The organism is Filimonas effusa (genome assembly GCF_004118675.1).
In the GTDB taxonomy this organism is placed as follows: domain Bacteria; phylum Bacteroidota; class Bacteroidia; order Chitinophagales; family Chitinophagaceae; genus Filimonas; species Filimonas effusa.
Window position 1 is genome coordinate 2,190,409 of the sequence record NZ_SDHZ01000001.1, and the last position, 115,343, is coordinate 2,305,751.

Here is a 115,343-nt window from a genome sequence, read left to right on the forward strand (position 1 = left end):
TGGATGTAACATGGTGATGATATAACGGCCGGTCACCTGTATCGATTCATTATAGGCCACTGCTTCCGGACAAAACGAAGCATAATAAACATTGCCTTCCACTTCGAAGGTGCCCATAAATGCACTGCATGCATAATCGAATTGTTTACCGGAAACCATTTTTATTACATCAGCCATTCTGATATCTTTTTGCGCCAAAGTTCTACCAGAAATCCTGCCAATTTCCGACAATCCTGCTTTTTATTTCATAAAAAAGTCCCGCCTACAATGCAGGAGAGAATTATCATTTTGCTTCCAGGTCTGCCACTCTTTTCTTTAACTGCGCGACTTCTTTATTCTGCTGTATAATTTCTTTATTCTGCTGAATGATATAAAGTGTAAGCTCTTCTATCTTTTTCAGCAAAACAGCCTGATTATCGCCGAGGTCAAGACCATCTTTTTTCACTTCTGCCGCAGATGGGACTTCAGGAAGATGCTTATTTTCCTGTATGAATTTTTCAACATAAGAAATCGGTGCCAGCTGATAAGACGATTCAAATACATAGTCCGGCCAGCCGGTTTGAGTTACCTTTATTTTCTTTGTAGTGATGTCGCCATTAACAGCAAGTTTACTTTGTGGAGCAGACGTGCCAATACCTATATTTCCCTGGAAGAAACCACTGCCGTCAGCTTTTAGCTCCATCAGCTTTTGCCATGTATCAACACGTTCTATATCGAGAATATTTCTTGCGGCATCCACATCCTCCTTAAACACGGTCATTATAAACCTGCCTCCATTAGGATCAATTCTGGTCCAGCCATTGGGATTGGCTACTATTCCAGAGTTTCCGCCGGCATCAGGATAAGGCGTATAAAATCTTATTTGCCCCTCAGACCTGGTATTTCCCACAACATGCAACTTTTCAGCAGGCGATACTGCACCTATCCCCACATTCCCACTCGTGGAAATGCGCATCCTTTCCTGCCAGTCTGCTCCGGCATGGGTGTTAAAGAATTGCAGCCCTTCACCTGAACCCTGAATCATATGAGAACTCGCACTAACAGGGTTAATATCATCAAGCTGAATAACTATGCCACGACCGACCTCAGGGCTGGTATTACTTCTTCTTATGTTCAAATCGGAACCAACGTAATTATTATTATTACCTGCGATTAAGAATTGCGTTCCATAGCCGTTAAGATACAATGGCCTGCTTGTAGTATTCCCCCGCTCCATTACACTCTGGAGCGTTTCTCCGGCGGCAGGCATGCCAAGCCAGCGTTTCACCTTATCAGGTGTATAAGCCGCCCAGGAATTCCCCGTACTGTGTCCCAGCATATAATACCCAATACTATCGCCTACACCACCAAAACTCTGTCCGCTCCAGACTCCGGCACTTGCTGCATTTATATTCCAACTGCCGCTAGCCCCTGCGCCAGTCAGGGAAGGTACGTAGTTATTGAAATTAGCCGAGTGAATCAATACAGCATCATTAATGCCATCATATCTCCAGGTTAGATTATTTCCGCCAACACCCCTATACAAGATCCGTCCGTTGAAATCAATTTTCGGGTAATCAGGTGAAGTGAGAATGATATCTGGAAATGAGTTTGACTGGGCAGAGGCAATTGTTACCATCAATTGATATAACAACAAAAGGCTTATCATCTTTTTCATAGTATAAGAGTTTAGGTGTATTTGCCGCCAAGGTAAACTAAAAGCGCTTATGCAGAAAAACTGACAACCCACATTCCGGTTTGGAAAACCACGGATAAAGCAGCACAATCGCCTTAAGATGCTTTTGAGTATACTGATCGTTCTTATTTAAAGCGTTCTTTTTCGTAGACGTGCCATGGAAGGAATTTACAGGAGTTGTTTTCATAATAGACGGGGCGAAAGTGTTTTTCAACAGGCAGGAACAGACTAAAAGGCCGCTAATTCATGCAGGAAATTATGTTTATTTCACTCCTAGGCATAACAAACCCTGCCGCCGCAGCAGTTCTTGTTCCAAACAGTATCAATTGCCGGTTTTTAACGGGCATTGTTTCAACCGGCTGACCACGGGGTGGCTTGTCTATTGCCGGCAGCACCACATCAGGCAAATGCAGCGCCGTTAGCACGGGGCGTTGCGCGATAGTTAACCCGGCAAATACAGGCCGTGTAAAAGCAGGCTTTGGAGGCAGGGAAGACTTAGCGGCAAAAGAAGACCTTACCGGTTTCCCCCTCCTGTTTGCCGCTTCCATCTTCCTGATGAAGCGACAAACGGTATAATCAAGTACTTTATTGATCTGCTGCAGCGAAAAACCCGCAGACAGCATTTCTTTGGCAATACCTACCAACTGGCGGAAATGAGGCACAACGCGGTGCTGCTCCGGGATAACCCGGTAATATTTGCTGGCCAGCACGGAAGCCGCCGCCAGGTGTGCAGCGCTTTTACGGCTGCCGGCAAAAAGCGGATCTGTTTGCCAGCGCTCCCGGGTGAGGTTGCTTTTCATCCGGACACAACCTACCCCACATCTCTTGTAACAAGAGACGATGCCGATAGTTTTTTCCAGAATTACAGGACCACCCTGCTTTGCCATAGTTAGCACTTTGAGCAACTATACACAATTACTCACCCCAAAACAATGACTTTTGTCAGGAAACGACAAAATAGCGGCTCAGAAGCATACAGGAAATAAAAATTAGTCCTGCATCCAGATCCGGGAAACTGAAATTGATGCGACTCCGGTTCCGGCATTCTTTTCCGGCCATTCCAATTGTCCGTTTTATCGTTTCATCTCTTTACCCGGCAGACGATACAGCACGTGAACACTTTCTTAATTTCTGCTAAAAAAAGTTTCTTTTATTACGTCGCAATAAACCTTATCGTACCTTACTGGTCTTAGTTACGTTTCTTACCCTGCAATGAACAAAAGATTCCTAAGCCTCGCACTGGAAGAAATAGCCGTTCCGGCATTTCTCAAGCGCTTTACAGCGTTCTTATTTTCTATATGTATTATTGTTACAGGCGCAACGGCACAGGACTTCTCCAATAAAGGGAAAGATTTCTGGGTGGGTTATGGAAGCCATGTATCCATGTATAATTCAAACTCCGGCGCATTATTGGCCAATGGCGGCACCCAGAATATGATCCTTTATTTCACCTCGGCAGAGGATGCAGATGTTACCGTTAGCATTCCCCGTTTGGGCTGGAGCCGCAATTATCATGTGTCGGCAAACCAGGTAACAGAATCTGATGCGATGCCCAAAACATCTTCTTACGATGCAAGGCTCGCCTCTGAAGGGGTTTCGCAGGCGGGTATTCATATTACCAGCACCAGGCCCATCGTTGCTTACGCGCATATCTACGACAATAATGTATCCGGCGCCTCCCTGTTGTTTCCTACGCCTACCCTTGGACAGGATTATTATGTGCTTGGGTTCACGCAGCAGTCGAACAGCAACTTCTCTTACCCTTTTTGTTTTGTGATAGCAACGGAAAACAATACAACGGTGGAGATCACCCCCAGCGCCAATACGCAGCATCACCAGGCCGGCGTGCCTTTTACCCAGGTATTACAACAGGGCGAAGTGTTGAACCTGCTGGGACAATTAACCGGCGGCAGCGCCGACCAGCGGACAGGCGTAGATCTTACCGGCACCCGCATCCGTTCTGTCAGCAGCGGTGGCAACGGCTGTACTAAAATTGCCGTGTTCTGTGGTACCAGCAAGCTCAATATAAAATGCCAGCCAAACGGCAGCGGCAGCGCCGATAATACCATCCAGCAGATCTTTCCCTTCAGCGCCTGGGGCAAAAACTATATTACAGCGCCTACCCGCAATATGCCCAACAACTTTTTCCGGGTGATGGTAAAAGATCCTGCCACCAAAGTAAAACTCAACGGCACGCCGCTTACGGGCCTTATCAATAACAGTTATTACCAGTTCCAGTCTGCCAGTACCGGCGTTATCACGTCCGATATTCCTGTGCTGGTCGCGCAGTTTATTACCACCAGCAACCAATGCGGCAATACCATCTTAGGTACCGTTGGTGATCCGGAGATGATCTACCTGAGTCCCGTAGAACAAACCATCAATAAAATAACGCTCAACTCCACCAGTCATTATAACATTACCAGCCATTTTATAAATGTGATCATGCGCAAGGGAGGCGTGGCATCGTTCCGGCTCGACGGCACCGATGTAAGCACATCGTTCACGCCGTTACCACAGGATGCATCCTACTCCTATGCACAACTGCCGGTAAGTGCAGGCGTACATCAGCTGCAGTCCGACTCCGGCTTCAATGCCATTGCTTATGGTTACGGCAACACAGAAAGCTATGGATACAATGCCGGCACCAACGTTTCGGACCTTTACCAGTATATATCCATCAAAACGCAATACAACACTACCAACCTGCCTGCCACCTGCGAGAAAACGCCTTTCCGGCTTTCCGTTACTTTACCTTATAAACCGGCAAGCATTCATTGGGATTTTGGCAATGCCCCTATTTCCCCCAATGCCCCTGTTGCCATCACTGCACCGCAACCGGATAGCTCTTTCCAGAAAGATGATAAAACATTGTATGTGTTCTGGCTGCCCGGTAGTTTTATTTTCAACAGCACAGGTTCTTTCTCTGTAAAACTTGAAGTAGACAACCCTACTCCCGATGGCTGTTCAGGTATACAGGAAATCAACTACGATGTACAGGTTTACAACCTGCCTTCTATCGACTGGAAGGCGCAGACTACCGGCTGCTTTGGCGACCCGGTGCAATTTGAAGCAGTACCTGCCGTCAATGGACGCAGCATATCTACCTATGCCTGGGATTTTGGCGATGGCAGTACCAATAACATAGCTGCGCCGGTGAAACAATATACTTTGGCAGGAAGTTACCCCATAAACCTTGCGATCATAACGGATATAGGCTGCCAGGCAGCGGTCACTAAAAACTTAGTATTGGATACCCCTCCTGTCGCTGCCTTTACCATAAGCGACACCACCTGCATGGGAAAGGCAGTCACCTATAATAACAGATCAACCGTTACCAGCGGCACTATTACCAGTTGGTTCTGGGATGACGGCAACGGCACCAAAGATACCCTGTTTACCAACGCCTCTTTTCCTGCGTTATACCCGGCAGCTGGTGTATACAAGCCTTCGCTCCAGGTGCAAACTTCCACAGGCTGTACGGGAACAAGAGAAAGCCAATCCGTTACCATCGGCGCATTCCCTGTTGTAAAGTTTGGAATGCCCGATATCTGTCTTAATGATGCCGGTGCGCGGTTCATCGATAGTTCTACTTTAGCGGGAAAAGAAGCGCTTAGCTATCACTGGCGTTTTGGCGATCCTGCTGCCACCTTGCTTAATCCCGATACTTCTATACTACAACATCCCGTTCATAAATACACGGCAGCTGCCAGTTACCAGGTCACCGAAACTGTAAGCACCACTTATCACTGCACCAGCGCTTTAACCAAAACGTTCGTGGTGAATGGCGCATCGCCCTCGGCTGCTTTCACCATCACCAACGAAAACCAGTTATGCAGTAACCAAGCGGTGGAATTGCAGAATCTCTCCAGTGTAGATTTCGGCCGTATCACCAAACTGCTGCTATACTGGAATACACTCGACAATCCTGCCGCTGCCGACACTGATTATGTTACTTATAGCGGCAAGCGTTATACCCGGCAATATACCCGCGCCACTACCAGCAAACAGGTTCAATTAATAGTAAGAGCTTATTCGGGCGAAACCTGTATGAGCGAAACCAGCAAGTTGTTAACGCTGCATGCCAGTCCCGCCTTACGCTTCAACGCATTGCCGTCGTTGTGCGCAGGCGAAAATAATTTCCAGATCACCACTGCAGCCGAAACCGGCGGTGTAAAAGGACAATTCATTTATTCCGGCACAGGGATCAATGCATCAGGCTTTGCCTCTTCTGCTTATAAGGCAGGTATTTATAAGATAAAAGCATTGTATGTATCCGATGAAGGCTGTCGCGATTCTGCCTTCCAATCATTAAATGTATATCCTATGCCTTCGCTGGATCCTATGCCCACAGTAACGGTGCTGGAAGGCGGCACAGCCATTTTAACGCCGGTATACAAGGCCGTAAAACCTTCTTTCCTGTGGACACCTGCTCTTTACCTGAGCAGCAGCATAGTGGCCTCGCCAGTTGTCAACACTGCCAACGACCAGCAATATACCCTCACCATTACCGACAGCGGCGGCTGTTATACCAGCCAGACGGTACAGGTAAAAGTGCTGAAAGACCTTAAAGTGGCTAATGTTTTTTCACCCAATGGCGATGGCATACATGACACCTGGACAATACCTTATATTGAATCTTACCCCGGCTGTACGATCGATATCTTCAACAGGTACGGACAAAAAATATTCAGCTCAACAGGCTATAAGAAGGAATGGGATGGAACCGGCTTTGGCGGCCCGCTTCCGGCTGGCACTTACTATTATATTCTCAGGCCGGGAATGGGAAGAAGCCAGATAACAGGGTCTGTTACCATAATAAGATAAGTTGGGGATCGCCAGTTGGCATCGCAGTGGTAAAAGAAACGCTGCTGTACAACCTAAGCCCCTGCCAGGTAACCTAACCGCTCAATATCTTCCCGGCTCTTTGTAAGATGCGTTTTCCCGTTCTGCAATACATATACCTGGTGACAGAAACCAAGCAGGTAATGATACATATGATCTGTTACCAGGAAGCCCTTAGCCGGCAACTCCTCTTCCATTACCAGCTTCAGACGCTCCACCTGTACCGGCGACAGATGTGAGAACGGCTCATCAAGCATCGTAAACAATGCCTTGCTTTTAATGAGACAATAAACCTCTACCAGCCGGCGTTGTCCGCCGGACAGGCTGCCAACGGGTAGTTCATATACTTTTTGATACTCAGGAAAATGAGACAGGAAATGATCAAACGACAATTCAAAGTCAAGAAAGATCCGTCTCAGCCGTAAATGTTTTGGAATATAATTGAACTGCGGCAAATAGGTGAGCAGATCGGGCCGGCGGAAGGCTTCGAGCAGGCGTGCGTCATCAACCCTGACCGATTTATCTGTAGTAGGCAGCGTTCCATAAATAATGTTCATGAGGCAGGATTTACCTTGCCCGTTGCGCCCCAGCAAACCAGTGATCATACCGGTTTCGCTGCCAATATAGATATCCGATAAAATACAGCGTAATCCAAACGACAACTGTATGCCATCGGCCCTGAAAACATGCTTCATAGAAATTGTTTTGCGATAAAGATGCCCGCTACGAGCACACTGAAATCAAATACAAACACAATAACCCATAATTTTTTTTCCGATACACCCAGGTTGCGGTAATAGTAAAGTTCTTTTTTTTTGAATTCCCGTACCTGGTACCAGATGACAGCATTGGTGAGGATCTTGAGCCATAAGATAGCTGCAAAGACCCTGAATCCGTAAGACAGGAAGCACGATATTGCAAAAATGGTGATCAGCAAAGGAGCAAAGACAAAACTCCGGTAAAACGTCATTGCCAGCCTGGCCGTTTTAATAAGATGCCTCATTTTACAATGGGTTGAAATAAGAAAGTTAGGCAATTCCCGAACTAAACAGCGGCGCCCATGAGGCATTAACATTTATTTTGAAAAGCGGTTTAAGCTATTTTTTTATCATTTTCGTCGAATATCCGCTCTCTAGTGCAGCCAGCCCCTAATTTTGCGCACCCATGAAGTCTTGTTATTGCGGAATAGTGCTATTGGCGTCCTTTTTATCTGTAAGCTCCTTTGGTCAAACGGAGATCGATACAACCTACATCAAACCCAGGCAGCATAAGATATTGGCAAGAACCTTCCTTTCCAATAACGCCATTGAAGTTTATGGTAACGCTAAATATTACAAACCCAATAACCCGCTGAACGTGGGTGTAGGTCTTTCTATCAAAAACACCATCGTGAATGCAAGAATGGCCTATGGCGTCATTGCCTTACGTGATAAAGAGAAATTTGGCAGGTCGCGCGTACTCGACATCCAGGTTCACCGGTACAGCCGCCGCATGGTAATGGACGTGTTTATCCAGCGCTATAAAGGCTTTTTTCACAATATTCCCCGCGAGAATAAAGTGGAATTGAACCCCAGCCTGTCGGTAATGCAAATAGGGGCAGAAGGCGCTTATCTCTTTAATGGCAACAAGTTCTCCGCGCGGGCCGCTTTTGAACAAAGCGAACAGCAACTGATCTCCACCGGCAGCTTCATCCTGGGCGGAGGGGCTTACTACTATAAAATGAACCTGGGCGACAGTATACCGGTTGAAAGCAGGATCGTCAATAACCTGCAATTCGGATTCAACGGCGGTTATGCCTATTCCGTAGTATTGGGAAAACACTGGTTGCTATCAGGTATGGCTACAGCTGGGGTGAACTTTGGAAATGAACCCGCCCTGGTAAAGAAAGCAAAAATTAATATTTACCCTACGGCGCTCACCCGAATGGCGGCATCGTACCAGCAGCCGCTCTGGGCCACCGCCCTGCTGGTACTGGTACATAACAAATCGATTTATCCATTTGAATCCAGGAAGCTGAACCTTACCTCCGTGAACCTGGAGCTTTCTTATGTACGGCGACTGAATCATTTCTTCAAGGGCAGATCGTAATGGCTGCATATTATTGCCATATGACAGGGTCAAACAAAAACCATACTAACAGCATATTTACCGGCACCGCGCTACGCCCCGGTCAGGACCGGCGGTACCTGCGTAGCAGCATCTTTTTCCAGTTCCTGTTCAAAGGATAACTCCGGTGCGGCGCCAGGTTGTTCACCAAAAGGGCCACCAGCAGCAGAATAAGCACACCCGCCAGCACGGGACATAATACATACATATACCCGAGCGACTTGATCTTTTCCGATCCTATATTCGCGATCAGCGCAGTGGCGCCTCCCGGCGGATGTAAGGTTTTGGTGATCTGCATCCCCACAATCGACATCGCCACCGCCAGCGCCGAAGCCAGCCATATTTCATTGGGTAGCATATAATGAACCGTCACGCCCACGATAGCACTCACCACATGCCCGCCCACCAGGTTGCGGGGCTGCGCCAGCGGGCTATTCACAACGCCATATACCAGCACGCACGACGCCCCGAAAGAGCCGATCAGAAACACATTGTCCACCATTTCAAACCGCCCCCGGGCCATAAGCCCGATAATGGCGATCCCACAAAAAGCGCCTACAAACGTCCATACATGATCCCTGAAATCCAGTAAGGTTTCACGATACATGACATAACGGGCTATACGCACCTGTCGTTGTATAATTTTCTTCACTAATTTTATTGATTGGGCGCCAAAGATAAGCAGCTTATCCCACAAATAAGGTATAGTATTCGTCCATTAAAACTCCCCGGCGCAACGGGACAGTGCGCTTTATATACCCGCCTTAAAGCCGCTTCAGAGCCGCACTGAAGCCACTTACCATTCCTCTTTACAATCATTGCTATCAGTTTATAAAACACCGCTTCATCAACCTTATAAAATAAAAAAAGCAGGATGAGACCAACCCGCTTTTCTAATTGATGATAAATGATAGATTAAGATATCTCTACACAAGATTGTTACAGTGCAAATATCAGAACGCCGGCCCGGCATGAATTACAAAATCGGGAAAAGCGTTTACGATAACAGGAAAAGCCGGTTTTCCCCTTCTCGTAAGAACCTTTTACGGATTTAATAAACAATGGCGTTGGCCGCCCGCTACATTTGCATCGTTATTTACCCGTTTGATACCGGTTCGTGCCACCCGCCCGCAAATAAAGGGCATCCCTGTTTGGCAACTGAATTTGAATGAGCTGAAGCGTAACAAGCGAGTAAATGTTAACAGTTTCAGTATAATCCCGGCCTCGTTTCCACGGGGCTGTTTATTTCACTGCATAATTCCCGTTATCGAAAAACGCATTTTCCGAAAAGGTAAACACCAGCGGGAATAGTTCTTCAAATTTGACAGATGAAACAAAAGCCTATGTGTCATTACAAAACCTTGTACTACGATAATAATAGCGGTTATATCATCCATTGCATGGAATGTGATCATATACAGATAGGCTACGGCAATATCCTCATCACCTTTCATCTCGATGACTTTGCCACCTTCCGTCAATGGCTGAAACACGTAGAAAACACCCAAACCATCCCTGAAGATTCAGCAGAATATCACATTAAATCGATAGTGGTGCCCACGCCCTGCGAAGGATTAAAATTGCTGCTCAGTTCCAGGGAGCTCGTCGAGTTCAATCATATGCTCGACACTGCCGACACAGAACTGCAGTCGCTGGCTTTGCTGAAGTTATTTAACAATGCGGGGGATACGGCCTGTTAGTAGCCTGTACGCCCCTCTCTTACCTTGTAATTCTTTTTACCGGAGTTTTTCTTATCGTATTCCTTTACTTCTTTTGGCTTATTCTCGTCCGACAGCTTTTTCCTGATGGACAAGGTTGAATCTGCAGCGCTGGTACCGGTAAGCAGTTTCTTATTGGGATCTTCCTTTTTATCCATAAACCAGGTTTCGGTACGTATGATGGTCCCGCTGGCCGGATCATAAAACCGCCAGGTGCCATGCCGGAGCGACCTGCCTTCGATCTTAATCTCCACCATCGACACCTTATAAGGGTCAACAGGGTCAGGTACTTCTATTGTATCATATTCCTTATCGGGGTTCACGGCGCGCCAGCTCTCCTGGTGCTCCTCTCCCATAATGGTAAAGTAGCGGCAAATACCGTCTTTCATTCCCCACCTGTAGTTTTCCATGGCAACAAGATCGCCGGTGAGGTTATAGCGGCGCCAAACGCCTTCTTTCCTGTCATTTTTGAATTCCCCTTCTTCTTCATATCCCGGCTCACCGCGCAGTGCTTCTACACGAACGATCCATTTGCCCTGCTTTAAGCCTTTGGCATCAACAATATTCAGCGTATCCCCTTTCACGCTCAGCTTATAGTTCTTATACTGGGCCTGCGATAAAAAAGGCATTAACAAAAGAACCAGGATGATCAAACGCATATGTTCAAGTTTATAACAGTACTATTTATTTAGCTTCCGACAACCATCTTACCGCCAGCTCATACCCTTTCAAGCCCAGCCCGCAGATGGTGCCTTTACATTTGGCCGACACATGCGATAATCTCCGGAATTCCTCCCTGGCATGAACATTACTGATATGCGTTTCAATAACCGGCGTGGTAATAGCCGCGATGGCATCGCCAATAGCAACGGAAGTATGGGTATATCCACCCGGGTTCAGCACAATACCGTCAAAATCAAATCCCACCCTTTGTAATTCATTGATCAGCTCCCCTTCCACGTTGCTCTGGTAATAATGAAACGTAATATTTGGGAAAATGGTACGCAGCTGTTCAAAATAAGTATCGAACCCCTGGCTGCCATAAATGCCGGGTTCCCTCACGCCCAATAAGTTAAGGTTAGGCCCGTTAATGATCGCGATCTTCATGCTGTAATTTTAACAAAGCGAAGATAGGGATAGATGGGAGAATGCGATCTGCCGGGTGGTATGTGGTTCCGGGCAGGGCATCTTCAGCATTTACCCAACAGAAGCGCCATGGGAAGATTCAATACGCCTGTATAAGCACCTCGGCAGGAATATTTAGCTTTTCGGTTAGTTTACGGATCATGGCCAGGTTGAGCATTCTATTCCCTGATAGAATTTCAGACTTACGCGATAATCCTCATATACCAACATACACCATTGTTACCAATTTAGTAACACCCTTTTAGTTCGCAAGCCTTTACCCTGGCGGCACGATGCTATTTGAATATGGTTTGGGCTAAGGATGTAGCATATATCGGTGGGCTCTTTTTACTAACCTCCTGACAGTCAATTTATACCCCAGATGAAAAAAAATCATGAAAGAATTTGGCAGGAATAAAACAACGCCTATATTTGCACTCCCAATCGCGATAAGGGTTAACAAAAAATAACGCGAGAAGGGAGCATAGCTCAGTTGGTTTAGAGCATCTGCCTTACAAGCAGAGGGTCCGCGGTTCGAGCCCGTGTGCTCCCACATAAGCGGGTTATCTCAGGATAACCCGCTTTTTTTTCATATATCAGCACCCCCTCCGACTTCATTTTCACAACATTATGCGCCAGCGGTTCCAGTATGGTAGGGGTTCGATAAATACCCTCTTCATAGTACAAATTGCTATCGAACCCTAAGCGAAGCAACTCCTGTTTGGAGGAAGCATCACATCTGTTGTAGACATACTTTAAATCTGAGAGGGTATCCAGTGTTTTATACAACGTGCGGTATAACTCAGTTTGATTCTGACTTAACCGGTCTATCAGGGCTTTTAAATGCTGTTTACGCTGCATTATATCGGTATACCATCGATTATAAGTATCGTGACTGATTGTATTGCTGATCCATTTTTCCTCTACGGAAAACAGCTTTGCATCTTCCTTCGCCAGCTCCGCTTTCTTTTCAGCAAGCAATAGCTTGTTTTCCTTGTTACGCTGTTCCAGCTCCTGTTCAGCCTTTTCCCTGATGGCTGTAACCGTAGCTTGTGGCAGGCTGATTAATTCCATAATACGCTCCATTTGCTGGTGTGCCTTTATCGCACTGATATTATTATGACGGCCATGATTGCACTTATAGTAATAATAGTACTTGCCATGCCTGCCCCGCGAAGGAGCGCCAGTAAGCAAAGCCCCGCAATGACATTTCAACACACCGCGTAATGGTATTTCGTCTAATACGGTTACCCGCTCCTTTTCTGGCTTTTTTAACTTACGTTGCACCTCTTCCCACACAAGCGGGTCAATAATAGCTTCATGCTTTGCCGGAAAGATGCCGCCGGGCAATTCCTTAAAGGGTTTTACCACTTGCCTGCCCGCGTACACTGGATTATCCAGGATACCCCGGATAATATTTTTCCCCTTCACAGCCATACCCATTTCCTTAGCCTGCTGCCGGATCAGGTACATAGGCGTATTGTGTAAATAAGCTTGAAAGATAAAACGAACGATTGCGGCTTTAGGCTCATTGATAACAATATGCTTTTCCTTGCCCTTACCTATCTTATCATAACCATACGGTGGGCGGCTGTGTATATACCTGCCTTCCTTTGCCTTAGCAGTATAAATACCGCCGTTCACTTTATTGGCGCGGTTAATATTATCATCTTCCGCTAATAGCAATTGTAAGCCTGCACGGAAAAAGCTGCCGGGCGTATGGTAATCAAACGTGATACCTTCGGTTACACTTACTATCTGGATGCTGAACTTTAACTGTAGCTTCTTCGCAAGGCTCATAGCCTCACCCGCATCCCGGCTAAAGCGATCCATTTGATCCACTACCAGATAATCTACGTGCTGATGATGTTTGGTGATAAACTCCTGCAACTTTATAAAATCAGGCCGGTCAAAAGTACGGGCGCTGTAGCCCGCATCAATAAAGGTATCAATCAGTTCTACACGGTTTCTTTCCAGCCACTGACCGGTATACAAATCCTGCTTCTCTATGGAACTGTTGCTTTGGCCGTCATGGCTGAAACGAAGGTATCTAATGGCTTTTTTCATATACTTCCTTAAAGGTTAGATCAACAATAAGCTTTGCTATTAAATTTACTATTTTTTCTTCTTTTTCCTTTTCATACGCACTTAAAAGCCGGGCCGCTTTTTGCTCGTTGTTTTCCTGAACAGGCTCTTCACATTTCATACTTCATACTTTTCACTTTCACTAAATAAACAAGGCCCTACGGGCCTTGCGGTTTGTTACACAAACCTAGTAGCGTAAATAACCCTTTAGGTGGAAGTCAGGTGAAGGAAAGTGGAAGTAAAAAACCAGCAACCAGCTTACCAACTTATATAAAATGTATCATTTAGTCTCAATCTGATATTTAAGTGGAAGTCATTGCGAATTGTAGTCGAAGTATCCGTACCGAACAAAACAAAAGCCCACTATCAAAATAGCAGGCCGTTATACAATCCAATATCCAAAACTTAAGTTTACACCCTCTTCTTTAGCATACCATCATTTTCAGGGCATTTAGTAATAGTAAGGCGATCCGATTCTACGGAAACTGTAACGGATTCACCTATTAAAAAACCTGCTTTTTCCAGCCAGCGGCCACTAATATTTATCCACGGCACCCGGTTGTTACTGGTGTAATACAAGCTATTAGTATGCTTGTAAACTACTTTCAGGCGCCTTTCGTACATGGAGACTAATTTTGCTGTCATATTCTGGTGTTAAGTTGGTGACTAATGAAATAGTCCGGAGGTTAGCATTAGTAAGTATGTTTTTATTACTGGCTGATTGTTACAGGCACTTCGACAGTGAATGTGGTAATGCCCTCTTTACTGTCAGCCATAATAGAACCGCCCAATGTTTCTGCGTAAATGCGGCACAAGTACAGGCCGAGCCCGTTGCCAGCTTTGCCTTTATCCAGCTGCTGAAATGGTACAAACAAGTTCTTTAGCTGATCCGCAGAGATATAGCTGCCTTTGTTAGTAACAGTAATTATAAGCCTATAACACTGTACCCTGATGTTTACAGCAACAGTGGTATTTCTATCGCAGAACTTTATGGCATTAGATAGAAGATTATGGAGTATCTGGCTTAATTTAACTCTGTCAGTTACTATTGTGGCCATATTTATGTATGGACTAACTGAAAGCACAATATTGGTTTGCTTATGATTGGGGTAGCTGTAAAATGGAGTTACGGTTTTGTTTGCCCATTCAGTGATATTGAAACTTTCTAATGCAGGGTGTACAGATAACACACCGGATTCAATTTTAACCGTCATAAGCATATTATCCAGAATACCTAAAGTATCCGTAACAGCAAGGGTAAGCGTGTTTACAATATTGTCAGACACGTTTCCCCTTTTAAGATATTCGCAGGCGGTAACTGCTGCACCAATCTGGTTTCTTACTTCATGCGCAAACATTCCGAAATAAACCATAAGCGGACTATGTACAACCGTTAGACCGCCTGAACTTGTTGCTGGTATTTTTCCAACAGGTGAACTTTGCATAGTTGTGTAATTAAAGTTTAGTAATAAAAGGTGTTTTGACCGTCAAATATTTGAACTATAAACAGGACGTTTTTTGCAATCATAACCCGTGACATTCCTATGTACAGTGTAAGTTCCAGAATGAGAAGAGCAGCGTTTTTATGGCTTTGGGAAATAAACAGGCATATCAAATAAACCGGCATTAAAACAACAACATGGGTAATAATTAACGGAATCGCCTTCTTTCTTGCTATGCGGTGCGATCTCTTGTGCATTTTCCCATATAGAAAAGCAAAACCCAGTACCAGAATAAACAACACAATCAAAATGGTAACACTGTAGTTTATCAGTGTAGATAATACAGCCAGACGTATAGGCATATCCTGCACCATGCTTATAAATAGTGCATTACTTAACCATACCAGATTTAGCAGAAAGGCGATAAAAAAGGGCAACCGCTTCCATGAAACCTGTAGTGTTGTTACAGGTAGCTGTGCCGGTGTAAACAGGAAACAAAGGGACATATAAACAATTAGATGGTTAAAAGCCATACAGCCCCCCGTGCTGTGGGGTACAGACACGTTCTATTCCCCGTTTTCAAAAAAGAATAATGGGGCCGTTGGCTTGATGTTGTTATTATAGCAAAATGAACAGCGGAAAAACACTGTGCTAATGAGGCGAGATTTCAATGTTATGGTATGACATACGCTTACATTTATAGGTTAAAAAATGTAAGTCTCTTGTAAAAACGGGGCTTGTCCGGAAATAAAATTGCCTATAGGACAGGTCTCGTCTTACCAATCTGAGGCACCGCGAAGAGCCCGGAAGTGATAAGCTGATAGAGACCTACCCTATAGGCAATACTATAGAGCAGGCTTGCACTATCATCTCACTTCCATTGAAAATTCGCGGTTTTCAGATTGAGACTTATAGCGAAGTCCTTCAAAATCATGAAGAACGACAAATGTAATATTTACCCCGTAAAGAAAGTAACAGTTCTCTGTCTATAACAGACAAAAGTTGTCTAAAAAACCGTTTTTTCGCCTTTTTTACACTGTTTTTTAGAGCAGCTTTGCATTTATTACTAGATTTACGTTGTATAGTTAATACAGTTATTATGTCAAACACTAATCAGCCACACCACGGTAAGAACTTTAAACGCATGAGGGAAATTCTGGGCATTAAACAGGAAGCTGTAGCCCTTGAATTAGGCGAAGATTGGGATCAAAAAAAGGTATCAAGGCTGGAAGAAAAGGAAATAATCCCCGATGATCTTATGGAAGAAATAGCAAAGATTTTAAAAGTACCAGCAGACGCAATTAAGAATTTTGATGAGGAAAAAACCATCAATTTTATATCTAATACTTTTCACGATAGCTTAAATGGTAGTGCAGTAGCAAGTACATTGTACAATTGTTCTTTTAATCCTATTGATAAACTGGTGGAAGTTTATGATGCTCTTTTAAAAGAGAAGGATGAAAAAGCAGCCTTATTGGAAAGATTGCTTAATGAAAAAAAATAGTCGTGTGCATAAATTACATTTAAGCAAACTGGCTGCTCCATTAAAAAGAGCAGCCAGTTTGCATTATACACATACCCAACCGTAAATACACGAACATTGCGCCAGGCAATCATTTTAATTTAAATCACTACTACTTCAACACCCAACCCCTCTCCAACTTTTTCATTTATGCCAGATGGAAACCTGCGGTTGGCTCTTCATTCGCACCCCGGTATCGCAAAGGTATTAACCCATTCCGGCACTGTAAAGGACGGCGCTACGGCAAGCCTTCGCTTGCAGGTTTTGTAAAAAAAATCTCCATTGTATTAGCCGCCTTGCAGGCGTTATCTATGCGTTGCCAATAGTATTTTTTTCACAAAATCCTTGACAGTTCCTCCATAGGTTAATGGCTGGTCGCTAAGGGGATGTGAATGAGGCGTAGCCGAATAATTCACATTCTTTTTTCACCACAAACACCAGCGTTATGTCAAAAAAGCAATCTGATATTATGCTTCTTTCATGGCAACTCCAACGCCGCAAGCATTATAGCCGCTCCCGTTCTCTTCTGGCTGCATGGGCCATTTATCTTAATGAAGACTTGCTAATTTTCCGGCTGATAAAGAAGCGTACCAGAAAAAGAAAATACATAGTAAATCCCCTGCAATTGACACTGTTCCCGTAACCGAATTAATTTACGTCCGGTTACCTCCTGCTATTTATCCCTTCCGGCATGGCTTACAAAACTCATTAAAAAGCCGCCTCCCCAAAATGCTCAACTATTCCGGCTGCCCCCTGCAACATATTTCCGTTTTACCAATCCCCCTGCTTCGCCGGGAATGGCAAGGTGTACAATTGTCGGACAGAGTCCTCCAATTGACCTTGCCCCTTATGCCTCCGAAGTCGGCAGGGGAATAAAGCTTGTACAATATAATAAAGCCCCCCGGCCGGAAAGTAATATTTCAATACATCTAAATAATAGATAAAGAAAAAGCAGAACCAGCACACTTCCTGTATTTGTATTATGCATGAACCTGCGTATATTTGAGAGTTAGCTATTATTAGTATGAGAGCCATTGAAATAGACAATTTAACGTTTGCAAACAGCGTATGTAATAACTTACGTGAACCATTTTTCAATTCCGGAATAACCAAACCCAAACATAATATCAATACTTAACACATCCCTCTTAAAGCGATAAAATAAAAACGTTTGTTTTCATATAAGTTTATTTCAAGCTCAATTGAAATAATTGCAAATTCATACCCGCACCAAGCTACAAGATATCACACTTAAAAATTCCGAACTCACCTTAATATTTTAACCGATAAATCTAAACGATGAAAAAAATAGTTTTACTTGTATCACTTATCACATTAACGAGCTTATCCTTTGGACAACAAGTTGCAAAAGCAAAAGAGCAAGAAGTAAGTAACGCCGAAAAGTTTTCAGAACGATCAGGTTCACTAGTAAAAAAAGAGTTTATCGATATTGGAACACTAAAGAAATGCAACATACAAGTAGCCAAATTTACAGACTTAATTAGCGACCAAAAATCAAGTGCTGTTAGATTCGAATATGAATATAAAAGCTCCTATTCATCGGACACCAAAATAGCTTTACTTGACGAAGATGAGATTGACGGTTTAATAAAATCTATTAAAATCATTCAAGAAAAGGTTTTGCCAACTACAGCTACTAGCTACACTGAGGTAAACTTTAGAAGTAGAAGTGGATTTACAGCTGGCTGCTTTTCAAAAAAAGATTCATGGACAACATTTATGAAACTTGAAAAATTTGATAGCAATTCATATGTTTTTATGGACAAAGATGATTTAACACAACTATTAACTTTATTACAGCAAGCAAAAGCTAAAATGTAAGTTACCCGATAGTACAAGTCAAGTGCATTAGAAATATGCGATGTTCCTTATCGACAAATTAGAACCTATGCAAATAGAATTACTTCAATGGTTAAAAGATATCGGTGAAAATAAAGCGGCTAATTTTTTTTCCGAATGCCGGATGGATATAGTCTATGTAGACACTTTATTTGAAATAGGAGGTAGTGAACGTGAAACATTATTAGTTGATTGCGAAATAGGCGTGCCGGGAGAATACTTTTTTAAGCTCCAATCAGACTATTTCAGCCAAGTAAATGTAATAGAAACACAACTTTCAGAAGTCGCAACAGCTATCGGCTTTCATGTCCGAAATATAAAATGGATTCCCAAAATAGAGATCGACAATAATAAAAAAATGACAATATCAATAGTCGCTCGGCAAGCAATATTTGACGAAATAACTCTAAATAAAATCTCATGGTCTGGAAAACTTGAAGAACCAAACTTCCTTAATAGAATCTTCGACCTTTCTAAACTACCATCTCATGATTCGAGATATAACAATGCTTACGACGACATACATAAACATCGAATTTTAAATTATGATTGGGAAGACGATTGGGTCTTTACCGACCGAAGATTTAACTTGCTACACTGTGACGAAGAAATATTTCTAAGCTTCTTGGCGCTTACTATAAACCCAGTTTCAAGGAATGATGGAACAAATCAGCTTTTAGAAATCTACAATCGAAATTTGGTGCATAGCGGAATTGAATTTTATGAAAAATCGAAGATTGCTGGAAAACCGATTTATGGACACAGAGAAGTCAATTCAACTCCCACCGTTGAAAATCCTGCTGTTAAAAAACTCAGAAAACTAGCGTTAGTAATAGGTTGTAGCAAATATGAATATGCGGGTATACTTGCCAATCCTTTGAATGACGCAAGCGCAATGAAACAAAAATTAGAAGAATTAGGATTTGATGTAATGCATCTTGAAAATCCTAATTTAAAGCAGATGAAAACAGAAATAGACGACTTTGGAACAGAGTTAGAAAAATATGATGTGGGGCTTTTCTATTTTGCAGGTCATGGTGTTCAAGTAAAAGGATTAAATTATTTAATCCCTGTAGATGCAAATTTGAAAAATGAAAGGACTGTTGAATATGACTGCGTCCAAGTAGATAGGGTACTCAGTCATCTTGAAGCTGCAAAAACTTCTGTTAACCTGCTTATACTAGATGCATGCAGAAATAACCCGTTTGAAAGAAGCTGGGGTAGAGATTTATCAAAAAGAGGATTAGCTGTAATGGAAGCCCCCAAAGGATCCCTTATAGCTTATTCAACATCACCAGGTAAAACAGCTTCAGACGGCGAGGGCACTAATGGACTTTATACTGGAATTCTTGTTTCAGAGATAACGACTATGAATGTAACAATAACACAATTATTTCAAAGGGTAAGAAAGTCGGTAATGGAGAAATCAAAGGATGAACAAATTCCATGGGAATCAACCTCATTAACAGCAGACTTTTATTTCAACCAGAAATAGCCATGATTTATAACCCACCCCAAAAAGCATCAGAACAAGCAACTTCTTCAAAGTTTCACTTTTTCGTTAGAATGCAACACAAAACCAGTTTATACAGCGGTCAGCCTATACAAACAGCGACATACGCGTTTTTCTCGATTTGAAGAAAAAAAACATTGATTACCAACATCTTGCATTAAGAACATTGTTGAAATGATATTCCTCTCAGAAATAGCAAAACCGGAATCAGGGGTTCAATTCCAGCCCCCTCACCTCCACAGAACAGAAGCCTTACAGAAATGTGAGGCTTTTTTGGATTCCTATACAAGACTTGGGATCAAGTTGAAAACTTGGGGGCTGATAAATATTACGCATAAAGTTTGGATAGTCTAAAGAGGAAGAATTCTACGTCCCTAACGCCTCTCAATGCATTTCTAAAAGCCTTGATTTTGGCATTGAAGGATTCAGCTGCCGCATTGGTAGACCTGTTGTTGAAGAAGTTAAGTATGCCCAGGTAATGCGTTTGTATTGTCCTTGCAAGCGTTCTGAACGTAGCCAACCCTGCCTCCTCCACATCATTATACCACAACGCCAGCCTTTTAAAAGCCTGCTCTTTGCTGGTACAGTTTCGGAACACCTCACCTAATCTTAATGACAATTGATAAGCTTTGTGTATCTCAGGGTATAGGTTAAAAAGCATTTCTGCCCGTTGACGTTGTTCTCTGCTCCACAAGCGTGGATGCTTGAACAGCAAATACCGGCTGCGTGCCAACAGTTGTTTGACGGAGTCACCATTCGGTAGTAACGGTGCTATATAAGCAGTGCGTTGCCGCCGGGATTGTTCTATGGCTTGGTTTTCTTCTTCCAGCGCCTCCCAGCGATATTTGATACGGGTTTCTTGTACGGCATCAAAAGCCCGTTGTTGTACGTGGAAGCGATCTATTACGCGTTGGGCATAAGGGAAGCAGCGCTTTATGGTAAGATTCAGGCTGGCAGCCATATCAACAGTAACCTCTTTTACACGTTTACGCAGGTGCTCAGGAAGGCGCATCAGGATTTCTATGAGCCGATCTGCCTGGGTGCCTTTAATCATAGCCACCAAAGAGCCCTTGCGGCCTCTGGCTTCTTTATTCGTCACAATGGTATAGAGCTCGCCGCTACTAAAGGCGGTCTCATCTATGCTTAAATAGGTGCCAAGATTCTGTTCAAAAAGCATCCATTCTGTAGCATGCTGCTTTTGCTCCCAACTGTGGAATTCACTGAGGTGATGCTTGTATTGTTGCTGGAGTTGTTTGCCGTCTATATGAAAGAAATGGCCCAGTTGTACCGGGCTGATAGGGTAATTATCCAAACACTGCTTTTAAAAAAAGCCCGAACTCTGAGGTGATTCGTGCTCTTTCCCGTAACGCTGTCCAGTCCCGGGTGATGATTTCGCCGGTTCTTATAACTTCCCAGCGACGGCGCTTGATACACAGTAATACTTTATGATTGCGGATCGGAAAATCCTGCACTTCTACTTCAGGCAGAAACCCTTTGGAGTGAAGCTTCTCTAAGCGGTATTCATAAGGGGAGATATTCTTTTCTTCCAGGTAGATTTTGATGACTCCATCATCGCTTTGCTCCGCGTTCATTAACTCAAAGTACTCCATTACTCCTGCTGGAAGCATCAAACTTACTAACTGACGATAACCCTTTTCCAACCTGTTGCTCTTTTGCGCGCAAAGCAAGACTTTTTTACCTAATCCCCCAAATTTTCAACTTGATCCAAGACTTGTGGAGCTGGATAAAATTGGGTATCAAAATTAGATCAAACCACCAGATCTTTTGGAAACTTTTCAATTTTATCTTCCTCTAACTTCAATTGTTCTAGCAAATTAAGCGTCTCCCTGTAATCACGGGCTTCTGCTATTTTGGTAAATTCAATGGACGCTCCGGTATGTTCCAGAACAAAAGCTTCTATCTCATCGAGGCTTACCCGGAAAAATTCCTTTTTAGTATTGATACGATTGAGACGCCTGTCATCGAACTTCTTATGCAACGCATACTCCAATTGCGGCGCATTTTCAGAATAAATGATTGCGTGTACATCAAAAAGAAACGGCACGGAAGCATCTCCCAATTCCCGAACCCTGTCTAATGGGTCCAGGCGACGTGTCATACCCAACTTATAAACATTTTCACCAAATGAACCGATATTAGATATCACATAAATGTGCCCCACCCTCGTTAGCTGTGCCATTGCAATGGCACGTGCTTTTTTCTGGTGCGCCTCCTGCAACTGAACTTCCAGTGCTTTTATTTTGTCTTGCATCACATCTATATTGGCTCCTGCAGCAAGTGACAGTTCCTGTTGGGCTTTTTCAATCGCCTTTTCGTACCGCACTTCTTCCTCTTCTGCTTCTTGCTGTACACGTTCAAATTCCCGCTGCGCTTTTTCTTCTTCCCGCATTTGCTCTTTGAGGCGCCGTTGTTCTTCCTTCTCTTCGTATTTCTTTTGTTCGTGTTCGTAGGTAAGAGAAAGCTCTTCCTGCTTTAAGGCCAGGAAGTCTTGTGTTATTTCAATTTGATGGCTCACCCCCAACTTGTTAACTGTTTCGAACACTTTATTAATCCGCTCCCTCGTTTTTTCAGCATTATTCCACTTTACGCGGGACATAAGCGCATCGCAATCACCGTTGAATGCAAAAAGCATCAGCTTTTTGTATTGAGAGGTCATTTTCTTCCCTTCAGTTTTACTTCCGCCAACCACCCATTCTATATGGCACATAATGGCTTTCCCTTCTTTGATCAGCGCCTTTTGTTTTTCATAATTAGCATCCATAGCTTTCCTGAACTGTTCAGCAGTATCGAAATTGAATCGTGGCTTATATAAACCAAATGATCCAATTTCCAACACATCTTCATATAAAGCGATTGCCTGTTCAAGCTCCTGGTAAATGAGGCGGGCGCTTTCATATTTATTACTCACCTCCTGCACCATCCTTTTTCGATCTTCTACTTCTTTATCCAGCTGAACAATCTGACTGTACTTTTCAAGAAGGGCTGCAGATTGTTGTGTAGAGCGTTCCAATTGATCTTTCTGCCGGGCGAGCTCGCTATCCAGGTTTTCGAGTTGTTGAGCTTGTTGTGCAACTTTTTCATAGGCTAATGCAAGTTCCTGCTGAACTTTTTGCAAAGTGTCGTTAGTTGCCGCTAATAGCTCTTCCGTCTTCTTTAATTTTTTATTCGAAAACATATGTTTGGGTTTCGGAGTTACAGCATGAGGGCTTTTCCATCAATTCGTTCAACTGCAGAGAATCCATTTGTTTTTGAAAATCGCATGCGGTGATGAAAATTTTTCATAGAATCGGAAGGATCAATGGTGTTCATGTTCAACTGCTTCAGTTTATCTGGTGTTATTATCACAGATACAATTGTTTTAGCATCCTCATATCCTGTTATTGAATCAAAAAGAACACCTACAGCGTTTACGACTACATAATGAACAGGCAGGTAGGCCAGGGTTTCACGGGCCACTCGTAATAAGCAGCTACAAACATAGTCTTGATACAGATCGTTGATTTTTCCCGCAGTCATGGTCTTTTTCGACAACTTGCCAGTTGAAGTCTGTGATAGAACATAATCAGGAATCACTTCTTTATTATTGACCTTTAACTCAATCGACACATGTTCAGGCTGAAAAGATAGTTCTACTTTCGTGCCCAATTCGGCAATATCCGAGTAGGGCTCAAAAAAAAGAAGAGCATCTTTATAGGACTCGACCTGTTTATTTAAAACACCTTTTGCCACTTCCTGCAAATGGTAAAAATCTTGTTTATCCTGTTCGTATTGTTTAAGCTGATTCTGGTAAACTTTTTCATCTTTTGCACGGGCTGTTTCAACGTCTTGCTGTAACTTTTTTCTTTTTTTGGATTCGCTGCCAAATAATTTATCGAAGAAAGAAGGCCTATAATTGCTTTGTTGATATAAGGCTTTTGTTTCGCCCTCATCCTGCCGGTTGGGGCTAGCGGGTGGCTCGTCATCCAGGACAGTCTCCCAGTTTATTTCCTCTGTTGCTTCTTTGTGAACAGATTTTAAAATAGAAATATAGTTATTGTAATTTTTGACTGCACGGGCAGCATCGGAAATTGCGTCCAGCTTAGCTTGAGCTTTAAACTGGCGAGCCGCTTCCCTGGCTTTGCGTTGCTGTTCGCGTTCACTTCTTCGGTAAGCAGCCGCACTGCTACGCATAAAGGCATTAAAATGACTCATAACGGCTTAAGGTTTGTGATTTTTTTTTGGGGGGATTTCAAAAATAACGTGGCTTTATTTGATAAACTACATTACATTAACTTGTTGTTACAATGTAAAAATAACATCATCAAAAAAGCATTTGTACGGGAAACCGTAATCCTGCGACCAAAGCAGGAGACTAAAACACCAATAACACTCGCCAAAAACTTCTTTTACTACCCCATTGGTATTTATTGAAAAGAATGTGATAGGCTGCAAACAGCAACGCTATCCACACAATCCTGCTCTGCCGCATACTTCCCAGGTCGCCGCCTCTTATCTACATTTTATCCAACTTGAAAACCTCTTTAAATAGCCGCTCTAATTGAACCGCTTTTTGTCGCCCTTCCCTGCCGGGACAGCATTGTTCATAAAATTCAGGAGCATAAAAATAAATTTTTCTGATTCCTGATTTTGTTATTAAAAAAAATGTCAGCATCCAATCATCGTATGTATTACATTTTGCACCTTTTCCGCAGCCTTCGCCTTCTACTGCGTCGTCTTTAAGCATCCACGGAGTCAAAACAATAACACTATCCCATATTTTCCTGCCCTCTTCCGATTTCAAATTTCTATACGGGATAAAATACCTGTTTGTGTCAGGAAGCGTAAATGTAAATTTTGTTGATTCCTTAATAAATTTCTTTAAAACTTCCGGCGGATAATTTCTCGCCGCTCGATACGGATTTACATATGTATATAGAGATAGCTGTGCATTTCCGGATTTGCCGATGATATAATATCTGGGCGCAGCGGCCTTTTCAAATGGGAAATAAATTATAGTGCTATCATGTTGCTGTTGTAAATATAAATGAAGCGGAATGGCTGCTTCACGGGAACTACTATCTTGCCCCGAACAGTTTATAACTGAACACAGGAAGAATAATGCTATAGCGAATGAATTTAGATAAGATTTCATATTATTACAGTTATTACAAAATATGGGAATTCATAACACATCTCCGATCGTTTTCACCGGGATTGTATTTTGAACGTCCCTCTATCCCTCTCCCTTCTAAATTATATATATTCGCCATAGAATAGTATGATAAATCAGCAAAGGGTGATCCCCAACCAGGAACTTTTATACTTTTAAAGCAAGGCAGTAAGGTTGCTTTCGCGGAAATCTACGAACGCTGCTGGACCAGGCAGTTTCTCCATGCGCGTAAATTGCTCAGGGACAATAAGGTGGCAAGGGGACGTCATCCAGGAGGTCTTTACCCAACCGCCGCAGCGACGAAAAATCGGTTTTGCTTAAACCTGGCGGCCGGGCTGCAATGAACCTGATGTGTTTAATTCTCTATTTTATTAACATATAATCAAGCAGGAACATGAAGAAATTTTGCCATACATATCTCTGATCCACTCAAGCCCGCCTGAACAGATTCCGGAAGCACGGCTAACAATCCCGGAAAATTTGTAGCAGGTATCGAAAAGGACTTGCAAGCACATAATTCTTAATCCGAAACCAGTAACTCTAATGAATTCTTACAATCTCATCAGGAAGCGCTTTGCTTTCTGTTGCCCAAAACTATTGCAGACGGCCAACAGTCTCTTCACTGGCTGGCGGCCTGAATTACAAAGAAAAATAATTATACGGCCGGAATTAATGATCGCGCTTTTAATGACCGGTTTCATGCAGGTAAGCGCCGGGGCATTCGCCCAGCGCATCACCCTGCACGAAAACAATGCTACGCTTGAAAACGTGCTGAGAGAAATAGGAAAACAAAGCGGGTTCAATTTCATTTACGATTCCAGGATCCTGGAACAGGCACGGCCGGTTAACGTCACTTTGGATAAGGTAAACCTGCCCGAAGCGCTGAATACGGTCCTGAGCGGATCGGGCTTCAGCTTCCAGATAAAGGGGAAGCTCATTATAGTCATATCCAGGAAAGAGATGCTCCCCAAAAACGTAGCCAAAGCGCCACAGCTTCCGGCCGATATCCGCGGGAAAGTAACCAACGCGCTGGGTATGCCGCTGATTGGCGCTGTCGTGAAGAAGAAGGACGCCAAAGGCAGTGTAGCGACCAATGCAAAGGGTGAATTCTTACTTTCGGACGTAAGCAAGGGCGATATCCTGGTGATCTCTCATATCGGCTTTGAAAGCCGGGAAATCACCGTAAATGGTTCTGCCCGGCTGAACATTTCCTTGTTACAAGGCTCAAAAGATCTTAGAGAAGTAGTTATAACCGGGCTTGGCATCAAAAGGGAAAAGAGGGCGCTGGGCTATGCCGTCAGCTCTGTTTCACCGGCAGCCTTAGCTGATCTTGGCTCACCGGTGAATGCACTGACCGCCCTGTACGGCCAGGTGCCGGGATTAAGGATCAATGCAACGGCAATGGGTCCCTCGGGAGGTATCAATGTCAACATCCGGAACGCGGTATCCTTTTCGGAAAACTCAAATGTGCGGCCGCTGTTTGTAATTGACGGTATTCCTATGCTCGACTGGCAAACCGATATTAACCGCAATCCGGGGAATGGCCTCAATGACCTTAACCTGGATGATATCGGATCCATTGAAGTATTACGCGGGGCAAAAGCATCACTGCTGTACGGCTCGCAGGGAGCTAACGGCGTCATCCTTATCACCTCCAAAAGCGGCAGAAAAAGGCCAGGCTACGGAATAGACGTTAACCTGAGCAGGCAAACGGATGAGCCGTGGGTTCAGCAGGAATTCCAGAATGAATTTGGCGCAGGCATGCCTGCCGATATAAGAACGTATAATGCGGATAAGGAAGGGTTCTACGTAAGAAATGGCCAGCAAGCTTATACAGCATCCACCAATTATAATTTCGGTCCGAAGTTCGACGGACGTAGTTTACTCTGGTATGATAATGAAATCCGCCCCTATGTAGCCCAACCCAACAATGTGAAAGAGCTGTTCAGAACAGGTTCTACCAGCAAAGCCAATATCTCTTTATCGGGGGGCGGAAGCATCGGCAGCTTCCGTGTGGCCTATACGCACGAAGATTATAAAGGCATCTTTGAAGGTTTTAAAATAAAAAATGATAAAATAGCCTTCAACGGAAATATGGAGATTACCGACAGGGTACGCCTCCAACTAACAGGCAGCTATTCCCGCTCTTTCAATCATAACGCTCCTGCACCGGTCCCCCAGATATCATCCAATGGTATTCCAAGAACATTGGATACCAGATTGCTTAGAAACCAAATAGTCGACCCTACCACTGCTTATTTATACTGGCGGACGGAAAATCGCAACACGCAGATGAACCCGGGCACTTACCTGATGAACTTGTCTGAAAATTATTTCTTCAGCCAATGGCGGGACACATATGAAACCAAAAGAGACCATTTTCTAAATGCTCTAAATCTTAACGTTAAGCTAGGCAGGCATCTTAACCTCGACGGAACCGGCGGTTTCGACTGGATACTTAACAATGGCAATACGAACGTGGTGCTAAGACAACCTCTTTCTGTCAATCCCTCAGGCGGATTGAATTCGCTAAGCAGTTCCAGCACGGTGCGCTGGAATCTGCAGGCGATGCTCCGTTATGAAAATACTCTTATAAATTCCGATTTCCGTTTTTCCGGATTTATAGGCGGCGTACACCAGTCGGCATCACAACGGTCGATAACAAGAAGCACAAGCGGCGGCTTCATCACCCGTGATTGGCCATCGCTCGAAAACTCCAAAAATGCCGTTAAAACCAGTACCTCCGATCTTGGACAGGACCGGTTGTACGCACTTTTTGCATCCGCTCAGCTGAGTTACAAGGATTATCTTTTTATTGATTTCCAGGCACGCAACGACTGGTCGTCTGTGCTTCCATCGAAAAATAACGCTTATTTCTATCCGGGTACAAGTGTTTCATGGGTATTCTCAAAAAGCATGGTGAAACCGGCCTGGCTATCGCTCGGAAAATTAAGGGTCTCCTGGGCAGACGTAGGACGCCCAGGCTCAAGATATTTCGCCAACGAGATATACAGCATCGCGGCTTACGGCAATGCAATTACCTATAGCTCCCCGGATTTAATACCTCCTCTTAATTTGAAACCCGAACGCAAGAGAGAGTTTGAACTCGGGTTTGATACGAAGTACTTTAATGATCGTCTTGGTCTGGAGTTCAGCTTCTTCTCTGCGAACACTTATAACCAGATCATGGCCCTTAACATCCCTTCTTCTTCCGGTTATTCGAGTGTAGGAATTAACGCGGGCCGGATCGCTACCATAGGCTATGAATTTGTATTAAAGGGTGCTCCCCTGCAATCAAAAGATCTTACATGGGAACTGGCATTGAACGGAAGCGCTTCCACACCTAAAGTAAAGGAATTGGCCAAAGGTATTACTACGCAGAACCTATGGGGCGGCCAGGGGGCCAGAATAGTTGCTATTGCAGGACTGCCATACGGTGAAATTAATGTTTACCCGTTCGCTACAGATGCTCAGGGAAACAGGATGGTCAATTCTTATGGAACTTATTATCAGGACAAATCGCGTGAGATAACTGCAGGAAAGATCACCCCCGACTTCATCGGTGGATTAAACTCAATCATTTCATATAAAGGTTTTAAGCTTGGAGCCAACTTCGATGCGTCATTCGGCAGCAGTATGCTTTCTCTGACTAACATGGCGATGATTGGCAATGGCTCGGGAAAGAATACGCTTGCAGGAAGGAATGAAGCGCTCGGGGGATTACCGTATTATATCAACAGGTCAAGTCAAAACATCGCACTTACCAGTCACGATGCAGCAGTACCCGATGACTCTAAATATCCGGTCATTTTTCATGACGGCGTAATACTTCCGGGAGTTAAACAGGATGGAAGCGTGAATAACCAGGTAATTTCGGCGGGCTATAAATATTCTTATTATTATCAGACGCAACCGGAACTAACCAAAGACATCATTTATAAAAATAATTATATAAAATTAAGGAATATTACTTTCTCGTATGCTATTCCTAAAAGGGTCGCCTCAAAAATGAAGTTCGAAAGACTCCTTCTGACCGCCTTCGCCAATAATATTGGTTTCTTACACAAAACGATGCCGAATGTCGACCCGGAGTCGTTCAACGGAACCAATGTTTATTATGAAAATAACGCCTTCCCTTCCACCCGAAGCTATGGCATAAGCATCCACGCAACATTTTAAAACTATGAGAACTAACGCAATGACACAATATAGAACATTAAGCAAGATCCTGCTGGCCGGTTCTTTATTATTGACCTCGTGCAGCAAAGGATTAGAAGATGATTTTATCGACCCCAACGGATTTACCAATCCTACGATCGAAGGCTTTTACGCTGAAGCCCAGCAGGCGCAAGGAACATTCAGGTATAGTTACTCAGATATGTCCAGTGCCTTCAATACGCTTGGTCCAATGCTTGGTACAAGCGGATATTCAAACGATGGGGTAACCAACATGTATTCCTGGACCTTCGACCCATTCGAAAACTCGTTTAGCCGCCTGAGATCTATTGCCGAAATGCAAAGGAGGTACGATGCGTTGGCTGAAAGTGAAAAAGCAGGGTATAAGGCTTATATGATGACTGCGGATGTCATAAAGGCTTATATCTTTTACCAGTTGACGGATGTATTTAACCAGGTACCTTATTTTGAAGCATTAAAAGGTAAAAGCGATCAGTTTTTCCCGAAATACGATACCCAGCAGGATATCTACCATGATATTCTTTCAAGGTTAAAAGCCATTTCACAGGAGCTGAATGGTTTCACACTCGGAAATAGTGCGCCGGAGCTCTATTTTTCAACCAACGATATCCTTTTCAAAGCCGACTTCGGTAAGTGGCGGATCTTTGTAAACAGTCTCCGGCTTCGGCTCGCTATCCACCTGACTAACGTAGAGCCGGAACTGGCTAAATCTACGATCCGGGAGGTCCTGGCCGAAGACATTTATGCAAAAGACCGGGCAAGCAGTATCCTGCTCATTGATCAACAGCAGGATATGGCAGAACAAACACTGATATTCAAGGCAATAATAGATCAGCGCCTTTACCTGATCGCGCCCGAGAACATGCTGAAGGTAATGAGGAGACCAGGACAGCCGGAAGATCCCCGTATCAAGGTGATCTTCCAGCCCGACAAATATGGTGCTTACAGCGGTATCCGTACAGAAGGACCTTATCAACAATCGTATGCCGATTCAATCGATACGAAAGTAGTATTAAGTACTTATCCTTCATTTTATAACAGAACTACGTTTGAGCAAAACTTTGGCATGCCTTACCAGATCCTGACGTCGTCCGAAGTTCATCTTATCCTTGCAGAAGCCGCTGTCCGCTGGCCTGCTCTTGGCCTGAATGCCGGCGATGAGTATACAATGGCTATTAAACAATCCATTGACCTCTATTATGAGATCAACGCGTTAAATACCCGGAACTTCGCCAGTAAAATAGCTGCATCTCAGCCCGCAAAACCAACACAGACGCAGATCGACGCTTTTGCGGAAGCGAAACGGAATGAATTTCTTGCTGCCGGCGAAGCGGAGAAAAAGGGATTGATCTATGACCAGAAATATGTACACTTTAATATCCTGAAGCCTTATGAGCTATGGACGGAAACCAGGAGGCTTTATAAGGAGCTGGGCAGCCGGGTAATGAAGAAGCCTTCGAACACACGCTTTATGGAAAGAAGGCCTTATCCGGTCAGTGAATCCGACAATAACTATGATAATTTTGCAAAAGTAGTGAACGAGAATAATTATACCAGTCCGGTGTGGTTCACGGGAAGGTAAACGATATTAGTTTCCAAATAAACACAGGGTACAGCGGAGGCGGTGCTTCACCTGTACCCTGTGCTGTTACTACTGTAAGTACCCTTTTTTAACAACTCAACACCACAGTTATTTCACGAGTTGCTCCAACAGGTCTTCCAATGCCTTGCCATGTATATCTCTGGCGATGATAACACCTGAGGGGTCGAGCAGATAAGTGGTAGGCACACCCGTAATCTGGTAAACTGTGGCCGCCAGGTTCTCCCGTTGCAGGTCGCATAACTGCAGCCATGCCAGCTGATCATCCTTTACAGCTTTCAGCCAGGCATCGCGCCGGGTATCAACCGATACTCCCAGAAAGATAAGGTTTCTGCCACTATACTTATCATATAGTTTAACAAGCGCTTTATTCGCGGCACGGCATGGCTTACACCAGGAAGCCCAGAAGTCAAGCAACACGTATTGCCCCCTGAGAGAGGACAGGCTAACTTGCCTGCCGGTGCTATCAGGCTGTTTAAAGTCCGGAGCCACCATGCCCTGCAACAACTTCCGCTTCAACTGCAACGACTGATATAGTTCCTGTCCTTTTTTACCCGACTGCAGGTTTTTGTCCAAACCTTTGAACAATACCAGCAAAGAATCAAAGGCAGGTAATGTTTCTGCATCATTACTGATAGCCCTGATAGCGGTCAGGCTCACCAGCGAAGCAGGATGTTGCCGGGCAAAGTTGCTGTTTATTATTGCCGCTTCCTGTTCAAGAGCTTCATGCGATAATGCTTTTAACCTAAGCTGCATGAACTGTTCCTGGTATTTAACGAACGCTTCGTTAAGCCTGGAACCCTTTATCAGTGCATGCTTCACAGAGTCTGCACTGTTAATGATCACAGTACCGGTGTCAATATAAAACATCAACTCATCATAGGGCCATTGAATGGGTTTTCCGTTTGTAGAAAGAAACAGCGACGCCATTACAGGTTCATCTATCGTACCGCTGAACTGAAATACACCGCGCTTCAAGATAACTGAATCGTGATGAGATGCCTTATGAGAAGAGTAGCGCAGATACATTTTGGCAGGGGCGTCCAGCGAGCCAATCCTGCCTTTGATTATAAACTTGTTGCGTTGCCCTATACCTGTAGCCGAAAGCAACAGCAGGCAGCAAGCTATTATAAATCGCATACATTCTTTTTTAAATGATAGTACATTAATAGTCTTTGTTTTGCCCCAGCCTTGGGTTAACAGCTATCTCCGATATGGGAAGCGGAAGTATAGTATCGTTGGCAGTCCATTTGCCACCCTTTGCAGCGGTGATGCCCGTGGGCCCTTCCATCAATGCATTCAGGGTGCCGGTCCGTTTTAAATCGAACCAGCGATGGCCCCACTCCGTAAATAACTCCACCCTTCTTTCCCGTTGAATAGCACTAAGAACAGCTACTTTATCTGTTGGCCCGTTATAGTTACCCAAGGAAGCCCTGCGGCGGATAGCATTAAGGTCGTTCAGCGCATCGGGATTATCCTGCTGCGCGCGTGCCTCGGCCCTTATCAGGTATTGTTCAGCAAGCCGGAACACCATAAAATATTCCGTCACAGGCGAACTTCTTACACTGTTTTTATATTTGGATGCATACCAATAAGTGGTAGTGCCTGTGGTGTAACTGCCTACCCAATCGGTTTTGCGGGCGTCACCTGCTTCAAAAGCATTGAACAACCAGTCCGTCATACTATTATTATTGGAAATACCAGGCGTTGTTTTAAGCGTATAATAAAACCCATCCATAGTATTGGTAAAAACCGGGCTGGCACTGGCCAGCTGCCATATAGCTTCCTGACTGTTCTTAAGAAATACTCCGTTCAATGGCGTCAAACCATACCGCGTGTCACCTATCAGTTCAGAAGCCTGTAATTCGGCATTCTTCCAATCTTTCAGATACAGGTATACCCTTGCCAGCAGCGCAGTAGCAGTAGCTTTATTAGGCCTTATTTTTTCAGAAGTAGGCAAATTGGCAGCATCCAGGTATTCCGTTGTAAGCAGTTTCTTTGCTTCTGTAAGATCTTCCACGATAAACTTATATACCTCCTGTTGCGGGCTACGCGACAAGGTGTTATTAATTCTATAGTCGGTAGAAGTTACAATTGGAATGGTACCATACAGGTTTAACGCGTAAAAGTTGATAAACGCGCGCATGAACCTGGCTTCCCCTTTCAGCTGCTGTTGTACGGAGGGTTTCAGGGAACCGGAATTTTCCACACCTTCCAGCGTGGAGTTGGCGATGTAAATGAATTTGAAAAAATTCTCCCAGAAATAAGTTCCGGGGTTTGATGACAATTCGTTTTTATAGAATTGGGTAGAAGCTACTCCAATAAAATAATTATGCAGCTCGTCGGCAGCAGTGGCCATAAACTTACCAATGCTCCAGGTTCCATCCGAAATATTGGCGGGGGAATGCATGGTATTGTATAGCCCGGTCATCACCGCTATTGCGGTTTTATTATCCGAAAACACGGCAGATCCCACCAGGCTGTTGGTAGGCACCGGCACTTCAACAGCCTGCCTGCAGGCCGAAAAGCCAATGCAGGAAAGCATCATAAGGGAAACAGTTTTTTTATATCTGATATAGGAAAATAAGCGCATAAACAGCTGTTTAAAAGGTGAATTGAAGGCCAAGGGTAAACACTTTCAAAGGAGGCAATACCAGGTAATTCCGGTTTTCAGGGTCATAGCCCTTGTAACCGGTGATAGTAAGCAGGTTCTGCCCCTGGAAATAAATCCTTGCAGTTTCCAGCTGCAGTTTGCTGATCCAGCGCTCCGGCAAACTGTAAGAGAGTGATACGTTTTTCAATCTGATATACGAGGCATCGCCGTACTGAAAATCACTCATTACTGCATTATTCAGTGAATTAATAGTGCTGTAATCCTGGTTGTATCGTTGAAACCTGGCAACATCACCGGCTTTCTGCCAGCGGTCAAGCACATACACGGGCTGGTTGGCGCTGAATGTACCCGGCACGCCTTCCACATCTTCGTAGTAATAGTTCATTCCCTTTTGTTTTACAAATTGTAACAGGAAGTCGAGCCGGATATTACCATAGCTGATATTGTTTTGCAGGCCCCCATAGAATCGCGGACCAAAATCAAGCAGGCTGATGTCATCCTGCAATGGAACAGGGTCGGTAGTAGGTTTACCATCCTTACCCATAAACTGGAACAAGCCTGTAACCGGGTCTACACCTGCATACTGAAAGGCTTTGGTAGCAGTAAGCGGCTGCCCGATGATCAATCTTTCACTGTAGCTGGATGCTTCGAAATTGGGGAAAGACACCAGTTTGTTACGTGGAAAAGTAATGTTAAAAGAAGAAGTCCACCGGAATGCCGATGTACGCAGGTTAACGGAATGGAACGTAAACTCCAGTCCCCTGTTTTCTACCACTGCCGGCAGGTTTTGTGAGATAAAGGGAAACCCTGTTACCACCGATAACGGCGATTGCACCAGTTGATTTCCGGAGCGGTTGCTATACCAGCTTGCCGAAAAGTTAAGACGATCGTTCAGGAAACCCAGCTCTACTGCTGCTTCCAGCTTCTTATTCTGTTCCCAGGCCAATACCGGGTTAAGAATACTCACAGGAAGTAATCCCTGCGATCCGCCATAAGTATTGGAAGTAGAGTTATAGCGATCCAGGAAACTGTAATCGGCCACCTGGTCGTTACCGGAAGTTCCATAGCTGGCGCGTAATTTACCAAAGCTCAGGAAAGGCAGTTGCTGCTGCACCCAGTTCTCGGAAGAAAATACCCAGGCAGCACCAGCCGCATAAAAGTTGGCGAATTGTTTACCGGGGCCAAACCGGCTGCTGCCATCGCGACGGGCGGTGAGGTTTACGATATACTTATCTGCGTAGTTATAATTAAGCCTGCCAAAACCGGCATTGTACTTATAAAATATATCGGTAACGCTCTCAACTGTAAGTATAGAAGCCGCCTGCATATTTTCCAGTAACAGATCGGAGCTAAATCCTCTGGCCGCAAGGCGTGTGCCTTCGTTATGACTTTGCTGAAAGCTTAAACCCGCCAGCGCCGATAGTTTTCCTTTACCTATAGATACCTTGTAGTCCAGCTGAGGTTCTGCAATCCACGATCTTGTATCTGAATTATTAAACGTACTGGAACCGGAAGTTTCTGCACGCAACGGATCAATTGTTGAGAACGGGATAAGCCTGCGCTGATCCATGTTTATATTGGTATACCCAAGGCTGGTTTTAAAATCCAGGCCTTTCATGATGTTGTAAGTAACCATCAGGTTTCCCAGCAGGTTGGTGGTCCTGCCCTTGTAAGGCTGCATCAGAAAGGCATAGGGATTGCCCTTTAACCAGGTACCATTCGCCCAGTTAAGGGTACCATCATCATTAAATGCCTTTGGCGCATTAGGAGCAAAGTACGACATCACCGACATGGGGTCGGTAACCGGCAGGGTGCTATTCTCGTTTACATAAGAAGCTGAGAAATTGAATTTCAGCCGCTGATTTTTAGAACCACCGGAGAGACTTACGTGCATGGATGCTTTTTGCAGGGCATTTTCGCCGGGATACACAGTAGTTTCGCGGTGATAGCCACCTCCTATCTTATACTGTATCTGGTCCGAGCCACCGGACACAGCCGTTTGTGCATCGGTATATTTTGCCGTATTGCCAATCAGTTCGTCCTGCCAGTTGGTATAACGGTTAGGATCCCAGGAACTTCCCCCCAGCACGTCCACATCAAAAGCAGGATCAGCTTCCACTCCGTCGTTTTTTAATGCTTCTTTCCGCATAGCCAGGTATTGCGCTGTATTCAGGTATTTCACCTGCCTTGTTACTTTGGCTATTCCCTGATAAAAATTTACATCCACTTTTGCCTTCCCGGCCTTGCCTTTTTTAGTGGTAATAAGCACTACTCCATTAGCGCCCCTGCTACCGTAAATAGCAGTGGCATCGGCATCTTTCAGTACTTCAATACTGGCGATATCATTCGGATTGATAAGATTCAGCGGATTACCTCCGGCAGGATTCAGATTGGCGCTATTTTGTAACTCAGGCGCTATGGAAAACGGAACACCATCAATTACATACAGCGGATCGTTGCCATTGGCAATACTGTTGATACCTCTGATCTGTACCTGAAAGGCACTTCCCGGCGCTCCCGAGCTCTGGGCTATGAACATACCCGGCACAAGGCCACTTAAAGCTGCAAGCGGATTAGAAACGGGCTGACGGGCAATGTCATCGCCCGATACTTTAGATACGTTACCTGTACTCGTTTTTTTGGTATCTGTGTAATAACCCTTATTGATAATTACCTCAGCAAGTTGTAAGGTTGCAGGAAATAAAACAATAACAAAGCCATCTGTGCCGGCGGTAACAGCTTGCCCCTTTTGCCAGCCGGCAGCCAATGCATCATCATTGACGTTTGCCTCCCCGGAAGATACCACAACAGCATTTGCCGCCGACGCCATCTTTATTTGCAGGGTGCTGTAGCCTACAAAACTTACAGCTAATACATGGCCTGTTTCGGCATTAAGCACAAAACCTCCATCTGCACCGGAAGAAACAGTTTTTTTTGTGGTAAGGTTCATCACAGTAGCTCCTGCCAATGGTTTGCCCGAAGCATCACGCACCACACCACGTACCGGAGCGGGCGCCCAATAAGCAATACCGTCAGCCTTCAGCGTTCTTTCTTCCGGAACACCGGGTGCAATATTTACTGTTTTGCTTTCAATGGCATATTGCAAAGGCTGATCTCTGAATATCATCTTCAGGAACTCAGCAACAGGCATATCTGACGCATTTACATTTACCCGCTTCGACTTTTTTAATGCACCGGTAGGATAAAGGAAAAAGTAACCTGTTTGCTTCTTCACTTCTTTAAAAACATTTTCCAGATGCATATCCTTACCGTGCAGGGTAACAGTTTGTGAATGCCCGGCAGCACTCACCTGCAAACATGCCATCAGAATAAAAAAAGCAGTCAACTTCATTGCCATTAGCAGTTTTCTCCCGCTGCCGCTATAGCCCTTAACAGAACCGGCCTGCAACAGTGTTTGTGTAATAGAATGGGTACCCCCACGGGTTGCCCATCCGCAAAAAGCAGTTTTTGTCATACTTTCGCTATGTGTTTTGGTTAATTAAATAAATAGTCTTTCCCGGACTTTCTTTTTTAATACCCAAACATTTGCCGGAGAGTGGTGCAAACACTTTCCGGTTTTTTGTTTAAGCAGTCATTTATTCTAATGGTTGTTTACTTTGCCGACACTGTCAATACCCTGTTCTCCAAGGTTGTTTTTAACCCGTACTGATGCAAAAAACGCCGGATACCTGATAAGCTCACACCTCTGTCCATATCCCCGGTAAGTGACATATTACCGGCATCAGCTTCAAACAAAACTTTTATATCGTACCATCTTTCTATTTGCCTGGCCACCTGCCGCAAGCTCATATTATCGAAACTGAAATAGCCGTTTTTCCAGGCCAGCACTTTATCAATATCCACAGCCCGCCTGACTACAACCTGGAGGCCGGACTGAACTGCCTGTTCGCCGGCTTTGAGAATAACTGCAGAAGCAGCTTTTTCCGTACCTGCCTTAACACTACCTGTAACCAGTGTTGTTACTATGTTGTTGTCATCGTTATAGGCATTGATATTGAAACTGGTACCCAGCACCTGCACTATGGATCTCCCGTCGATATCCACCATAAATGGCATTGACTTATGCGGCGCTACTTCCATATACACTTCTCCGCTCACCTTTATTTTACGGTCGCTTCCCGCAAATAAGGAAGGATAAGTAATCGCGCTGCCGGCATTTAACCACACGGTACTGCCATCAGGCAATACTACTGTAAACTGTCTGCCCGCGGGTGTGGAAAGCGTGTTAAGGTCAGCAGCTCCGGCACTACCGCCACTGAATGCATTATAGACCAGCTTATGATTGTTTAAATGAATAACAGCGCCGTTTTGCTGCGCTATTTGCCCGTTGCCCAGGCTATCCAGCACTATTTTCCGCCCGTCCGACAGCGTAAGGATAGCCCCTGTACCACCAGGCAGCACGTCACCCACAGTGGCTGACAAAGTTCCGCCACCCGGCTTTTTTACCATCAATAACCAGGCAGCAGCAATAGCAATACAAACAGCCGCCGCTACAGTCACCCACCACCTGAAACGCCTGAATGGCAACACCCTGCCTTTATGATTACCAAACAGCTGGCCCGACAGGCGTTCCCATCCCGCCTGCTGACTGGCATCGTAATTATCCCAGCTGTAAACAGATTGCTGCAAAAAAACAGGGTCTTCCAGCAAACGGAGCGCCTCCCTGTTGTTACCGGAAGCCTGCAGCCATTGCTGTAATTGCTTATCCTGTTGGGCGGTTAAAACCTCCCCATTCAGGTATAAATGAATAATATCTTCAATAGTATCAGGCATATTTCTGTCATTAGCGCCGTTTCACGGACGTTGCATGAATAGAAAGACATGAAAAAACGGTTTGTGACAAAAAAAGGGAGTTTTTTTAATCCTGCCAGGGCATACGCTGCCGGAGAAGAAGGTATAAGAGTGCCAGATGCCCTATTTTCCCCTGTATCACCCTGTTGCGAAGCATTTCCAAAGCCCTCTCTTTTCGCTTCCGCAGGTTATCCTCGGTAATATTCAGTGCCGCTGCCGCTTCTTTTACGCTTAATTCCTGCATAAACAGCAAGCGCACCACTTCACGGTATCTGGGGTTCAACTGTTCTATTTCCCGGTAAATCCGGCCTGTCATTTCGGCTATGAGCATCCGGCTTTCAGCAAAATCATCATCCATATCCGATACTCGTCTGGTTTCACGGGCATGCTGTTCGCGGGTAAGTAGCTGTGTATTATGCCGGTAACAGGCATGCCGCACGGCAGTGTATAAAAAAGATTTCACCGCTGCCAGTGCCGTAAACCCACGGCGGCGCTCCCAGTATTGGGTAAAGGCAACCATTACAATATCTTCGGCAGGTTGCCGCTCGTGGATTAAGCTTTCGGCATAAAACAATAAAGATCTGAATAAGGCATCGTACAGCAAACGCATAGCCCCTTCATCGCCATCAGCAATGCGCAGCAACGTAGCATCATCGATATGTACCGGAGCAGGGATCAAGAATATCAGTTGGTTCTGGAATTTAACTGCAAGTTAATTATACAAAAATAAAGTACAGTGGATATATGAGATCAACGGCGCTATTGCTGCGGGCAATGCCGTTGGCCATGCTATATATAAACAGAAAAAAGGTGCCTTTACAGACACCTTTTGACAAACGGCGAACCCGGCATTCACAGAACAACGGCCTTAATAAAACCAATGGCTATTTTACCATTTCTGCTCTTTGCTGGTACTGTTTTGCTTCGTAACTAAATGCCTTGGCAGATAATTCAAAGTATTCCTTTACCGCTTTTTTCTGAGCTTCATTTAAACGCGGGATTTTTGACGATAAAACGCTCTCAAGGATTACCTTATAGGCTTCGGAAGGCGACAACTTTCCAATATACCTTTTGTAGTAGTCTATCATACCATCCATGTCTTTGTTAACCACATATAAAGCTATTCGGAAAATATGTGTTTGGGCTTCATCCAGGGGCAGATTGAGCAAGGCCATCGTATAAGCAATCATTTCCACCTCCTGAGGAGTATAGTGTACATTATAGCGATCACCAACTTCATTGGCTATGCAATACATATGGCCTCTAACCATGTCATACAGCATACGATTCACCACCCCTGCACCTATTGCTCTATCGATCCGGGGTTTTTCCAGCATGATCTTTTTAAAGAGGGTATCACCGAACCTGATGGTAGAAAACACTATTCTCAGATATTCTTCGTTAAACCTATAGGCATCGCTAAGGCTATCGAAAAGAACATTAAAAACCTTTGAAGGATCCATAGACCGGTCGATCAACGCTTTCATATAAGGCAAGCCTGTAGCCATGCTCTTCTCGGTTTCAAATGCGTTTTTTAAATTTTTCAAAGAGTTCTCCTCTTGTAAGGCCGCCTGGAGTTTCTTCAAAAAATCATCTACTGTTTTTGCACCGCCTACTACCCTATTTACTTCTTCTCCCTTAGCGTTAAGAATCAGAAATGTAGGATACGCAGTTATCGCATATTTCTTCGAAACCTCTGTACCCTCTCCTTTCTTTTCCATGTCCAGTTTAATAGACACAAAGCGTGGGTTCATAAAGTCGCCACAGCTTTTTTCAGGAAATATCGTACGCGCCATTTCCGCACAGGGCACACACCAGGAAGTATAACAATCTACAAAAACCAATTTTTGATTTTTCTGATCAGCCCCTATTTTAGTGAGCGCTTCAGCTAAAGATATGTGCTGGAAGTCAACACCCTTATCCTGCGAGAATCCATTCGTAACAAATACAATACATAGCAATAAGGAAACAAGAACCATCTTCATAACGAATCACGTTTGTTGAGCTATTAAATTTTAGATTCAATCATCGATTTCAGAGCAGGTGTAGATGGCCTTGGAGCGTCGAAGGAAACTGTTTTACCAGCTTTATCGAACACCATAAACTGAGGTATCTGAGTTACCTTATAGTCTGTGATGATAGTACCCTGACTATTGGTAAATAACTGTACACCTGATAATTTTTTATTGCGAACCCAGTCGGCCCATTTTTGCTTGTCGGTATCTATGGAAAGGCTGATAAAAACAACGTCTTTACCTTCGAATGCTTTTTCCAGTTCTTCCAGGGCAGGTTGTTCTTTAATGCAGGGAGGGCACCAGGTAGCCCATACGTCTACTACCACTACTTTACCCAGGTAGTCGGACAGGTTGCGGATTTTTCCGTCGATATCGGTATAACTGAAATCAACCCATGAGCCGCCCGGTTTTCTCATATTTACAAGCTTTTTAAAGCTTTCCATTTTGGCATGCTGCGCCGGGGTAAGCAAATACTTATCGAATGCTCCGAAATCCTTCGAGTTGCCGGCGGTGCCATTCTCCAGTTGCTTCATAATCACGTTTGCTCTTAACTCCGGAGAAGTCATATCGGGAATAAGATAATCGGTAGCCATACCTATTTTACCGTTATAAAGCATATACTTTGCGAATCCGAAGTTTACCATATACTGGTATCCAAAAGGTAAAGACCAGATGTTTTTATCTGCAAATTTCTCTGAGGCAAAGGCTGCTTGCAGATATTTAGGAAACTCCTGCCGGCCGCCGACTTCATAGCCTACTGTAAAGGGTCCTACTACTTCATAGGTGAAAGAGTAAGGAAGCATATATTTCATTTCCTGGTCAAAGCGTTTGTTCCCCGTATTGATTTTTTTAACAAACTCCTGAACAGGTTTCGCCAGGCTATCCACTGTTTTTGCATATTGTTCGCTAGGCACGTCAGACGGATTTTTCAGAAAAGTGATGCTTCTCACTGGCCATATCATTTTCTGCCATTCAGCAAAGACGGTATTCTCCTTACTGAGTGTACCGGAGTAAACGATCACTCCGTCCTTCGCCTCAATCTCCACTACTTCGCCCTTATGTAAGTATACAGGGTAAAATTCATTGCCGGCGGCAACATACCGGAGCGAATCTAATCCGGTAGCACCAATATTCATTGAAAAAGAATGGTCTTTGGAACTAATCACAGCAGCGCCTACTGTTATCATTTCTCCATTAAATGGCTTCAGAAGATATACCGTATTGGCGTATACCTGACTATTTAATTTTTTAGTAAATTTTCCTTTCAGTATGCTCCCCTGCGCCATTACCATGGTACCCATAGCTAACATACCAACCAAAAAGAATGTTTTTTTCATGTTTGTGTTTTAAAATAAAAGAGTTAGACAATAATTGCCGGTCTTATATTAAATCGTTTGTTATTGCACTTTGTAACCAATATTTTCAAGTATTTGTGTTATAATTCCATATTTCTTCATGATACTTGTATAAGAACCATACGTACGTTGAAAATCGGCCTTGGAATTGGAGAAAGCGGCCTCAAGGAACATACTCACATCCATCCAGGTGGTATAGGGAGTATAACTGGAATTACGCGGATCAGATCCGAGGAAACCAAGCGCGTTAAAACTTGGTGTTACACCTGCCGGCAAGCCATTGATATTATACGAAAATGTCCAGCTTCCCAGGTTATACGTATCTATTATGGTAGAGTATTTTCTTGACTCATTGTAAAAACTGGTCAGCAGGGCGCTGTATTTGTCATTAAGCACTGCATTGGTAAAAATAGCCCGCAGGATAGCAGCTTTATAACTGCGAAAGACCGTTGCGCTCATACCAGGTATAGTAGAAACCTTTCCTATCAACACCGTATTAAATCCTTTAAAGGCATATTGCCCGAATGCGTAACTGCTCAGGTTTTCGACAAGCAAAATACTAGGCACATAAACCCCTTTAGGCAACACCGGTATAATATTATTTTTCAGGAAATCGATGGCTGCCGGTACATCACTCTTTGCACAATAGGTAAAGGAGTTGACCATTGGCGGCGCCCCTACCTGGATACCACCCAGGGAATAATTGAATGACAGCTTTTCATAATGGGTATAAGTGTTTCCAAACACATCTACCCGCTGCTGTGAACCAATGGTATCATTAAAGTACAGTGGGATACCTGTTTCCTTGAAAAACAGGTAACTGCTATGCGTGGCAGGATCGGCCGGATTGTCGTTTACCACCAGCCAGTTCTGGTCGTAGTCAGGGAATTGAGTTACCTCTTCTTTACGGCAGGATACTGCACCAACGAAAGCAAGCAGGATTAGTATGTTTAATTTCAATTTCATGTCTCGCAAATTTTAGGGTACAACATTTCTAACAGGGCGAACAGGATTGGTTAAAGCCCCCTGGTTAAACTCGATGGCATAATCCGGAATAGGCGCCTGCCAGGCAGCAGCATCCATTTTTATCGATTTCAATTCAAAGGCGCCGCTGGGCACATATGTTTTTGAAGAAGCGTCGTAAGTATAATTGGGATGACGAATGGTAAAGTTATCTGCCAGCGGGTACTTCGAGTTCACACCATAACGCCTGAGATCGAACCAGCGATGTCCTTCAAAACACAATTCACGACGACGTTCTGCCCTGATAAAATCTACAAGCGCCTGATTGCTTTGAGGTAAATCTGCTATGGAAGCATTGGCGAAACGTTTAGAACGTAATTTCTGCAACTCAGTGCGGGCCAGATCATCGGAGCCCAGCATGGCCAGCGCTTCGGCACGGTTTAATACCACTTCGGCATAACGGATGTAGAACAAACAGGATACCTGTTCAGGATCGTTATACGTAGTCCAGGTACGGTACTTCGCAGGTAACCAGGCCTGGTTTTTAGTAGACCTCCTAAAGAAGGCAGTACGCCTCAGATCATTGGTCGCGAATTGATTCAGCAAGTCACCCGATGCCTTGAAGCAAGAGGCACGGTTATCATCGCCGTTATAGGCAGAAAGGGAATCATTGGCAAATACAGCAGGCATTTCATTTGAGCCCATGGTAAATATTGTTTCCGGAGAACTACGTTTTGTGAAACTGGTATTTGCTACATACTGATTGAGATCCAGGAAGTCATATCCGAGCGTTTCTATATCCTTCGCTGCATCCAAAACCTTATCGTACTGTTCGGTATATAAATAGACCCTGCTCTGCAAAGCTTTTACAGCAGCAATACCCACTCTTACCCTGGTTCCGGGATTATAGTCATTAAAGGCTTCCGCCGCCTTATCAAGATCAGCGATGATCTGATTGTAAACGACTTCATTGGAACTACGGCTGAAATATTTATCTTCTACTTTTTCGGAAACTTTAACCGGAACCCCTTCATCTGAGGCAGCGGTTTGTTTGCGGTAAGGCGATCCATAAACATTCTGAAGGTTGAAATAATAATAAGCACGTAAAAAATAACCTTCTCCTATTACCCGGTTCAAAATGGATGATTTGTTTCCATTCTTCACCATTTCTTCTGCCTGAAAAATAATAGAGTTCAATGCACCGATACGTTTATAAATCTTGCGCCAGGCTACATCCACCCAGGTTTTCTTCAGCACGTCTACATTGGGCGCCTGCATCCAGTTATGGAAATTTCCAAGCATATATAAAGAGGTCAGCTTTTCTGTTTCCGTAAAATTAACGGCGAACTGCTCACAGTCATCATCCATCACATGCAGCCAGGGCAGCGTGATGCCATCATCCGATGCCAGGGTAGACATAGTGGCCTGACTGCTGATAGTAAGCGAAAGCGGATTGATAAACGCCTCTCCTATCATCAGTTTATCAAGATCCTCCGGCGTTTGCACATAACGTTGATCCCGTGAATATTCTTCTAAAAATTTGCTACAGGACGACAGGGATAACAGTCCCAGCAGCAATAGACAACTATATATTTTGTTCATATTATCCCGGTTTTAAAATGAAAGATTAATGCTGCAGGAATAAATAGGGCGCAGCGAAAGGTTCATATTAGGTGTAGAGCCCGACTGCGTTGGATCCTGCCCTTTCAGCTTTTTACTGTTAATGGTGAAAAGATCTGTTCCGGTAAAAGAAATATAAGCCGAGTTCATTCCAATGGAATGGGCAATACGCTCATCCACATTATACCGGAAAGAAATAGACTGCAGTTTCAGATAATCGCCACTTACAACCCTGATATCAGAATTATCATACATTTCGTAAGGAGTGCCGCCAAATGCATACTGCGACGCCGGATATACATTCCACCATGGCTGGTTGGCGTTGTTAGACACATTTAATCCAGGCACATTGGTGTAGGCTTCATCACCGGGACGACGCCAGCGGTATACAAACTCTTTTCTAAGATTCTGCTGCGGGAAGGCATAGGTAGTGGCATAGCCGGAAGCCATTTTCATCAACCGTATTTTGTTACCGATAGAATAGGTAAGGTTGAATGAAAAGCCAAAATTGCGATAACCAAAGTAGTTGGACAGGCCACCCTGGATATAGGGCTCCCTGCGTCCCGATTCGGTCATCACAGCCAGGTAAACGTCTTCTTTTTTCATCTGGCTATATTGGTTTCTGTAGTCTGCTGCTTTTTCAGATTCAGCGCCATAAAATATAGGCGATCCATCCTGGTTGCTCAATCCTTTAAATTTATAGGAATAGAATGTATTAATAGCTTTTCCGGATAATTGAGCAGAACCACTCAGGAAGTCGTTATAGGTAATATTGTTGATCAATACATTGTTGCGGTTATTGACCACATTATTCAGGATCTTGTTCAGCACCTGACCCAGTTGAGGATCGATACGCCATACAAAACCTCTGCGTGACGAATTCACACCTGCGTTGTCAATAGGTGTAATACGCAAGCTCACTTCAATACCTTTGTTTTCCAGTGTACCACTATTGATCACGTACTGCTGCACACCATTGATTTCCGATACGGTTTTATTAAGGAAGGCATTGCTGGTACGTTTATAGTAGTAAGAGAAGGAACCCGACACCTTGTTTTTAAACAGGGAGAAATCAACCGCCAGATTACTGGAAGATGTTTTTTCCCATTTTAAATCAGGATTGGGAAAATTCACAATATTAGAATACGTGCTATTATAATACGGACTGGTAACCGTATTGTCTTTGATGACCATATAGGAAGATTGTCCGGGCAACATATTGCCCTGCCATCCCCACGAAGCTCTTAACGCCAGATCACTGATCCAGGAAGTTTCCTTCACCAATTCCTGCTTCATATTCCAGCGGCCGGAGATGGCCCAGATAGGCAGGAAACGATTGTTGGTTCTGGAGCCGAACAAATTAGACTGCTCGCCCCTGATATGTACATTCACAATATAGCGGTCTTTCCAGCTATACCCTGTAGTACCATACCAGGCAAGCTCGTTCGTCAGCTGCCGATCGAAACTACCCAATGCATCTTTTGTAGACATCCATTGCTGATAATAGCCGGTGTAGGTGGCAGGCACTATATCGAAATAGCCACCCATTTCCGGGAAATAGCCCCTGCGAGTGATATTAAAGCCTTTGTATTCCGAAGACTTCAATTCAATACCGGCAGAAGCCATAATTATATGACTTCTGTAAGCCCCCAAAGCAGTGGTGTAGTTGGTTTGTAATCTTGCCGTATAATTTTTGTTACGGGTGTCGGACCGCTTCATTTCGCCGCCAACGGGGCTCATGTCGTTTCTCGTAGCCTGATCTGCCCTAAGATTAAAAATGTAAAAGGTATTTTTGGTATAGTATGTTTCATTAGTATTATTAGTAATACCAAAAGCCAGTGTTCCTTCTACATTTAACCCGGTAGTTATTTTGTACCTGATAAAGCCTTTGATATTCGAGGCATTGGTCTCCATATTATTGCCACTATTCGCCTTTTCATTCAGGATATTGTAATTATAATACAGGAAATTGTTGTATTTCGGATAATAAAACAGGCTTCCATCCGTGTTATAAACAGGCACGGTACGGCTCATGTTATAGGCATAGTTCATTATCCCCAGGTCGGAAGGCGTATAAGCCCTGGTAGAAAAATTGCCGGAAAAAGAAAACTGTGCTGAGAACTTTTTATAATCGGCAGTAAGATTCAGCATTGAAGAATAACGCTTATTGTTCTCGTCTTTAATAACACCATCTTCATTGGTGTAACCAAGAGAAGCATAGTATTTTATGTTATTTGCACCGCCAGACAAACTCACGGTATGGCTTTGCGCCAAAGAATTCCGCGTTACTGCACCTAACCAATCGGTATTTATGGTGGCATAATAATCAGAGCGTTGTTTAAACGTTGCATAGTCTATATTGCCTGAATAATAGTCCTGCAATGCCTGCTCATAGCCGGCCCATTGGGTAACATTGCTATATTGAATACCACGTTCAAACAATTCTTTCGACACATCCATACGCTCCTCCGAATTCATCATATACATGGTTCTGTCGGAGTATTTTGGTCTGCGCGCAAAACTTGTTGTTCCGTTGTAATTGATGGTGGGTTTACCACCCTTACCTTTTTTGGTAGTAATTACGATAACACCATTGCCTGCCTTTGCACCATAAAGCGCGGTAGCAGAGGCGTCTTTAAGCACATCTATCTGGTCTATATCTTCGGGGTTAAGGCCAGCGATGGCGTTACCCAACAGGTTTACGAAATCAAGATCATTTAAACGCTGTGGATCTACGTTAACGGGATCTGTCAATACAATACCGTCCAGTACCCATAAAGGTTCCCTGTTACCCAGAATGGTAGAGGTTCCCCTGATCCTCAGCCTGGGTACCGCACCTACCTGGCCCGAGTTCTGCATAAAGGTCATTCCCGGCACGCGGCCTTCCAGCATTTTATCGAGCTTGTTGACCCCGGCAGTCATGATATCCTCCATTTTAACAGTTGTAGCGGCACTGGTCAAATTCCTTCTGTCAATCGTTTGATAACCGGTATTCACAACCACTTCTACATTGTTTATCTGTTGATCGGATATCTTCAGATAAATGGTCAGTCCCGGCGTTTTCAGCAACGATGGTGTTACACGAATCGTTTGCGACACGAATCCCACATAGGAAATAACCAGCATATCATTTTCCGACACTTCGGCAAAGCAGGTACCGTCGGGGCCCGCTGAGAAGCTTTTGCCTGTTGTTTTATTCAGTATGGTGGCATCGGCAAGCGGCGCATTGGTACTATCGGCCACCTTCAGCCTTAAAATAATACCACGATCAGGAGCCAACGCCTGCACTACCTGCGGAAGTGCTTCCGATGCTTTTAATGATACCTGGATCGTTTTGTCCAGGATAGCATATTGAAAAGGCTGACGCGCGAAAGCAATGTCCAGAAATTGCTGTAACGGTATGTTTTCAGCAGAGATGTTGATGGGCTTAGCCCTGGAAAAGATCTTTTCCTCATAGAGAAAAACATAACCTGTTTGTTTTTTTACAGCAGCGAATACTTCCTGAAGGCGTAGATCCTTACCGGAAAGGGATACCGACTGCGCTGAGCCTGAAGCATACGCCGACATGCACATGGTCAGTAGCAGAAAAGAAAGTAATCTCATAATTCTCAACATTTGGTCGGGTAGCCTGAACATAACTGCTGCCTGACAACGTCTTAAACCGGTAAATAAAACCAACCGGCTACTAACAGGGGATGGGGGCAGTGCATGTAAAAAAGAGCTACCGAAAGCAGTTTTTTGCATAATTTAGATACTGTTTTGGTTGTTTACGAAACGGGTTCCACACCTTTTTGATCAGCCTGAGCATTACCGTCACGATGCCAGTCGTGGCGGTTTACTTTTAAAAGGCAGATCAAACTATTTTAAGTGATGAGTTCATGAAGAAGCTCATCCGAACATGCTTATAATCCGGATGCTTCATAGGTAAGACCAGGTATCAGGGTAAAATAATTAACCGGTGCCCATCGAGCCGGTAATGAATACGGAAACGGTCAAAAATACCCAACAGTTGGTTCAGCGACACGTTAGCGGACATTTCACCGCCAAGCTGAACATCTGGTAAAGATTTCTCATAAATAACTTCTATATCATACCAACGTTCCAGCTGGCGCATTACAGTGGAAAAATCAACTCCGGAGAAATTAAAGACTCCATTTCTCCAGGCAGTTACAGTACGTGTATCCACATCTTTAACCACCTTTATATCGCCTCTTTGGGCAGCCTGGTTTATACCGGGCTGCTTATCGTCGGTTATAAGATTTTTAATCTGGGCCTGCTGGCCGGGCTTCAAAACTGCCGTCTGAGGGTTGGCACCGCCTGCAGCAGCCGAAGGTAAAGTAACAGCTACAGCCCCTTCCAGCAAGGTGGTACGTATCAGCGCTTCATTTTCATAAGCATTAACATTAAACTGCGTACCAAGAACCTGTATTTCCGCCTTATTGTTGACATTTACAATAAAAGGCGCACCTGCATTCTTTACCACCTCCAGGTAGGCTTCTCCCTGTAATTCTATCCGCCGTTCGCCTCCGGCAAATACGGTAGGATAGGTAATAGAACTGGCAGCATTGAGCCACACCTTTGTTCCATCGGGCAATAAAAGCTGAAACTGCCTGCCTTTAGGCGTTTTCATGGTATTGAAGAGCACTTTGCTGCTTTCTCCCTCATATACAAGTTTACCAGCTACTACGCGCGCCGCAGCACCCTCCTGGAGGGCAACTGTAGTTCCATCAGGAATACTATCGAGCAATATTTCTCTCCCATCAGACAAAGTAAGAATAGCCCCTTCCCTGCCCGGCGCCACCAAAGAAGCAGTTTCCGCGACCGGGTTACTGGTACCTTTTTTCTCCTGGTGAAACCATAACCAGGCAGCACTTATGAATAATAAGCTAACCGCAGCTACAGCCCACCAGCGGTGCAGCTTACGAACGGGAGCCATTTGCTTTTTTCCGCCAACAAGTCGTATAAACTTGTCGAATCCACCCGGAACATCATAACTGGTAAAACGCTCCATTTTTGCAGCCAGCCCGGTTTCATCCTGGACAGACCTGTAAAGCTGAAGATTTTCCGGGGCCGCCTCCAGCCATGTATGAAGCTTCGCCTGCTCCTCATCGGTAAGAGCTGTTTCCTGGATAACCTTGAATAATATGGTTGTAATGTTGCTCAATGAAGCAGTAGTTTGAACGCTAATACTATAAAAACACCTGAAACAAGTAACGGTAACAAAAAAATAAAAGTTTTTTTTAGTCGAAAAGCCAGGGTAACAGTATAAGGAGCACAGCAGCAGAATCCAGGCCGTCTTTTTTGCCCAGCGCATCACGCAATGCAGCCGTTGCCCTTGCTTTCCGCATCTTTAAAGAGTCTTTACTGATAGACAGGCGTTCCGCCGCCTCCTGGTGACTGAGACCATCGCGATACACGAGATTGAGTACATCACGGTATTTCGAAGGCAAACGATCGATTGCATTATATACCAGTTGCAACAGCTCCGCTTCAAAAATCCTGGATTCCACAGAACTCTCTACCGGCAACTGCGTTTCTTCCGTCGCTTTCCGATGCCCTTCGCGCACTTTCTGATGCCTGAGATAGTTGATACATTGATTCCGTGCCGATGTATACAGGTAGGCCCGGGCCTTATCCCCATTGTTGAGAAGCTCTTTCCGCTCCCAAAGACTGGTGAGACAACGGGTGGCTATGTCCTCGGCTTCTGCTTTATTCCCGGTAATACCTTCCGAAAAATAACATAGAGGCCGGAAGAACCTGAGAAAGAATTCTTCTATTTCCCACTCCCGTCCAGCGGGTGGAAATCCAAAATCGTCGTAATGGTAAGCTGGCAGTTGTATAAATGAAACAATTTGTATTGCGAAGTTAGGCTCTATCCGGATAATTTAGCCTGTTACGCTTCACAAAGAAGCCCCAACCTGTTGTTGAGGCGCTTTACTATAGGCACCAGCCTTCTGACTGGCTTAAACCAACAAACCTACAAAAACACTTTCTTCCCCGTTTCCGCCGCCTTATAAATCGCATCCACAACACGCATGTCTTTCAACCCTTCCTCTCCCGTAATATGCGCCGGCAATGGCGCTCCAGCCAATATCTGCTTACCGATAGCGTCTATCTGCGTTGCCTGCTGGTTGATAACAGGGAAATTCAGCTCCCCCTTACTGGTCTTTCCTTTAAAAGGTCCGTAACTCAAAGCAGGACTTAACTCAAAACTCCCACTATCTGCCACAGCATAAAGCCGGTCTATATTAAACCCATAAGAAGTTGTGCTCGTAGTACAGGCGCCGGAACCAAATTCCATCTGCCACAGGATGGTTTCTTCTACCTGGGAAAAACGTTTCTTATTATGAACAGGACCAAACTGCGCAGTCACGGCAACAGGCTCCTCTCCCAATATGTAACGGCATGCCTGAATAGGATAAATACCCAGGTTGATAAGCGCACCACCACCGCTTATCGCCTTCCGCACATGCCACTCCTTACGATTGTTAATATCAAATGTGGCATCCACCGTATCATTAAGATCAAAGGTTCTATAACCCAGCGACGCTTCTATCATACGCACCTGCCCAAACACGCTCTCCTGCCCCAGCCTCTTGAGCTCTATATGTGTAGGCTCAAAATGCAAACGGTAACCAACAGCAAGATAAACACCCGCTTTTTCACACGCGGCAATCATCTCTTCGCAATCCTTCGCATTGGTGGCCATAGGCTTCTCCGTGATCACATGCTTCCCCGCTCTCGCCGCCCGGATGGCATATTCCTTATGCAAACCATTAGGCATGGTAATATAAACAAGCTCTATATCCTTGTTCTTCGCTATTTCATCAAACCGCTCATAGCTGTAAATATTCTTGTCAGGAATATGATACTTCGCCTGCCACTTCTTTGCTTTCTCCGGCGTACCCGTTACAATCCCCGCCAACTCACAATACTTCGATTCCCGCAAACCTTCCGCCATGAGATTAGCATAATTACCCAATCCAATTAAAGCAACACGAAGCTTTTTCCCAGCGTACCCGGACGATAAAATCCCAGGCCGGCCGATCGCTGGCAAGGTCAAAACCCCTACGCCAATACTGAATTTTTGCAGAAAAGAACGCCTGGATAAATAGGTCATGCGCTATTAGATTTTGGCTTAAGATACAAACAGGAGCAAGCACTCCCGCGTTAAAAAATTGATAAAGCCCCCACTGCAACTTCACCGATTCACATACCTATCTGGCATGGGCGAATGCCTCACATGTGAGACCCAACATGTGAGCAAATATTTAAATACTATTAAAAAATGCAAATAATAAGAGGAGCATTAGGATAAAACAAATAAATCCCTAATCTTTGACTTGGTTTTTCATAGGATATTGGATTTTAAAACGGGGTCGGATTTCTATCCAGACCCCTCTTTTTTTAACGGCGCCGCAGTAACCCGGGCCGCGTCTTCCATAACTCCTTTACATAAAGAAATGTAAGCAAAGGAATTGTCAGCAGGTTCAGGCGATTCAACTGGTAAGCTGCAGGAAAATCCAGGTGCAAACAGGCCGAGATGCCTCTTAATACTCCACAGCCATAACAATCCCTCCCCGTAATATTCTTAAACAGGCAAAGCGTAAAATGCCCGTTCCCGCTGCAGTGATCCACCTGGAACAGCAACACGGGAACGAGCAGCCATAAAATAAAAAGTAACTTATTTCCTGACAAGTAACCTTCCTTCTCCATCTCTGTAGTTCCCCATAATTATTATGATCAGGTCTATCAAAGCCCAGATACCGCAACCACCCAGGGTTAGCAGCTGAACAATAGCGATCCCCGTCCTTTTAGTATAAAAACTGTGCGCACCAAATGTGCCTAAGAAAAAACAAAGCAACAAGGTTGTAAGCCAGTCATAGCCCTCGCCACCGGCATAAGGCCCTACAGTAGGCTGTGTCTTGAAATTAGCTGTAGGCACGCCACATTTAACGCATACAACAGCCTTGTCATCAATTTCAGTTCCGCAGTTTGAACAAAACATAATTTAGGGTTTTAAATTTCCGTGCATTATAATGATAAATACTTAAACCATTTATAATCGCAGGGAAGAAAATCCAACCGTTCACAACAAATACGGCCACCAGGCATCTCTGCCGGCGATCATCAGCCCGGAGAAAACCTGATAAATATCAGGCTTGTTATTTAAGACCGTATTTCTATTAAATTAGCACCGTTTTTAATAGCACAAACAAACTCGCAGCGGGCTGTTAAACACGCATCTGTGACTGCTTTTGAATAAAAAGGCGTGTTCTTTACCGCATACAACAATTGCAAACATTTATATCCAGGATATGATCAGAATCAAACACGTGTGTCTCTTCACAATCGTATTTCTAACATTCTCATCCTGTAAAGAACAATATATTATATCGGGGAAAGTAACCGACTTTTCTGGATCACCGCTGGACAGTGTCACCGTGAGACTTAAAAACAGGGCTTTTAACGACCTGTATGAAACAAGATCCGATAGTGCCGGCAATTACACGCTGAAAGTAAAAAAAGGCAACTATTACTGCCTCTATGCAATAAAACTATCCGATTACCGGGTAACCAGGCTTGAATACTGGGCCTGGAATGTTCCCGTCTACGGGAACCTCGTCATCAATCCCCAGTACGATAAAATGGAAATCTATGGAGTGAATGTATTTGAACCACAAGTCACCCCACAGGAAACCTATATGATCTACTTCAGACCCATGAGCCTGTTTAAAGGCATCCAGCTCATGGAAGCTCAAAAAGTAGATAAAAAAGCTTACGAGCAGGCCAAACGCACCGAAGAGCTTTTAAACGAAGATAAAATAGTGGATATCTCTCCTGCAACCATAACAGCAGGGGAATTATCGGTTGAAATAAACGGGACAAAAGCCCGGATTGTAGGGATCAATAAGATCAGCGAGTACGGAAGAGGAAAAATAATGTACGGGTATATGGTACAGGTCGTAAAACCCGGTAACAATGAAAAATCAAAATACGACAGAATATCCATCACATTACACTCAGCAGAAACCGGCGAAACCGGGAAAAGCGAAGCATTTATCAAAAAATAAAAAACAAGCAGTTCTTACCATTCCCGCCACTCATCGGCCACTCCGGCCCCATCGGCGTAGTTTGCCGGGTTTAAACCAGCCGCAACGGTGATCCGGTCTATCAGCTCACACAGATCTTCACGCTCACCGGTCTCGATCAGGTCCTCTACTTCTTCATTTAACTCGTTAAGCGATAAAATGGCTGTTTTAAACAGCTCCACTTTATTGTTCTCCTCCGCGTCCTCCCCTAATTCAATCAGGCTTGCGATTAAAGTATCGAATATGTCCTGGGCTTTGTTACAATTTTCGGGGGTATACTGTTCCAGTCCATCATCATAGCTATCCCGCCAATTCTCAAAGGGATAATAATTCTTTATTGCTTCCAGCTGTTCTTTATAAGCCATATGTTCAACTTCTAATAGGCTCAAATATACCCTAAATGCATCATCTTCCGGCAGGCTTAAAAGAAGTAATTGCACTTTTCCCCGGGGGCTGATTATAAAGAAAAGCTGCCCCATAACGGAGCAGCTTTTCTTTATAATCAAAAGGCGATTAAAGATCCCGCCTCTGTTATTATTTTGTTACGCCCGAATCATCCACCTTAACTACCTGTCCGTTGATCACTACATTTTCAAACTGCATGTCCTTCACATGATCCACCTTAACAGGCGTATTAACACCACCGAAGTTACAGTTAACAAGTTTCAGGTTCTGAACCGGTGATTCCTTGTACGCCTTTACATTAACAGCATAATTGCCGCCATGCGTTACCTCCAGGTTTTCTATCCAGATATTCCGGATGGTGGGCATAAACTTACCAGGGTTCTCATAAAACATATTACAGGAGATCGCAGCCTCTTTATAAACCCCTACCTTAATGTCTTTCGCAAAAATATTCTCGATGATACCGCCCCTGGAAGAGCTGGTTTTAATCCGTATTACGATATCCAGGTCGGGACTGCTCAACTTGCAGTTGATCGCATAAATATTACGGGCGCCGCCGGCAATTTCACTTCCAAGTGTAACACCGCCATGCCCGTCTTTCATTTCACATCCTTCTATGATATGATTCTCTGCCGGCCTGCCAAAACGCCTGCCATCTTCATCCCTGCCCGCTTTAATGGCAATGCAGTCGTCACCGGTATCGAAATAACAGTTCTTGATAAGCACGTTTTTACACGCGTCCGGATCGCATCCGTCTGTATTGGGACCATGAGAAATAATACGCACACCTTCTATGGTAATATTCTCACTCATCACCGGGCTTACAAACCACATGGGTGAATTGATCAGTTTCACACCGGATATCAGGAGATTCTTGCAGTGATAAGGCTGTATCATATATGGACGCAAATAATGCCCTTCTCCAAACACCCGCTGGCGGGGATCAACATTAGCTTTCATAAGCGCATGCAGGCTATCCCTGTCCTTTTTCTGGTGAGGCATGCCCTCTTTCCATCCATGCTCCTTCTTGCCTTTCCAGCTCCACCAGTAATTATCATTGGCGTTGCCATCGATAGTACCGCTGCCGGTGATAGCAATATTTTCCTCTTCATAAGCATATACCTGCGGAGAAAAGTTCATACAGTCCATCCCTTCCCATCTTGCCAGCACCAAAGGATAGTCTTTGGTATCACGGCTGAATACAATAACCGCCCCTTCTTTTAAATGAAGATTTACATTACTCTTTAAGTAAATAGGACCGGTGAGAAATGATCCCGCAGGCACTACAACCCTGCCGCCGCCATCTTTATGACAGGCTTCAATGGCCTTTTTAAAAGCGTCCGTATTCATGGTCCGTTTGTCGCCCTTTGCTCCAAAGTCGGTGACTACATAATCTTTGTCTTTGAATACAGGCGCTTTAATAAGCTGCCGCACCTGCTCCATTTCTTTTAAAGGCTCCTGTACTGACTTCCATACTTTTGCCGTTTCCTGTGCAGTGGAAGAGGTCGTTAAACCCATTCCAACAGCTACAAACAACAGGCAAGCGCTAAAACATTTCCGATACATTTTCATCTGCATTCTATTTGCTTATATAAGACTGAAACTTAAAAGCATCATTTCTAAGAGTAACCTCCCGGAGAACATCCTCCAGGAAGGCGCTTAAGGTAGCGCTTTTTTAGAAATTGCCGGTTCGGGAAGGCTTAAATTAACGCAGTCTTAGGCACTTCACACGCGAAACAGGTTCATCCAACAACACATTGCCAGCCTGTTATTTTCAATATCTTCGCATGATCCTCAAGCGCTCAACGAACACGATATTTGTATAACGGGCCCTGCAGCAACCGTTAAGACATGCCTGCAAGGCATCTCTTAACCTGAAAAGGGCGCATCAACCAACAGGAAAAAATCATGCAGAAAGGAAACAGCTTAAATATTTTCAAACGTTTTTTCCAATCGGGAGCAGCCTCGGGCATTATCATTTTCAGTTGTGTGATCTTATCGCTTATCCTGGCAAACAGCGCCCTGGGAGCAGGCTTACAGGCGTTACTAAATACCAGCCTGGGGTTCAGCAATAATAGCATACATCTACGCTATCCCGTTCAACTCTGGATCAACGACGGATTAATGGCCATCTTTTTCCTGATGGTAGGCCTGGAAATAAAACGCGAAATGATAGCCGGCGAATTAGCTACGCCACAAAAAGCGTTATTACCTATCCTGTGCGCCATTGGCGGGGCGCTAACACCAGCCCTGATCTATTTTATCATCAATCAGAACACTCCAACAAAAAACGGATGGGGCATTCCTATGGCAACAGATATCGCCTTTGCACTTGCTATCATCAGCATGTTGAGCAAACGCGTACCCTCTTCCTTAAAGGTGTTCCTCGCAGCATTGGCGATTGTAGATGATCTGCTGGCAATTTTAGTGATCGCCTTTTTTTACGCAGGCGATTTGCATATGAACTACCTGGCTTATGCAGCAGGCGTTGCAGTATTACTCTTTATACTAAACCGGCTTAAGGTCACCAAACTGGTATGCTATCTTATTCCCGGCGCCTTCATGTGGTATTTCATCCATCATTCAGGTATTCACGCAACGATCGCAGGAGTGGTTACTGCCATGTTCATTCCGGCTACAACAACAGCAAATGCCCCTTCGCCACTGGAACGGCTTGAGCACCTACTTACCACACCCGTCAATTTCATCATCGTACCACTGTTTGCATTCGCAAACACTAATATACAATTTGAAGCAGGCATGCCGGAAGGGCTAGCCTCCCCTTTAGGTCTCGGTATTATAGGCGGACTGCTGATAGGAAAACCGGCAGGTATTCTGTTTACCTCTTTCATAAGCACCAAAACGGGCATAGCAAAGCTGCCCGAGAACGCCAACTGGAAACATCTTGCCGGCTTAGGACTGCTGGCAGGCATAGGATTTACCATGTCCATCTTTGTGGCATTGCTTTCCTTTTCAGATAACTTACTGATAGCAGAAGCAAAGTTTTCGGTGCTTTGCGCCTCGCTGTTATCTGCCACATTGGGCTACTTCCTGCTCAAAGCCGGAACCCGGCACAATCAATATTAAAGAGGATATTCAGTCGCTACAAACGAAGAATTGTTGTAACGCAACGTACCATTCCATTTGCCGGTGATAGTATCCCTGGCGCCGGTGGCAGCATTTTTAAAGATCGCTTTAAAAGAACACCTGATCGTATACCTGTCTATTTTAGAATCGATCACAACACGCGACCTTGCAGGTACAGATACATTCAGGTCATGACTATCAGCGATCAGGTAAGGCAACTCAACCTCTTTGCCCGACAGCGTAAACAGCCTTGTATCAACACTATACCCCTGGTTACTATACCAGTTGGATGGCACAGGCACCTTCACCGTATCTAACAGCAATCCCTTAGGAGCGGTCTCACCATTTGAAAGCGTAAACAGCGAACGTTTGGTCAATGAACTATAGTCAGGGCTCATTTTCTGCTCTGAAATATTATTTCCATAATTACTGAACTCGCCGCCGGCAAGGTTCAGCTTTACAGTATCTATACCATCGCCGCTTGCCAGCGAATAAGTTATTTCTTCCAGTTGATAGGAACCCGCCTCCTCATCCGGCGTACCGGTTTCAGGGCCACCGGAATTTTTACTGCATGAAAACAAGACGGCAGCGGCAATAAGAAGGATAGCGTATTGGTAAAGGCTTTTCATCGTTATTCTGTATATGTACCGCCTAAAAATAAAAAAAATACATCATATATCATCTAACTGTTTTCCTACCTCAGCAGCCTTAATCCACTTAATACTACCAGCACCGTGCTGCCTTCGTGTCCCACCACGCCTTCCGGCAGGTTAATAACGCCTCCCACGAAATTTAATATGATCATGGTAACCGCAACGGCTATGGCAAAGCAGATATTCTGCTTAATGACTTTACCAGTTCTTCTGCTAAGCCTGATAGCAAAAGGTATTTTTTCAATGTTGTCTTTCATTAAAATTACATCCGCAGTTTCTATGGCTACATCGGTCCCGCCCGACCCAATGGCAACGCCAACAGAAGCCGTCGCCAATGCAGGCGCATCATTCACGCCATCTCCTACCATTACCACTTTACCATACTTCGCCTCTATTTGCTGAACAACCTCTACCTTGCCGGCAGGCAGTAACTCCGAATAAACCAGGCCAATACCCGCCTGGTCGGCTATAGCCCTGGCGGTAGCTTTTGAATCACCTGTAAGCATAAATACTTTAATGCCCATATCCTTCAATTCTTTCACCACTTTTACAGCCTGCTCACGAATACTATCCTGTACAGTTAAAATACCCGGCAATTGCCCGTTACCACTTACATAAATAACGGTTTTCCCGTTAGCCTCGAGCTGGCTGATCACTGTTTCCTGTTCAGCCGATAGCGTCATATCCTTTATAACTTCCCGCTTTCCAATGATATATTTTATACCCCCCAGCACTCCGGTAACACCCACGCCATGCAAAGCCTGCAGATCAACCGGCCGTTCCAGCAACAATCCTTTCTCTTTTGCCGCCTGTATCATTGCCTTTGCAATAGGATGCTCCGAAAGCGTTTCCACAGAAGCCGCTATCCGCAATAATTCCGCTTCTGCAATATCCCCGAAAGGTATGATATCCATAACCCTGGGCCGGCCTATAGTGAGGGTGCCGGTTTTATCGAAAGCTACCGCCTTAACATCACCTATATTCTGCAAATGTGCACCACCCTTGAAAAGCACGCCGTTCCTGGCAGCATTTGAAATAGCAGATAATATGGCCGGCATGATAGAAGCAACCAATGCACAGGGCGAAGCCACCACCAGGAAGATCATTGCCCTGTAAACGGTATCCTGCCAGTTCCAGTGCAGCAGTAAAGGCGGTATAAGCAGAAACAGCATGGCCCCTCCTATCACTCCTTTGGCATATATGCTTTCAAATTTTTCTACAAATTGCTGGCTGGGCGGCTTTGTATGCTGCGCCTCCTGAACAAGCCCGATGATCTTTGATATCATGGTCTCCCGCGCCAGCTTCGAAACACGCACCTCCAACGCCCCCTGCCCGTTGATGGTCCCCGAATAAACCTCTTCTCCCTTCTGCTTGTCAACCGGAATAGATTCCCCCGTAATGGAAGCCTGGTCAACAGCAGAGCTGCCCGCAATGATAACACCATCAGCAGCAATCCTTTCCCCCGGGCGCACCAGGATAACATCACCTACTTTCAGGTCTTCGATTTTTACAACCTCTTCCCGGTCGCCTCTCAGCACCACTGCTGCTTCCGGACGAAGCTGCATCAATGCCTTTATATCTTTATTGGTCTTTTCCATGGTATACCCTTCCAGCGTACCGCTAAGGGCAAAAATGAAGATCAGAATGGCGCCGTCCATCCAGTAACCGATCGCAGCAGCCCCCAGGGCAGCAATAACCATCAGCAGATCCACGTCCAGCTTGTGCGCTTTAAACAACGCCTCCAGCCCCTCGTAGGCCTTCTGGTAACCTCCTGTGATATAAGCCAGCGCAAACAAGATGACCGCCGGCGTCTGAAAATTGTTCCGCCCGGCCTGCCAGGCCAGAATGATAAACAACAAACATAACCCTGTTACAATAGCCTCTCCATGTCTTTGCCATAGATTCCGTGAATACCCGCCTGTATTTTGTACAATAGAACTATCCGCCATAACTGTATCTTTTAAGAGCTCCCGCAAAGTTACCCGGCAACCCGGCGGCAAAACAGGTAAAAAAGCGACGTATTTTGGTAACTTTGGTGATGACCTCAACACAATTATTCAGAGATGTGGAAGTGAGTGTAAAAGACCTGGCTTCCAACAATTCCGGGCTTCACAAGCATCATTACTTCGAGCTCATTTATGTGTTGGAAGGAACCGGCATCCATAATATCAACAACAACCACTACCAGTTCGCCGAAGGCGACGTATTCCTGTTAACGCCCGAAGATGCCCACACCTTCCATGTTTCATCGTTCACCAGGTTTTGCATTGTTGATTTTACAAAAGGCTTTTTTACCAAGAAAGCAAACCGTCAGGAAGAAAAAATGGATGTAAGCGACTTCTTCAAACGGCTGGAATACATCTTTCATAACCATCATAATGTAGCCGGCAGCATTATAGCCGATGACGACCGGCCTATCTTCAGATCACTGATCCGCCAGCTGATAGAAGAAAACACCAAAAAACAGGCCTTTGAGGAAATCATCACCCAGAATATCGTTTTTTTACTACTCCATTTCATCGCAAGGCATATCCAGCAGCGAAACATACAGTTTCATAAAACGCAAAACGCCAGAAGTACCATCCACGAGATCACCGCCTACATCCAGCAGCATATCTACGATAAAGAGCTGCTGAAAGTAGAAAACCTGGCTGCACAGTTCAACAAATCACCGGACCACCTGAGCAGATACTTCAAAAGCGAAACAGGCAACACCATTAAAGACTATATCACCCGCTACAAGCTGAACCTCATTGAAACACGCCTGAAATACAGCGACCTCACCATTGCAGAAATAGCCGATGAAATGAACTTTACAGATGAAAGCCACCTCAACAAAACTTTCAAAAATGTATTCGGTAAAACAGCCCGGCAATATAAAATGGATTGCCTGAGATGATTTAATTTGACGTAGCTTTAACTCCGTCTCCAAACCATCAACCCAAACCAAACTATGCGCACAGGAATCGACACTCAAATGGTACGTGACCACTACCAGCGAATGACAAATGAAGAACTTATCCGTACCGCAACACAGGATGCAGCAGGACTAACACCCGAAGCCCGCGACATCGTCAGAGAAGAGCTTGAAAAACGCCGGCTCGACACCAGCATTTTCAAGGCCGTTCAGGCACAAAACCAAAGCCTTACGATGGAAGAACTGGATAAGTATTGCGAGATCATCCGCTCACTCGACTGCCCGGTATGCCAGGCCTCGTACACAAAACTCAATGCAACCATGACCAGTGAGGTAATGAGTCTGCTGATCTTTACACAATGGAGCAAAAAACTGAAAATTGCCTGCCCCGGCTGCCTCGACAAAGCCAACAATGACGCTTTGCTCAAATCGGCACTGACAGGCTGGTGGGGATTCCCCTGGGGACTCATCAGAACGCCGATAGCTATTGCACGGAACATCAAAAACAAAAAGACCAACCACCTCGATACTCCCAACGATTTTTTAAGAAGTTTTACGATGGCGAACATCGGCCTTATTGAAAGATATAAAGAAGATAAAGCAAAACTGCAGCAGGTGATCATGGGTAAATAAACATAGGCGCTGTGCGACAGCCTGCATTGCGGTATATGGACGGGGTTATTCCAAAAGATCGAAGACCCCTTCATTCTGAATGATCATCATTCCCTGCCGGTCATTCGTGATGCCTTCCGCCAGCGTATAAGGATAGCGGGGGACAGCACCTTCCATAACAGTCGGCAGGTACCTGAATAAAGTATCCGGAGATCCGGCTCTGAGCACCTCCCCTACTTCTATAATATGGGTCGACACCACGAACACACAATTACGGTACAAGCCGAAAGCTTTTGTCACAGATAAAGTGGCATCGAACGCATCCTTTACATTGGTGCCTTTGAACAGCTCGTCGAAAACAACAACCAGGTTTAACCCTTTACTCACCTGCTCTGCCACTTTCTTTACACGTAACACCTCCGCATAAAAATGGCTATAGCCCTGGTTCAGGTTATCAGCAACATTTATAGAGGTAAAGAGCCCGTCACGAACAGAAAATTGCATATTGGTTACCGCCACAGGGAAACCCATATGGCCCATATAAAGCGCTATTCCCAACGACTTCATGAGGGTTGACTTGCCAGCCATATTGGCGCCGGTAAGAAATAACAGGTTGTGATTACGATTAAAATACAAACTGTTGGCGACACCTTTCTTCAAAGCAGGATGACGCAATCCTTCCGCTTTTATAACATTTTCATTTCTGTCCAGCGCCTTTGCATAGCAGAAACCCTGTTCGCTCGCCACAGCAGCTACAGCAATACAAAGGTCGACCTTATATACCAGCTCCAGCAGTTGTTCCATTTCTTTTTGAAATACCTGCCTTAGCAGATGATGACGCTTCGCCAGTTCCGGAAACGATACCCGCTCCTTGTTATCCCAACAACCTATCCAACTCAACCGCTGATCCGCTGCCAGCTTTTTTACCAATGCCCATTCCTGCGGATCAGGATAATCGTCCAGGGTGGGTAACAACCTGAAAACCCTTTGCAGTAGCGATGTAGCAGCGTTAATGCCGGTTACCAGCCGGCCATATCTTTCGTCGCGGGTAGCAGCAGCTAACACCTTCTTTTGCAACAGGCCCATGAACAGGACCGGGAATGGCCCCTCACCTGCAGAACCAAGATATGCTTCCGCATCACGGAATCCCGCACTTTCCAATGAAAACCGGAGCCCCTTCTCCTGGTAATATCGGAACATTGCCGACCTGCGGTTAATAGCATCCGCATCCGTCAGCGGATGACGGAACATTTCATCGAGCAACCTTTCGGCTCCTGAGGTTTGTACTTTATTAAAAAGACTAAACAATGACCTGGGATTGTATTTACCCGTCAGATTCAGATCTTCCAGCGTTTGTTTGTCGGTTATAAACTCCTTCATCAGTTTCAATATTTGCCTGTTGCCCCGTTATGTAATAGCTCTAGTATTCCTTCATTTTCGATAATAATCATACCATGCCTGTCGGCAGTAACACCTTCCTCGAGCCGGTAGGTATATACCGGCGTATTCCCGTTCATGTGCGTAGGCAGGTATAGATAACGGATCGTATCACATTGCTCCTTAAGTACACCGGCTGCTTCTATAATATGGGTGGAAATAATGAATACGCTGCCGGCCTTCCGGGCAAAGCCTTTGGTAATACCAATCGTTGCCTCATAAGCATCTTTCACATTGGTTCCCCGGAACAATTCATCAAAAATGACAAACAGCTTTTTCCCTGCCGCCAATTCCTTAGCTACCTGTTTCACGCGTAAAACTTCTGCATAGAAATGACTGGCTCCCATCCCGAGATTATCGGGTAAATTAATGGTAGTGTACATGCCGTCGAACACGGTAAATTCCATAGAAGCAGCAGGCACGGGCATCCCCACATGAGCCAGGAACAATGCAATACCAACAGACTTCATAAAGGTAGATTTACCTGCCATGTTCGCCCCTGTAAGAAACAACACATTACCTGAGGCATCTGTTTCCAGGCTGTTGGCCACGGCATTAGGCACCAAGGGGTGATACACTTCCTGTAGCTTCCAGGTATTGCCTCCCGGCGGTAGCACAACAGGATAACAAAATTGCTGTGCTACCGCCACTTTTGCTACGGCAATATATACATCTATCCTGTACAGGAAGCGGAAGAGTTCATTCACCATTTGACGGCTCCTGAACCGGAGCAGGCTATCCAACTCCACAAACGCGTGGTTGGGAATGGATGCCTGGTATTTGAAAACCGGCGCCAGCGCAGGATCGTTCATTACCATGTGTATTGTTGCCAGCTCCTGCCGGAAGAAAGCTTCTTCTGGCAATTGCAATTGCTGCAACAACGTATTACATTCGTGAAACAGGCTTACAGTAGCGCGTATTCCCTTGTGAATATCTTCCAGCCTGGTGTCCCTGGCTACCATATTCGCTATCCTGCCCGCTACAGAGGTGTTATCACCAGAAAGCCGTGTCCGTTCATCCGTATCAGACAAATAACGTTCTGCCAGATCGAAATGAGCCACTGTAAAAGGAAACGATTGTCCTGACGCCGCCAGTTCGTTTATAATGTTTATCCGGCGGTTGATGGTGGTAACATCCGACAAAGGATGACGGAACATATCTTCCAGCAGGGCTGCCCCGCCACGCGTCACACATCCATTGAACAACTGGTACACAGATGCACCACCCCGCGCAGCCAATATACCCAGATCGTCCAGGGTTTGTTTATCGGTTATAAATGCCATGACAGTTTATTTTCTTTTGCGGCGAAGCAACAATACAGTACCAAACAATACCAGTACACCCGGCAGTATCCACAGGCAAGCCGTACGTAACATCTTAACCTGCTCCTTTGACACCAGCACCCTGGTATCTATAGCAGACGGGCGACTCGTAAAAATCGGGAACTCGCCATAACTCAGCCAGCTGAACACTGCCGTATTGAATAGGAAGTTGATGGAACGTACATTAAAGCGCTGCTGCTCTTTATTGGCGAGAAAGTCGGCATCGCCGGCGATAACAATACGTTGTTCTTTATTGTTTACTTTCCTGGTTAAACTAGCCGCTGTAGTGAACACACTGCGCTCATCGCCTTCCAGCGGAGCAAACTCCACAGCCGCCGAATCGGTTACCAGCTTCCCTTTTTTAAGCCAGCTTTTATTGGGATCAGTTTGTAACAGGGGCTTGACAGTATAACCACTACTGCCGGAAATAGAAAGCGCAGTAGCATCCGGCATGGTAACTACGGCACTGTCGTGATGACTGTGTAACAAAGCGGGATACAATTCAGGAGCGCCTTCCGCAGCAAAAGGAGTAGCCAGGTCAGGTTGCAGATCCTTACTCTGATACACCAGTATTCCATCCATCAGCTGAACACCAAATTGTTTTATCAATGGGTTAATCATCTCCTGCTTTCCAGGCTCACCTGCAATGAGCAGGTTACCGCCTTTATCTATATAATGCTGCAGTTTTTGTGTGGCAGTAGCCGACAACGCTATCCTCGGATCGGCCAGAACCAGAGCCGTTATATTGGCGGGAATATCATTCTTATCAAGTGCCACCGTATCTACATCAAAGCCCTGGTTCAACAATGAATTGCGGAAACTCTTCAGATTGGTAACCATACGATATTCCCTGTCTCCCAGTTTATGAATATCTCTTTCATAATCGCCGGTTACAAATACGATCTTCGGCATACTTGCACTTACTAACCGTTTCAATGCAGCAGACACTTCCGTTTCAGAAGGCCAGCGCATGTTATCGGGAAATACTCTCAGAAAAGTAGTCCTGTTCTTATATTTCAGCTGCATGGTATACCAGGCTGGCTCCTTCGACAAATCGATGATCTTCCTGATCTCATCCGGTTTTTTAAAATCAGCTGTTTTCATATCCTTGCTCTCCGCCACCTGCGCAGCTATTTGATCCAGTGTTTTTCCGGGATACCAGCGCATCATGTTCCCACTCGAAGAGTTGATTGTATCGTAATACAATGTGTTATTCAATTTAATATTATGCTTGAACCGCATGTAGGGTTCCCAGCGGGCCAGGTTGCTATTATAAGACTCCGGGCTTCCCATCTCATAGAACTGATCTAGCAGGTTCGTGTAGGCATTTACCTCCAGAGGCGCATCACCCAGTTCCGCTATTACCTTTTGTGTAGCCGGCGTAATAGTATTCTTTTTGTCGCGGCTCAAGTCAAGGTAACCAATCATGGAAGGAATGGAACTGATATAACCCACCACCAGCGTAACCGCAACAATAAGCAGGTAACGTCCTGTTTTTACGATAGCCGGTTTAGACTCCATGCCCGACCTAAGCTTGTATACTGTAATGGCAATAAACATATAAATGATGAGCAGGAAATAAAGCAGGTCACGGGTAGTAATAAGCCCGTTCATCATCTTGTTTGTTCGTCCTGCAATGGATAAAAAATAGGTAAGGTTACGTACCACTGCTATCCCCTGCCAAAGATTCCCTACATAATACAGCACCCAGATAATCACAAAGGTACACACTGCCGCTACCACCTGGTAATTGGTCAGCGACGACATAAACAAACCTATAGCAGCATACGCACACAAAAGCAGGTACAAGCCAAGCAAACTGCTAAGAAGCAAACCTGTATCGGGAGACGCTATCGTAAAATAAGTGGTAAATATAAAGATGCCAACTACCGCCACCAGCATAAGACACATGACCATAATGGAAAGAAACTTTCCCAGTACAATCTCACGCACATGTATGGGAGAGGAATACAAGAGCCTGATAGTACCACTGCTTGTTTCGCGACTTATGAGGCCCATTGTCAGCAACGGCATATACAAGTAAAGGTTCTGCATAACGGAGCCGAATACACCCTGCCGGCCGTAAAAGATTACTTCAATAAAACTGATGTTAAGCCTGTTTCCCGCCTCCTGGTCGCGCGCCAGCGATTCAAGTATCGAAGTATAAGGAATACCTACCTGGATCAGAAAGATAATGATCAGGAACCAGGCGATGGGCGAATAGAATAGTGTCTTTAATTCTGTATTGGCAATTCGTATGATCGTTTTCATGAAACCGCTGCATTAATGTTGAGATGAATGTTGGGATAACAACTTGAATACTTCTTCGAGGGAGTTCTTTTCAAAACTGATCTCGCGCAGGCGCCAGCCCTGTTGAATACTTTGGGCGACAATATGTTCGCTGATATCCTGGTCGCCATTGAAGAAAACCCGAGCCAGCCTGTCCGATAGTATTTGCGTATTAACTACGCCATGTATTTTTTCCAGTTCACCGGCGGCGGGCATATTACCGAAGTGAACGATCATGCTATGTGGCTCTATATAGTTGTTGAAAGCATCCATGGTATCTGAAAAAACGATACGCCCGTTTTCTATCATCTTTATCTCTTTGCATAGCAACTGAATTTCGGTGAGTATATGAGACGAAAAGATCACCACTCTGTCGCGGGCAATATCCCTGATGAGCGCCCTTACTTCTATCACCTGATTAGGATCGAGTCCATTGGTAGGTTCATCAAGCACCACAACACCTGGTTTGTGTACAATAGCCTGGGCAATACCTACACGCTGCCGGTAACCGCCTGAAAGATTTTTGATCAGCCGTTTACTGAAATGGGCGACACCGCAACGTTCTTTCACTTCGTCTATCGCCTGCTTCATCGCTGTCTTTGGCATAAGTCTCAAGCCTGCACAATAATACAGGTACTCGTCTACCGTAAGGTCCATATACAACGGCGGGTTCTGCGGCAGGAAGCCTATCTCGCGCTTGGCCAGCTGTGGTTCGGCTTTCATATCTATCCCGTTGATATACACACGGCCTTCTGTCTGATTCAGAGAGCCGCAAAGGATATTCATGGTAGTGGACTTTCCTGCACCATTGGAACCAAGCAGTCCCACAATACTGTTTTCCGCAATCTCGATGTTGATGTCCCGTATCGCCCAGTTACTGGTATAGCGATGAGACAGCCCCTCGATCCTGACAATACTTTTACTCATTTTTGTGTTATTTTTTTGTCTCGTTCCGGCCGAAACAGCCAAAAAGATCCCGGCCAGCCAGAACAACCGGCCGGGACTTTCATAGCGGTATGCACCTGGTGCATCCGTTTAGCCTAACATTTAAGGGTTCTGTTCTATTTCAGGGTTTTGTACGATAAGAATGTTAGCCATCGGGAAAACATACCCGTTACTATTAGGTTCCAGTGTATAAGTAGTGCCGTTGAACACACGTTTTTTCGTTTGTGCAAACAAAGCATCTTTATTCAGGCGGCGCTGATCGAACCAGCGTAAACCAGTTCCAAAGAATTCGCGCCTTCTTTCATCCACGATCAGCTTCAACGCCTCTTGAGCATTGGCAGCGGTAACATCTGCATAATCCTGTGGCCTGAACCGCAGCTTACGCAAGGTATTGAGCATAGTTACCGCGTCGTTGGTCTTGCCATCACGCGCCAGGCATTCCGCTTTAATCAGCCAGGTTTCATTTACCGTTAAACCTATTGCCGGTGCATCGGGATAACCGGCGTAATTCTGCCTGTTCCAGAAACCAACACCTGTGAACGCCGGGTTGAGCAATGTTCCCGACCTGGCGAAATAAACATAACGCAGGTCTTTCGTTCCCAGCAGGTCCAGCAAAGACTGGCTGAGCTGGTAAGGCGTTAAGTAGGCACGTGGAATCTTGCGCAGGATGACCTGGCTTTCGCTGTACTGCGAAGGAAAGGTCTGCGGAGTAGTTCCTGCCACAGTATTATAATCATACAGTGCCCCTGAAAGCGCAAGGGTACTATCAGCAAAAGACTTTGCAGCCGCAAAATCACGCATGTTCAGGTACACCTTTGTCAGCAAGGCATAAGCTGCTGCCTTCCCGGGACGGAACTTCGTAGAAGGTGCTGTATTCGGAAACAAAGGAATCGCACGACGGATATCGGCCAGGATCTGCTCATAGGTAACCTTTACTGTTGACCGCGCCAGGCTTCCCTCTAAAGCAGTGGTAAGCCTTACAGGTATGCCAAGGTCTTTATCGGCTGTGGCAGCATCATACTGCTTTGCATACAGGTTTACCAGCATAAAATTGGCAAAGGCCCGGTGAACCAGCGCCTCGCCCAATATCACATTTTTGGTTTCTATACTTCCTGCTTTGCTGTCCAGCACACCGTTGATCACCGTGTTGAATAGATAGATACCCGAATACAGGCTATTCCAGTCGTAATCGGAATTCTGGTCAACATAAAACGGCTTGGTCCATGAATACATGGCGCGCTGAATAACATTCTGGGTGATCCTGGTCTGCAGATTTTCGGCGGTAACATCCAGATCGTCACAACTGATTGCCGGCGCCTGCCCGAATGCGATTTCAAAGGCGCTGCTATTATTCATCAGTAAACGGTAATCATCTGTGTACACCAGCACACGCTGTCCCTGGATAGGCACATCCTCCACATACTTCCTGCACGAAACCAGCGAAGCTATTGTCAATGTACCTATGAATAATTTTATATATCGATTCATATCCTTGTTATAAAGATTAAAGATTTAATGAAAGCCTGAACGAATAAGCTGCCAGCGGAGGCAACTGGTAGTTCTGCCCTGTTGTGTACAGGTACTCCGGATCGAGCTTTTCTTTATTGGCAGCCCATAGCATACCCAGGTTACGCGCTATAATGCTTACCGTTAAGCTTTTAGAATAGACCTTCCGGATCAGGTGCTGTGGCACTTCATACGATAAGGAGATCTGCTGCAGACGGATATTGCTGCGGCTGCGGATCAGCAGGTCGGAGTTCCTGTAACGTTCGATGCTGAGATTGTAATTTGTTCCGGCACCAAATTCAAGACCCGGAATATTGGTTTTAGCTTCATCACCCGGTTGTCTCCAGCGATACTCCATGTCGCCAGTTCTGCCTACAAAAAGGTTATTGGTAAACCCGATATTCTCGATAGAAGGTTTACGGAATACGCCACCAAACACACCATACAACTGTACATTCAGTTCCAGCCCTTTATAACGCACCGTATTGCTCCACATGCCCAGCCAGGGGGAAGTAGAACGGCCGGAATAAACACGGATATCCTGGAAAGGATATTCATTGACGGTATAGGTCTTTTCTGCGTTTTTAGGATCTTTTATCAAAGACTGGCCGGTTTTATCAAGTCCTGCCCATGCAAAGGAGAACAGATAATCAGAAGGATAACCGGAATACAGGTAGTCGCTGCCAAAACTGGTAGTAGGCCCTTCAAACCTTGAATCGCGGATAACATTCGTATTGTAAGAAGCATTGATGGTACTGGTCCAGTTCACTGTTTTAGAATTGATAATGCCTACATTCAAGCCAACATCCACACCATCTCCGTTGAGGTTTGCCGTATTGAAAGCTAAATTGCTGAAACCATAGGTTCCGTTAATGGGCAGGTTCCAGATGATATCGGTAGATCTTTTCCGGTAATACTCCACCGATCCGCTGAAACGGTTGGAGAATAAAGAGAAGTCCACTCCAAAGTTGGTCATGCGTGTTTTTTCCCAGCCAAGGTTCTGAACTGCCGGCGAACTAATATTCGCGTAGTTGTATCCTGTATAAAAGTCGGCGCCCAACAAACCAATAACGGTAACCGGTGCAAAGCCCTGGGGAGCATTACCGCTGATGCCATAGGTAGCACGGAATGCCAGCCTGTTGATCCATTTGATGTTCCTCATGAAATCTTCCTTACCGATATCCCATCTTAACCCGCCCGACCACAGTGGTAATGCCCGGTCACGGCGATCTACCCCTAACAGGTTGTAGTCGTCGAAACGCGCGCTTCCTGAAAGGATGTATTTGCCCATCAGGGTATAAGAACCGTTGGCATAATGAGAAAGCGCACGTGTTGTTTTCTCGGTCACAGGCCTGCTGGTAGCGCCAATGGTTTGGTTAATGCCGTAAATATCCCTATACGTTGCAGAAGGATTTACGGAACGGAAGGTATTAATAGACTTATCGTAACCATAGCGTAACTCACTGCTTCCTTTTGTATATACTTCTCTTATCTCGGTACCCACCAGTACACTTACCTGGTGAATATCATGAAAGGTTTTGTTCATATTCAACTGGCCGCGGACATTATAGGAACGGCTGCTGTTATTGATCAGTTCCAGCCTTCCTCCTACCGGAATGCCGTATACCAGTCCACCGGTACTGTTAACGGAGGTAGCCTTGTTGACCATAATACGGGCATCATAACTTTCGGGGTCCCAGTAATTGTCGCCCTCGAAAAAAACACGTCCGATATTACCCGATACATTAGCCGTTAACCAAGGTGTAATGTTTGCATTAACGCCCAGGTTCATTGAAAAATTATGACCATTGTTAACGGTATTACTATAATTCAACTCATCGACAGGAGAATACAGGAATGACTGGTATCCCTGTGATTCCAGTAATCGCGACACTTTAGGTATCACCAGCAGGTCGTAATATATATTGTTGCCATTGGCATCTTTCAGCATATCGTAAGGACGCATACCACCCGACACAACGCTCATAGCTTTTACTGCGGCGCCATTTATCTTATCTTTTGTATTGCTGAAAGTGAGATCGGAAGTAATGGTAACACGGCCGTCGAGTAAACTTGAAGTATTATTGGCCTTGAGCGAATAACCACGGTTGTTATTTGCGGCGTAAACCCGGTCGTCTTTATACATATAGCCCGACAGGAAATAGGAACTGGTAGGTCCTCCTCCAGAGAGCGACAGATTGTATTGGCGGGTAGTGGGTGATTGCAGCATATAATCTTCCATCTGCGACATGTTATCATTTTTACCCAGGGTAGCCAGTTCCTGGTTCATCTGCGCTTCGGTGATAGTACCGCGCCTGAAGCGATATACGATCTCCTGCGCCTGGCTGATGTTCTCAGGGTAATAAGCGCCGGGATTACTGGAGGGCAGCGGATCGAGCAAACGACCTTTTTGAATAAGTTCTTTTTCCAGTTCGATATAAGAAGGGACACTCATACGAGTGCCATAGTCCAGCGAAGGCCTGGCGCTGGTACCTATGGTGGTGGCAAAGTTGAGAACTGTTCTTTTGTTGAGCGCACCGCGTTTCGTTTGGATGACGATTACGCCATTGGCAGCCTGCATACCCCAGATAGAAGCTGCCGCCGCATCCTTTAAAAAGCTGATAGACTCCACATCGTCCGGGTTGATATAATCGAGCGCACCACCGGAAATAGAGAGTTGTGAAGGGAATCCGTCGATAACCAGCAGTGGATCGGTGGAAACTTTTGTATAAGAACTGACAATGGTGGAAAGGCCGCGGATCTTAACGGTACCATTACGTGATTTACCGGCGGTTGTTTTGGTAGAAACATCCACGCCCGGCACCAGTCCCTGTATACGTTCAAGGAGACTGGTCACGGGCACCTTTTCAAGCTGCTTGCTGGTAACAATACCAAAGGAGCCGGTAGCCCTTTCACGCGGCAGCGACTGGTAACCAGTATTGACAACGATATTAATTTCATCGAGTTTTCCTGCATCCTGGCGAAGAAAAAAAGTAACGGCACCTGTTTTCAGATGTTCTTCCGTAACGGTGATCTTGCGGGTCTGGTACCCGATAAAGGAAATGGTGAGTTCATCGCCGGCAACAGCATTGGTGGTAAAATACCCTTCGGGGTTTGTATCACCCGATTTGCGTGCGCCGTTGAGGACCACAGCTGCGCCTGCAAGCGGATTACCAACCGAGTCGATAACCCTGATACGCAGCGGCGGCATATAGTTGTAAGTTCCTGCTGCGGCAGTTTCCAGCGGCATCATTCCGGAAACAACATCCGACTTTTTTTCATAGATCACAATGGTTTGATCCATGATGTTAAAACGGAAAGGTCTGCCTCGAAGCGCTTCTTCGAGCGCTGTGGGAATGGGTGCATTCACCAGGTTAAGAGAGACAGTTTTCTTGTCGGAAAACACTTTCTCATTACTAAGAAAAACGTACCCTGTCTGCTTTTTGATAGCAGAGAAGACCTGCTTTAAAGTCAGATTTTTGCCGGAGAGCGTTACAGACTGTGCCGTTCCTTCTGCATGAACGGACACGAATGCTAAAAACACAAACACAATAGTCAGCTTCATCACGAGCAACATTTTGGTTAGGGCTCCGTACCGGGCAGTACAATGGTGTACATCCCGGGGTGCAGCAGCCCCTGAAACAGTTTTTTGCATACCTTTAGGTAAGTTTTGGTTGTTGAATAATTGAGCTTCACCTCTATTTAATGCCAGCTGAAACTGCTGCCGGGAGCGGGCCTAATCGCTTCCGGCTTTTTTTCTGCTGACAGTTATGTTTATGCGGGCATTGTTGTGCCGCCGTTATCTTTTATGGGTTTAATGGCAAGACAATACACATGCCTTCATCAGCATGCCGGGGAATTATTCACAGAATTATTCAAATGGTGATTAACGTAGGATAATGAGCTTTCTACCTTCCAGCTTATAACGTAGCCCCAGTTGTTCCAGGGCTACCAGCAGTTGATTCAGTTGCACTCCTTTTGTCATTTCGCCTCTCAGCCTTACATCGGGTATGCCGTTTTTATAACTGACTTCTATATCGTACCAACGTTCCAGCTGGCGCATCGCCTCTTCGAGGCTGGCGCCTTCAAAATTAAACAGGTCGTTCTTCCAGGCAATTACCTGTTCTACATCTGCATGCTTTATCAGCCTTACAGGCGCTGCCGATCCGGCTTCTATCTGCGCCTGCTGCCCGGGTTCCAGCAATACCTGCTCCTGCTCTTTTTTCAGCCTTATTTTCCCTTCCAGTAAAGTGGTATTGATAGTTGCCTCATTATCGTAGGCATTGATATTAAAATGAGTGCCCAGCACTTCCAGTACAGCTTTATTATTGATATTTACCAGGAACGGAATGCGGCTGCCTGTGGCGGGATCGTTATGTTTTGCGACTTCCATATATACTTCTCCCGTTATATCCACCCTGCGCTCCTTACCTTTAAAAGCAACCGGGTAATGTATGGAACTGCCTGAATTCAGCCACACCAGCGTTCCATCGGGTAAAGTAATGTTGTATTTACGGCCTTTAGGCGTATGCATGGTATTATAAAGCAACTGCGACGAGGTGCCCTCGTAATACAATACCCCGTTGGCGATACGGATATCGGCACCTGCCTGATGGGCCACCACGCCATTCTGAATGGTATCGAGCAACACTTGTGTACCGTCGGCAAGCGTAAGTACAGCACCGTCTTTGCCCGGTGCAATTCCCGCACTCTTACCCGCTATTACAGGGGTGTTGTTCCTATTCATTTGCGAAACTGCGAGCCATAAAGCTGCCGTCAGCACCAGCACTGCCGCCGCTGCGGTCCACCACCTGCGCATGAAGGTTACCCGGCTGCCTGCAGCCGGCGCTTCATCGCTATATTCACCGGTTGCTTCATTTACAGGAAACGAGTTGATAAGAGCATCGATCTGCTTTTTTGAAAGACGGGAGTTTATTATTGCACTGTTGTGTTCCGATACAACCTGCTTCCATCCTTCGTACAGCACTGCCGACAATTGCTGCTCCGATCCCGGGCCTGTAAGCAAGAGATAAAACTCCTCAGCTTCCGCCTCAGAAAGGGTATCTGCTACCCTTTTCCTATATAACTCCACTAATCTTTGCTGAGATAAATTCATTACGGATCACTGCTTTATTATAAAGACAATACTGTTTTACAATAGGGGGTGCCTGGCTTCCAAAAAAAATAAAAAAAGTACCAGCACCGCATCAGGGAAATCTTCGAGGTGGTTTACCACATACTTTTTGATTGAGAGGTTGGCAGCCTGCAGGTAGCTTTTAACAGTTTCGCGGGAAATGCCCAGTTCAGTTGCGATCTGAACATAGGTACGGGCGTTTCTCCTGCTCATGACCCATACCTTCCGCTGCTGTTCAGACAGGGTAGCAATGGCCTCATCGATAAGGCCAAGCGCCTTGTTTTCGAGCGCCAGTTGTTCCCCATCGCCCTGCGCAACGGATCCTCCCTCCCAGTGTTTGCGGCGGGCCATTTCGCCCAGTTCTTTCTTCAGGGCATTGAATCCCTTATTACGGGCGAGGATGAAGAGATAGTTTTCAAAATTGAGGATGGCAGGAAGTGTTTCACGCGTGAGCCAAAGTTGCAGGAATACATCATATACAACTTCTTCTATCAGTTCTGGTTGTTTAACTGTAATATGCGTTTCAACAAAGCGGTAAACCATACTATTGCACTGTTGCACTAGTTGTTTGAATGCCAGTTGGTCTCCCTCCGCAATACGCCGTAACAGTTCCTTCCCGTGGTATGGTTGTTCAATGGACAATATGCTGACTATTAAAGCGTGAAACGCAAAATAAAATAAAATTGTCAAAAGCAGGATATTGTTTGTTGCAACAAGCATGTATAAAGTGGCACCCAAATGTTGCAGCTTTTTATTATATGAAGAGAGAGTGGCTCATAAATAAAAATAGCCGCTGAGAATTGCTTAAACGGGAACCCTTCTCCATCAGGTACCCGAGAAAAACGAGGCCGTATCGCACTTATGATACGGCCTCTCTTCATAACAAATACCGGATATGGCAAATTACACGGCAGCTCCTGCAAACTGGCTATTATACAAGGCAGCATACTCGCCATTACGAGAGAGCAGTTCGTCATGTTTACCCTGCTCTACAATATTACCATCCTGCATGACCAGGATAAGATCGGCGTTTTTGATCGTAGAAAGCCGGTGCGCAATAACAAAGCTGGTACGGCCCTGCATCAGTTTATCCATCGCCTGCTGGATAAGTAGTTCGGTACGGGTATCCACTGAGCTGGTTGCTTCATCGAGGATGAGCATCGGGGCATCTGCAAGCATCGCGCGGGCAATGGTAAGCAATTGTTTTTCACCCTGTGAAATATTATCAGCTTCTTCATTCAACTGCATCTGGTAACCGCCGGGTAAAGCACGGATAAAATGATCGGCATGTGCCGCTTCCGCTGCGGCCAGCACCTCTGTATGTGTTGCACCGTTTTTACCATATGCAATATTTTCTTCAATAGACCCTGTGAAGAGCCACGCATCCTGCAGCACCATGCCAAACAGCGCCCTCAGACCGGAACGTTTCATATTCCTGATATTCACGCCGTCTATTGTAATAGCGCCCGAATCAACATCGTAAAAACGCATCAGCAGGTTTACGATAGTGGTTTTGCCGGCGCCGGTAGGTCCAACGATCGCCACCTTTTGTCCTGGGTTCACCTGCGTGGTAAACCCTTTAATGATCGTTTTATCCGGGGTATAGCCAAATACAACATTATCGAATGTAACTGCGCCTTTCACATCTGCTATTTTTGCAGGAATGGCCTCTTCCGCAGTTTCTTCCTTTTCCGACAAAAACTCAAAAACACGCTCTGCTGCCGCGGCAGTAGACTGCAAAACGTTGGCAGTGTTGGCAGCCTGTGTAATAGGCTGTGTAAACTGGTTCATATACTGGATAAAAGCCTGGATATCGCCAATCCTGATCTTGCCCCTGATGGCCAGCCAGCCGCCAAGTACCGCCACACCTACATATCCCAGGTTGCCCACAAAGTTCATGACGGGCATTAAAAGCCCGGAGAAGAACTGTGCACGCCAGGCGCTTCCATATAACCCGCCATTGATGTCTTTAAATTTTGCGATAGAATGTTTTTCTCCGTTAAATGCTTTGATGACGTTATGCCCCGAAAACATTTCTTCCACATGACTATTGATCTTACCCAATGAAACCTGCTGCGCAACAAAATGAGCCTGGGATCTCTTCACAACCAGGCGGATAAGCCTGATGCTGACAGGTAATACTATCAATGCCACAATGGTCATCTGCCAGCTGATGGTAAACATCATCACCAGGATACCAATGAGCATGGTTACCGCCGACACCAGTTGCATCAGGCTCTGATTCAGCGTTTGACTGATGGTGTCTACATCGTTGGTGACCCGGCTTAATATTTCGCCATGCGTGCGGCTGTCAAAATAACGCAGAGGAAGACGGTTGATCTTTTCAGCAATATCGCGGCGTAAATGAAACGACACCTTTTCCGAGATACCGGCCATGATCCTTCCCTGAATAAAACTAAACAAGGCGCTGATAAGATAAAGCCCCACCAGCAGCAGGATCATTTCTGAAATGGCGCCATAATCGATACCCGGCCGCCGCGACAGGTCGAGACCGCGCAGCGTATCGCGTTGTGCAGCCGGGATATTTCCGATCATTCCGGCCGGCAGTTTATCTATCATTGCGCCGGCAGTAGTTCCCGGCGGCAACTGCGTACCTGCCGGAAGGTGCGACATTACTTCATCGTAAAACTTCCTGTTGACATAACCCGTGAATATGTTATTGGTGACGTTACCAAGGATCCTGGGACTCACGATTGTAAACGCTGTACTGGCAATGGCGATCACTACAACTACTATAATAGTTGCCCGGTAAGGTTTCATATACCGGAGCAGTGAACGCATAGTGCCTTTGAAGTTCTTCGGCTTTTCGGCAGGACCGCCCAAACCAGCCATAGGTCCCCGGCCTCTTCCCATGCCCCCCATGGGTGGCGCAGGTTGATTTGATATATTTCCTTTCTCTTTTTGCATGGTTACTGATTAATGGATGAGGATGAAGCCTGGCCAGGTTCGTCAAGGAACTGCGACAGTTCCTGTTCCGAAAACTGAGACGACGCTATTTCGCGGTATACCGGCGAACGACGCAGCAGTTCCGCATGCGTTCCCTCACCTACAATCTTACCACAATCAAGTACCAGGATCTTCTCCGCGTTCATAATGGTGCTGATACGCTGGGCAACAATAATTACAGTTTTGCCTGCTGTCTCTGCTTGCAGGGCTTTGCGCAACGCAGCATCGGTTTTAAAATCGAGCGCCGAAAAACTATCATCGAACAGGTAGATATCCGGCTTTTTCGCCAAAGCCCTTGCAATGGCAAGCCGCTGTTTCTGACCGCCGGAGATATTGGCGCCCGCCTGTGCAATAGGACTCTCATACTGCTGCTCCAGGCTATCGATAAACGATGAAGCCTGTGCTACCGTTGCCGCATGCTGAATTTCCCCGGCGCTGGCGGCAGTGCTGCCGTAAGAGATATTGCTGTTCACAGTGCCCGAGAACAACATCGCTTTCTGCGATACATAACCGGTGCGGGAACGCAGGTCTTCTTGCGTCATATTACGCACATCGATCCCATCGACCAGGATCACTCCTGCCGTCACATCATAAAACCGGGGAATAAGATTGAGCAATGTTGATTTACCGCTACCTGTACTGCCAACGATCGCAGTGGTTTGTCCGGGCAACGCTGCAAATGAAATACCCTGCAGCACCGGCTCTTCGGCCCCGGCATAGGAAAAGCTTACATCCTTAAATTCCACCTTACCGCTATGTTCGCCGGTAGTTTCCGGTTGCGCCGGGTCGTTAATGATCGTTTCTGCATTTAATACTTCTGCAATACGTTTGGCTGAAACGGAAGCGCGTGGTATCATGATAAAGATGACGGAGATAAGCAGGAATGCAAAAATAGCCTGGATAGCGTATTGCATGAAGGCAAGCATGTTACCGATAGGAAGCACACCTTCATCAATTTTATGCGCTCCGGCCCAAACAATACCTACCATGGTAAAGCTCATCACCAGCATCATCGACGGCTGCAGTACCGACATCAGCCGGTTCACAAAAAGGCTGAGGCCTTTCAGCTCCTGGTTTGCCTTTGAAAACTTTTCTTCTTCCCTGCCCTCGCGGCCAAAGGCACGGATCACACGAAGCCCGGTCAGTAATTCCCTGGTAACAAGGTTAAGCCTGTCTACCAGCTTCTGCAACCTGGCAAACCGGGGTACTGCAATGCCGAAAATAGTGCCGATGATGACCATGATCGCCACAACCGCCACCAGCATGATCCAGCTCATGGACGGAGCGATATGATAGGCTTTGATGATAGCGAGGATGCCCGTAAAGGGCGCCATCAGGGCCATACGGAAAAGCATGATCAGTACCGTTTGCACCTGTTGTACATCGTTGGTATTCCTGGTGATAAGCGAAGCGGTGGAGAACTTATTGAACTCGACCAGCGAAAAGCTTTCAATTTTTGTAAAAAGCGCGTTCCTGAGGTCCCTGGAAAAGCCTGTGCCTATCCTGGATGCAAAGTAGCTTGCAGCAATGGTGCAAAGTCCGCCGCCAAGCGCCACCAGCAGCATCATCATGCCGTAGTGATAAATAACGGCCGAATCCTGTCCTACGATTCCCTGGTTTACGATATGTGCCATATAATCGGGCAGGGAAAGATTCGCCAGCACCTGCATGATAACAAACACCATCAGCAATAACACCTGTGTAAGATAGGGTCTTAAATAAGTGAATAGTTTGTGCATATTTTATAGATAAACTGCCTGAAGCAGTTCGTGTTTTAATCCTGTGGTTTTTCTTCTTTTTTCCCTAAAAGGTTACTCCGTACTTTTTCGCACAGTTCAATACCTTCCTTAAAGAGCAGGCTGGAAATGCCATTACCGGCTATATCGTACATTTCTTCGATCAGGGGCGGTACCACCTCTTTTAAACGCAAGCCCTCCGGTGTAACGGTAATGTGTTTATTCCGCCTGTCGTCGGGGTTTTCTGAACGCAGCACCAATCCCCGTTTGGATAAATTATCGATCAGGTAGGTAACACTAGTCTTGTCCTTATGCAGGAAACCGGCAATTTCCTGCTGGTTCACACCATCTCTTCTCCATAACAGAATAAGCACCTGCAACATCTCGTATGTCAGATCTATGTTATTTTCCTTTAGCTTATTACGGATGAAAACTTTGGATTCCATCTGCAATTTCACCATGGAAAAAAGGAATGCCGCCAGTGTATCGCTTTTTCTTGATCTCATATCAGGTACAAAGTTAAATACTTAATAGTTAAACATTCAACTATTTTTTGCTGGTTTTAACACATGGGTGGCTCAGATAGGGGGTACAGAATTTAGCAAGGCTCTTTTTTGCTAAAAAAGAATATGCCGTTTGCTAAAAAAACGTACTTTTTTAAAGAAGCTCTTAGGAAGCTTTAAGGATGCTTTAAAGATGCTTTAAGGCGTCCTCTAAAAAAATGTTCTTTTTTTTAGCAAATTTCAGTGCAATGCTTCCCGGTACCCGGACAGGCGCCTGGGAGGACCTCCTGTTGTAACGCGATTTTAAACGAGTGGTTCCCGGAAGAATAGCTGTAATTTATCTTCCATCCATTGAGCATACATATTTGCCTGACAATAGCAAGCCCCAGCCCCGTAGATTGCGAGTGTTGCTCTCCTTTTTTAAAACGGTCGAAGATCAGCTCGGGTGGGAAGGTCAGTGGTAAGCCTGTATTTATAAATATCATTTCATTTTCATGTAACACTACATTTAATCTGCCGTCGCGAGGAGTATAATGTAAGGCGTTTGCAAGAAGATTTGAGACCACCGTCTCCAGGAGAAACCTGTTCACTACAATTTCAGCTTCTTCTATCCTAAGATCTACCATGATATTTTTTCCCCAAAAAAGCTCCTCCATTTGTCCGAACTGTGATCGCAGCATGTACCCTACCGAAACAGATTCCTTATCGGCATAGGAATCGTTTTCAAGTTTCGCCAGAAACAGCAACCCTTTAATTGTTCTTCGCAACCGTTCTACAGCTGCTTTCGACTGCACAATATAACCGGCCATGTCTGCATCCACAACCATTTGAGTCATCCTGTCCAGCTTCGACTGAATGATACCTAAAGGTGTTTGCATTTCATGGGAGGCATTTTCAGCGAATTCTTTTAATGCCAGGTATTCACGCCTGCTTCGTTCGGTAAGCTCCTCCAAAGCATAACGCAATTCATTAAATTCCCTGATATGAGATGGTTCAAAGTGAACCCTCCCGGGTCTGCTGAGCGTGTATGAATTCAATTGCTTCAGGTTAAAGAAAAATGGCTTCCACAATTTTTTGCTTAAAACATAGTTCAACAACACACCCGCCAGCGCCATCAGCACAGCAGCTATAGACAACAAAAAGAAGATCACCTGGTAGTATTTATGCCAACCGATATAGATGATCATGACTTTTATACGATAAGGCTGGCTGCCTATTTTTCGTTCAACCTTGAGGTATTTAAAATCTTCGTGTTCTTTTGTCACGTAGTCGAATACCAGGGTATCACCTGTTATCTTAGGCGTTTCACTAATCCTGTTAATCTTATCTATTTCTACCAGCGGATAATTTACATACCTACCCTGCGCCAGTTCGTTCACGATCATATCTGCCTGGAGATCCAGCTGTTCCAGCATTTCGTTTTCGATCAGCGTCTTTAGCACAAAATAAAGTATTGTGCCCGTTGAAGAAAGGACTATGATCGTAGAGATCAGGAAATTCCTGGAAGTATAAACAAGCAATTTCATTTTTCTACCCATTTGTAGCCCATTCCATAAACCGTTTCGAGGTAGTCATCTCCCGAAGCCTTTATAATCTTCTTCCGGAGGTTCATCGTATGGGTATAAATGATATCATAGCTGGCAGCCATATCGTAGTTATCTCCCCACAGGTGAGTGGCGATCGACTCCTTGCTCACCACCCGTTTTTTGTTAACGACAAAATATAACAGCAGTTCATATTCTTTTTTAGTAAGATTTATTTTCTCTCCGTTACAAAAGACTTCTTTCAGCTGGGTATGTATTTCGAGCGTGCCTGATTTTACAACAGCACTTCCTGAATAAAACTTTCTACGTTGTATGGCATTAACCCTTGCGTTCAGTTCTTCCATGTAAAACGGCTTGGTCAGGTAGTCATCGGCTCCCATATCAAGGCCTGCCAGCCTGTCTTTAAGAGAATCACGGGCAGAAAGGATTAAAATGCCCTCTTCCCCTTTTTTCTTTTTCAGTATTTCAAGCAGCTGCAAGCCTGTGCCCCCTGGCAAGGTGATATCCAGTATCACCATATCATAGGAATAAAGGATGATCTTATCTTCCGCCTGGTTAAAATCAGCGGCACGTTCACATAAATGTCCCTGCTCTTTAAAATAAGCTTCCATTTCATCCAGCAGATCTATTTCATCTTCAACCAGCAATATCTTCATAAAGAAATGATGTTATAAGATCAACACTATTGTTCCTGCGATAATTAAAGCGGCACCCAGCGCCATTTTCCAGGTCAGCACCTCGCCAAGGAACACTACAGACAGCAGTATAGCAATGGCTACGCTCATTTTATCTACAGGCGCCACCTGGGATACTTTACCCATTTGGAGCGCCTTAAAATAAAAGATCCAGGAAAGTCCCGTGGCCAATCCGGAAAATACGAGGTAGCGCCAGTTTTGTCTCGTCAGCGTGCCGATACCCGACACATTTCCCTTCCAGAAAAACAAACCCCAGGAAATAACAGTGATCACAACAGTTCTGATGGCCATCGCCAGGTCACTATCAATATTGCTAACCCCCTTTTTCGCGAATACTGCTGTCAGCGCCGCAAAAACAGCAGACAACAGTGCATACATCCACCATGTCATAAAATATTATTTAACTTTTCGCCCCAATGCCTTTTTATAAGCTACGTATCCATTACGGGCAAGGCCTGCTTTTTTAACGAAATAGTATGGCAGGATCTGTACTCTGGCAGCAAAGCCAGCGTCCCTTAGCACTGTTTCTTTTCGGAATTTTAATAAACAGTACTATAGCCAGATTCTTTGATCATAACATCCCGGCATCAACTATTGACACTTAAGCCGGGTGTATATGAAAGAACTTTATACAAGCAAAGCATCCCGGGCTTCCGGATCCATTGATTTCGTGCGTGCAGAATCGCAACCAATTCTAAAGAAATTCTGAGTTATCGCCTAAAAAAACAGCGGTTTTCTCCAGATTCAAGAAATATTCCGCATCAGCAGGCTACTACTGCTCTCCCGAAGCGCGTCCCTGAAATGGCTTGAGCCATTCAAAGACAACTCGAAACGGTCATTTCAGAAAAAATTCAGAATCACCTGCCAGGTTTGATGCATGTTAAACAGATCAATCGTCTTCTCCGTTTTACTGGCAGCGAACATTTCATTGTTTGCACAGCGCCATGATACTGCAACGCTATATAAACCAGGTTCCATTAACCTGCTTCTTCCTGCAGCCATGCTCGGTTATGGGTTTGCATCAATGCATATTACTCGTCTGGAACGGTGGAACCATCATTTACAGGACGGTGTGGCGCAGGCCGATCCCGCCCGGCATGTAAGCGTTGACGATTATCTCCAATGGTCTCCTGCCGTAGCTGTTTATGGCCTTAACTTCGCAGGAGTAAAAGGGAAAAACGGCTTCAAGGACAGGACTTTCATTTTTGGCATGGCCACTTTATTCCAGGGAGCAGCCACCTATGTTGTCAAGAGAGGCACACACGAAATGCGCCCCGACAGGAGCAATCATCTCTCTTTTCCATCCGGCCATACAGCTACCGCTTTTGCAAATGCGGAGTTCATGAGAATGGAATATAAAGACCAATCGCCCTGGTATGGCGTAGCCGGCTATACGGCAGCAGCAGCAACCGGCTATCTGAGAATGTACAACAACAAACACTGGCTGAATGACGTACTTGCAGGCGCAGCAATAGGAATACTTTCTACCCAGGCATCCTATTTTTTATATCCCAGAATAAAAAAGTTAACGCAAAAACATCACCACCAGCTTATCCAACAATATTAAACAGGAACAATATCCAGATTGTGCAGAGAATGACCTGCGCGTTTCAGTATGTTTAAAATACTTTTCATGACTATTGCTGTACGTTTTATAGATTGTAAAACAGCTCTGCGACATCAGCGGTATTACTATCGACTTTTTTTATGGAAACGGCATGCATCATTTCGTTTTACACTGGAAGCAGCTTGCTAATAAACGACTCCCCTGTGTCTAAAATTTAAAACTATAACCTACACGAAACACCTGCGTTTCATAATAGTCGGCACCTACCAGTTTAAAGTCGGCGCCATTGATCACACGTTTGACACGAAGGGTATTGAACAGATCGGAAGCATTTGCAAACAACTCGCCCCTGCCTTTTTGTATTTGCCTTTTTACTCCTGCGTCAATGGAAAAGCGGGCGCCAACTTCACCCTGTGGCACAAGGTCTTTTGCCTGGTAAATACTACTCATTTGCACCTCTGTATTACCTGGCAGCTGCAGCATAACATTCAGTTTAAAGGAACCTGATACCTGTTGCTCTTTTTCAGCAGTATAAATGGAAGGGACCGGATACTTGTTTTCTACTGTAAAGGCGTCAATTGTATTACGATAGATATTACCATTCGCATTTAGGGAAAGCCGTTTTGAAAGTTTTTGTTCAAAGATCGTTTCGATGCCGGAATTATAACTGCGACCCGCATTCTGGAATACATGATATATTAACGTGCTGCCGGGTTGGGCAGTGGCTATCCTGGCTATAAAACCATCGATGATACGATGATAGGCTGCGGCATACACACTTCCCTGCCGCCATGTTGCTTTATATCCGCCTTCAAAAGAATTGGTGAATTGCGGACGCAGGCCAGGATTACCGACCTTGATGATCTCTGCATCGTCGTACTTCGGGAAAATACGGATATCTACTTCATTAGGCCTGTCTACACGCCTGTTATAAAACAGGGAAACCTTATGATGCTCATTGATCTTATATCCCAGCCTCAGGTTAGGGAATGGTTCGGTGTAGTGATAACCATCGCTTTTATACACTACATGATCCGGATTTACTTTATAAGTAAGATCAAGGTATTCAAGTCTGATCCCCGCTTCAAGCTCCAGTTTTTTGCTTTCATACACGTAACTACCGTAAACAGCCGGAATTGTTTCCCTGTAATCAGCCCAACCTCCTGCGGTTGTATCCAGGGGTGAATTAAGCCCGGGAATGAACTTCATATTCGTGGGGATAGTTCTGTAACGCAATTTCAACCCGGTTTCGATACGGCCATGCCCTAAAGGACGCACATAGTCGGCAGTGATATCGGATACCTGTTCATCGGATAATAATTTGAATGCGTCGTAGCCGGTATAACCGGGCATGATGTTGGTGAAGAAGTATTTTTCATTTTCGCGGTGGAAGGTGTAGTTATAGGCAATATTCAGCTTATGTCCTGGCTGTACAAAAGCATGCTGGTAAATAGCGGAGGCTGTAACGGTGGTTTTCAGTTCGTCTTCCAGGAACTGCCAGAGGCGGCGTTTGGTGGTAAGATCTGCATTGAAAAAAGGCTGGTCGCCTCTGTCGATGATCTTCTCGCTGCTGAATAGGCCTGAGATAGTAAAAGTATTGTTCTTATCCAATTCCCAGTCTACACCCGCTTTACTTGTAGCAACAGTGGTATTCCTGTTTCTTTTGGTTTGCTGGCGGATGGTATCGCCGTTGGCATAGTAACGGTCTACGAATTCATTTTTGTTCAATGTTTGCGTGTACAAAAAGTCGCCCTGAAAAAAGGCATTCAGTTTATTCTTCCTATAGTTTACGGAAAGCGAAGGGTTGAGTTTTGGAGTCCGCTGATATTGAGGACGGATCCCCGGCAAATTCTGTTGCTTTATACCGAGCGCTCCCAAACCTCCTGTAAAGCCTATTTTACCATTCAGTCCCTGCTGCCTGTTCTTTTTATAAATAATATTGATAATACCTGCCGCACCATTTGCATCGTGACGGGCAGAAGGGTTGTTAATGATCTCTATTCTTTCGATAGAAGATGCAGGTATGTTATCAAGACTGCTCTGCCCTCCGAAGCCTGTAAGCGCGGTTTGTTTGCCATCGACCAATACAACAACTTTGTCGCTTCCGCGGATCTGGATCTTACCGTCGTCGCTGGCGGTAATGCCAGGCAGATTTTTCATTGCCTGCAATAAGGAGCCGCCGGATTGGCTGATATTATTACCTACCGTATAGGTTTTCTTATCCATCTGGTTACCCGTTCCATCCCTGTTGGCTTTTGCCGATACCGTTACCGCCTGCAGAGACGCAGTATCGGCCGAGAGCTCAACGGCTCCTACGTCCAGGAAGTTGCTTAGGGCGCCAACAAACAATTCTTTTGTAACAGTCTTGTATCCGGCACGTTCAAACTGTAAAAAATAACTTCCGGTTTTGATATCTGAAAAAGCAAACAAGCCTTTCTCATCCGTAATGGTACCGGTTATAAAACTACTGTCTGCAACGATTTTCAGGTAAACGTTAACATAGGGCACCGGCTGCTTGTTTCCAGCTTCCCTGAGCGATCCGGAGACCGCGATTTTTGTTGTTTGAGCAGACACGACAGTTTGCATCAGCCCAATGAATAAGGCAATTAATAATACACGCATACCGGATGGGTTAACTTCTATGATTATAAAAGCAAACCTATTTTTGAATCTTGAAGAAACTCTGAAGCCTGTCTTTTAACGGCAAAACTCTCCGGGCGGCTTGTCCTGCTGTTGTCTCATGCGGTAAGGTAAGGGACGGCGATGCTGTGGACGAGATCGAAAAAAAGCTTCCCGGCATGGAGGCAGATGAAGCGGTAACATGAGCGTACAGGGCGAACCTATCAAGCGGGTGAAGCTGAACGGTAAAGCGTTCTTGGGTGACGAGGCGGCAGCAGCCATCCAGGACCTTCCGGCCGATATAGTAAAGAACCTGCAGGTTATGGACGATTATGGCGACAAGGCCGAATGCGGTTTTACCTGGGCTTTGTATCACTAAAGCACTTTATAGAAATAAGGTTTATTGCGAACGATGGTTCCTGTTTTACCAAGTATGAACAACATGTTATTAACGAATCCGCGGAACTGTTTGAAGGTATAGCGGTTTTTCCGGCCTGCTATTGCCTGTATACAGGCGCCGATGCCAAAGACGGGGATATCGGCGAGGTACATTGCGAGCATGAAAAACAGCCATCCCAGGCCAAATTCTTTCCTGATACGTACAAAATTGGAGATCATGATCTGGCGTCCTTTGCGGTCGTACAGGTTATAGTACCCGTGATCCTGGGAGCCAAATGTTTCGTTGGCGGTGCTACCCTGGAGGTGGATGACGTTCAGGTTGCCATAGATACAAAGTTTGCCTGTTTTTCGCAGGCGGCTGCACCATTCTGCCTCTTCGGAATAGAGGAAAAAATCTTCGTCGAGCAATCCGGCCTTGTCGATAGCTGTTCGTTTCACCATCAGGAAAGCGCCATTCACCCAGTCGACCTCTGCGATGTCCGTTGCCTGCTGAATGCTGGGCTTTTTCAGTTTCACACCAAAAGCGATCTGCCTGAAGCATTCGCCGAGGAAGGGCAATGGCAACAGGTAGTTCAAGCCGCCTTTCATGGCAAAATTACCGGAGATCTGCGGGGAGCCATCGACATTCAGGAGCTGAACGCCACAGGCTACATAGCCGGATGCCGTTAATGCCTGGTAACATTTTTCTATGGCGTGGTCCCTGATCAGCGTATCGGGATTCAGCAGCAAGACCGTATCGCCCGTGGCTGCGCGAATGCCTGCGTTATTGGCGCGGGCAAACCCGGCATTATATCCCATATCGATCCATTGTACCCGGGGAAAACGCGTGGTTATTTTCTGCCTGCTATCGTCTCCCGATGCATTATCGACGATTATCCATTGCCAGGCTTCCATATTATCGAATTGTCTGGCAGATTCAAGGCAATCTATAATAAGACCGGCCGAACGGTAATTAATAATAATAACGCTTAAACTCACACGAATAGAGAATTATATTTGCAAGAATAGCTATTTTACGCAGCATTTTACTATACATAATATATTTAACCATTGGAAACTTTAAGTCCCGTAACGAAGAGCAACCACACTTCTGTTGTACTTGAAATACCGTCCGGCACCATCATCGGTCAATATCAGCAACTGGGGATAGATGTAACCCGGTTCCTGAAAGATGTTCCTACAGTGCGGTTGCTTCGTTGTAATGATACCGGTTACCGGTTTTATCATCCGTTCTCTATTTTTGGCGACGGGGCTTTTTATGACGATCTGCAAACCAATCTCAACGGGTATTATGTAGAAGGAAGAAAAGAGCATCTCAAGGCGCTGGATATCATCAAATCATCAGATAAAGTACTGGAAGTGGGCAGTGGTTCGGGTTATTTTCTGGGTTTATTAAAAGCCAAACAGGTTGACTGCCGGGGTCTGGAATTCAACCCGCAGGCGCTGGCAGATGCTGCCGCCAAAGGTTTGACGGTATATAATGAAACACTGGAACATCATGCCCTTTCGCACGAGGGGGAGTATGATGTTGTTTGTTCTTTCCAGGTGCTGGAACATATCACCGATATAAAATCCTATTTCGACAGTGCTATCAGGGCATTAAAACCGGGTGGCAAGCTGCTGATCGGAGTTCCCAATAACAATCCTTATATTTTCCGGCAGGATATATATCACACTTTAAATCTTCCGCCGCATCATGCGGGATTGTGGAACAAGGCCACTTTTGAGAAGATCCCTTCTTTTTTCCCGGTCACCACATCGGAAATTTATGTAGAGCCGCTGCAGGAGACCAAAGAATGGTACCGGGTACAGATAGATCATTACCGCCGGCAAAACAAAACCGGTATTGCCCGGCTGCTGCAGTTGATACCGAGGCCTGTATACAAACTGTTTTTGAAGGCATTCTCTTCTTTTATCGAGGGACGTAATGTTGTGGCAGTGTTCATTAAAAAATAATTGCTTTTATTTACAACATGAATACCGCATCTGTTCCATACCAGTTTAATCCTTCCATTACACAACCGGCTTATTTAACGCGGAACCGTCTGTTACGTTCTGTTGCAGAGCTGGCGCCATCGTTACAAGGGAAGGTGTTGGATTTCGGTTGCGGCGCCAAACCTTATCAATCACTTTTTACGCAAGCAGCTCAATATATTGGTGTAGACTACCAGAATGAAGGCCATTCGCATGAAAATGAGCATATAGACTTTTTTTATGATGGTAAAACATTGCCTTTTGCGAACGGGGAGTATGATGCCATTTTCAGCAGTGAGGTATTCGAGCATGTTTTTAACCTGGACGGTATTATGAAGGAGCTGAACCGGGTGTTGAAACCTGGCGGCAGTTTGCTGCTCACCTGTCCTTTTGCGATCTGCGAGCATGAAGTACCGAACGATTTCGCGCGCTATTCGTCTTTTGCGATCAGGCATATACTGGAGAAAAACGGGTTTACCGTTACCCGGCAGTTTAAAACGGCCAATGCGGTAGAAACCGTGTTCCAGTTATGGATCAACTATATTCACCAGTATATTACGCCTTTTGTTGCAAAAATACCGGTGGTGCGCAGTGTATTCCGCGTTACAACCTACGGTATCCTTAATTTGACAGCCATAGCGCTGGGTGCGCTCCTTCCCAGGGGTGAGAGTCTTTACCTGAACAACGTAGTGCTTGCTCAAAAAAACGGGGCTGCCATATGACCATTGCCGTAATTTCGATGATCAGGACGCCCTGGGGCGGCAGTGAGGAGCTTTGGTATGAGATGGCGAAGGCGGCACTGGCTAAAGGTATAAAGCTGGTGCATCTGTCGTATGAAACCAAAACGGTTCACCCCAAGATAAAGGAGTTACAGCAACTGGGCATGAAAGAGATTGTTCGTCCCGGGTATGTGAATGCCCAGGCGTCGCCAATCGTGCGGTTCCTGCAAATAGGGGTTAACTTCATCAGGAAAAAACTTACCAACCCCTACGCTGCTGTTTTCCGATATCAGCCGGCTATTATTTTATATAACGGCACGTGTTATTCCATAGAAAATGAGCAGGAGCTGCTCCGGCATATACGCCCGGAGCATCGTTTTTTTATCATAGGCCACCTGAATTCGGAAGGCAATGAAACGCTGCCTGCGCCTGCCCTGGAGCGGGTACGGCGGGCATATGCGTTGTGCAGGAAAGTATTTTTTGTATCGAAGCGTAACCTGCAGGTGGCCGAGCAGCAACTGGGCGTTACCTTAACGAACAGTGCTATTATACGCAACCCGGTAAACCTACCGGACCTGTCCGTTATCCCCTATCCCTCCTTACCTGTCACTCATTTTGCGACGATCGGCAACTTATCGGTGATTCATAAGGGGCAGGACCTGCTGCTCCGGGCATTGGCTGCGCCTGTGTGGCGCAACCGGAACTGGGTACTTAATATATATGGCACCGGTATAGATGCCGGCATGCTTGCCGGGCTGGCCTCGGATCTGGGCATTGCCGACAAGGTGGTGCTAAGGGGGCATACGAACGATATAAGGAAGGTATGGCAAAACAATCATTTATTGCTCCTACCTTCGCGCCTGGAAGGCATGCCGCTGGTAGTGGTGGAGGCTATGTTATGCGGCCGTACGTGTGTAGCAACAGATGTGGGCGGTATTTCGGAATGGGTGGAAGACGGGGTAACGGGTTTTATAGCCCCCAAAGCGGCAACAGCAGATTTTGAACAGGCCCTGGAACGTGCCTGGCAACAGCGGCAACACTGGCCGGCTATGGGTATAGCAGCCCGGAACCAGGCATTACGCCTCTACGACCCGCATGCGGGGGCAACCTTATTGGATCTTCTTATTACAACAACAGATGACAGATAAAATAAACATACTCTTTGTGATTGGTACGCGTCCTGAAGCCATAAAAATGGCCCCGGTGATCCGTGCCTGCCGCCAGCAACAGCGATTCGAGGTAAAAGTATGTCTGACAGGCCAGCATAAAGAAATGCTGGCACAGGTAGTTGATTTTTTCGATATACCATTTGACTTTAGTTTGTCTTTAATGAAACCCAACCAGTCGCTGTTTGACGTTACCGCCGATGGTTTAAAGATGCTGGAGGGAGTTCTGAAAGACTATACTCCGGACTGGATACTGGTGCAGGGAGATACCACCACTGCCTTTATAGGGGCGTTAGCCGCTTTTTATAAAAAAATAAAAGTAGGGCATATAGAGGCTGGTTTGCGCAGCGGCCAACTCTACTCTCCTTTTCCTGAAGAGGCTAACCGTAAAATGATCAGCGCCATTTGCCATACACATTTTGCCCCTACGCTTAAGGCGCAGCAGAACCTGGAGAACGAAGGCATTACGGAGCAGGTATATTTAGTAGGCAACACGGTAATAGATGCGCTTTTATGGGCGGTAGACCGTGTGAAGGATGACGAAAAAATAAAACTGGACTTTCAGTATCTGAACCTGGAGCAAAAGATCATACTGATCACCGGGCACCGGAGAGAAAGCTTTGGTAAACCTTTTGAAGATATTTGTGATGCCATTGCCACACTGGCGGGCAGGTATCCCGATGTACAGTTCGTATATCCTGTTCACCTGAACCCGAATATCAGGGAGGTTGTTTTTGCCCGTTTAAAGGGTTACAGCAATATTTTTTTGGTGGAGCCGCTGGATTACCCGCACCTGGTATGGCTGCTGCATCGATCTTATATAGTGATAACAGATTCCGGAGGCATCCAGGAAGAAGCGCCTTCACTTGGAAAGCCGGTGCTGGTGCTGCGGGAAGTAACGGAGCGGACAGAAGGTATAGACGCCGGTTCTGCGATATTGGTAGGTACTTCCAAAGAAAAGATCATTGGGGAAACCGAGCTACTATTGAACGATACGGCAGTTTACAACAGGATGGCCGGCATCGCCAATCCTTACGGAGACGGCAACAGTGCGCAAAAGATCACAGCATTACTCCTGAACTACAAATAATAACGCAACGTGAAAGTAGCCTTTTGCATCCGGCAGGATTATGATACAATGATCGGCGGAGATTCTATACAACTGCTGAAGACCAGGGAGCACCTTGAAAAGAGCTTCCCGGTTACCATCGATATCGTTACCCGGCCGGAAGACTTGCATACAGGCTACGATCTAGTGCATATTTTTAACCTGGCGACCCGCGATACAACGCTTGCTTTTTTAAATAAAGCCAATGCGTTGCAATTGAAGATCGCATTGTCGACCATCTTCTGGAACTATACTTACCAGGCTGGCAAAGACGTTGCTGCCGCTGCCGGTTACAATATACCGGTAAGCCCCTGGCAGGCTACGCTGATCAACGGATTCAGTAAATTGAGCGCCGCTATTTCCGGGAAACCGCGTATGCTGGCGGCACCATTCAGACGTCTTTGCAGGGAAAGTATCGGGTCGGCCAACATATTATTACCCAATTCTATCGAGGAGCTTGGTGAGCTGGCCAGGTTTACAGGTTTGCCGTTCACTGAGCTGGAAAAAAAGACGCAGGTAGTGGTGAATGCTGCCAGTTTCTCTGCCAATAATGAAGCTGCTGCAGATGGAGGAGTTGCTGCAGATGATTTAAACTCATATAACCTTCCGGAAAAGTTTCTATTACAGATCGGGCGTATAGAATATGTCAAAAACCAGTTGAACCTGGTAAGGGCGTTGTATCGCGATACCGACATTGCCATTGTATTCATCGGGAAGGTGAATGACGAAAAATACTACCGGAAATTAAAGCAGTTATCGGAAGCGCGGGGCAATGTATTTTTCATAGATCATGTACCGCACGACAGGGTAAATGCTTTTTATAAGAGAGCGCTGCTGCATGTGCTGCCTTCGTTCCGGGAATCGCCGGGACTGGTAAGCCTGGAGGCGCTGGCCAATGAATGTAAAGTGGTGGTATCGCAGGATGGTTTTGCCCCGGTGCGGACCTATTTTTTCGACAAGTATGCCACTGTTATACATCCTGCTTCACTGCCATCGATCCGTGCCGGCGTACTTGCGGAAATCAGGCAGCAACGGGATATGGCGGCCATCAGCGCCGATATCCGCGCTCATTTCAACTGGGAAAAAGCGGCGGAGCAAACCTTTTCGGCGTACCGGAAGATATGCCCGGGTAAATAGCGCTTCTGAATTATATTTGCTGCTCTATGGCAGAGGTACGCAAAAAAACCATTCTTTCTACAGTTATCATATATGCAGGCTTTGCTATAGGAGCGCTGAACACTTACCTGTTTTCGAAACAGAATTTCTTTACGGTGGAGGAGTATGGCCTTACCCGTGTTTTCCTGGACATGGTAGCTATTATGGGCACGCTCAGCATGTTGGGCGCCCAGCCAGCCATTTATAAGTTCTTCCCTTTTTATAACCGCAATCTTAAGAAGACGGAAAACGATCTTTTGTCGGGGGCATTGCTTTGGGGTATGCTGGGCTTTCTTATCATCTTATTGGCCGGCTGGCTGGGTGAAGACATATTCATCCGTAAGTTCTCTGCACGGTCGCCCTTGCTTATACGTTATTATTACTGGCTGTTTCCTGCCGCCCTGTTTATGGGATTATATAGCGTAACGGAGGCTTTTGCGTGGCATCTCGAAAAAATTGCATTCACTAATTTCCTGCGGGAAACACTCTTCCGTTTTATCACCACGGTACTCATTGCCATAAAGCTGACAGGGCTTATTTCGTTTCATACGTTTATGATCTGTTTTGCGTTGCAATATGCTATTGTTGCAGGCATTCTATTGTATTACCTGGTGGTGGTGCAGGGTTATAAACTGGTATTCAGGATCAGCCGGGTTACACGTAAGTTCTTTAAGAAGATGGGGACACTCATCTCCTATGTGTATATGGGAAATATAGTGCATACTATTGCAAATTTCCTGGGTGCCATCCTTATTGCCAATACCAACGGCCTTGCAGAGGCGGGTATTTATACGTTTGCCAATTATTTCGTAACCATTCTGCAGGCGCCGCAGAGAAGCATCATCTCAATTTCGATTCCTTTACTGGCCAATGCCTGGAAAGATAAAGACATGGCAACCATCGACCGGATCTACAAACGTTCTTCCATCAACATGCTGTTGTCGTCGATCTTTATCTTTTTTATCATATGGTTGTGTATGGATACGGCTGTAAGCGTATTTCATATCAACCCGTCTTTCCTGAAAGGGAAATGGGTGTTCCTTATCATGAGCATTTACTGGATCATTGAACTGGGGACAGGTGTGAACGCCCAGATCATCGGCACATCGAACGACTGGCGTTTTGAGTTTTTCAGCGGGGTTATCTTATTATCGCTTACCATTCCCACCAACTATTTTCTTGTAAAGCAATTAGGGATGATAGGCGCCGCCTATTCCGGTTTAATTTCCATCACCATTTATAACCTCATCCGCATCGGCTTTATATGGTACAAATACCATATGCAGCCGTTTACGCTTCATACGCTTAAGCTGCTTGTCATTGCCTTTGCAGCTTATGGCATCACTTTACTTTGCATTTCTTCGTTAAGCGGTCTCAGCTATCTTATTGTTGCGTGCGTTGTTTTTTCGGTTTTATACCTGCTACCGGTGTATTTCCTGAAGATCACGCCTGATATTGAGCCGGTATTACAAACGCTTAAGAAGCGGCTGGGCCTGAAGAAGTAGGTTACTGTTACTGCCAGGTATGCAGGTTTCATTAAATTTGGTTCGGGCAGCGGCCCGGCAGGGTTATATCCTGCTTCAGCCGGCTGAAATCCCGGTTCATCGTCCGGTTGGCTGCGGGTGGCGTGAATTGGTTTAATTTAAGCGTATTTATCTGTATTTATGAAGCATTTGCCCTCCTGTCTATTGGCTTTTTTTATTGTGTTGATCTGTGTTCCGGGCACACAGGCAAACGCGCAATACGACGGCTATATTTATGGCGAAGTAGTATTGAAAAACAAGCAAACCTATACCGGCACTATTAAATGGAGCGGTGGCCAGCGTCTTTGGGGCGATGTACTGTCGGTCACCAAAACCACCAACAAGAATATTTTCAAGTACCTGGACGAGACGCAGATCAAACGGCTGAGCAATGAAGAGGGCGGGCAGAAGATCGACTGGCAATTTATGAGCCTTTGGGAGGACAAATTACCGCGGCGGAAAAAGGAGATCCTGTGCCGTTTCGGGGATATTCAGTTTATTCATGTCACCGGTTCGGACAAGGCAGAGGTTTATTTTAAAAACGGAAGCAAAGTACGGGTAGAGCCTTATAAAGATGAGGCTGCACAACTGGGTAAAAACATTGTGGTGTATATGGCAGGCAATTCCAAAACAGTTAAATGGGATGAGATAAGCAGGGTGAATTTCAGCAATACGCCCAACTCCCCTGCCCAGGCACAGCGGACGCCGCTTTATGGCACCATACGCACTACACATGGCCTTGTGACGGGGTTTATTCAGTGGAACAGGGACAAGTACCTGGATATTCATAAGCTCACCGGGAAAACACAGAATAACGAGCTGGTATCCTATTCCTTTTCAAGCATTGCGCAAATTGAAAAGCAAAACAACCAGGCGCTGGTACAGCTTCGCTCCGGTGAAAAGATATTATTGGGCGCATCAGACGATGTAAGCAATACGAATAAAGGGATCATTGTCATGCATCCGTTATATGGCAGAACGCTGGTAGAATGGAAAGCCTTCCGCTCGCTGACCCTGCAGGCGCAGCCTGCAACAGGGTTGGGATACAACAGTTATCTGCCTGCAAACCGTTTATATGCCACGGTGAGCACTACGTACAACAAGACCTTCCAGGGAACCTGTATATTTGATCTCGATGAGGAATGGAATGTGGAAATACTTGACGGGAACAAGGATGGGCTTTATTACCAGATCCCTTTTTACAATATTGCCAGAATTGCTCCTTACAGGCAACGTTATTCGCAGATCTGGTTAAAGGATAATACTACGCTGCTCCTGGGCTGGGCCAATGACGTAAGTGATAAGAACTGGGGTGTGCTGATATGGCTGCCCAACAAGAAGTACCAGTATATTCCATGGAATGAGGTAAAAGAAATTTCGTTCAGATAGATTATGAACAAGAGATACCAGCGGTTACTGTTCTATATGTTTTTTGCGGCTGCACTTATCAGCGCCGGTTTCCTTGCCTACCTGGTGTATTACGAGGAGGTGGAAAGCTTTTATATAGTAGCGCTGGCCTGGATCGTTACAGTGATCGTGCTGTTATGGTTTGGCAACAGGTACATTTATTTCCTGCTCGACCAGAAGATACCGTGGATAGCGTCGCGAACCAGCAGCCGGTTCTTTATTCAACTGGTGACCAGTACGGTATATACGCTTTGCTGTATCAATCTTACCTATTACCTGTTTAAAGTAAGTACCAATGGGATGCCGCCGGACCTCACGCAGATGCTGGTGTTGAATGTTTACGGCCTGCTTTTTACGATACCGGTATTGTCTATCAATTTTGGCATCTATTTCATGATGCAATGGAAAAAAGCGCAGTTGCAGGCAAATGAGCTTAAGGAGGAGAACCTGCAGGCGCAACTGAATTCATTGCGGATGCAGCTGGACCCTCATTTTCTGTTCAACAATCTTAACATGCTTGCCAGTCTTATCGATAAGGACCGGGATGAGGCGCAGGATTTCCTTGACAAGTTTGCCGATGTATACCGTTATGTATTGCAATACAAGAAAGAGGAGCTGGTCCCTCTTTCTACAGAGTTAAAGTTTATAAAAGCCTATTGTTACCTCCTGAAGAAACGTTTTGGAGAAGGTGTTGTTATTGAAATAGCCGATATTAATGATGCTGTCAGCGAGCGCTGTATTCCGCCGCTGGCGCTGCAAATGCTGATGGAGAATGCTGTGAAGCATAATATAATTTCGCGGGATATGCCTTTACAGATCAGGGTTTACCCGGAAGGGGACCGATGGATAGTTGCAGAGAACACCTACCAGCCTATGCCGAAACAAGGGATGGTAAAACTTGAAAGCGGGCTGGAGAATATCCGGAGGCGTTATCAGTATCTGTCGGCGTTGCAGATAAACGTAGGTTGTGACAATGAAATTTTCAAAGTAGCGCTGCCTCTGCTGGAGGTAGATGAATAAAGATGATTGCCATGGAAGTATTGATCATTGAAGACGAAGCACCTGCAGCGGAAAGGCTGGCGGAGATGTTACGGCAGTACAGTGCGGAGATCCGCCTCCTGGCGATCCTGCCTTCGGTAAAGGAGGCGGTTAGCTGGTTTTCGGATCACCGGCAGCCCGACCTGATATTGATGGACATTCATTTATCGGATGGTTTGTGTTTCGATATTTTCAAGCAGGTACAGGTAAAGTGCCCGGTTATTTTCTGCACCGCCTATGATCAATATGTGATGGATACTTTCCAGGTGCACAGTATAGATTACCTGTTAAAGCCGGTGCAATACCAGAAGCTTGAAAAGAGTCTTCAGAAAATGGAGGCGATAGCTTCGCAGATGAAGCCGGCAGGCAACGATCCCCAGTTCAGCGAGTTGATCAATATCATCCGCAACAGCCAGAACCAGTATAAGTCGCGGTTTATGGTAAAAACCGGCAATCGTATCAAGGCTGTGAAGATAAGCGATATCGCTTATCTGATTTCGCGCAACAAGGTTACGATGCTGGTGACCCGGGAGAAGCAGCAATACCCGCTCGATTATACCTTAGACGAACTCATGACGATGCTTGATCCTGCAGTGTTCTTTCATGTAAGCCGGAGTCTTATCATACATATAGATTCCGTAAAGGAGGTGCATCCATATTTCAAAGGGCGGCTGAAGTTATTACTGACACCTGAGCACGATGAAGAGGTAGTGATCAGCAGCCAGAAGACGCCTCTTTTTAAAGCATGGCTCGATCATTAGCCTGTTTATTCAGAATGCAATAATCCTTCTCTATCCGTATAATATACGTGTACATCGGAATTCATTTTTTACCGGAGCGATGATCTGTTTTCTTTGACAGCTGAGAACAGATGTATTGTAAAAAGTAATAAAAAAACTTCGATGAACCCGACGTATTTAAAAACAGTAAAGTTCCGCCGGTGTTGCCAGGTACTGGTGCTTGCCACTGTATGCGGCATACAATCCGCTTCTGCACAATATCCCAAAATTCCACAGGCAGCAGCCGAGGCCAGCAAGGCAGTAATGGATGCTGCCAGCCGTCATTCCGATTCGGCCTGGCAAAAGGCGTGGCCTATTATCCAGGAAGAGGCCAGACATGGCAAACCTTATTCCCCGTGGGCACACCGTCCCACTGATCTTCCCCAGGCCCGTATTGCTGCGTTCCCTGGTGCAGAAGGCGGCGGCAAGTATAGCTTCGGCGGCCGCGGCGGTAAAGTATTTGTAGTAACCAACCTGAATGACGATGGACCGGGCAGTCTCCGTTATGCCTGTGAGCAGGGTGGTGCCCGTACGGTAGTATTCAATGTAGCTGGTATCATCCGTTTGAAAACGCCTCTTATTATACGTGCTCCTTATATTACCATCGCAGGGCAATCGGCACCGGGCAACGGTGTATGTATTGCAGGCGAAACTGTATGGATCAATACGCATGATGTTATTATCCGTTATATGCGTTTCCGCAGGGGTGAAACATTTGTAGGCCGCCGCGATGACGCCATCGGCGGTAACCCGATAGGCAACATTATCATAGACCACGTATCGGCAAGCTGGGGACTGGATGAGAACATGAGTTTGTATCGTCATATGTATGATGACAGCACCGGTTCTAAAGAACAGAAAATGGGCACTGTGAATTTAACGATCCAGCACTCCATTTTTTCAGAAGGGCTGGATACCTGGAACCATGCTTTCGGCAGCACGCTGGGTGGAGAGAACGCCACGTTTATGCGTAACCTCTGGGCCGACAATACCGGCCGTAACCCCTCTATCGGCTGGAACGGCACCTTCAACTTTGTCAACAACGTTATATTCAACTGGGTGCATCGTTCTGTAGATGGCGGCGATTATACTGCTACTTACAACATGATCAACAACTATTACAAACCCGGTCCTGCCACTCCTAAAACTTCACCAGTAGGGCACCGCATCCTGAAACCAGAATCGGGCCGCAGCAAACTAGCCTACAAGGTCTTCGGCAGGGTGTATGCAAACGGCAACATCATGGAAGGATTCCCTGCCATTACAAAAGACAACTGGGCAGGCGGTATACAGATTGCAGATGAAGATCAATCGGACTTGAGCAAATATGTAGATTACATGCGTGTGGATGCTCCATTCCCTATGGCTCCGGTAACGATTACATCGGCACAGGAAGCCTTCAACTATGTGTTGAAAAATGCGGGAGCTACACTTCCTGAAAGAGACCCTGTCGACACCCGTGTTATAGAACAGGTAAGAACCGGCAAGATCACTTACCTGCCTAATGTAAAAGCGCCTACCACACAGTTTGAGCACCGCAGGATGCCGCTTGACTCTTACAAAACAGGTATTCTCACCGATATCAGCCAGGTGGGTGGTTATCCTGAATATAAAGGCACGCCGTATAAAGACTCAGACAATGACGGTATTCCTGATGCCTGGGAGAAGCAACACGGTTTAAATCCCAATGACGCCAAAGATGCGAGCGCTCTCAGCAAAGACGGAAGCGGCTATACCAACATCGAGAAATTCCTGAATGATGTAGCTGCAGGAAAAAAATAACAGTTACGACTGCTCCCCCACCCAGTGATGTATTGGTTACAGATGCGTTACAGGGTACAGCATAACAAAAGCCCGGTGCAGGAGGTTAGGCGAATGCTTCACTTCCGGCCCCGGGCTTTCCTGATTTTATATCTATCAAAGCGGCTATACTATGCTGTCCTGTTTCTGTTCCATATTCCAGATAACTCTGGCCTTGATTTGCGTAAACGCATCGTCTTTCGCCTCGGCATAGGATATATTGTATTTGCGGGTGATGGACTGTAATTCTTTGGGAAATCTTTCCAGCAGCCTGTCGTAGTAATTATCCAGTTCGGCAGCAGCCGGCATTTCGAAAGAAATATGCAACTGGAAACGTCTTAACAATGCCCTGTCTATTACCTGCAGATGATTGGTAGCGCCAATAAGCAATGCTTTCTCGGGATAATAATCTATCATCTGGATCAGAGTGTTTACCAGTCTTCTCATTTCACCCACATCACTGTCTTCATTATCCCTGGCCTTTCCAACCTGGTCGAATTCGTCGAGGAACAACACGGCCTTCTCCCTGGCTGCTTTGTCGAAAACCTGTTTGAGATTCTGAGCAGTTTCTCCTATCCGGGCACATACCACATTACTCAGGTTGAGAATGACCAGGTTTTTGCCCAAAGCGCCGGCGATGGCTTTTGCAGTGGTGGTTTTACCACATCCGGATGCGCCATGTAAAAAGAGTTTGTTATTAACGGGCAGCTCGTATTTATGTAGTTCCTCTATATAAAAATGCTCTTTGATCAACACCTCTATCTGCTGCCTGTTCTCAGGCGTCAGCCATACATCGGCCAGGGCTATTTTTTCTTTGTCGTTTATAATAAGATCGTACAGGTTCATAATTACATCGATAAATTTTTAAGCAAAGGCTTAATGAGACGGCGTGTGGTTGGCAGCACTGGGAACAGTGATTTCTTTTCCAATCACCACATTGCTGAATATAACTTGTTCGGCATTGGTGAAGCTTATCGCTGTACCGCAGGAATCAATCTTTATATTGGAGAACTGAATATTCGACACCTTTTTGGTGGGATAGCCCTGGATCACCAATCCCGCGTTGGTGGCTGTTGTAAACTTTACGTTATCCAGGTAAACATTGCGGATATCCGTTTCATACCCCTTGCCTTCGCCATGATAGAAAGAGGTAATAAAAACCGCATCTTCCACCTCACCGAACGTGACATCGTTTACATAAATATCTCTGATAAAACCGCCCCGATCGGGATTCGACTTCAGATAGATACCACGTTTGCAATAACCGCCATAGGTACAGTTTTCAACGAATACGTTTTGTACGCCGGCAGACATTTCACTTCCTATCACCAGGCCATGCAGCCCTTTAAACCTGCTGTTGCGTATAATGATATTCTCCGAAGGTATGGCCGTTAACCTGCCTTCCTGATCCCGGCCGGCTTTGACAGCCACATTATCATCGGCATTATTGAAGTCGATATCTTCTATCAGTATGTTCCTGGAGTACTCCGGATCGAAGCCGTCGTTGTTTTTATTGAAGGCATTGAACTTCACTTTTCTTGCGATGATGTTTTCCGACTTCAGGAAATGTACGGTCCAGAATGGTGAGTTTTGAATGGTGACACCTTCTACCAGGATGTTTTTGCATTCAAAGAACTGGATCAGTTGCGGGCGCAGGTAATGGCCTTTTCCGAACTGGCGTTGGGATACGGGAACGCCGCTATGATTCATCTCCCTGCTCAGTTGCTGATCCGGCTTCTGAAGGTCGTACCATTTAGCGAAGCCTTCCTTTCCATTACCATCTATAGTTCCTTCGCCGGTGATAGCAATGTTCTCCGCCTGGTAAGCATAAATGAGTGGGCTGTAGTTGTAAAGAAAGGTGCCTTCCCAGCTTGTTGGAACGGCGGGAAGATAATGATCGGGATTGGTTCCAAAAACGAGTTTTGCCCCCTTTGCGAGGTCTATAGCGGTATTACTTACCATATGAATGGGACCGTTCACGATATAAATGCCGGAAGGGACCATGATGCGGCCGCCACCTTTCTTTTTACAGGCGGCGATGGCTTTATCGAAAGCCGGCTTACAATTGGTCATGGAATCGCCCCTGGCGCCAAAATCCGTTAACCGGAAGGTATTGGGAGAGAGTTTGGGAGGAACGATATTCTTCAGGATCTCATCACGTTTTTCTGTCCTTGTCAAACCCTGGGACCTGCCGTTGATACAAGCTACAAAACAAGAAACGAAGAGAATGGCTATGTTATAAAACTTCATCAGACCTTTATTAAGCTGTGTTGGGTTATAAAGCCGTTTACCTTAGAAACAGCCGCTGCGCGGCCGAAATTAAACCGATTTTAGGTATTTTCCACCGGATGCAGGCAAAAGCGGCAGGTCATTCAGTTAACCTTTATGTTATATCTGGTTCAGATCTTTGTTATTAAATGCTGTAAACCTAAACCGTTTGGTTCTGCATCATTAGATTTGCAGCCCGCCGGCGCCAAGCACGCGTTTGCGGGTAAACGTTTATAGCTCTAACACCTAACAATTATGACATTTTCTGAATACGTTGCCTATTTCCAGGATATAGTAGCCAAAGAAAGTACTGAACTGGCTGCGCCTTACAATAACCCCGACTACTTTGATTATACAAAGCTGAACTGGCATAGGATGAACCGCTGGCTAAAAACCGGCGAGTTGTCTGAAGTATTGATTCAAAAGGTAAAAAGCATTGGTGCGCCGCAGCACTGGATACTGATCACGGAACCCTGGTGCGGCGATGCTGCCCATAGCGTTCCGTTTATAGAGCTGTTAAGCCGGGAAAACCCGCTCATCACGCTCAGTTACGAGTTAAGAGATAGTGAACCCCATCGAATTGAGAGCTATCTTACAAGGGGTGGAAAATCTATTCCCAAACTAGTTATCAAGAATACCGAGGGACATGACCTGGCCACCTGGGGACCCCGTCCGGCGGGATGCCAGGAGATCTACGACAGCCTGATGCAGGAGAAGGCCAGCTTCGACAAAGTAAAAGAAGAGATCCAGCACTGGTATAATAACAATAAGGGAGTAGCGATACAGGAAGAGCTGCTGCTGGTTTTTAATGACATGCAGTAAGCACAACCAAAAGGAGCAGATTGGTGCTGAGGCAGCTCCTGACTTGTGCGTTGCGGTAACGACAAAGTAGCTGCACAGTGCATCGAGACTGCTTTAAGCATAATTATGCTACCTAACTGAGATCCCCTATATTTGCTGCCGCTCTTTGCATACATATCAATCGGATATAGGTTTCCTTGACAGGAATTAATAAGGAACCGTGTGAAAATCACGGGCTGACGTGCAACTGTAAGTAACGTAAAGGTTTTACCAGGCAAATCCATTGTCCCCCAAAGGGATGAGAAGGAGGTAAAATGTTACAAGCCAGGAGACTTGCCTCTATCTTAATGACAAGCTTTCACGAAACAGGGCAAGTCGGGCATTGAACTTTATTCAAGATGGACAACCTATGTCCATGCCTACCCTCTTGTTCTCCTGTTTCCATATAGCTTGTGCTGTTAGCAAGTGCATATTTCATTGTTTCACGACTAAACAAAAAAGATGCAAACACACAATCTGGGTTACCCTCGTATTGGAAAACACAGGGAACTCAAAAAAGCCAATGAACAGTATTGGGCCGGGAAAATTCCAGCTCACCAGTTAGAACAAACTGCCAGAACGATCCGCTCCTACAACTGGCAACTACAAAAACAGGCAGGTATAGACTGGATACCCTGTAATGATTTCTCCTTCTATGACCATGTACTCGACACCTGCTTACTAACAGGCGCCATTCCAGAACGTTATCATACACTTATCGTAGATAAAAAACTAAATGACCTGGACCTGGCCTTCAGCATGGCGCGCGGTTACCAGAAAGAAGGTGTGGATATTACCGCCATGGAAATGACCAAGTGGCTCGACACGAACTATCACTATATCGTACCCGAATTCAAGGCCAACCAGAAGTTCAGTTTCTTTAACCAGAAGGTTGTAAAAGAGTTCCTGGAGGCAAATAAAGAAGGCATACAGGCGAAACCGGTATTGTTAGGGCCTATCTCTTTCCTCCTGCTAGGTAAAGAAAAAGAAGCCAATTTCAACAGGCTGGACCTGATAGACAACCTGCTGCCGGTTTACCTGGAAGTTCTGAAACAACTGGATCAGCATGAAGCTTATTATATACAACTCGATGAGCCCTGCCTGGCATTGGATCTGTCGGACAGAGAACGACAGACCTTTACAAAGGTTTACCAGAAAATAAAACAAACGCTGCCTCAACTGCATATCATTCTCAGCAGTTATTTCGAGTGTTATGGAAAGAATCTTTCTACCGTATTGAGTTTACCGGTTCACACGATACACCTGGACCTTGTGCGCTGCCCGGCGCAACTGGATGACATTCTTGCTACTGAATTCACGAAAAGCAGGACGCAGTTATCATTGGGTGTAGTAGATGGCAGGAACATCTGGAAAAACGACTTTTCACATTCACTTGCCATCATCAACAAAGCCGTTAATGCACTGGGTAAGGAACGAATATGGATAGCCCCCTCCTGCTCCCTGTTGCACAGTCCCTGTGACCTTGACCTGGAAACCAATGAAAAGGTGCTGACACCCGAGATCAAGCAGTGGATGGCTTTTGCAAAACAAAAACTGTATGAAGTAAATACGCTGCGGCAACTTGCCAACGGCAACAATTCTTCGGAATTGCAGGCAGCATTGGTACAAAATCAGCAATGTATCGCCAACAGGCAAACTTCTTCGCTGATACATAACCAGCCCGTTAAACAACGTGTAGCGGCGATCACGGAAAAGGATGCGCAGCGCATAAACAGCTTTAGCCTGCGTAAAGAAAAGCAGCATGCGGCGCTGGGACTTCCTTTATTTCCGACTACCACTATCGGTTCGTTTCCGCAAACCAAAGAAGTCAGGAACTGGCGTGCCAGGTGGAAGAAGGCTGAACTTACCGACGCTGAATACAACAAACTACTGAAGGACGAAACGGAGAAAGCGGTTCGCTGGCAGGAAGCGATAGGACTGGATGTATTGGTACATGGTGAGTTCGAGCGCAATGATATGGTTGAATACTTTGGTGAGCAGCTAGCCGGTTTTGTATTTACTGAAAACGGCTGGGTACAGAGTTATGGCAGCCGTTGCGTTAAACCACCGGTTATTTATGGCGATGTTCATCGCCCTGCTCCTATGACGGTGGCGTGGAGCAGTTATGCGCAATCACTTACAACAAAATGGATGAAAGGAATGCTTACCGGCCCTGTCACCATTTTACAATGGAGCTTTGTACGTAACGACCAACCCCGGAGCGAAACCTGTACGCAAATAGCGCTGGCGATTCGCGATGAAGTGGTGGACCTGGAAAAAGCAGGCATCAAAATCATCCAGATAGATGAGCCTGCCATACGGGAAGGTTTGCCACTGCGTAAAGAGAACTGGCAACAATACCTCGACTGGGCTGTACGTGCCTTCCGGGTATCGGCAAGTGGTGTACAGGACGATACACAGATACACACGCATATGTGTTATTCCGAATTCAATGACATCATACAGCATATCGCCGATATGGATGCAGATGTCATTACTATTGAAACATCGCGTTCACAAATGGAATTACTGGATGCTTTTGCTGCATTCCAATACCCTAATGAAATAGGGCCCGGTGTTTACGATATACATTCGCCACGCGTTCCTTCGAAAGCGGAAATGGTAAGCCTGATGGAAAAGGCCAGGGCTGTGGTTCCCACGGAACAACTTTGGGTAAACCCCGACTGCGGATTAAAGACCCGCGGATGGGATGAAACCAAGGCCGCATTAGAAGAAATGGTCAATGCTGCTGAAGAATTACGGCAGACTGTTCTACAGATTCAATAGACCTGAAAAGGGCTGACCTGATACAAATGGCCAGCCCTTTTTTTATGCGAAAACTATTTTCAGAAAAATACCCCTATCAATTAAAAAATAAATAAAATCATTTTAAAAATCCAAGGTTGAACAAATAACGTTTATATGAAAAAATCATATGAATGCAAAAAGTGTTATAACCCTTGCGGTATTTTCTGTGCTTTTATGTTTAGGCATTACCCTTCTTTCTTCCTGTAGTAAAAGTGATAACAATAACAACCACGGTCCCGATATTACATTCTGGGGCCTTACCAACAACAATCAACTGATACAGTTGAATGCCAGGAATGCAGGAACCACGCTGGCAACCATAAACGTAACAGGCCTTGCTACCAATGAAAAATTATTAAGTATCGATTTTCGTCCTGCTACAGGTCAGCTTTATGCATTAAGCAGCAATAGCCGGCTTTACATTATCGACATTTATAACAACAAAGGCAATGTTACTGCAGTTGGAAGCACTTCTTTTACCCCTATGCTGTCAGGAACATCAGCCAGTATCGACTTCAACCCAACAGTAGACAGAATACGTTTGGTAAGCAATACCGGACAGAATCTTCGTTTACATCCTGAAACAGGTGCTGTTGCTGGTGTGGATGGCAACATAAATGGAGGAACCAGTCCAGCCATTTCTTCTATTGCTTATACCAACAATATAGCGGGCGCCTCTGCTACTGAGTTGTTTGATATAGACGCCAATACACGTAAGCTTTACAAACAGAACCCACCCAATGACGGCACACTTGCGGAAGTAGGCACGCTCAATGTCAATTTCTCAGGCAAAGGCGGCTTCGATATCAATAGTGATAATAGTGTGATACTGGCAAGTTTTGTAGCAGATGGTATGAGCAGGCTTTACACTATTAATACAGCCAATGCGCAGGCCAATTTAATAGGCAATCTATCCACCACACTTATCGACATTGCCATACCTACCGATCCTGTAGCGTATTCTGTAAGTGAAAGCGGCCAATTACAAATATTCAATCCGTCCAAATCCATCTCCGTTACCAATAAAACGATTGCAGGTTTAGGAGCCGGAGAAACGGTGATGGGCATTGATTTCAGGCCTGTAAACGGACAATTATATGGTGTTGCAGTTACCATTGCGGGCAATGCACGCTTATATACATTCAACCTGGCTACGGGAGCCGCCGCCGCTGTAGGCAGCAGTTTTCTTCTCACAGCCGGCACTTCGGCAGTTGGTTTTGACTTCAACCCGACAGTGGATAGAATCAGGTTGGTTACGAACCTGGGACAAAATCTAAGACTGGTTCCCGATAACGGTACTATAGCAGGAACCGATGGCGCTATCAATCCCGGTTCACCTGCCATTAGTGGTGCAGCTTATACCAATAATTATCCAGGCGCCACCACTACTACTTTATTTGTATTAAATACAAACAAGCTTTTTAAACAAGATCCTCCCAACAACGGTTTACTAACAGAGATCGGAAACCTGGGCATTACTGCCGACAGTCAAAATGGTTTTGACATTGGCGGCGCCAGTAATATGGGATATGCAGTACTCAGTATTGGCAGCAATTCCAAACTATATACGATCAATACGACAACAGGTATGGCTACAGCAAGCAAAGACTTCCCTAACAAGGTGAGTGGCTTTGCTATAGCACCAGGTTTTTAGCAGCAATTATAAACGACAAGAAGAATACCGATTATAATTCCAGAGCTGCCAGGACTGGATTAACCTACAGGCAAAAGCGGCTGTATCACAGGCATGATACAGCCGCTTCTTTATTTGCAGCAATTCACATGGCAACATTTACGAGGAAATACCGGAATTATTATCAGCATTTCAAACTTACACAAGCACAAACACGTACATAAATACATCATCAAATATTTTATTATTAATTATTAGTAATCATGAAAAAGCTCATTTCGTTCGCATGTCTTGCCATTACCTTTTTTGCCTCAAACATGGCAATAGCACAGGAAAAAACTACTATGGTTGGCGGAGCAGCCATGTATCCTTCTAAAAACATTATAGAAAATGCAGTCAACTCAAAAGATCACACGACACTTGTAGCAGCAGTAAAGGCAGCAGATCTTGTTGAAACACTCCAGGGGAAAGGTCCATTCACTGTGTTTGCCCCTACCAACAAAGCTTTCAACAAACTACCTAAAGGCACGGTAGAAACGCTGTTAAAACCTGAAAACAAATCGATGCTGCAAGGTATACTCACCTATCACGTAGTAGCCGGCAGACTCGACAGCAAAGCAATCGCTGAGAAAATAAAAGCAGGCGGCGGCAAAGCGGAACTTACCACTGTGCAAGGCGGTAAATTATGGTTATGGATGAAAGGTTCCAACCTTATCATCAAAGATGAGAAAGGTGGAATGGCAACTGTTACTATTAAAGATGTTTACCAAAGTAATGGCGTGATCCATGTGGTAGATAATGTACTCATGCACTAGACACAACATTAGTCGTTAATCAATAAGCCTGCTGCATTGCTTTTTTAGCAAAAATGCAGCAGGCTTATTGATTATGCCTGCAATGCCTGCTTTATGAGCCTCTCTCCTTTTTCACTGTATGAAAGCGTTAATGCAGCATTCCTTCCGGGGTCGGTCATTTTGCCCCAGGTTTTCTGAAGAATGCCGATCATTTTTTCTTCGGACTGGCCGGCGATCAGGTCATCGTATTGATATTCGAGGAAGACGAGGCATAAAGCGTTTTCCATGATTTGCACTTCAGGATCGGAAGACAAACGTTTTTTCAGTACAATTTCCGTTACACGCTGAATGAGCGTTTCATCGTATTCTACAGTACGTAAGATTTCTGCAGCTTTTGCCGCGTGATATTTCGCGAGTTCATTTTTCCATTTCAGATACCCTACCCTGCCTTCAGGATAGGATTTGCGCGGTATTTCCCAGCGGCCTATATGCTGGCATCTTGAAGCAAGCAATAAAGGCTCGCTGGCTTCTGGCGCCAGGCGCAGTACCCACTCGTATAGTTTTAAAGCATAGAAATATTCGGTAGCGTATTCCTGTCCCTCATGAATAATGGTTCCGGGGGATTGCCGGTTGTAATCATCAAAAAGTTTAAAAGCCTGTTCCAGTTTTTCCATTGTTGCGGCGGTTGCTATTGGTCGACTCAAATATAGGGAATGCCGCGTTATCAGGTTCCTACTTTATCGATAGGGCGAAAGCGAAGTGCGCTCCAGATATCGTTGATCGAAACAGCAGTAACAGTAGACAGTCCGAACGTTTCTACGGTTTCACGAATGGTATCCCGATTGATATCCGTTTTCACTTTTGAGGTTCCTTTAGGATAGGCGATCCACAATACGCTATCTTCTTCTACTTTTTTCAATCCTTTCTCCAGGAACTGCAGCAACGCAACACTGTCTTTTGCAAATACCAACGTATTGGCGCTTTTCTCCTTTTTATCGAATGTTAGCCGGAAGCCGGATTCCAGCCATGCACTTTGCAGGTCAGGCGGAACATTTATAACAACACCGGCTCCCCTGAACTTACACTTTTTGATAATTTCCTGCATGGGGTATCTTTTTATTAAAGATAATAATACATTTGAAACAGCTTTTTAACCCTCTAACTATATAAAAATGACCGTTGAAAATCAAAATGAAGGCAAACTTATCACGTTATCCCAAGCCTTCGACAACAGGCCTAAAGTTTTAAATGCCTTTTATTTCGTTTTGTTCAGTTGCATGGCTATTCCGTTTTTATATGCTTTCCGGACAGCTATTTCCGATTCGCCACTTCAATTTATATTCTTTCTCGCCTTATTTACAGCCTACCTGGTAGCCGCTTATCGCTTTATCAATAAAGCTATACAATCGGAAAAGCTGCTTATCACACCAGACTCCATAACACTTATTAAAGCAGGCATTTCGAGGACCAGCCATACGTATAAAAACGAATTCATTTCACAACTGAGACACCTGGACAAGCCTGCCCTTTCGAAACACCCGCTTACCGGGGAAAGCTTTGACTATCTTGGATTTCAGACTACGCAGGAATACCTGATAAAGCGTAGTCCTCTTTATACTAAATAATAATTCCGTATTTTTAAACTATAAGTTATGAAAACAATCAGCGTGCTTTTGATAGCACTTATCAGCCTATGCTCTTACAAAACGTTTGCGCAGCAAAAAACAGGTACTATTTGTTTTATCCGGGCTAACGGGTATGTAGGTTCTATGGTGAATGACAAGGTGTACATCGATGACAGCCTGGTATGCAAACTTAAAAACAAACAGTACTCCATTCATACCGTTCCCGCAGGTGCTCATACGGTTGCTGTCAACCCCGGAGGTCTTTCTACGCAGAAGCGTTCAACGCCTTTAACGATCACAGTAGAAGCAGGGAAAACAACATATATCGATATAGCATGGGCAGATAAAGTATCCTGCCAGGAATTAACAGCCAACTCTGCAACGCTTAAAATGCAGAAGCTAAAACAAAACAACAAATGCCTGTCAGACAAATAGAGCTTTGCCAACAGGTATTGGTCAATTCACCCTGAACGGGTTTTACAAAGATCAAAGCAATGTTGCCGAGCTATACCCGTTTGCACGCTTTTCAGCGGGTTATAAATTTTAGTGCGCTATTCTTCTTTTATGCGATACATGACCATATTAGGGTAACCTTCTACCACGCTGGCCAGGTTGTAATGCACTTTGGCTCTTACTTCCGGCGTAGGTGTGTCGATGTATTTAATACCACGCCTGTTGAGCTTTTCTTCCATCGATTTTTTAAACTTGCCATAGCGGATAAGGATGGTTTGATCTTTTTCTTTTATTTCCCTGAACTGCCGCCGTAACATCAAAGCAGAGCTGGTTTCCCAGTACATATGCGAACCCAGCACTACCAATGCATTGACGACCATTAATCCTGCAAATGCGCCTATCCACCACAGGCTTTTACCCTTTTGCGCAGAAAGCAACAGGATGGCCAGCGGAATGACCGGGATAAGCCATAACTGCGGCACCAGGCGCACCCACCAGAAGTGGATATTGAAGAACAGCGTCAGCATGATTGCAGTCATAGAGATAGCGATCATCCAGCGTAGTTCTTTCCTGGTTTTGAAGAGCCAGATGCCTAAGGCAAGGGTGATGATAAACAAACCGCTGAAATAGGGTCCCAGGGGCGCCATACGCACGTCCTGGATATGATAGAATTTCCAGTGTTCAGGTTTTGCCAGGAAAGGCCACACCAGTTCCGCATTTTTCTCTTTGTTGTAAGGAGCATTGCCTGGCCTGCTGAAATGCGCATAAAACAGGCGTACCACCCGGCTTTTGCCCTTCATATTGGCCGGAGTTTCGTACACTTCATTATCATCTCTTCCTGTAGTTGTATATACATCGGGATATTTAGCCGTACCCATAATCGGGTAAAAGGGATGTCCTCTTTCAAGGAAGTTGGTAACATAAGGATTAAATCCAAACAGGAAAACACCGGTTAATAACGCTATCGCATTCATCACGATATAACGTCTCACAAAGCTTATTTTCCTGAACAAGAGATAGATGAGTCCGCAGAAAGCGAAGAAACAGTAGAATACCAGGCCTGTAAACTTTGTATTGATGAGACAAACGACGGCCATGATACCGATCAGGAGGGTCGTTTTATCAGGGCGATGTATCACAGAGAACAAGGTCGCAAAATACAATAACAGGAAGGTATATAAGAGGCCATCTACCAGGTAGGTAGTGATCTCGCACCAGATAACGGGATTCAACACCGTAATGAGGCAAAGTAACAATGCCCTGTTCTTCGACATATTAAAGTCTCTTGCCGCCTGGTATACCATAAAAGCAGCGGCGAAAAAAGCAACGACGTTGATGCTTTTGCCGGCTTCCACATCGCCGAAAAGACTTAGTGCTGCGGCGGCAAAATACCAGGATACTTTGGGAAAATGAATGATAGAGAGATCGTTGTGTTTATCGAAACTACTGATGGGGTGCAGGAGCGGGTTCCAGCCTTCCGTCATATTGTAAACGGCAGCCTGGTGATACCACTGGCCATCCCAGGAGAAATCGAAAAAGAAAAAGGCGAAAGCCACTGAAAAAAGAATCACCAACAAGCTCACTCCCAATACCTTATACCAGTCATTCCGGGGCATTCCGTTTTTGATGCTGTAGTAATAACTGACCACGGCGGCGGCAACAAGAGAAAGCGGCAATACAGGCGCAAAAAGTTTTTTGTCGATAAGAAAGGAAAGCGTCATGAGGAGGTGTGCAATACATAGAAAACACATGAGCAGGAAAGCACAGCTCCTGGCAAAGGGTTGCGTTGAATTCATGGCAAACAGTTGACTTCAAATATACAAATGAGATAGTTGTGTACGAAGAGAAAGGGACCAACGGCGGTTGCGTAATAAAGGCCGCAACGAGATGATTTTTTTGCACAGTTCAGACAGGAAGTCAACTGTTCCTGCAATAAGGCAGGAGACATGCGGGATGGCATAAAAAATGTGGCATCAGGGGCGTTCAAAAATTCTTCGCCCATGAATAAGAAACAGCTACACCAGCAAGAATGGTACAGACTCAACAAAGAGGAAGTAGTGCAGCAAATTGCAACGGATGCCAATGCAGGCTTATCGAATGAAGAAGCAAAGAAGCGTATCAAACAGTATGGACGGAACAAGCTGCCGGAAAAGAAAAAAAGCAGCAAATTTATCCGGTTCCTGAAGCATTTTCATGATATCCTGATTTATGTGTTATTGTGCGCTGCGATCGTTACGGGTATACTCGGACATTATACCGATACGATCGTTATTGTGGTAGTAGCTGTGGTAAATGCCTGTATTGGTTATTTCCAGGAAAGTAAAGCGGAAGATGCGTTGAAGAGTATTCAGAATATGTTATCACTCAAAGCGCATGTGATCAGGGATAACAAACGAATAGAGATAGATGCGGAAGAGGTAACGATCGGAGATATCGTATTACTGAATGCGGGCGATAAGGTTCCTGCCGATCTACGTTTATTGAGTACAGATAGTTTAAAAATAGAAGAATCGGTATTAACCGGGGAATCGGAAGCATCGGAGAAAAAAGCCGATCCGTTAGAAGGCGCTACGGAATTGGGTGACCGGATAAACATGGCTTTTACCAGCACTACTATAAGTGCAGGAACGGGAAGAGGCGTTGTCACCGCTATAGGGAAAGATACAGAGATCGGGAAGATCAACCAGATGATGACAGAAGTGGAACAACTCACCACTCCCCTGTTGCAGCAAACGGCGAAGTTTGGCAAAACCATTTCTATTTTTATCATTGTGATTGCAGGCGCTACTTATCTCTTCGGGCATTTCCTGAGGGATTATCCTGACGAGGAACTGCTCATGTCTATTATCGGGCTGGCAGTGGCTGCTATCCCGGAAGGATTACCGGCCATCCTTTCGATCATACTGGCTATCGGGGTACGCAATATGGCCAAACACAATGCCATCGTCCGGAATCTTCCTTCGGTAGAAACACTGGGTTCCGTGTCGGTTATCTGCTCGGATAAAACAGGAACGCTTACAAAAAACGAAATGACCGTACAGCAACTCGCGGTAAGAGATGGCAGTTATCATGTAAGCGGCATCGGTTATGCTCCTGAAGGATCCATTACCCGTGATGCGCAGGAAGTTCACCTGGATGAAAACCAACAGCTAAAACAGCTCATATCGTGTTTTCATATTTGTAATGAAGCGTCACTGGATAAAGACAAGGATGATCACTGGATGATAAAAGGCGATCCTACGGAGGGGGCCCTTATCACGCTTTCGCATAAGGCTGGATTTTCCGGTTCGGGAAGAGACAGCAACCGGAAAGCCACCATTCCTTTCGATTCGGATTACAAGTACATGGCTACGATGGTAGAGGCGGAAGAAGATCAACTGATCTATATCAAGGGAGCCCCCGACCGTTTACTGGATATGGCCAACCGGGAAGAAAGGCCTGATGGCGCCGGAGATTTCGACAAACCTTACTGGGAGAACCGGATCTCCGAACTTGCCGGAGAAGGGCAGCGTGTAATTGGCGCTGCGTATAAGCGGGTCGACAAAAATAAACAAGAGATAAGCCATGACGATCTTGGCGAGGGGGTTGTATTCCTGGGACTGGCAGGTATTATAGATCCGCCGAGGGAGGAGGCCATAGAGGCTATCAGCTTATGTAAAGAGGCAGGTATTACTGTAAAGATGATCACCGGCGACCATGCCGATACTGCCAGGGCCATAGGTGCGCAGATGGGTATCGATGAGGGCGGACAAACCATACAGGGAAAAGAACTGCAGGAAATGGATGACGAAGCGCTCAGGAAGGCAGCGGAAGCAAACCATGTATTTGCACGTACCAGCCCGGAGCATAAACTAAGGCTGGTGAATGCATTGCAGGCCAATGGCAGCATTTGTGCGATGACCGGCGACGGCGTGAATGATGCACCTGCGTTGAAGCAGGCCAATGTAGGGATTGCGATGGGCATCAAGGGAACAGAGGTTACCAAAGAAGCCGCCGAAATGGTGTTGGCGGATGATAATTTCAGCACCATCGTAGAAGCAGTGAAGGAAGGCCGCAGGATCTATGACAACCTGAAAAAGACCATCCTTTTCATATTGCCGACGAACGGCGCGGAGAGCTTCCTGATCATGGCCAGTATCTTATTTGGCACGATCATGCCGCTTACTCCTGTACAAATATTGTGGGTGAATATGGTGACATCACTAACGGTATCGCTTGCACTGGCCTTTGAGCCTATAGAAGCCGATGCCATGCAAAGGCCTCCGCGACCTACTCATGAGCCGTTGTTAAGCCGCTATTTCATATGGCGTATCCTGTTCGTATCGGTATTCATAGGCGGCGGCACGCTGTGGCTTTGTACCCACCTGCTGAATATGGGGATCGCAGAAGAAACTGTTAAAACTATCACATTACAAACCATTGTTATTGCGCAGCTTTTTCATTTGTTCAACTGCCGCAGTGTAAGCCATAGCGCCTTTAACCAGGACTTCTTTTCGAACCGGGCTATTTATGTTGTGGCGGGGCTTTTGTTCGTATTGCAGGCTGGCGTTACGTATCTGCCGTTTATGAACCGGGTGTTTGGAACGGAGCCATTATCGTTACAGCACTGGCAATGGCCTTTTTACCTGGGGTTAGCGACGTTTGTGGTGATAGAGCTTGAGAAAGCGATTGTACGCAACCTGGTGTACGGCAAAAAACAGGCGACAATGGTCATGCGCTAGGCGATGAAAAAGCATTACCTTCCGGCCGGAAATAAAAGATGCAGAACCCGAATTATCTGTATTGCCATATCGCACTAAACCAATTCGGAAGTAAAAGATGAACAAGCTTATATTTATCGTTATCGCGCTGTTTTTTTCGTGCGCGGGGACTTCACAAAAAAAGGGTGTTTCAGTAAAGGAGAAGTATTCACAGCAGATGGTGGAAACCCGTGCTATGAAGACGTTTGTGACCAACCGGAAAGAGCAGCAGCTGGCAACAGCGCACTGGGACTATGTGCCCGGTCTGGTTGCCTTCAGTGTATTAAAAGCCTGGGAGCAGTATCCTGAGAAAACAGCGTATTACGATATTGTAAAAGCCTATGCCGACCATTGTCTGCGTGGCGGGGATACGGTTACGGTTGGAGAAAGCAATATCGATGATCTGGCAGCGGGCAAGATATTCTTTACCTTGTATAAAACAGAAACAGCAAAAGGCAACCAGGCTGATGCAGCACGTTACAAACATTGCGCAGACTTTTTAAGGAATAAGCTGAAATACAAGCATAAAAGAATCGGCGGCACGCTACCCGGGGCAGGCGGTTTTTATCATAAGGCGCAGTATCCTAACCAAATGTGGCTCGATGGTCTGTACATGGGGCCTGCGTTGTATGCCGCCTGGGAAAACAGTTTTGGAAAGCCAGGCTCTGCCGAGACCAATGCTTCCTGGACAGATATCGCCTTACAGTTCAAGACCATTAACCATTTTACTTATGATAGCAGCAAGCAGTTGAACTATCATGGGTGGGCCGCTGATCCAACCGATGCCAATGCATTCTGGTCGAAGAAGACTGCGCCGTTTAAAGGTTGTTCTCCCGAGTTCTGGGGAAGGGGCATGGGCTGGTTTTTTGCAGCGCTTGCCGATGTACTTGAAATAATGCCTGCCAATCATCCTGATCAACCTGCGTTGAAGCAGATCATACAGCAGGTGGCGGCAGGTTTGGCCCGTCACCAGGATAAAGCCAGCGGCTGCTGGTACCAGCTGTTGCAGTATAACGATCAGACTAAAGGGCAATCGTGCCAGCAAAGTAATTACCTGGAGTCTTCCGCTTCTTCTATGTTCACTTATGCGTTCTTTAAAAGCATCAGACTGGGGCTGATAGATAAAAAAACCTACCTGCCTGTTGCCGAAAAGGCTTATGCAGGACTGCTGAAGCAGTTTATCCGTAAGGCCCCTGATGGCACAGTATCGATACTGCAGTCATGCGCTTCTGCGGGACTTGGACCTGCGCGTGATCCGGCAAGGACCGGCACTATCGATTACTACCTGTGCGGGCCTGATGTTATGGTTACGCAGAATGAGGGTAAAGCTGTAGGGCCGTTTATCATGGCCAGCCTGGAATACGAGCGCCGTTAAATCAATTACATATATTCCCCTATACCAAAGAGGCTGTATCACTTCAGATACAGCCTCTTTTTATTTGTTGTAACCTTTCCTATAACCTCTACTCTTCTTCCCCGGTATTCTTTATTTTCATGAGCACTGCGTAGGCATTTTTTGTTACGAGGCTGGTTTGAGCTGTAATGCCATTGGCTTCGATCTGCTGTCGGCCTTTACTGCTTATGCCTGGTACGATTTCGGTCATGCGGAAGTTGTTGTTACCGGCGTCGACGAAGACATAGAATTTATTTTCCCAGCGCACTACGGCTTCTTCGGGAACGGTAAGCGCTTCTTTATTGTCCACTGCGATCTCGCCATTCATAAACATACCTGGTACCAGGGTGGCGTGGTAATTTTCGAAATGACAATGAATTTCGGCTGCCCTGTCGGCGTTGAGGCTTTTACTGATAAGGATGATCTCCGCCATATATTTTTTATCGGGGTTGGCA

At 45.4% G+C, this 115,343-nt stretch carries 90 protein-coding genes, 1 tRNA gene, 1 pseudogene and 1 riboswitch (2 of these 93 only partly in view); of the genes and pseudogenes, 33 read left to right on the forward strand and 59 right to left on the reverse strand.

The window, feature by feature from the left end; genetic code table 11:
• The 3 genes from ESB13_RS08090 to ESB13_RS08100 all read right to left on the reverse strand — a co-directional run.
• Nucleotides 1-177, reverse strand: partial view of a hypothetical protein gene (locus tag ESB13_RS08090; protein WP_129002496.1) — the beginning only. Its footprint begins 183 nt before the window's first position; only the first 177 of its 360 coding nucleotides appear in the window; it begins with the start codon at nucleotides 175-177; the stop codon falls past the left edge of the window.
• A 106-nt stretch (nucleotides 178-283) separates the two neighbouring features.
• Complete coding sequence (locus ESB13_RS08095; RefSeq protein ID WP_129002497.1) at nucleotides 284-1,657, reverse strand: FtsB/FtsL family cell division protein; 1,374 nt, start codon at nucleotides 1,655-1,657, stop codon at nucleotides 284-286.
• A gap of 257 nt (nucleotides 1,658-1,914) precedes the next feature.
• A complete protein-coding gene (locus ESB13_RS08100; RefSeq protein ID WP_129002498.1) occupies nucleotides 1,915-2,562 on the reverse strand; it encodes a hypothetical protein in 648 nt (215 codons plus the stop codon).
• Between the two features lie 325 nt (nucleotides 2,563-2,887).
• Here ESB13_RS08100 and ESB13_RS08105 point away from each other — a divergent pair, with 325 nt between their 5' ends.
• Entirely contained in the window at nucleotides 2,888-6,502 is a 3,615-nt protein-coding gene (locus ESB13_RS08105; protein ID WP_129002499.1) for a PKD domain-containing protein, read from the forward strand.
• Between the two features lie 53 nt (nucleotides 6,503-6,555).
• Here ESB13_RS08105 and ESB13_RS08110 read toward each other — a convergent pair whose 3' ends face one another.
• Entirely contained in the window at nucleotides 6,556-7,215 is a 660-nt protein-coding gene (locus ESB13_RS08110) for an ATP-binding cassette domain-containing protein (RefSeq protein ID WP_129002500.1), read from the reverse strand.
• A complete protein-coding gene (locus ESB13_RS08115; RefSeq protein ID WP_129002501.1) occupies nucleotides 7,212-7,523 on the reverse strand; it encodes a hypothetical protein in 312 nt (103 codons plus the stop codon). The genes ESB13_RS08110 and ESB13_RS08115 overlap by 4 nt, the downstream gene beginning before the upstream one ends.
• Nucleotides 7,524-7,684: 161 nt before the next feature.
• On the opposite strand from ESB13_RS08115, the gene ESB13_RS08120 reads away from it, so the two are divergent.
• Nucleotides 7,685-8,608 carry a DUF4421 family protein gene (locus ESB13_RS08120; protein ID WP_129002502.1) on the forward strand — a complete coding sequence of 308 codons (924 nt, stop codon included), beginning with the start codon at nucleotides 7,685-7,687 and terminating at the stop codon, nucleotides 8,606-8,608.
• Between the two features lie 82 nt (nucleotides 8,609-8,690).
• Here the strand turns inward: ESB13_RS08120 and ESB13_RS08125 are convergent, their stop codons facing one another.
• Nucleotides 8,691-9,278 carry an HPP family protein gene (locus tag ESB13_RS08125; protein WP_246022472.1) on the reverse strand — a complete coding sequence of 196 codons (588 nt, stop codon included), beginning with the start codon at nucleotides 9,276-9,278 and terminating at the stop codon, nucleotides 8,691-8,693.
• Nucleotides 9,279-9,954: 676 nt separating this feature from the next.
• Here ESB13_RS08125 and ESB13_RS08130 point away from each other — a divergent pair.
• Nucleotides 9,955-10,326: a DUF6686 family protein gene (locus ESB13_RS08130; protein WP_164974130.1), complete on the forward strand. Its 372-nt coding sequence runs from the start codon at nucleotides 9,955-9,957 to the stop codon at nucleotides 10,324-10,326.
• Here ESB13_RS08130 and ESB13_RS08135 read toward each other — a convergent pair.
• Together ESB13_RS08135 and aroQ are read right to left on the reverse strand one after the other, a co-directional pair.
• Nucleotides 10,323-11,003, reverse strand: coding sequence for a toxin-antitoxin system YwqK family antitoxin (locus ESB13_RS08135; RefSeq protein ID WP_129002504.1), 681 nt, complete (start codon nucleotides 11,001-11,003; stop codon nucleotides 10,323-10,325). The genes ESB13_RS08130 and ESB13_RS08135 overlap by 4 nt on opposite strands.
• Nucleotides 11,004-11,028: 25 nt before the next feature.
• The gene (aroQ, locus tag ESB13_RS08140) at nucleotides 11,029-11,451 is read right to left on the reverse strand and encodes a type II 3-dehydroquinate dehydratase (RefSeq protein WP_129002505.1); all 423 of its coding nucleotides are present in this window, start codon (nucleotides 11,449-11,451) and stop codon (nucleotides 11,029-11,031) included.
• A 496-nt stretch (nucleotides 11,452-11,947) separates the two neighbouring features.
• On the opposite strand from aroQ, the gene ESB13_RS08150 reads away from it, so the two are divergent.
• Nucleotides 11,948-12,022: transfer RNA gene (locus ESB13_RS08150), tRNA-Val, on the forward strand.
• A gap of 725 nt (nucleotides 12,023-12,747) precedes the next feature.
• Here ESB13_RS08150 and ESB13_RS24270 read toward each other — a convergent pair.
• From ESB13_RS24270 to ESB13_RS08170, 5 genes and pseudogenes are all read right to left on the reverse strand, one after another.
• Nucleotides 12,748-13,536 (reverse strand): annotated as a pseudogene (locus tag ESB13_RS24270) (recombinase family protein); the annotation flags it as partial.
• Entirely contained in the window at nucleotides 13,520-13,675 is a 156-nt protein-coding gene (locus ESB13_RS23745; RefSeq protein WP_164974131.1) for a hypothetical protein, read from the reverse strand. The gene ESB13_RS23745 and the pseudogene ESB13_RS24270, both read right to left, overlap by 17 nt.
• Before the next feature lie 290 nt (nucleotides 13,676-13,965).
• Nucleotides 13,966-14,199, reverse strand: coding sequence for a SymE family type I addiction module toxin (locus ESB13_RS08160; RefSeq protein ID WP_129002506.1), 234 nt, complete (start codon nucleotides 14,197-14,199; stop codon nucleotides 13,966-13,968).
• Nucleotides 14,200-14,264: 65 nt separating this feature from the next.
• Nucleotides 14,265-14,999, reverse strand: coding sequence for a sensor histidine kinase (locus ESB13_RS08165; RefSeq protein ID WP_129002507.1), 735 nt, complete (start codon nucleotides 14,997-14,999; stop codon nucleotides 14,265-14,267).
• Nucleotides 15,000-15,016: 17 nt separating this feature from the next.
• Nucleotides 15,017-15,559: a hypothetical protein gene (locus ESB13_RS08170; RefSeq protein ID WP_129002508.1), complete on the reverse strand. Its 543-nt coding sequence runs from the start codon at nucleotides 15,557-15,559 to the stop codon at nucleotides 15,017-15,019.
• Nucleotides 15,560-16,095: 536 nt separating this feature from the next.
• On the opposite strand from ESB13_RS08170, the gene ESB13_RS08175 reads away from it, so the two are divergent.
• The 3 genes from ESB13_RS08175 (at nucleotide 16,096) to ESB13_RS08185 (ending at nucleotide 19,873) form a co-directional block, all read left to right on the forward strand.
• Nucleotides 16,096-16,500: a helix-turn-helix domain-containing protein gene (locus tag ESB13_RS08175; RefSeq protein WP_129002509.1), complete on the forward strand. Its 405-nt coding sequence runs from the start codon at nucleotides 16,096-16,098 to the stop codon at nucleotides 16,498-16,500.
• 1,317 nt (nucleotides 16,501-17,817) lie between these two features.
• Nucleotides 17,818-18,360: a hypothetical protein gene (locus ESB13_RS08180; RefSeq protein WP_129002510.1), complete on the forward strand. Its 543-nt coding sequence runs from the start codon at nucleotides 17,818-17,820 to the stop codon at nucleotides 18,358-18,360.
• A gap of 67 nt (nucleotides 18,361-18,427) precedes the next feature.
• Nucleotides 18,428-19,873: an AbiJ-related protein gene (locus ESB13_RS08185; RefSeq protein WP_164974132.1), complete on the forward strand. Its 1,446-nt coding sequence runs from the start codon at nucleotides 18,428-18,430 to the stop codon at nucleotides 19,871-19,873.
• A gap of 346 nt (nucleotides 19,874-20,219) precedes the next feature.
• Here the strand turns inward: ESB13_RS08185 and ESB13_RS08190 are convergent, their stop codons facing one another.
• From ESB13_RS08190 to ESB13_RS08210, 5 genes are all read right to left on the reverse strand, one after another.
• On the reverse strand, nucleotides 20,220-21,203 hold the full coding sequence (locus tag ESB13_RS08190) for an ISAon1 family transposase (protein WP_129002512.1): 984 nt from the start codon (nucleotides 21,201-21,203) through the stop codon (nucleotides 20,220-20,222).
• Nucleotides 21,196-21,552: an ISAon1 family transposase N-terminal region protein gene (locus ESB13_RS08195; protein ID WP_246022473.1), complete on the reverse strand. Its 357-nt coding sequence runs from the start codon at nucleotides 21,550-21,552 to the stop codon at nucleotides 21,196-21,198. Before ESB13_RS08195 ends, ESB13_RS08190 begins: the two co-directional genes overlap by 8 nt.
• A gap of 107 nt (nucleotides 21,553-21,659) precedes the next feature.
• On the reverse strand, nucleotides 21,660-23,087 hold the full coding sequence (locus ESB13_RS08200; RefSeq protein ID WP_129002513.1) for a DUF4041 domain-containing protein: 1,428 nt from the start codon (nucleotides 23,085-23,087) through the stop codon (nucleotides 21,660-21,662).
• A gap of 17 nt (nucleotides 23,088-23,104) precedes the next feature.
• The gene (locus tag ESB13_RS08205) at nucleotides 23,105-24,103 is read right to left on the reverse strand and encodes a hypothetical protein (protein ID WP_129002514.1); all 999 of its coding nucleotides are present in this window, start codon (nucleotides 24,101-24,103) and stop codon (nucleotides 23,105-23,107) included.
• Nucleotides 24,104-24,404: 301 nt separating this feature from the next.
• Nucleotides 24,405-25,043 carry a hypothetical protein gene (locus ESB13_RS08210; protein WP_129002515.1) on the reverse strand — a complete coding sequence of 213 codons (639 nt, stop codon included), beginning with the start codon at nucleotides 25,041-25,043 and terminating at the stop codon, nucleotides 24,405-24,407.
• A gap of 690 nt (nucleotides 25,044-25,733) precedes the next feature.
• Here ESB13_RS08210 and ESB13_RS08215 point away from each other — a divergent pair.
• The gene (locus ESB13_RS08215) at nucleotides 25,734-29,240 is read left to right on the forward strand and encodes a SusC/RagA family TonB-linked outer membrane protein (RefSeq protein WP_164974133.1); all 3,507 of its coding nucleotides are present in this window, start codon (nucleotides 25,734-25,736) and stop codon (nucleotides 29,238-29,240) included.
• A 4-nt stretch (nucleotides 29,241-29,244) separates the two neighbouring features.
• Nucleotides 29,245-30,840 carry a SusD/RagB family nutrient-binding outer membrane lipoprotein gene (locus ESB13_RS08220; RefSeq protein ID WP_129002517.1) on the forward strand — a complete coding sequence of 532 codons (1,596 nt, stop codon included), beginning with the start codon at nucleotides 29,245-29,247 and terminating at the stop codon, nucleotides 30,838-30,840.
• Between the two features lie 108 nt (nucleotides 30,841-30,948).
• Here ESB13_RS08220 and ESB13_RS08225 read toward each other — a convergent pair whose 3' ends face one another.
• The 15 genes from ESB13_RS08225 to ESB13_RS08295 form a co-directional block, all read right to left on the reverse strand.
• On the reverse strand, nucleotides 30,949-31,998 hold the full coding sequence (locus ESB13_RS08225) for a TlpA disulfide reductase family protein (protein ID WP_129002518.1): 1,050 nt from the start codon (nucleotides 31,996-31,998) through the stop codon (nucleotides 30,949-30,951).
• Nucleotides 31,999-32,023: 25 nt separating this feature from the next.
• Nucleotides 32,024-33,451: a RagB/SusD family nutrient uptake outer membrane protein gene (locus ESB13_RS08230; protein WP_129002519.1), complete on the reverse strand. Its 1,428-nt coding sequence runs from the start codon at nucleotides 33,449-33,451 to the stop codon at nucleotides 32,024-32,026.
• Between the two features lie 10 nt (nucleotides 33,452-33,461).
• Nucleotides 33,462-36,947, reverse strand: coding sequence for a SusC/RagA family TonB-linked outer membrane protein (locus tag ESB13_RS08235; RefSeq protein WP_129002520.1), 3,486 nt, complete (start codon nucleotides 36,945-36,947; stop codon nucleotides 33,462-33,464).
• Nucleotides 36,948-37,084: 137 nt separating this feature from the next.
• Entirely contained in the window at nucleotides 37,085-38,266 is a 1,182-nt protein-coding gene (locus ESB13_RS08240) for a FecR family protein (RefSeq protein WP_129002521.1), read from the reverse strand.
• Between the two features lie 85 nt (nucleotides 38,267-38,351).
• Entirely contained in the window at nucleotides 38,352-38,963 is a 612-nt protein-coding gene (locus ESB13_RS08245; RefSeq protein ID WP_129002522.1) for an RNA polymerase sigma factor, read from the reverse strand.
• 205 nt (nucleotides 38,964-39,168) lie between these two features.
• Nucleotides 39,169-40,269 carry a thioredoxin family protein gene (locus ESB13_RS08250; protein ID WP_129002523.1) on the reverse strand — a complete coding sequence of 367 codons (1,101 nt, stop codon included), beginning with the start codon at nucleotides 40,267-40,269 and terminating at the stop codon, nucleotides 39,169-39,171.
• Between the two features lie 23 nt (nucleotides 40,270-40,292).
• Nucleotides 40,293-41,636, reverse strand: coding sequence for a TlpA family protein disulfide reductase (locus ESB13_RS08255; protein WP_129002524.1), 1,344 nt, complete (start codon nucleotides 41,634-41,636; stop codon nucleotides 40,293-40,295).
• A gap of 60 nt (nucleotides 41,637-41,696) precedes the next feature.
• Nucleotides 41,697-42,620, reverse strand: coding sequence for a hypothetical protein (locus ESB13_RS08260; protein WP_129002525.1), 924 nt, complete (start codon nucleotides 42,618-42,620; stop codon nucleotides 41,697-41,699).
• 12 nt (nucleotides 42,621-42,632) lie between these two features.
• Nucleotides 42,633-44,219, reverse strand: a complete 1,587-nt coding sequence (locus ESB13_RS08265; protein ID WP_129002526.1) for a RagB/SusD family nutrient uptake outer membrane protein — start codon at nucleotides 44,217-44,219, stop codon at nucleotides 42,633-42,635.
• Nucleotides 44,220-44,231: 12 nt separating this feature from the next.
• A complete protein-coding gene (locus tag ESB13_RS08270) occupies nucleotides 44,232-47,840 on the reverse strand; it encodes a SusC/RagA family TonB-linked outer membrane protein (protein WP_220399572.1) in 3,609 nt (1,202 codons plus the stop codon).
• A gap of 334 nt (nucleotides 47,841-48,174) precedes the next feature.
• Nucleotides 48,175-49,401 (reverse strand): FecR family protein, encoded by a 1,227-nt coding sequence (locus ESB13_RS08275; protein ID WP_164974134.1) that lies wholly within the window; start codon nucleotides 49,399-49,401, stop codon nucleotides 48,175-48,177.
• Nucleotides 49,402-49,477: 76 nt separating this feature from the next.
• A complete protein-coding gene (locus ESB13_RS08280) occupies nucleotides 49,478-50,122 on the reverse strand; it encodes an RNA polymerase sigma-70 factor (RefSeq protein ID WP_129002529.1) in 645 nt (214 codons plus the stop codon).
• 92 nt (nucleotides 50,123-50,214) lie between these two features.
• Nucleotides 50,215-51,357 carry a Gfo/Idh/MocA family protein gene (locus ESB13_RS08285; RefSeq protein WP_129002530.1) on the reverse strand — a complete coding sequence of 381 codons (1,143 nt, stop codon included), beginning with the start codon at nucleotides 51,355-51,357 and terminating at the stop codon, nucleotides 50,215-50,217.
• Between the two features lie 287 nt (nucleotides 51,358-51,644).
• The gene (locus ESB13_RS08290) at nucleotides 51,645-51,953 is read right to left on the reverse strand and encodes a DUF2752 domain-containing protein (protein WP_129002531.1); all 309 of its coding nucleotides are present in this window, start codon (nucleotides 51,951-51,953) and stop codon (nucleotides 51,645-51,647) included.
• On the reverse strand, nucleotides 51,922-52,245 hold the full coding sequence (locus ESB13_RS08295; RefSeq protein ID WP_129002532.1) for a TM2 domain-containing protein: 324 nt from the start codon (nucleotides 52,243-52,245) through the stop codon (nucleotides 51,922-51,924). Before ESB13_RS08295 ends, ESB13_RS08290 begins: the two co-directional genes overlap by 32 nt.
• Nucleotides 52,246-52,555: 310 nt before the next feature.
• Between ESB13_RS08295 and ESB13_RS08300 the strand changes: the two genes are divergently transcribed.
• A complete protein-coding gene (locus ESB13_RS08300) occupies nucleotides 52,556-53,311 on the forward strand; it encodes a carboxypeptidase-like regulatory domain-containing protein (protein ID WP_129002533.1) in 756 nt (251 codons plus the stop codon).
• Nucleotides 53,312-53,325: 14 nt separating this feature from the next.
• On the opposite strand, the gene ESB13_RS08305 is transcribed toward ESB13_RS08300, so the two are convergent.
• Nucleotides 53,326-53,694: a hypothetical protein gene (locus tag ESB13_RS08305; protein ID WP_129002534.1), complete on the reverse strand. Its 369-nt coding sequence runs from the start codon at nucleotides 53,692-53,694 to the stop codon at nucleotides 53,326-53,328.
• A gap of 169 nt (nucleotides 53,695-53,863) precedes the next feature.
• A complete protein-coding gene (locus ESB13_RS08310; protein WP_129002535.1) occupies nucleotides 53,864-55,306 on the reverse strand; it encodes a glycoside hydrolase family 28 protein in 1,443 nt (480 codons plus the stop codon).
• A 336-nt stretch (nucleotides 55,307-55,642) separates the two neighbouring features.
• Between ESB13_RS08310 and nhaA the strand changes: the two genes are divergently transcribed.
• Nucleotides 55,643-56,821 carry a Na+/H+ antiporter NhaA gene (gene nhaA, locus ESB13_RS08315; protein WP_129002536.1) on the forward strand — a complete coding sequence of 393 codons (1,179 nt, stop codon included), beginning with the start codon at nucleotides 55,643-55,645 and terminating at the stop codon, nucleotides 56,819-56,821.
• On the opposite strand, the gene ESB13_RS08320 is transcribed toward nhaA, so the two are convergent.
• On the reverse strand, nucleotides 56,818-57,450 hold the full coding sequence (locus ESB13_RS08320) for a hypothetical protein (protein WP_129002537.1): 633 nt from the start codon (nucleotides 57,448-57,450) through the stop codon (nucleotides 56,818-56,820). The genes nhaA and ESB13_RS08320 overlap by 4 nt on opposite strands.
• A gap of 65 nt (nucleotides 57,451-57,515) precedes the next feature.
• Nucleotides 57,516-59,423 carry a heavy metal translocating P-type ATPase gene (locus ESB13_RS08325; RefSeq protein ID WP_129002538.1) on the reverse strand — a complete coding sequence of 636 codons (1,908 nt, stop codon included), beginning with the start codon at nucleotides 59,421-59,423 and terminating at the stop codon, nucleotides 57,516-57,518.
• A gap of 89 nt (nucleotides 59,424-59,512) precedes the next feature.
• On the opposite strand from ESB13_RS08325, the gene ESB13_RS08330 reads away from it, so the two are divergent.
• Complete coding sequence (locus tag ESB13_RS08330) at nucleotides 59,513-60,373, forward strand: helix-turn-helix domain-containing protein (RefSeq protein WP_129002539.1); 861 nt, start codon at nucleotides 59,513-59,515, stop codon at nucleotides 60,371-60,373.
• Between the two features lie 54 nt (nucleotides 60,374-60,427).
• Complete coding sequence (locus ESB13_RS08335) at nucleotides 60,428-61,024, forward strand: hypothetical protein (protein ID WP_129002540.1); 597 nt, start codon at nucleotides 60,428-60,430, stop codon at nucleotides 61,022-61,024.
• A 45-nt stretch (nucleotides 61,025-61,069) separates the two neighbouring features.
• On the opposite strand, the gene ESB13_RS08340 is transcribed toward ESB13_RS08335, so the two are convergent.
• The 14 genes from ESB13_RS08340 to ESB13_RS08405 all read right to left on the reverse strand — a co-directional run bounded on the left by ESB13_RS08340 (nucleotide 61,070) and on the right by ESB13_RS08405 (nucleotide 81,471).
• On the reverse strand, nucleotides 61,070-62,383 hold the full coding sequence (locus ESB13_RS08340; RefSeq protein WP_129002541.1) for a MutS-related protein: 1,314 nt from the start codon (nucleotides 62,381-62,383) through the stop codon (nucleotides 61,070-61,072).
• A 5-nt stretch (nucleotides 62,384-62,388) separates the two neighbouring features.
• Complete coding sequence (locus ESB13_RS08345) at nucleotides 62,389-63,723, reverse strand: MutS-related protein (RefSeq protein ID WP_129002542.1); 1,335 nt, start codon at nucleotides 63,721-63,723, stop codon at nucleotides 62,389-62,391.
• A 6-nt stretch (nucleotides 63,724-63,729) separates the two neighbouring features.
• Nucleotides 63,730-66,033 (reverse strand): Gldg family protein, encoded by a 2,304-nt coding sequence (locus ESB13_RS08350; RefSeq protein ID WP_129002543.1) that lies wholly within the window; start codon nucleotides 66,031-66,033, stop codon nucleotides 63,730-63,732.
• Nucleotides 66,034-66,045: 12 nt separating this feature from the next.
• Nucleotides 66,046-66,978 carry an ABC transporter ATP-binding protein gene (locus ESB13_RS08355; protein WP_129002544.1) on the reverse strand — a complete coding sequence of 311 codons (933 nt, stop codon included), beginning with the start codon at nucleotides 66,976-66,978 and terminating at the stop codon, nucleotides 66,046-66,048.
• Between the two features lie 120 nt (nucleotides 66,979-67,098).
• The gene (locus ESB13_RS08360) at nucleotides 67,099-68,484 is read right to left on the reverse strand and encodes a RagB/SusD family nutrient uptake outer membrane protein (protein ID WP_129002545.1); all 1,386 of its coding nucleotides are present in this window, start codon (nucleotides 68,482-68,484) and stop codon (nucleotides 67,099-67,101) included.
• Nucleotides 68,485-68,500: 16 nt separating this feature from the next.
• On the reverse strand, nucleotides 68,501-72,067 hold the full coding sequence (locus tag ESB13_RS08365) for a SusC/RagA family TonB-linked outer membrane protein (protein WP_164974136.1): 3,567 nt from the start codon (nucleotides 72,065-72,067) through the stop codon (nucleotides 68,501-68,503).
• Between the two features lie 321 nt (nucleotides 72,068-72,388).
• Complete coding sequence (locus ESB13_RS08370) at nucleotides 72,389-73,618, reverse strand: FecR family protein (protein ID WP_129002547.1); 1,230 nt, start codon at nucleotides 73,616-73,618, stop codon at nucleotides 72,389-72,391.
• 36 nt (nucleotides 73,619-73,654) lie between these two features.
• Complete coding sequence (locus ESB13_RS08375) at nucleotides 73,655-74,278, reverse strand: RNA polymerase sigma factor (protein WP_164974137.1); 624 nt, start codon at nucleotides 74,276-74,278, stop codon at nucleotides 73,655-73,657.
• 261 nt (nucleotides 74,279-74,539) lie between these two features.
• Nucleotides 74,540-76,564: an ABC transporter ATP-binding protein gene (locus tag ESB13_RS08380; protein WP_220399573.1), complete on the reverse strand. Its 2,025-nt coding sequence runs from the start codon at nucleotides 76,562-76,564 to the stop codon at nucleotides 74,540-74,542.
• Between the two features lie 2 nt (nucleotides 76,565-76,566).
• Nucleotides 76,567-78,342 (reverse strand): ABC transporter ATP-binding protein, encoded by a 1,776-nt coding sequence (locus ESB13_RS08385; RefSeq protein ID WP_129002549.1) that lies wholly within the window; start codon nucleotides 78,340-78,342, stop codon nucleotides 76,567-76,569.
• A 35-nt stretch (nucleotides 78,343-78,377) separates the two neighbouring features.
• Nucleotides 78,378-78,845, reverse strand: coding sequence for a MarR family winged helix-turn-helix transcriptional regulator (locus tag ESB13_RS08390; protein WP_129002550.1), 468 nt, complete (start codon nucleotides 78,843-78,845; stop codon nucleotides 78,378-78,380).
• A 227-nt stretch (nucleotides 78,846-79,072) separates the two neighbouring features.
• On the reverse strand, nucleotides 79,073-80,368 hold the full coding sequence (locus tag ESB13_RS08395) for a sensor histidine kinase (RefSeq protein ID WP_164974138.1): 1,296 nt from the start codon (nucleotides 80,366-80,368) through the stop codon (nucleotides 79,073-79,075).
• Complete coding sequence (locus ESB13_RS08400; protein WP_129002552.1) at nucleotides 80,365-81,042, reverse strand: response regulator transcription factor; 678 nt, start codon at nucleotides 81,040-81,042, stop codon at nucleotides 80,365-80,367. Before ESB13_RS08400 ends, ESB13_RS08395 begins: the two co-directional genes overlap by 4 nt.
• 12 nt (nucleotides 81,043-81,054) lie before the next feature.
• Nucleotides 81,055-81,471: an EamA family transporter gene (locus tag ESB13_RS08405; RefSeq protein WP_220399574.1), complete on the reverse strand. Its 417-nt coding sequence runs from the start codon at nucleotides 81,469-81,471 to the stop codon at nucleotides 81,055-81,057.
• A 487-nt stretch (nucleotides 81,472-81,958) separates the two neighbouring features.
• On the opposite strand from ESB13_RS08405, the gene ESB13_RS08410 reads away from it, so the two are divergent.
• Nucleotides 81,959-82,648, forward strand: coding sequence for a phosphatase PAP2 family protein (locus ESB13_RS08410; protein WP_129002553.1), 690 nt, complete (start codon nucleotides 81,959-81,961; stop codon nucleotides 82,646-82,648).
• Between the two features lie 207 nt (nucleotides 82,649-82,855).
• Here ESB13_RS08410 and ESB13_RS08415 read toward each other — a convergent pair whose 3' ends face one another.
• Nucleotides 82,856-85,270: an outer membrane beta-barrel family protein gene (locus tag ESB13_RS08415; RefSeq protein ID WP_129002554.1), complete on the reverse strand. Its 2,415-nt coding sequence runs from the start codon at nucleotides 85,268-85,270 to the stop codon at nucleotides 82,856-82,858.
• Nucleotides 85,271-85,469: 199 nt separating this feature from the next.
• Here ESB13_RS08415 and ESB13_RS23750 point away from each other — a divergent pair, with 199 nt between their 5' ends.
• On the forward strand, nucleotides 85,470-85,646 hold the full coding sequence (locus ESB13_RS23750; protein WP_164974139.1) for a hypothetical protein: 177 nt from the start codon (nucleotides 85,470-85,472) through the stop codon (nucleotides 85,644-85,646).
• On the opposite strand, the gene ESB13_RS08420 is transcribed toward ESB13_RS23750, so the two are convergent.
• On the reverse strand, nucleotides 85,643-86,644 hold the full coding sequence (locus ESB13_RS08420; RefSeq protein WP_129002555.1) for a glycosyltransferase family 2 protein: 1,002 nt from the start codon (nucleotides 86,642-86,644) through the stop codon (nucleotides 85,643-85,645). The genes ESB13_RS23750 and ESB13_RS08420 overlap by 4 nt on opposite strands.
• A gap of 72 nt (nucleotides 86,645-86,716) precedes the next feature.
• Here ESB13_RS08420 and ESB13_RS08425 point away from each other — a divergent pair, with 72 nt between their 5' ends.
• The 10 genes from ESB13_RS08425 to ESB13_RS08470 all read left to right on the forward strand — a co-directional run bounded on the left by ESB13_RS08425 (nucleotide 86,717) and on the right by ESB13_RS08470 (nucleotide 98,317).
• Nucleotides 86,717-87,622 carry a class I SAM-dependent methyltransferase gene (locus ESB13_RS08425; RefSeq protein ID WP_129002556.1) on the forward strand — a complete coding sequence of 302 codons (906 nt, stop codon included), beginning with the start codon at nucleotides 86,717-86,719 and terminating at the stop codon, nucleotides 87,620-87,622.
• A 17-nt stretch (nucleotides 87,623-87,639) separates the two neighbouring features.
• On the forward strand, nucleotides 87,640-88,362 hold the full coding sequence (locus tag ESB13_RS08430) for a class I SAM-dependent methyltransferase (protein WP_129002557.1): 723 nt from the start codon (nucleotides 87,640-87,642) through the stop codon (nucleotides 88,360-88,362).
• Nucleotides 88,359-89,507: a glycosyltransferase gene (locus ESB13_RS08435; RefSeq protein ID WP_129002558.1), complete on the forward strand. Its 1,149-nt coding sequence runs from the start codon at nucleotides 88,359-88,361 to the stop codon at nucleotides 89,505-89,507. Before ESB13_RS08430 ends, ESB13_RS08435 begins: the two co-directional genes overlap by 4 nt.
• Nucleotides 89,497-90,615, forward strand: a complete 1,119-nt coding sequence (gene wecB, locus ESB13_RS08440) for a non-hydrolyzing UDP-N-acetylglucosamine 2-epimerase (RefSeq protein ID WP_129002559.1) — start codon at nucleotides 89,497-89,499, stop codon at nucleotides 90,613-90,615. The genes ESB13_RS08435 and wecB overlap by 11 nt, the downstream gene beginning before the upstream one ends.
• 9 nt (nucleotides 90,616-90,624) lie before the next feature.
• Complete coding sequence (locus ESB13_RS08445; protein WP_129002560.1) at nucleotides 90,625-91,770, forward strand: glycosyltransferase; 1,146 nt, start codon at nucleotides 90,625-90,627, stop codon at nucleotides 91,768-91,770.
• A 26-nt stretch (nucleotides 91,771-91,796) separates the two neighbouring features.
• Nucleotides 91,797-93,293: a lipopolysaccharide biosynthesis protein gene (locus ESB13_RS08450; RefSeq protein WP_129002561.1), complete on the forward strand. Its 1,497-nt coding sequence runs from the start codon at nucleotides 91,797-91,799 to the stop codon at nucleotides 93,291-93,293.
• Nucleotides 93,294-93,452: 159 nt separating this feature from the next.
• Nucleotides 93,453-94,700 (forward strand): hypothetical protein, encoded by a 1,248-nt coding sequence (locus ESB13_RS08455; protein ID WP_129002562.1) that lies wholly within the window; start codon nucleotides 93,453-93,455, stop codon nucleotides 94,698-94,700.
• 3 nt (nucleotides 94,701-94,703) lie between these two features.
• Nucleotides 94,704-95,738: a sensor histidine kinase gene (locus ESB13_RS08460; protein ID WP_220399575.1), complete on the forward strand. Its 1,035-nt coding sequence runs from the start codon at nucleotides 94,704-94,706 to the stop codon at nucleotides 95,736-95,738.
• Between the two features lie 11 nt (nucleotides 95,739-95,749).
• Entirely contained in the window at nucleotides 95,750-96,517 is a 768-nt protein-coding gene (locus ESB13_RS08465; protein WP_129002563.1) for a LytR/AlgR family response regulator transcription factor, read from the forward strand.
• 141 nt (nucleotides 96,518-96,658) lie between these two features.
• The gene (locus ESB13_RS08470) at nucleotides 96,659-98,317 is read left to right on the forward strand and encodes a polysaccharide lyase (protein WP_220399576.1); all 1,659 of its coding nucleotides are present in this window, start codon (nucleotides 96,659-96,661) and stop codon (nucleotides 98,315-98,317) included.
• A gap of 144 nt (nucleotides 98,318-98,461) precedes the next feature.
• Here ESB13_RS08470 and ESB13_RS08475 read toward each other — a convergent pair whose 3' ends face one another.
• Together ESB13_RS08475 and ESB13_RS08480 are read right to left on the reverse strand one after the other, a co-directional pair.
• On the reverse strand, nucleotides 98,462-99,181 hold the full coding sequence (locus tag ESB13_RS08475) for an AAA family ATPase (protein WP_129002564.1): 720 nt from the start codon (nucleotides 99,179-99,181) through the stop codon (nucleotides 98,462-98,464).
• Nucleotides 99,182-99,211: 30 nt separating this feature from the next.
• Nucleotides 99,212-100,585, reverse strand: a complete 1,374-nt coding sequence (locus ESB13_RS08480; RefSeq protein WP_129002565.1) for a glycoside hydrolase family 28 protein — start codon at nucleotides 100,583-100,585, stop codon at nucleotides 99,212-99,214.
• A gap of 273 nt (nucleotides 100,586-100,858) precedes the next feature.
• Between ESB13_RS08480 and ESB13_RS08485 the strand changes: the two genes are divergently transcribed.
• From ESB13_RS08485 to ESB13_RS08500, 4 genes are all read left to right on the forward strand, one after another.
• Entirely contained in the window at nucleotides 100,859-101,425 is a 567-nt protein-coding gene (locus ESB13_RS08485; RefSeq protein WP_129002566.1) for a thioredoxin family protein, read from the forward strand.
• 151 nt (nucleotides 101,426-101,576) lie between these two features.
• Nucleotides 101,577-101,759, forward strand: a riboswitch (cobalamin riboswitch).
• 146 nt (nucleotides 101,760-101,905) lie between these two features.
• Nucleotides 101,906-104,230 (forward strand): 5-methyltetrahydropteroyltriglutamate--homocysteine S-methyltransferase, encoded by a 2,325-nt coding sequence (metE, locus tag ESB13_RS08490; RefSeq protein WP_129002567.1) that lies wholly within the window; start codon nucleotides 101,906-101,908, stop codon nucleotides 104,228-104,230.
• Between the two features lie 148 nt (nucleotides 104,231-104,378).
• On the forward strand, nucleotides 104,379-105,905 hold the full coding sequence (locus tag ESB13_RS08495) for a DUF4394 domain-containing protein (RefSeq protein WP_129002568.1): 1,527 nt from the start codon (nucleotides 104,379-104,381) through the stop codon (nucleotides 105,903-105,905).
• Nucleotides 105,906-106,147: 242 nt separating this feature from the next.
• Nucleotides 106,148-106,699, forward strand: a complete 552-nt coding sequence (locus tag ESB13_RS08500) for a fasciclin domain-containing protein (protein ID WP_129002569.1) — start codon at nucleotides 106,148-106,150, stop codon at nucleotides 106,697-106,699.
• Between the two features lie 71 nt (nucleotides 106,700-106,770).
• Here the strand turns inward: ESB13_RS08500 and ESB13_RS08505 are convergent, their stop codons facing one another.
• Entirely contained in the window at nucleotides 106,771-107,352 is a 582-nt protein-coding gene (locus ESB13_RS08505) for a DUF4202 domain-containing protein (protein ID WP_129002570.1), read from the reverse strand.
• A gap of 50 nt (nucleotides 107,353-107,402) precedes the next feature.
• Nucleotides 107,403-107,783: a DUF3052 family protein gene (locus ESB13_RS08510; protein ID WP_129002571.1), complete on the reverse strand. Its 381-nt coding sequence runs from the start codon at nucleotides 107,781-107,783 to the stop codon at nucleotides 107,403-107,405.
• A 67-nt stretch (nucleotides 107,784-107,850) separates the two neighbouring features.
• On the opposite strand from ESB13_RS08510, the gene ESB13_RS08515 reads away from it, so the two are divergent.
• Nucleotides 107,851-108,303 (forward strand): hypothetical protein, encoded by a 453-nt coding sequence (locus ESB13_RS08515; protein ID WP_129002572.1) that lies wholly within the window; start codon nucleotides 107,851-107,853, stop codon nucleotides 108,301-108,303.
• Between the two features lie 27 nt (nucleotides 108,304-108,330).
• Nucleotides 108,331-108,738, forward strand: a complete 408-nt coding sequence (locus ESB13_RS08520) for a DUF2846 domain-containing protein (protein ID WP_129002573.1) — start codon at nucleotides 108,331-108,333, stop codon at nucleotides 108,736-108,738.
• A 116-nt stretch (nucleotides 108,739-108,854) separates the two neighbouring features.
• Here ESB13_RS08520 and ESB13_RS08525 read toward each other — a convergent pair whose 3' ends face one another.
• Nucleotides 108,855-110,552, reverse strand: a complete 1,698-nt coding sequence (locus ESB13_RS08525) for a hypothetical protein (RefSeq protein WP_129002574.1) — start codon at nucleotides 110,550-110,552, stop codon at nucleotides 108,855-108,857.
• 204 nt (nucleotides 110,553-110,756) lie between these two features.
• On the opposite strand from ESB13_RS08525, the gene ESB13_RS08530 reads away from it, so the two are divergent.
• Both ESB13_RS08530 and ESB13_RS08535 read left to right on the forward strand, forming a co-directional pair.
• Nucleotides 110,757-113,477: a cation-transporting P-type ATPase gene (locus ESB13_RS08530; RefSeq protein WP_129002575.1), complete on the forward strand. Its 2,721-nt coding sequence runs from the start codon at nucleotides 110,757-110,759 to the stop codon at nucleotides 113,475-113,477.
• A 97-nt stretch (nucleotides 113,478-113,574) separates the two neighbouring features.
• The gene (locus ESB13_RS08535) at nucleotides 113,575-114,870 is read left to right on the forward strand and encodes a glycoside hydrolase family 88/105 protein (RefSeq protein WP_220399578.1); all 1,296 of its coding nucleotides are present in this window, start codon (nucleotides 113,575-113,577) and stop codon (nucleotides 114,868-114,870) included.
• Between the two features lie 88 nt (nucleotides 114,871-114,958).
• On the opposite strand, the gene ESB13_RS08540 is transcribed toward ESB13_RS08535, so the two are convergent.
• Nucleotides 114,959-115,343, reverse strand: the end of a protein-coding gene (locus tag ESB13_RS08540) for an efflux RND transporter periplasmic adaptor subunit (protein WP_129002576.1). Its footprint extends 761 nt past the window's final position; only the last 385 of its 1,146 coding nucleotides appear in the window; its start codon lies off the right edge, out of view — the gene reads right to left on this strand; the stop codon is at nucleotides 114,959-114,961.

Bases quoted from the DNA above. Each gene is read 5' to 3' on its own strand.
- ESB13_RS08270 (WP_220399572.1), bottom strand. From the start codon at position 47,840: ATGAGATTACTTTCTTTTCTGCTACTGACCATGTGCATGTCGGCGTAT.
- ESB13_RS08320 (WP_129002537.1), bottom strand. From the start codon at position 57,450: ATGAAAAGCCTTTACCAATACGCTATCCTTCTTATTGCCGCTGCCGTC.
- ESB13_RS08110 (WP_129002500.1), bottom strand. From the start codon at position 7,215: ATGAAGCATGTTTTCAGGGCCGATGGCATACAGTTGTCGTTTGGATTA.
- ESB13_RS08525 (WP_129002574.1), bottom strand. From the start codon at position 110,552: ATGAATTCAACGCAACCCTTTGCCAGGAGCTGTGCTTTCCTGCTCATG.
- ESB13_RS08460 (WP_220399575.1), top strand. From the start codon at position 94,704: ATGAACAAGAGATACCAGCGGTTACTGTTCTATATGTTTTTTGCGGCT.
- ESB13_RS08465 (WP_129002563.1), top strand. From the start codon at position 95,750: ATGGAAGTATTGATCATTGAAGACGAAGCACCTGCAGCGGAAAGGCTG.
- ESB13_RS08410 (WP_129002553.1), top strand. From the start codon at position 81,959: ATGTTAAACAGATCAATCGTCTTCTCCGTTTTACTGGCAGCGAACATT.
- ESB13_RS08385 (WP_129002549.1), bottom strand. From the start codon at position 78,342: ATGCACAAACTATTCACTTATTTAAGACCCTATCTTACACAGGTGTTA.
- ESB13_RS08485 (WP_129002566.1), top strand. From the start codon at position 100,859: ATGACATTTTCTGAATACGTTGCCTATTTCCAGGATATAGTAGCCAAA.
- ESB13_RS08205 (WP_129002514.1), bottom strand. From the start codon at position 24,103: ATGAGTCATTTTAATGCCTTTATGCGTAGCAGTGCGGCTGCTTACCGA.
- ESB13_RS08250 (WP_129002523.1), bottom strand. From the start codon at position 40,269: ATGAAGATGGTTCTTGTTTCCTTATTGCTATGTATTGTATTTGTTACG.
- ESB13_RS08340 (WP_129002541.1), bottom strand. From the start codon at position 62,383: ATGAAGGAGTTTATAACCGACAAACAAACGCTGGAAGATCTGAATCTG.
- ESB13_RS08260 (WP_129002525.1), bottom strand. From the start codon at position 42,620: ATGAAATTGAAATTAAACATACTAATCCTGCTTGCTTTCGTTGGTGCA.
- ESB13_RS08200 (WP_129002513.1), bottom strand. From the start codon at position 23,087: ATGTTTTCGAATAAAAAATTAAAGAAGACGGAAGAGCTATTAGCGGCA.
- ESB13_RS08095 (WP_129002497.1), bottom strand. From the start codon at position 1,657: ATGAAAAAGATGATAAGCCTTTTGTTGTTATATCAATTGATGGTAACA.
- ESB13_RS08285 (WP_129002530.1), bottom strand. From the start codon at position 51,357: ATGACCTATTTATCCAGGCGTTCTTTTCTGCAAAAATTCAGTATTGGC.
- ESB13_RS08160 (WP_129002506.1), bottom strand. From the start codon at position 14,199: ATGACAGCAAAATTAGTCTCCATGTACGAAAGGCGCCTGAAAGTAGTT.
- ESB13_RS08405 (WP_220399574.1), bottom strand. From the start codon at position 81,471: ATGACATGGTGGATGTATGCACTGTTGTCTGCTGTTTTTGCGGCGCTG.
- ESB13_RS08235 (WP_129002520.1), bottom strand. From the start codon at position 36,947: ATGACAAAAACTGCTTTTTGCGGATGGGCAACCCGTGGGGGTACCCAT.
- ESB13_RS08345 (WP_129002542.1), bottom strand. From the start codon at position 63,723: ATGGCATTTATAACCGATAAACAAACCCTGGACGATCTGGGTATATTG.
- ESB13_RS08120 (WP_129002502.1), top strand. From the start codon at position 7,685: ATGAAGTCTTGTTATTGCGGAATAGTGCTATTGGCGTCCTTTTTATCT.
- ESB13_RS08255 (WP_129002524.1), bottom strand. From the start codon at position 41,636: ATGAAAAAAACATTCTTTTTGGTTGGTATGTTAGCTATGGGTACCATG.
- ESB13_RS08535 (WP_220399578.1), top strand. From the start codon at position 113,575: ATGAACAAGCTTATATTTATCGTTATCGCGCTGTTTTTTTCGTGCGCG.
- ESB13_RS08310 (WP_129002535.1), bottom strand. From the start codon at position 55,306: ATGAAAATGTATCGGAAATGTTTTAGCGCTTGCCTGTTGTTTGTAGCT.
- ESB13_RS08360 (WP_129002545.1), bottom strand. From the start codon at position 68,484: ATGAATCGATATATAAAATTATTCATAGGTACATTGACAATAGCTTCG.
- ESB13_RS08480 (WP_129002565.1), bottom strand. From the start codon at position 100,585: ATGAAGTTTTATAACATAGCCATTCTCTTCGTTTCTTGTTTTGTAGCT.
- ESB13_RS08380 (WP_220399573.1), bottom strand. From the start codon at position 76,564: ATGCAAAAAGAGAAAGGAAATATATCAAATCAACCTGCGCCACCCATG.
- ESB13_RS08330 (WP_129002539.1), top strand. From the start codon at position 59,513: ATGACCTCAACACAATTATTCAGAGATGTGGAAGTGAGTGTAAAAGAC.
- ESB13_RS08500 (WP_129002569.1), top strand. From the start codon at position 106,148: ATGAAAAAGCTCATTTCGTTCGCATGTCTTGCCATTACCTTTTTTGCC.
- ESB13_RS08100 (WP_129002498.1), bottom strand. From the start codon at position 2,562: ATGGCAAAGCAGGGTGGTCCTGTAATTCTGGAAAAAACTATCGGCATC.
- ESB13_RS08135 (WP_129002504.1), bottom strand. From the start codon at position 11,003: ATGCGTTTGATCATCCTGGTTCTTTTGTTAATGCCTTTTTTATCGCAG.
- ESB13_RS08520 (WP_129002573.1), top strand. From the start codon at position 108,331: ATGAAAACAATCAGCGTGCTTTTGATAGCACTTATCAGCCTATGCTCT.
- wecB (WP_129002559.1), top strand. From the start codon at position 89,497: ATGACAGATAAAATAAACATACTCTTTGTGATTGGTACGCGTCCTGAA.
- ESB13_RS08295 (WP_129002532.1), bottom strand. From the start codon at position 52,245: ATGTTTTGTTCAAACTGCGGAACTGAAATTGATGACAAGGCTGTTGTA.
- ESB13_RS08180 (WP_129002510.1), top strand. From the start codon at position 17,818: ATGAAAAAAATAGTTTTACTTGTATCACTTATCACATTAACGAGCTTA.
- ESB13_RS23745 (WP_164974131.1), bottom strand. From the start codon at position 13,675: ATGAAATGTGAAGAGCCTGTTCAGGAAAACAACGAGCAAAAAGCGGCC.
- ESB13_RS08495 (WP_129002568.1), top strand. From the start codon at position 104,379: ATGAATGCAAAAAGTGTTATAACCCTTGCGGTATTTTCTGTGCTTTTA.
- ESB13_RS08230 (WP_129002519.1), bottom strand. From the start codon at position 33,451: ATGCGCTTATTTTCCTATATCAGATATAAAAAAACTGTTTCCCTTATG.
- nhaA (WP_129002536.1), top strand. From the start codon at position 55,643: ATGCAGAAAGGAAACAGCTTAAATATTTTCAAACGTTTTTTCCAATCG.
- ESB13_RS08175 (WP_129002509.1), top strand. From the start codon at position 16,096: ATGTCAAACACTAATCAGCCACACCACGGTAAGAACTTTAAACGCATG.
- ESB13_RS23750 (WP_164974139.1), top strand. From the start codon at position 85,470: ATGAGCGTACAGGGCGAACCTATCAAGCGGGTGAAGCTGAACGGTAAA.
- ESB13_RS08430 (WP_129002557.1), top strand. From the start codon at position 87,640: ATGAATACCGCATCTGTTCCATACCAGTTTAATCCTTCCATTACACAA.
- ESB13_RS08105 (WP_129002499.1), top strand. From the start codon at position 2,888: ATGAACAAAAGATTCCTAAGCCTCGCACTGGAAGAAATAGCCGTTCCG.
- ESB13_RS08475 (WP_129002564.1), bottom strand. From the start codon at position 99,181: ATGAACCTGTACGATCTTATTATAAACGACAAAGAAAAAATAGCCCTG.
- ESB13_RS08400 (WP_129002552.1), bottom strand. From the start codon at position 81,042: ATGAAGATATTGCTGGTTGAAGATGAAATAGATCTGCTGGATGAAATG.
- ESB13_RS08530 (WP_129002575.1), top strand. From the start codon at position 110,757: ATGAATAAGAAACAGCTACACCAGCAAGAATGGTACAGACTCAACAAA.
- ESB13_RS08265 (WP_129002526.1), bottom strand. From the start codon at position 44,219: ATGAACAAAATATATAGTTGTCTATTGCTGCTGGGACTGTTATCCCTG.
- ESB13_RS08325 (WP_129002538.1), bottom strand. From the start codon at position 59,423: ATGGCGGATAGTTCTATTGTACAAAATACAGGCGGGTATTCACGGAAT.
- ESB13_RS08215 (WP_164974133.1), top strand. From the start codon at position 25,734: ATGATCGCGCTTTTAATGACCGGTTTCATGCAGGTAAGCGCCGGGGCA.
- aroQ (WP_129002505.1), bottom strand. From the start codon at position 11,451: ATGAAGATCGCGATCATTAACGGGCCTAACCTTAACTTATTGGGCGTG.
- ESB13_RS08240 (WP_129002521.1), bottom strand. From the start codon at position 38,266: ATGCCTGATACTATTGAAGATATTATTCATTTATACCTGAATGGGGAG.
- ESB13_RS08300 (WP_129002533.1), top strand. From the start codon at position 52,556: ATGATCAGAATCAAACACGTGTGTCTCTTCACAATCGTATTTCTAACA.
- ESB13_RS08305 (WP_129002534.1), bottom strand. From the start codon at position 53,694: ATGGCTTATAAAGAACAGCTGGAAGCAATAAAGAATTATTATCCCTTT.
- ESB13_RS08365 (WP_164974136.1), bottom strand. From the start codon at position 72,067: ATGAAGCTGACTATTGTGTTTGTGTTTTTAGCATTCGTGTCCGTTCAT.
- ESB13_RS08355 (WP_129002544.1), bottom strand. From the start codon at position 66,978: ATGAGTAAAAGTATTGTCAGGATCGAGGGGCTGTCTCATCGCTATACC.
- ESB13_RS08335 (WP_129002540.1), top strand. From the start codon at position 60,428: ATGCGCACAGGAATCGACACTCAAATGGTACGTGACCACTACCAGCGA.
- ESB13_RS08225 (WP_129002518.1), bottom strand. From the start codon at position 31,998: ATGCGATTTATAATAGCTTGCTGCCTGCTGTTGCTTTCGGCTACAGGT.
- ESB13_RS08505 (WP_129002570.1), bottom strand. From the start codon at position 107,352: ATGGAAAAACTGGAACAGGCTTTTAAACTTTTTGATGATTACAACCGG.
- ESB13_RS08395 (WP_164974138.1), bottom strand. From the start codon at position 80,368: ATGAAATTGCTTGTTTATACTTCCAGGAATTTCCTGATCTCTACGATC.
- ESB13_RS08220 (WP_129002517.1), top strand. From the start codon at position 29,245: ATGAGAACTAACGCAATGACACAATATAGAACATTAAGCAAGATCCTG.
- ESB13_RS08455 (WP_129002562.1), top strand. From the start codon at position 93,453: ATGAAGCATTTGCCCTCCTGTCTATTGGCTTTTTTTATTGTGTTGATC.
- ESB13_RS08415 (WP_129002554.1), bottom strand. From the start codon at position 85,270: ATGCGTGTATTATTAATTGCCTTATTCATTGGGCTGATGCAAACTGTC.
- ESB13_RS08390 (WP_129002550.1), bottom strand. From the start codon at position 78,845: ATGAGATCAAGAAAAAGCGATACACTGGCGGCATTCCTTTTTTCCATG.
- ESB13_RS08210 (WP_129002515.1), bottom strand. From the start codon at position 25,043: ATGAAATCTTATCTAAATTCATTCGCTATAGCATTATTCTTCCTGTGT.
- ESB13_RS08435 (WP_129002558.1), top strand. From the start codon at position 88,359: ATGACCATTGCCGTAATTTCGATGATCAGGACGCCCTGGGGCGGCAGT.
- ESB13_RS08165 (WP_129002507.1), bottom strand. From the start codon at position 14,999: ATGCAAAGTTCACCTGTTGGAAAAATACCAGCAACAAGTTCAGGCGGT.
- ESB13_RS08185 (WP_164974132.1), top strand. From the start codon at position 18,428: ATGCAAATAGAATTACTTCAATGGTTAAAAGATATCGGTGAAAATAAA.
- ESB13_RS08290 (WP_129002531.1), bottom strand. From the start codon at position 51,953: ATGGAGAAGGAAGGTTACTTGTCAGGAAATAAGTTACTTTTTATTTTA.
- ESB13_RS08350 (WP_129002543.1), bottom strand. From the start codon at position 66,033: ATGAAAACGATCATACGAATTGCCAATACAGAATTAAAGACACTATTC.
- ESB13_RS08515 (WP_129002572.1), top strand. From the start codon at position 107,851: ATGACCGTTGAAAATCAAAATGAAGGCAAACTTATCACGTTATCCCAA.
- ESB13_RS08370 (WP_129002547.1), bottom strand. From the start codon at position 73,618: ATGAATTTATCTCAGCAAAGATTAGTGGAGTTATATAGGAAAAGGGTA.
- ESB13_RS08510 (WP_129002571.1), bottom strand. From the start codon at position 107,783: ATGCAGGAAATTATCAAAAAGTGTAAGTTCAGGGGAGCCGGTGTTGTT.
- ESB13_RS08130 (WP_164974130.1), top strand. From the start codon at position 9,955: ATGAAACAAAAGCCTATGTGTCATTACAAAACCTTGTACTACGATAAT.
- ESB13_RS08115 (WP_129002501.1), bottom strand. From the start codon at position 7,523: ATGAGGCATCTTATTAAAACGGCCAGGCTGGCAATGACGTTTTACCGG.
- metE (WP_129002567.1), top strand. From the start codon at position 101,906: ATGCAAACACACAATCTGGGTTACCCTCGTATTGGAAAACACAGGGAA.
- ESB13_RS08470 (WP_220399576.1), top strand. From the start codon at position 96,659: ATGAACCCGACGTATTTAAAAACAGTAAAGTTCCGCCGGTGTTGCCAG.
- ESB13_RS08450 (WP_129002561.1), top strand. From the start codon at position 91,797: ATGGCAGAGGTACGCAAAAAAACCATTCTTTCTACAGTTATCATATAT.